The organism is Synechococcus sp. PCC 6312 (assembly GCF_000316685.1).
Taxonomy (GTDB): domain Bacteria; phylum Cyanobacteriota; class Cyanobacteriia; order Thermosynechococcales; family Thermosynechococcaceae; genus Pseudocalidococcus.
In genome coordinates this window covers 244577-358193 of the sequence record NC_019680.1, presented here as the reverse complement: position 1 = coordinate 358193, position 113617 = coordinate 244577, and the positions used below count along the sequence as shown (strand labels likewise).

Sequence of the window (113617 nt, the reverse complement as noted above, 5' to 3'; positions counted from 1 at the left end):
CGTGTCAATTTCTTTGGTAACAACAATCGGTAAATTGAGGGTGTTGATTGCCTGCTCGAGGTGATGCCGACTCACTGCATAGGGATAAACATGGATGGGCAGTTCTTCCCCATTGGGGCCAAGGGGTGAGAGCGTTTCGGATTGTTCGAGAAGGCTGGCAAATTCGTAGTCCGGGCGGCTGCGTTCTGAGGGGGTGGCCGGTAATGGGTAAATTTGTCCACTGGCGCGCCAATTACTCTCTTTCCACTCACTACCTAGGGGAACTGTTTTAATTTCAAGCTTTTTGGCTTCGGGCGGGGCCTGGGTGATCACAACTTCTCCGTTTTCATTCACCGAGCGGGTTTGGGGATTGGGGGTATGACCACGCAGGAGTTGATCCACCGTTTCTGCAACATTGTCATGAACCACCCAGCGTTCTCGCTCTAGCATTTCAACCGCAATTGGAAACGTGGGCGGGGCTTTGCGTTCTAAGACACTTTTTTGCGTGCCCCGCCGCCGCGCTTCATCATCACCTAATGTTACCGACTGAATTCCCCCAACTAAATCCGCAAGGGTGGGATTTTTAATCAGGTTTTCCAGGCGATTCCCGTGGGCGGTTCCAATCAGTTGTACCCCCCGTTCGGCAATGGTTCGGGCCGCTAAAGCCTCGAGTTCGGTACCAATTTCATCAATCACAATCACCTGAGGCATATGATTTTCCACCGCCTCAATCATGACTTGATGTTGGAGTTCTGGCCGGGCCACTTGCATCCGGCGGGCGCGACCTAACGCGGGATGGGGAATATCACCGTCACCGGCAATTTCATTGGAGGTATCAATAATGACCACCCGTTTGTGGAGATCATCGGCAAGGACTCGGGCCATTTCTCGTAAGGCTGTGGTTTTTCCCACCCCCGGCCGGCCGAGGAGCAATATCGACTGTTCACTTTCCACTAAATCTCGAATTAAGCCAATGGTGCCAAAAACCGCCCGCCCGACCCGACAGGTTAAGCCAATAATGGTTCCTTGCCGATTGCGAATGGCACTGATTCGATGCAAGGTGCGTTCAATTCCGGCCCGGTTATCGCCACTAAACTGACCCACCCGTTGGACGCAATATTCTAAATCTTCCCGAGAGACCGGGGTTTGACTTAAATCTTCGGAACCTTTGACAAACCGGGCCTGGGGTGGGCGGCCCAAATCCAGGACTATTTCGAGTAAATCTTCACGATGGATGTGGTCTCGGAGGGTGGCTTGCAAATAATGGGGGAGAATGTCGAGGAGTTGGGGCAGATCATCGGTAACTTGGCGTTGTCCGGGAGCGAGTTCAACCATGGTGGGCCGGTGTCTTTATTTGATGGACAAGGGACTGGGCAACGGTGACGGCAGCATTGAGTAGATCAGGAACTTCAGACCAGGCCAGGCCATCAACTTGGAACTCGGCTAACAAGGAACGGGCATAGCTACCGTAGGCAATTCCAGCAACAGAGCGGGGGGGATCATCGCCAGGCCTGGGGGATCGGAGGAGTCCTGATGCCCTGAGTTTAGCAACGGTATGGTCATTTGTGCCGCCCGCGACTTGAACAAATCCGGGTAAATGTTGGCTGAGGACTTTTTCTGCCAATTTGACACAGGCCCGAGTCGCTCCATCACCAATATCTCCACTCATCGGCCGGCCATCGGTTTGCCAGATTAAGGCACAGGGTAAGGGAGAAATTAAATCAACAATCCAGGCCAAATACTCTTGTAATCCTTCACTATCCGGACAACTAATCGCAAGGACGCTTAAGTGGGGAATAAACTCCTTTACCTGCTGCCATAACTCTAAAAATGCTGCTTTTTCGCCCGGCCGGGTATGTAACTCCAGGGCTTGAATTTGACCAGCTTCAATATAGGGGGCGAGGATTTGGGGTTGGGCCGGTTGGGATTCGGTGATGATATGGCCCAAGGGACAAACGGGTAAACACCGCCCACAACCATAACAGCGTTCTCGAATCACTCCGGGGCTTGGATATTTGGCCAGATCAAACGTAATCGCTGCGGCCGGACAAATACCCACACAGGGCCGGGGGCAATCACTCGGGCAGGACTGGGGATCAAACACGGCTTTGCGGAAATGGGGGTCTTCGCCCGCATTCAAACTCACCATCAAAAACGGCTGGATGAGTTCAGGATTATGGTGTAAGGCCGATTCGATCCCTTCTAGAGCCGCTGTAATCACCCCCGGATCCGCTGCCACATCAATACAGTCCACCCCCGCCAGAGTGTAGGCCAAGGCTAGGTTATGAATTTGGGGTAAATCTTGAAAGCTGGCTCCGGTAATCAGTTTGCACCATTGGCTGGCCTGGAGGGAGGCGAAGGGAGTGATAGAAATCGGCACTGGGCTGGGGCAAAGATGAGGGTATAACTTTTCTAATTGTCCTAGATTCAACCGCCCCTTGTTAAAATTAGCGTCTGTGATGTTTTGATCCTTATGGTATTGGCGCATCTTAAGACCTGACAATTTACCCTCTTGCTCGCCCAAATCTTATGACCTTAGAACTGCTGCAAAAACTTGTTTGGATGGATTTTCGTTTAGCGGTCTTGTTCACAGTGGTGTTGCCGTTGGGGTTGCTCCTGTGGGCCGTGATTCAAAATGCCCAGGCCATTACCCAGTTATTAATTATTTATTGGCGGATCGCCAGTTTATTAGCAATAACCGTCTATCTGATGATTGCCCAATGGCCGGTCAGTTATGTGAGTGGGTTTGCGGCGTTAATTTTGATTCCCCTCAGTTTATGGTTTTGGGTGGACTTAAACGAAGAGGTCGCGGATCGGCGGGATACCCTTGGCCTGGTATTTAATAGTTGGCGTTGGGGGGTAACCATCTACTGTATTTTGGCAGCATTGGGGCAAGCTGTATTTTTAGATTGTGCCTTTATTCCTGGGGCGATTAGGCGCACTGCCTGCCAGGCCTGGTTACAACCCCCATTGATGTTCAAAGCTATGTTCCATGCCCAGGCCAAACCCGGAACCCTCGGCTTCTTTGCAGTTGTGGCCCTGGTGATTTATGTTCTTTATCTGGGCTATTTTGTCTTTATCCGCTTACCCAAACAAGGACGTTCTGCCACGGGCCTGTAATTCCCTGTGTAAGGACGACAAACTTTTCGCCACCAGCCATGAAAAAGGACTGACCCTAACACCAGAGCCAGCCCGCATCATTTGGGAAACGCTTGACGAGGACGGATAACTTAGCCGTGAACGACCAATTTAACGTTGGCGTTTTGCAGGCCAGGCCGTTTGACTTCGGCTAAGGTTTTGTTGATCGCATACTTCTGATTGATGGAGTTGATCAACTCAGTTTGGTTGTGTTTTTTAGCCACACCCCAAAGATCAGCAATCAAGTCAAAGCTACCATCGGCATTGCGAGACCAACCGAGATCGTATTCGCCTTCCAAGACGGCCACGATATCCGAGCGCACCCGTTGACCGTTGTACCCGCGCACATCGGCTTCAGTTTTCACGGCAATCCCTAAATCCCGTAAAGAAGACTTGAGGATTTCGGCATCGGTGATTTTGGTGCGTAAGGTGCTGAAGTGAGACATGGGGAAATTCCTCCAGATTGAGACAAAAATACAAGACAAACATCATTGGGACTGAATGACCGTAATTTATGTTGGACAAACCCTTACGGTGGGGTCTTTCTTCCGTCACATAACAGAAGCAAGCTTGTTAAAACTCCAGGCGTTGATATTCCGCCACGGAAGCTGCAGCCGGTCGCGCACGTTGCCGGGCCCAATCTCGGAGGGCCGTGACCTGTTCCTGCATGGTTTTGGATAGGGGTTGGGTGGCGCGGCTGGTAGCAATAATATCGAGTTGGGTAAATTCCCGCCCCTGGGCAAAGGCCTCATACATCGCCGCCACAATGGCCTGTTCAATTTCGGCCCCAGAAAAGCCATCGCACACCTGGGCCAACTGTTCCAAATCAAATCTCTCAATTTCCCGCCGCCGCTTCGACAAGTGAATCCGAAAAATATCTTGGCGTTCTTCGGCGTTGGGTAAATCGACAAAGAAAATTTCATCAAACCGACCTTTGCGGAGAAACTCACCGGGTAATTTTTCCACACGGTTGGCGGTTGCTAAGACGAAGACGGGAGAATTTTTCTCTTGCATCCAGGTTAGGAACGAGCCAAAAATTCGGCTAGAGGTTCCCCCATCGGAATCCGCCGACCCCGCACCACCGGCAAAGGCTTTATCCATTTCATCAATAAATAAGATCGCCGGAGAAATGGATTCAGCGGTTTTCAAGGCATTGCGGAGATTGGCTTCCGAGCGACCCACCATAGACCCGTCATAGACCCGGCCCATATCCAATCGCAGTAAAGGTAAACCCCAAAGGCGGGAGGTAGTTTTGGCAATTAAGGATTTTCCACAGCCCGGAACTCCCAGGATTAACATTCCTTTTGGCTGAGGTAAACCATAGTCCCGCGCTTTTTCCGAGAAGGCATTGGCCCGCTGCTGAAGCCAAACCTTCATTTCCTCTAAACCACCCACGGAATCAATGGTTTCATCCACTTCGATGTATTCCAAAATCCCGTTGCGGCGGATGAGTTGCTTTTTCTCAGAGAGGACAATTTCAACTTCATCTTCGGTCAGGCGGCCGGCGGTGACTTTGGCTTTGCGATAAACTTTTTGAGCTTCATCGAGGGTCAATCCCAGGGCCGCTTTAACCAGTTTTTCCCGTGTTTCAGCCTGGAGTTTTTTGGACTTGGTTCCGTCTAATTGGGATTCGAGGACTCCATCTAAATCAGTAATGCTGGGGAGGGGATAATCCACAACGGCAATTTCTTTTTCTAGCTCTACTGGGATGCGTTGGGCCGCTTCGGGAGACATGAGAATGAGGGTTTTTTGAGTCCCTTTGAAACTAGCTACAGCATCTCTGAGGGAGCGAGTCACTGGGGGCGAGTCAATAAAGGGGTGAATATCCTTGAAGACATAGATTCCCGGTTCCCGTTGATGGACGACCCATTGAATGGCGGCTTCTGGGGAGACGGTGTTGTGATGGCTGACGTTGCGGGGCTGGCCATATTCAACGACACCGTGGGTGACGGTCCAGATATAGACTTTCCGGTGATGACGATGGGGTTGATCGGAAAGGTGAGCAATTTCGGCAATGGTTTGTTCGGCCCGTTCTTCTTCTGATGTCAGCAGATAGATCAAAGGGTACTGGGCCTGGATCAGGATGCTAAGTTCTTCACGCATTTTGAAAATCACCCCCTGTTACCAGGCCACGAAAGGACAAAAACAATACTTTTAACTAAAAATTAGATAGGGAAGCATCGCCCGCCAGTTAACTGAACGAGAAGTTAGAGAAATTCAAGGAACTGTAACTAAAAAACTTGCTGTGGTTTGAGCCTGTATGACCTAACGGGCCGCCACGAGTTCATTTTGTAATGCGGGAACAGTCAAATGAGCATCATCGAGAACAGTGGGTTGATTGATCAGGGAAACTAATTGATCACCACGCATCACAACAGCCGTAGCACATTCAGGACAAGCATAAACTCGATGGGTCGCCCCAAACTCCTGAGCTTCGACTTCAGCCACAACCTCGGGATGACACAGATAAAAGCTAATGGCCCGTTCTGCCAAATCAGACATATTTTCCTGCTGGACGGCCGCAGTAACTTTTAGCTGCTTGTGCAAGTCGGACGAAAGGTATAACGTGGCTTTTTGCTTGTCTTCCATAAAGAACCAGTTGTAATGTCCCCGAGCTATGGATGCCAGTTTAGACAGGAGTTCCTGAGGGTGTCAAGGAAAATCGGCGGCAAAACGGCAATATTGTTGCAAATCGTTACAAAACTTTGTTCATCTTGGCCTGGGATAATCGAAAAGCGAAGAAATCTAAAGAGACGCAACCAAGTGAGGGCATTGTGGTGCAGCCAAAACTAATCATCCACGGTGGGGCCGGTAGTTCGTTACAGGATAAAGGCGGCTTGGAATCTGTGCGGGAAGATCTGCGCGGGATTGTTTATCAAATTTATGCCCGTCTCCAGGCCGGGGAACAGGCAATTTCGGCGGCGGTGTTTGGTTGTCGGCTCTTGGAGGATCGGCCCCGGTTTAATGCGGGTACAGGCTCGGTATTGCAGTCCGATGGGCAAATTCGCATGAGTGCCGCGCTGATGGATGGGGCCCGGCAACGCTTGAGTGGGGTGATCAATGTCTCACGGCTGAAAAACCCGATTGACTTGGCTGAATTTTTGCAATCCCAGGATGACCGGGTCTTGTCCGATGTAGGGGCGGCAGAATTGGCCCGAGAGTTAAACATCCCGATTTATAACCCAATGACAGATTTACGCTTAAACGAGTGGGTTGCCGAACGGGCGGGGAATTTTGAGCGGACGATGGCCAATGTGGTAGCTGAGGCTGGGCGGGGGACCATTGGGGTGGTGGTCTTAGATCAACTGGGGCAGTTAGCCGTGGCCACGTCAACGGGGGGAAAAGGGTTTGAGCGGATTGGGCGGGTGAGTGATTCGGCCATGCCCGCGGGAAATTATGCCAACGAGTTTGCGGCAGTGAGTTGTACGGGGATTGGCGAGGACATTATCGATGAATGCTTAGCAGCCCGGATTGTGGTGCGGGTAACTGATGGCATGAGCTTATCAACGGCCTTTCAAAAATCCTTTCAAGAAGCAGCCTCTCGCAATCGAGATTTTGGGGCCATTGGCATTGATCGGCGGGGAAATCTGGCCTGGGGCAAAACCTGTGATGTCCTGTTGGCGGCTTATCATGATGGCAGCAAAATTGATGACACCTTAGAGTTACCCAGGGGGGTGCAAACGACTTAGTTAGAATTGGGTAATGATGTCATAATGCTGAGAATTTAGATTCTGGATTCCCATGTGCCAGCTTTTAGGCATGAATTGTAATGTTCCGACCGATATTTGCTTTTCATTTCAAGGATTTGCGGCCCGAGGGGGTCAAACAGATGAGCATCGAGATGGTTGGGGGATTGCCTTTTTTGAGGGACGTGGCTGTCGTTTGTTTGTGGATGAGCAACCGGCGATCACCTCTCCCATTGCCGCCTTGGTACAGCACTACCCGATTCATTCCACCCATGTGATTGCCCATATTCGGAAAGCCACTCAAGGGGCAATTGCCTTAGAAAATTGTCATCCGTTCCGCCGCCCACTCTGGGGTCGTTATTGGGTTTTTGCTCATAATGGCAATTTAGAAGGATGTTCCTTGCAACCCGGCCCCCTGTTTCAACCCATTGGCGAGACAGACAGTGAATTAGCATTTTGTTTGATTCTGGAATTCTTACAGAAAAATTTCCCTGAGGGTAAACCAGGCCTGGGGCAGTTAAATTCAGCATTACAAGCGATGACCGCCCAACTTGCTCCCTTTGGCCCATTTAATTACCTTTTGTCCGATGGGGATGATTTCTGGGCCTACTGTTCAACTCAACTTAGTTATGTGGTGCGAGAGGCTCCATTCCGGGCGGCCCATTTAATTGATGCCGATTTGACGGTGGATTTTCGGGAATTAACTCGCCCTCAGGATCGGGTAGCCGTGATTGCAACAACACCTCTGACGGATGATGAAACCTGGACAAAAATGGAGCCTGGACAACTGCTGGCGTTTCGAGATGGAAGTCCCCAGGCCTGAGGAGAATTAACGGATCCTATCAATTGCTTAAAATCCAAGACGGGGTAGGGATCGGAATGGTTGGGAATCATGGCCACGATTTTGCATAATATCCAGTTGTGTATGGGTAAAAAAACTGAGGGATACTGCTAGGACACTGTAAAAAATCAGCCAAAGTCCAACGGTTTGCCAATGGTGAGTAATAAAGCGCAACATGAGAGACATTCCTCCAAAAAACACGGGTCTAACTTCAGAGAACTATCAAAAACAGAATAAATCAGAGCCGGACGGCCCAGGCCAGGAATAAAACTTAAAATCTACAGTCTCGACAACTTAATCAATAAACTGTCGGTTAACTGAAGTGGGTTTTAGCCGAGGCTATGGGCTTGGTCGGGTTGTGAGGAAAAGTGAGAGAGAATCCTATCGTCCGAGAGCCTGAAAAAGCGACTCGAATGCAGGAAAGGCCAAATCTTAGATATGCCTAACTATAGTGGCTGGCTCTGGAAATGGCCAAGGTGGATTTAAGCAGCCTTAAGAAACGCAAAGAAACTTCAAGAAACTTAAATAAAGTTTATAAATTAGTGAACGAATATCACGTGACTGGGGTAAGCCCACAGGATCGTTTCCTGCTTATAAATCACCAGGCCGGGGGGCATTCCCTTGGGTTTGTAAACGTGCTTGGGATCCGTATAAACAACGGGAACTTGACTGGTGTGACGGGCCTGGCTGTAATAGGCGGCAAGATTGGCCACATATTGTAAATCCTTATCACTGGGCTGCATACCGGCCTCGAGGCGTAACAGAACATGACTACCAGGAATTTCCTGAGTATGGAACCACAAATCGTAGGGACTGGCCAGGCGAAACGTGAGGTGATCATTTTGGCGATTATTCCGACCGATCAGCACATCCCAACCACTAGGCGTTGTAAATCGGAGAAAATCCAGGCCAGGCTTAAGGGGGCGGCGATAGTCTGGGGGCGATAAATACTTTTGTTCAATCAGTTCGTCGCGAATTTCTTCAAGGGTTTCTAGATCCGTGGCATCGCGATAGCTATCACATTGGGTCACGGCGGCGGCAACTTGGGATAAATAGGCAATTTCCTGTTTTGTCGCTTTCAAGAGGGGTTGAATACTCTCTTCGGCCCGCTTGAGTTTTTTGTAGCGTTTATAAAGAGATTCCACATTGTCGCTGATCTGGCGCTCCGGATCGAGGGGAATGGTAAGGGGTTGGTTGGTTTCAAAGTCGGTCACGGTCAAGTTTTTTAAGCCCGGTTGCCATTGATGCCGATAGGTATTCAGGAGGTTGGCCTGGTGGAGATAGGTATGGGCCGCGGCGGCTGTTCCTAGACGGGTCTGAAAATCCCTGGCTTTTGACTGGAGTTTACCCAAAAGATGTTGGAGTTTTTGCTGGAGGTGCTGTCGGAGGTTTTGCCAGGCCTGGTGTTGCAGATAATCTCCATAGTAGGTCTCGAGTAACTCGGAAATACTGGCAGTCGTGGCGGTAATGCCCCAACCCAACACCGTGTACCCGGACTCTCGCCATCCTGGTTCCCAGGCCCCAGACTCTATAATCCCTAACCAGGCCTGCCAAGCCGTAAAAAGACGTTGCCATTGGTCGGTTGAAAGGTGATCGCTGCTCAGATTAACTGGACATTGGGCCTGGTCTAAGAGTTGGCGAACCAAGGCAGAACTTAGGCCCCGGTAACAGGTCAGCAGTAGTTTATCAATGGCCCCAGGGACTAAACTGAGGCGGTTTTGCCATTGCTGAAATGATTCTGTCAGAGTCGGAATGGCTGTGGTTAAGGGGGGCGGGGCCTGGTAGGGTTGGCCGGTTTGGATTGGACGGAGCCGGGACTGTTGGGAACTCACCTGATGGGCAGCGGTGACAATTTCCCCAGCGTGATTGACTAAGACTACATTGCTATATTTCCCCATAATCTCTAAATACAGATGCCAGAGGGGATCATCTCCGGGTCGGCGGGCAAACTGTAAATCTAAAACCCGTTCCCAAGGGTCAATTGCCACCAGTTGAATTAAAGCCAGGCCAGTGAGTTGGTGCTGCAATTGCTGACTAAAGGTAAAGGTATCCGGTTGGCGGGGGGGAGGAGAGCCAAGATGAATGCGTGCGGCCTGGGGATGCCAAGAGATCGTCAGCCAGCCCTTTTGCTCTAAGGTTCGCAAGCCCAAGAAAATAGTATACCGATCTAGTTGATAGACCAATTCCAGCCGGGCTGGGAGCCATGTTTGCGTTAATTCTTGGGAAACCGCGATCAGGGTTGTCACATCAACAGGCTGCATGATTTACTCCCCAGAGCGCAACTTCCTTAATTATCAGCCCAATCTCTACCGGCCATCCCAAACCCCAGTGAGTCTCGTTAAAATCCGGATAGGGTTAGTCTTTGGCTGCTGAGGCTTTAATCTGTGCAATCTTCCCCGGCCCCGATTATTTACTGCGTCCCGATCTTCCGTGATAACTATGTCTTCCTCTGGCATGATCCGCTTAACCAAACTGCGGCTGTGATTGATCCGGGAGATAGCCAACCTGTACTCGAAAAGCTCCAACACCTCAACGCTGAGTTAACCCACATCTTCATCACCCACCACCACTGGGATCATATTGATGGCATCCCCACCCTGCAAGCGCGTTATCCCCAGGTGGAAATCTTTGGTTCAGCGGTGGATCGGGGGCGAATTCCTGGCCAAACTGTTTTTTTAGAGGGGGGAGAAATTTTAGAGTTTGGTGGTCATTCCATAGACGTTCTTGCCGTACCCGGCCATACAGCCGGCCATTTAGCCTACTATCTGCTACCCCAGGCCAATCAACCCGGGGAGTTATTTTGTGGGGATACCCTCTTTGGCTGTGGCTGTGGCCGGCTCAAGGAAGGCAGTCCAGCTCAACTCTGGGACTCACTCCAACGTATCCGACAATTACCGGATCACACCCGAGTTTGGTGCGCCCATGAATATACCCTCAAAAATATTGAATTTGCCCTCACCGTAGATCCCGATAACCTGATTTTACAAGACCGCTATCGCAGCACCTTCCTCGTCCGCCAACACCAAGAAGCGACGATTCCCACAGGCCTGGGCCTGGAAAAACAAACTAATCCCTTCCTGCGCTGTGAACAACTGGAATTACAACAAGCTGTCCAGGCGACTTCAACTCTCCAAACCTTTACGAGACTGCGAGGAATGCGAGATCAGTACTAACCCTACTTCCAAAGCCTGAGCCAAAATCTCCCGCCAGGCCATGATTTATACGAAAATTACGGATAAAGGGTTTCCAGGCCCCCGTCTTACCGCAAGAGAATCTCCCATGAATATTGCTTCCGACATTACCGCTCTGATTGGCCGCACACCCCTCGTTCAACTCAACCGGATTCCGCAAGCTGAAGGGTGTCAAGCCAGAATTGTTGTCAAATTGGAAAGCATGAACCCGGCCGCCTCAGTTAAGGATCGGATTGGGATTAGCATGATTTTAGAAGCTGAGGCCCAAGGCAAAATTACCCCCGGTAAGACTGTTCTTGTTGAACCTACCTCAGGAAATACCGGCATTGCCCTTTCAATGGTGGCCGCAGCCAAGGGATATCGCCTGATTTTGACGATGCCAGAAACCATGAGTTCAGAACGGCGGGCGATGTTGCGGGCCTATGGGGCAGAACTGGAATTAACCCCCGGCATTGAAGGGATGAGTGGCTGTATTCAACGGGCCCAAAAAATTGTCGATTCTTTGCCCAATACGTTTATGTTGCAACAGTTCAGTAATCCGGCTAACCCCAAAATTCACCGGGAGACCACCGCTGAAGAAATTTGGCAAGATACCGATGGCCTGGTGGATATTCTGATTTCCGGGGTGGGGACAGGGGGAACCATTACCGGCGTGGCCAGTGCGCTCAAAGCCCGTAAGCCCTCTTTCCAGGCCATCGCGGTTGAACCGGCCAATAGTCCCGTCCTCTCGGGTGGTCGCCCCGGCCCCCATAAAATTCAAGGCATTGGGGCTGGCTTTATTCCGCCAATTTTGCAAACAGAACTGATTGACGAAGTGATTCAAGTGAGTGATGACCAGGCCATTCACTTTGGGCGGCGACTAGCCCGGGAAGAAGGACTCCTCTCCGGGATTTCCTCAGGGGCAGCTCTCTATGCCGCGATTCAAGTCGGTAAACGGCCCGAAAATGCTGGCAAACTGATTGTCATGGTGCAGCCGAGTTTTGGCGAACGCTACCTAAGTACGCCCCTATTCCAAGATGCAGAACCGTTGCCGTCCCTTCTGCCCCTGTAATGGATGGCTAAAGACGACCGCGAGCTTTGAGTAATAGATATTGATCCACTAGAGCTTCACTGAGTTGGGGGGCCGGAGCATCGAGGACGAGAACTCCTTGCTGTTTCACCTTGGCAAAGGCTCGCTGGCGTTGTTGGAGTAAATCTAGGGCCACGGCCTGGTCATAGAGGGTATCCAAGGCCTGGAATGAAGTCAGTTTTTCCCCTAGGGATTGGTGGGAGAGGCGATCAACCAAGGGATCCCGAAATGTGACACAAAAAGGCAAAAATCTTGGGGTTAAGCGGGTCATGGCGGCCAAGAGTTCCCCCGATGCAGTTTCATCAATGATTTCCGTCAACATCACAACCAAGGCCCGGCGGGTGTATTGTCCCAGCAAGGTACTCACAGTGCCGATGTAATCCGACTCCTTCATGACCGGTTCAACATGATAAATTTGGGCCAAGATTTGTCCTAAATGGGAATCTCCGGCCTGGGGAGCAATCCAGCGATAGAGACCTTGATCAAAGACTGCCACCCCCACCCGATCTCCGCGTCGTAAGCCCGTCATCGCCAGTGCCAAGGCTGCGTTCAAGGCCCAGTCAAAGCGTTTTAACCCGGCCACTTGCGCCGTCATTAATCGTCCTCGATCTAGCAAAATAATCAGGGGTTGATCCCGTTCTGGTTCCATGACCCGGACTAAGGGACGGCCGCGGCGGGCAGTGGCTTTCCAATCCATCATCCGGAGATCATCGCCTAAATAGTAATCTCGCAATTCGGCAAATTCTGTTCCCCCCAAAGCGTGTCGCCGCCGCCGTAAACTCCCACTGGCCTCCAGACTTAAGCGCACGGATAAGGCCCGCAAACCGATTAAATCAGGATAAACATCCACTTTTGTCGTCACAGGAATCAGGCGATGCCACCAGGCCAGGCCCCAAGGACTTCTAATTCGCACCACCAGGCCTGGCCAGGTAAATTCACCCCGTCTGCCCGGAAAAACACTGTAGGTTAAGCGGGTTTGCTGGCCAGCTTTGAGAAGAAATTCAAACTGATGGTCATCATGATGCGGTTGGGCATACCCCAGGCCTGGCTCAAAATATTGGTTTGGGGGTTCTAAGCCTAGGGGCAAATGATCAACGAGGATCGCGGTAGTTTCTTTGGTTGGGAACCGGGAATGACGGGAGATAACGGTTAAGGTAATTGTATTATTTCGACCAATGGATAAGCGCGGTTCACAGGTACGCTGGATGTCAACTGCCCAGGCCAGGCTCCGGCGAAAATCCCAAATTCCCAGGCCTAAAAGCACCAAGTTATAAACAACCAGTAAGCCCAATCCGAGTAAATTCCGCCAATCCCCAACCAAAAACCACAAAATATCGGTGACTAAATCTTGACCCGTGCGAGGGGGAGCATCCGGGCCGGGGAGAAGAGAAATAATAACTGGAATGACTAGCCCTAAGCCTAAATAAACATAAAACCGGGTTGTCGGAATCCAGGCTGAGTATTTCACTAATCTGGGGTTTGCAGATGGTTGTGGCGGGGTTTTGGGTCTGGATTGAGGCGGTGGGACGGCAATCGTAGTCATGGGGTGAGGCCAATTCGTTTAAGTTAGGAACCGGAGACCATTGGCGGGTGATAAGCCAACCAAAACTCAAAGGCATTGCGGGCGAGAATGAGTAAACTTGCCGAAATAACCGTTGCCACTAATGCGGTCGTTAAACTACCTAAAAGATTATCTAAGCGTAGATTTGACTTTTCCACGTCACTATCAATCGTATCAAGGCGAGTTTCTAAGGTATCCATCCGCTGCTCAATTCGATCTAGTTGGGTTAGAACCTTACTTTGAAATTCTTGTTCACTCATCGAGCCAGCCTTCTAACACTGTGTCTAATCTAACGTGGCACAGAAATCCGACTCAGCAACGCTGTAATCACTTGATCTAGGGTTGTCCCATCCAGTTGCGATTCCGGCCGGAGAATGAGGCGATGTTGCAGCAGGGGTTTTGCTAGGGCTTTAATATCATCGGGAGTAACAAAATCACGATCTTCTAACCAGGCCTGGGCCTGAGCCGCTCTCAACCACCCTACAGCCGCCCGCGGGGACGCACCCAAAAGTAAATTTCCCTGTTGCCGACTCGCTTGAATGATGGCCAACAAATAGTCTTGAACTGGGGGTTCCACTTTCACTTGCCGGGCCTGGGTGCGTGCGGTCAAAACTTGTTCAACGGTGATAATGGGTTCTAGGGCTAAACTATCTAAGTTCCGTGCTTCAAAACCACCAAGAGCATTGACCAGCATTTGTTTCTCGGCACTGGCAGGGGGGTAATCCACAACCAATTTAAACAGGAAGCGATCTAATTGAGCCTCAGGCAAGGGATAAGTGCCTTCAAATTCCAAGGGGTTTTGAGTGGCCACTGTCCAGAACAGAGGTGAGAGGGGAATGGTCGTGCCATCTAAGGTGACTTGCCGCTCCTCCATGGCTTCTAAGAGAGCTGCTTGGGTCTTCGGTGGGGTACGGTTGATTTCATCGGCTAAGAGAACTTGGGTGAAGATGGGCCCTTTGCGCAGACGAAATGTCCGGCTGTTCAGATCAAAAATACTGGTTCCCAAGACATCGGCAGGTAGCACATCTGGCGTGAGTTGAATCCGGCGAAAATCAGCGGCAATCAGACGGGAGAGTAATTTAACCAGCAGTGTTTTGGCAGTTCCGGGAACACCTTCAAGAATGACATGGCCCTCAGCTAAAAGAGCGACTAAGAGACCGTGGATGATCCCGGTTTGACCAACAACAATCTGACTCAGTTCGGTTTCTAGGTTCTGAAACAGGGTATTCAAGCCAGGCCTCGCAGTAGGGATCTAACCGTGCTTTCCCAGACTAGCAATTCAAAGGCCCAGGGCCTCAAAATCCTAGTGAAATTTTATCTTTCAGTGAAGTCAAATCATTGGGGATGATGTACCCCAGGTTAAGTCAACGGTTTAGCGGTTGCAATAGATAGATATAGTAATTACAAATAAGTCTTAGAGATTGCGGTTGGCATAGTCTCGAATAATGTCATCAATGGCGGTGTCTGGCGTTGCATACTGTCTTCGTTTCTTCAAGGCAGCAAAATCGTGCTCAATCTTGTTAAAGTCTGGCGAGTATTTGGGTAGGAAGAGCACCTGATGCGCGCATTGGTGGGCAATGTCTCGAATCACATTTTTCCGGTGAATCGGGGCATTGTCTAAAATCAACACGGACGGGACTTGGAGGGTCGGTAATACCCACTCAGACAGCCATTTCTCAAAACATCCGGCATCAACGCTTCCCTCAACTACCATGGGGGCTAATAGAGCATCTTTGCATCTGGCCATGAGTAGATTTTCCCGTTTTTCTCGTTTTCCGGTTCTGTCTGCAAAAAGCTTGGTGCCTCGTTGGGCCCACCCCCAGGGTTGAGAGACTCGGTTGTCAAAGCCACTTTCATCGATGTAAACGAGATGTCTCGACCCCTGTCGCTTCACAATCTCCTGTAATTGCTTGAGATAGACTTGACGTTCCTGAGGATTGCGTTCTCGATACTTTTGCTGTTTTTTTTCGGGTAATTTTCATCTGCTTCAGGGCATACCAAATGGCGTGAATGTTCACCCCGAAATGGGCTGCTCGGTCACAGAGGCGGGCATTGGGGTGGTCTTTAACGTGCTGTTCTAGAACCGCCCAATCGAGCTTGCGCTGACGACGTTTGACAACGGTGGGACGTAAATCCTCTCGGTTCAACCAGTTATAGACCGTTGCCGGACACACCTGAAACCGACGAGCTGCCTCTGCTTTGCTGCCACCCTCTTTTACAAAGGTCACGACTCGGGTGCGCAAATCCATGCTGTACGGCATTGACTTTTCATCTTTACTTCTTAATTGAAAGTACTATAGCTTGTTTTTAGGAAATGCCAAAGAAAGTCCGGAAACTAAAAAATAAATATGCTACTAAGGGCAAGATTTCCAGAATTTCTTGGAAAAGGGAGCCACACCACCTAAGTACATCCACGCTATGTAGGGAAAATAACGGTTTTGTCGCCAAGCCAACAACATCCCCCATTTGCCTTACTTAGCCGATGTGGCCACCACTAAAGCCGCTGGCTCCTTCACTGGAAGGGTGGTATGTTGACGGACTAGTTTCCGAAATTCATCCCCTTCAATGGTTTCTTTTTCCAGCAAGAGTTCCACTAGACGATCCATGGCCTGGCGATGTTCACGGATCAACTTGCGGGCCACATCATAGCAATGGGTGACAATTTGCCGGACTTGCCGATCAATTTGGACAGCTACTTCTTCCGAATATTCGGAGCGCGGCATTAAATCTCGTCCTAAAAAGACCTCATGGCCTGGGGCTTCCAAGGCCAAATGTCCTAAATCCGACATTCCATAGCGGGTTACCATTTCCCGCGCCAAGTTAGCCACAGCCCGTAAATCACTACTTGCGCCAATCGTGACTTCTGACTCGCCAAAAATCTCGACTTCGGCAGCCCGTCCCCCCAAGAGGATCGTAATTTGATCTAATAACCAGGCCCGGCTGTAAAGACCACTATCGACCCGTTCCTCATCAAACACCTGTTGGGCAAAGCCACCGACACCACCGGAGCGGGGAATAATCGTGACTTTATTGAGGGGATCCGTATGTTTAAGAAGGGTCATCAACAACGCGTGCCCGACCTCATGATAGGCAATCAACCATTTTTTCTTGCTGTTCAGAAGCGGGGTTAAGGTCATGCCAATGGTAACGCGGTCAATGGCATCTTCAATTTCGACATTGGTGATGGCTGGCTTGCGGCGCCGGGCGGTGAGAATGGCCGCTTCATTGAGGAGATTTGCTAGTTCTGCACCGGAAAAACCAGGTGTGCGCCGAGCCACAACCTCAAGGGAAACTTCTTCATCCACCTTTTTGCCACGGGCATGAACGCCTAAGATTTGGAGGCGGCCGTTAAAGGTGGGTAAATCTACGGTGACTTGGCGATCAAATCGGCCGGGACGGAGGAGGGCAGAATCCAAGACATCGGGGCGATTCGTGGCGGCAATCACAATAATGCCAGTATTGCCTTCAAAGCCATCCATTTCTGTCAGCAGTTGATTCAGAGTTTGTTCTCGCTCATCATTGCCCCCACCAATCCCGGCTCCCCGCTGCCGACCAACCGCGTCAATTTCATCAATAAACACCAGGCAGGGCGCGCTTTCTTTCGCTTTTTTGAATAAATCCCGTACCCGCGAGGCCCCCACCCCGACAAACATTTCCACAAATTCCGAACCAGAAATCGAGAAAAAGGGGACTCCCGCTTCCCCGGCAATGGCTTTGGCGAGAAGAGTTTTCCCAGTTCCCGGCGGTCCAATCAGCAACACCCCCTTGGGAATCCGCGCCCCCACGGCAGTAAATTTTTCAGGTTTTTTCAAAAAGGTGACCACTTCTTGGAGTTCCTCTTTGGCTTCCTCAATCCCGGCCACATCGTTAAAGCCCACCCCTGTCTCAGCTTCCATCTGAAAGCGGGCTCGGGACTTACCAAAATTAAGAATCTGTCCAGGCCCCCCCGGTGCATTAGCCGTTCGTCTCATGATCAGCAGAAATAAAACTAAAAGAAAAAAGCCCAGCATCAGATTAGAAACCAAGCCAATGACGGCACTATCGCTGCTGGTGGGGACAACGGTGAAGTCAGCTTTTGAGCGGCGGAGGAGTTCAACGAGTTCAGAATTGCGATCAAATAAGACGACTTCCTGGGGCGGATTAGAGTCTTTTTGTCCTTTCAGATGAAACTTCGCCAGGTTCTGTTCGGGGTAAATATCAACTTTAGCGACCTTGCCCTGTTTAATATCTTGGAGAAACTGACTGTAGGAAACTTCACTACTCCGGGCCTGAGCCAAAGCAGCCGGGACATTGATCATCCCCAGAGCTACCACCAGAGCGAGTTTCCCAAAACCAAAGCCTGTCAACCGTTGATGACGCGTTCTTGCTGATTTCACGTGCGTATGATTCGTTACAAAAGGACTCTATTGATCAGTTTAACCTCGCTATCCCTGGCTTTGGAGAAATAGTGGGGCCTTAGCCATGTTCGGGAGAACCCTCCAGAAAGGTTGTCGGTAAGTCGAGCCAGGCCTGGAGATGGGACTTCAGGATTGGGGAGAATGCTTGACGCTGGCTAAACTTGTCGCTGCGGATGGGCTTGCGATGGTCATCTAACGTCCAACCATAATCCGTACTGAGGCGAATCTTGTCATGCCAGTCAGCAATGGAAACAATCAGTTGATCCGCCGGGCTGTTGTCGTAATTGTGCACCCGAAAGACATAGTTAAAGGTGTTTTGATGTCCAGAGGCAACGGTCGAGGCCTGGCCAAAGCGGGTCTGCAACTGCTGGTGAACCGCAGAGACAAGCTGTTGGTCGCCAAATTCAGCCAAGGTTCGCATTGCCAAGGTGATTGCAAAATAAAATTCATCAACAGGAATAAACTCTAATTCCATACTTGGCCTCGTTCTTGCCAGTTGCTTGGTCAGGATCATATACTAGAGGACTGTGTTGAAATAGTAAAATAGGGGCTAGTGATGCCAAAACTTAAGACCCGCCGCGCCGCCGCCAAACGATTTCGAGCCACCGGAAGTGGTAAGTGGATCCGCCGGAAAGCTAATAAGAATCACCTCTTAGAGCACAAAGGCTCCGATCGGAAAAATCGCCTCTCCCAAATGGCTGTTGTGGATGAGCGGGATGGGGAACGGGTGACGTTGATGTTGCCCTACCTGTAAGCACCTCAATAAACGGTCTTGGTGTCGACAAAAAATTTTTTCAAGACGATCGGTAATTTTGCAGCACATTTAAGGATTTTTACGGTATGGCTAGGGTAAAACGGGGCAATGTCGCCCGCAAACGGCGCAAAAAAATTCTCAAGTTAGCGAAAGGCTTCCGCGGCGCGCACTCCAAACTATTTCGGGCCGCTAACCAAGTGGTGATGAAAGCACTTTGTAATGCCTATCGCGACCGGCGGCGGCGCAAACGGGACTTCCGGCGGTTGTGGATTGCCCGGATCAATGCGGCAGCCAGGCTTCATGGTGTCAGCTACAGCCAATTGATTGGCCAGTTGAAGCAGGCCGACATCGAGCTTAACCGGAAAATGTTATCCCAATTGGCGATTCTTGACCCAGATGCCTTTGCAAAAGTGGTTGCAGTGGCCACGCAAAAGTAAGCTTAATCTAACTATTTCAACCCTTTTTTAGGGCCTTTTTTAAGAACTAAGTTCTGCCCTTAAAGATTTCTGGATGGCGAGAAGTCTTTGAGGGATTTATTTTGATGTTTAAGTTACCAGGCCTGGTAGCATGGGCATAGGCTTGGGCCAGTCTAAACCTCAGGTTAGTTTCTATGTCTTGGTTGACGGCGTTGGGGCAATTCATTGTCGAGCTTGCGGTTAGTGACGAGAAGTTTCTGAAGGCATTAAAACGAGTTGAAGGTCTAGCCTCGCGAATTTTAGCCTTAGGGATGATTGTGGTTATTATTGCGGCCATTACTGATGTTGGCCAGTTCATCTTAACAGAGCTACTCACTCCCCCCTATTGGCAATTTACAACCGATTTAGTGCGAATTTTTGGTTTATTTCTCAATGTTTTAGTGGCCTTGGAAATTCTAGAAAATATTACGGCTTACCTGCGGACGGATGTTTCTGCCCAAATCGTTGAATTAGTTATTGTGACAGCTTTAATTGCCATTGCCCGAAAAATCATTATTTTGAATATTGATCAACCGGAGACCATTCCTAAATTAGTCGGCTTGGCCGTGAGTATTTTGGCTGTCACCATCAGCTATTGGATCATTCGCCGTCAAAACCATCATCAACGCCAACGCTAGGGGATATGGGGGCCAAGGTTACAATGTGCAGCTTTGGCCAGGCCTGGGGGGGCTGGTTAGTTTGTAAACACTCCAACAGGGCCTGGGCTTGTTCAACAAGTGAAGCCACATCTACCCAACCATAAGCAGGCCAATACTGGTTTAACCGCCGACAGCCCCCGGCCAAGAGGAGAACTGCCCCCCGTTGATTCTGGTTCTGGAGGTGGTAACAGGCAACCGCTAACTGGAGAATCCCCTGAAAAAAGGTTCGCTCCGGTTCACGGGCCTCTGCCCAAAGGGCTTCTAAGGTGTCATGGCAGGCATAGAACTCGCCCTGGTTAAACTCCAAAACAGCCTGCCAAACCTGAGGGGATAGCTCATTCACTGACCGAATAACGATTGGTTTCCTCACGGATTTGGTCAAAGCTGATTTCTTGAGCGGGGCCCACAAAGGGATTGTCTGGGGTCAAAAACAACATACAGTGGCATTCTTTGCGTTCCCGCATCGGTACACAGGGACAGTTCCAATAAACCGCAGCTACCTCGGCTTCCTTATCGTCATAATGGCGGCAAGGGCATAAAGGAGAGCCGTAGTCATCCTTATGTTTGGCCAGGCCCTCCAGCACCACCGCTGTTGTCCCCAAATCCACGCAAAAATAAGTACCCGTGCGCTTGGCATAGGTTTCCGCAAACTTACGCATGGCTTCCAAGTTTTTATCGGAGGCTTGTTGCGGTTGATACCCGTTACTCATAAAGGAGGTGCTCATGGGGGGCATTTTTACCGTACCATCTTTGTTTTCTTGCGGTAAAGTTAGGTTTGTGCATCTTAAAATTTCCAGGCCTGGGGCAATGATCGGCTGAAATCCTAACCTTGATTGGGGTTGCTAGAAGCGCAACATTCTAGATATAGATTAACCTCAATCCCCAGACTCACAAAAATGTTGCAGGTGAAAGCAACCGTGCAAGGATTAAGCTAGGAAGTATTGAACCCAAAATGGGTAACGCTATAAGTGTTAACGATTGTTTCATTTGGGAATTGCCCACTACCACAATGTCTTTGGACAATTTACGCACGCTTTATCAGCAGGTTATTCTTGAGCATTACAAAAAGCCACGCCATCGGGGCCGGACTGAGCCAGTTGACCGACAACAACGGGGACATAATCCATCCTGTGGAGACACCATTGAGCTAACCGTCCAACTCTCCCCTGACCAGACCCAGATTACCGATGTCCAGTTTGAAGGGGAAGGTTGTGCAATTGCCATGGCTTCGGTGGACTTAATGGCTGATGCTCTGCGGGGTAAAACCATTGACCAGGCCAACAGGATGGTGGAGCAATTCCAGGCCATGATGAAGGGTGAATTTGAATTTCCCCAAGAACTGCGTAAATTAAATGTGATGCAAGGGGTGGCCCAATTTCCGGTACGAATTAAATGTGCAACCCTGAGTTGGCATACCCTCCGAGCCGCATTGGAGCAACCTATTACCGCCGCCGCCCCAGAATTTATCAGCAATGAGGATAGTGATTAATGTTTACCCCAGACGCATTTTTGGCCTATGGGCAGTGGTCGGCCTGGTTGACTTTAGGGATAGCAGGTTTAGCCGGCCTGGGCTTTTTGTTTAAGTGGGGGTTTCGGTTTCGGCTGGTGGGTTCAACTGGATTCATGATTGTCTTAACGGCGGGACTATTTGCCCTGAGTATCGTGCCCCTGACCCATACCCAAATTCCGGGAGCCGTCCGCTATAGTTTGGTGTTTGATAATGGCGCAAATCTGGCCACGATTGCTGTCCCTTCAACCATTACAGCCACAGAACTGGAAGCCACTCTCCGTCAAGCCGCTAGTGATTTGTTTTCTCCCGGTCGGTTAGGTGTAGGTCGCAATGAACTCTTGATCCAGGCCCGGACTGTCACCCACCCGCAACCTAGCATTTCCCAACCCTTAGTACTGGGCCAAGTCAAACGCTCCTTAGTCGTCCGGGATGATAAAAATCTGGAAATCACAATTTTTCAGGATAAGTTAGGGACATAAGAGTTGGCTCGCGTCCTTTGGAGCTTTTTACCATGACCCAAACCTCAATTCAACCCGCCGTAACTATTCAAACCCTTGGGGATAGTTGGGTCAAAACATCTTGGGACAATTATTGCCAACTGCTGGAGCAGCCAACCCATGACAAAACGTGGGGATATTATTTCAAAGGCCACATGAGGTTAGAAATGCCCCCTGTTAGTTACGACCACTCTAAAAATGACTATGTTATGTCTCTAGCTGTGGGTTTGTGGGGGATTACTCAGCGGGTGACATTGGAAGTCTTGCCTAATTGCACTTATCGAAAAACGGGGGTAGCAAGTTGTCAACCAGATATTTCAGTATATGTGGGGGAATTAAATCAGGCTATACCTTCAGGCACAGGAATTATTGATTTAAACCAGTTTCCAGCCCCTAATTTAGTGATTGAGATTGCTAAAAGCTCACTCTTAGATGATCTAGGCATAAAACGGGCTTTATATGAAAGTTTAGGTGTTGCCGAATATTGGGTTGTAGATGTCCAGAATTTAGAGATTACTGTTTACAAGATCGCCGATCAAGGCAGTTGGGCCATCAGGACATCAAATGTTTTACCTGGGTTGAGTGTAGGCGTATTAGAAGAAGCTCTTCGCCGCAATCAGGAAACCCAGTCATCAGAGGTTGGAGCCTGGTTATTAAATCAGTTTCAAACCTCATGTGATTCCGGACCGCCATGATTTAGGTTTCTAAGGCAATAACTCGAATCCAGTTTCCACTCAGGTTAGATTGCCCGAATACAGTCACTTTTTGACCTAAATGGAGGGTCTTTAGCTGTTGATCCATTTCGGAATTTAAGGTGACTAAACTCCAGGCCTGGCCGGACTCTAGGGTGAGTTGATAGGTTTGGTTTTCGGCTTGGGTCATGTGGCCGGTAAAGATGGGAATTTGGCTGAGATCTGGGTTAAGGAACGGCGGTTGGAGTGGGGCATAACCGGACGTTGGATAGGGGTCTGCTTGCCGTAAAACATTGAGTTGGGCGATAAACCATTCGGGATGATCTGGAGGGAGATTATAAAAGGGAATGATTGCGGCCGGGGCCTGGGGGTCTTTGAGGAGTGCCCATTGGAGTTGTTCAATTTTGAGTTCGGCTAATGATGTTTTAATTTTAATGGCTAATGCCGCGGCCATCCCAGCAGCTTGCCCAATATTTAAGACTAGGGGTTGTAAGCGAGTGGCACCATTGGCAATATGGGAAACAGAAATATTTTTATCACAACAAAGAAATCCATCTATCCCGGCCGGAATCAAGGCCCCCAAGGGAATAGTAAAGGGAGTTCCTGTCCAACGACCGCCCCAGCGAATGGATTTTGGAGCCAATTTAAATTCAAAACCTGGGTAGTGATGATCATTGGGGTAGTTGCCCACTGCAATTGAAGTAATTTGTCCCTGCTCATTCACAGGTAGGGGGGCAACTTGGCCCTGGGGCAAAATCCCGAACTCGGTGACAGTCGTTATGCCAATAAGCCGCCGACTCTCTCGAAAATAGGGATAGAGGGCAAATTCGCAGCCTCCCAAGGTAGGTTGATCAAGGGGAAAAACATCTCTAGCCAGGCCATAGCGTTGCCCCAGATGGAGTTGAATATAGTGGGCAAAATCCTGGCTATGCCAAAGACTCTCTCGGAAAAATTCTTCACGGGCAGCGGGGGAGGCAATCAGTCGGTTCAAATTTACCCCATAGTCATTGCCATTTTGGGGCCAGTTGAGCATGAATTGATTGCCGGGTAAGCGGCCGTAATTGAGAAAATAATCCGGTGCATAACCCGCCCAGGCCCCCCTAAATTTCGCTTCATCCCAGAGGGGTGAGGAGGCAATGGCTGGAGCCGTTTTATTTTCGCCATAGTCTTGGAGCATCACCACCCAAGTCGGGGTCTGGACAGGATAGGTTGCGGTGATTTGATTGGGTATCGGCGGCGCGCTCGGCTCAGACCAAGATTCTCGCCAATCCCAACCCCAGCGATGAGGAATATCGCCTAATGCCAACAAATCCCCCAGTTCTGTTCCGTCAATGGTGATCTGAGCCTGGATATTCAGGGGCGGGAGTTGATTTTGGGGTTGAGGTAACTGATAGCGATCCGCGGGGGCAAATTCGACTCCGACAATGCGATTACCGACGCGGTTAACGGACTGGGGAATGTAGCCAGAAATCCACCTGAGATTCGGTAAGGCCTGCACCCACTCGGCAAAAATCTGCGCCCCTACTACCGGACTGTAGGTAAAAAAACTGACCCAGGCCTGATCCACAGGTTGCCGCTTTTGGACTTCTTTAATAAACGCTCCCCACAGCCCCGTTTGCCAAGCCTCTAATTCATTGCCATCGGGTGCAGCGACCCCAGCAGCGGTTAACATTCCCCCCAACCAATTAAATTCACTGACCAAGATTATCTCAACTCCGGCTCGGGCAGCTTGAATGGCAGCGGCTGTGCCCCCGGTTCCCCCACCAACGACTAAAACTTGGGTTGTGAGTTGCTGCATGGTGATTTCAGAATGATGTTGCGGCAGGGGCGGGTTTATTATCCCACTCAGATTGCTAAACTGGTCTATCCTAGGGCCTGGGAAAAATTAAACTGTCCTCACCCCCACTACCGAATCAATGTCATTGCCTGATCATTACACCATCTTGGAGCTTCTCCCAACTGCGAGCCAGCGCGAGATTAAGCAGGCCTATCGCCGCTTAGTCAAACAATTTCACCCCGATACGAATAACCAGTCGAACCATAGCCATGAGCAAATGCTGCGGATTAATTTTGCCTATGAGGTCTTGGGGGATCCGGCCCAACGCCAGGCCTATGATCAACAGCGGTTGGTGATTAGCTCCCGTGCCGTTGGGGTAGCTGTTAATATTTCCACCGAAAATTATCATCAGGCCCGCCAGAAAGATACGGACTTTGCCCTCTGGCTGCGCAACGTTTATGAACCCGTCAGTAAAATTATCCGTAATATTATTCGACCCCTCCAAGAACAAATTGATCAACTGGCCGCCGACCCCTTTGATGATGTCCTGTTGGAGGAGTTCCAAGGCTACCTCGGCAAAAGTACCACCCTCTTGAGTGCTGCCCGTAGCCGTCTCCAGGCCTGTCCCAATCCAGCCCGAGCCGGAGCCATCGCCCTGAACCTCTACTATTGTTTGAATCAAATTGACGATGGCCTGGAAGACCTTTATACCTTTACGCTGAATTTTGATGACTCCTATCTCCACACTGGCCAGGAACTTTTTCGGATTGCGACGGGACTGTTTCGAGAAGCCAATGCGGCCGTCAAAACCTCTACCCCCCTCTAAACCGATGCCTCTTACGGGACAATTCACCGGCCTAACCCTGGCCATGCTGAGTCTGGCTCTACCGTTGCGCGCGTTCGCCCAAACCACCCCACCCCCAGAAACGATTCTCCAACCCCAAAAGGTTTTGCCACTACCAGGGGGCCTGGATCAGGTCAGGGTGTTCAATAGCAACAGTCCAGAAGTGGTATCTCAAGCAGGGATTTTACTTTCAACCTTTCCGCCCCAAGGCATGGCTACCCCCACTGCCCACTTGAACACCCGTTTTCAAGGCCGATTTGATATTTTTGCCCACCACATTGCCAAGCCTGCAACACCAGAGGATTTACGGACGCTCTATTTGGGGGTCATTGCCCAAAACCCAACCCATAAACCAGTGACGATCAACATCCTCCAGGCCGCGAGTTATGTTAGCCAACCCGATGCACCGTTTATTCCCTTGCCGGAAGTTCAAAATAATGATTCAGGGATGATCTATGCCGGGCCTGGGGATCGGGTGATGACGGAGATTCTCCGGGGCCAACGCCAAGCCATCTTTCCCGCCCAAGTAGTAATTCCGCCCCAAAGCAGTGCCATGTTGCTCAACTTGCCAATTTCCGTTAAAGAACTGACTCCACCCTTGAATGGTCGCTCGGCCCTCCTCAGGCTTCGCAGCAATGGTCCGGTCTATTTGGCCAGTTTGGGACTCTATGCCCAGCAAGATGCTCAAGGCCAGGAGAATCCCCCCACTCTTTCTGATTGGCAAGCCCTGCTCAAAACTGGTGCTCTTGTCACCCCTCGAGATAAACCGCCGTCTGTTCCAGGCCGGCCTGGGCCGATTATTTACAGTCGTGTGGCGGGCGTGGGTGTCGGCTCTCGTTGGTACAATCAAACAACAAAACTTGAAATTCCCAGGCCGGGTGAGCGATTTTCCTTTCCTTTAAGCACAGTGATTGGGGGCACATTGGGGACTGGCCAGGTGCAAGCGGCCCCCCTAATTGCTCGTTACCCCGACACTGCCTACCAGGCCCACGGCAACTATGGGATTGAATACGACCTCAATTTCCCCTTATTTAACCCGACAAATCAGCCCCAAGCCATTACCCTCACCCTGCAAAGCCCAGTCAAAACCAATGCCGCCGAGCCTGGCCTGAGGTTTCTGAATCCACCCCCGAATCGGATCTTTTTCCGGGGAACCGTCCGCCTCCGTTATCGGGATGATGCCGGAACCCCCCAAAGTCAATCGTTCCATCTGGTTCAGAAACAGGGACAACAGGGGCTAGCGTTGCTGAGGCTCACCTTACAACCCCAAGAAACGCGCCTGGTACAAGTGAATTTTCTGTATCCCCCCGATGCAACTCCGGTACAGGTTTTAACCTTCACCACTGGGAATAAAAATTAACAGTCTAATAATTTTCTCATACTCATAGTGACTTTATAATGCGTGATATGTTTGAGTTCGGCAAAGTTGTTGCTCTGGGAGTTCTTATAAACTGATGAGAAACATTGAAAGTGACAGCCCAACTGCTCATCCTTTGGCAAAATTTATAAATCACTTGGAATTCGCTGGATACCGGGTTCAAGAACAAGGAGAAGATTGGGTACTAAATTTACATCCAAGAAAAACCAACTTATTTCTTAAACAAATTGATAATCGTGGCATTCTTGTTAGTACAATTTACGGAGCAAAACAAAATATTGGTCGGCCTGATCTTTTGGAATTTATTAATTCTTTGAATGCTCAACTTTTATTTATGAAGCTATATCTCACGGATGAAGACTTAATCCGTCTCGAAACTTTTTTTGAAGGAGATTATGATCGAACAAATTTCTCGATTCTTTTAGAAAATATCGATCTTGATATGCAAACATTTCTTAGTCATGAACTTTTGCACTCTTACGTTGAATAATAGTTGCACAGAATCATCCACCATTGAGATTTTCAGGAACAAAAAATACCTATCTCAAGCAAACGCTAATCCAGCTAACATCTACCCGCAACAGGGGGCCAAGCTGCAATAGGTAGTGATTTGCCTTGGGGGTTAAAGTCAAGAGTAAAGGGTGATCTCCAGCCGGGGTGAACAGGGTTTTGAGGGTTTGGAAATAGAGTTCCTGCATTGGCTCTAAGTTCAAAGTCAGACCCAGCCGATGGGCAATGGTAATGATTTGACCGAGCAAGGGGACTAAAGCAATCAGACGATCCGGTTGGAAATTGTGGAAGAGATGCCAGAGGACTTGGAGAATTTGTTGCTCCAGATGCTGAGATTCGGGGCCTAAGTTTAAGCTACAGCCAAGTACCCGGGCCTCTTCCGCAATCGTCTCTAATTGAATTAAATACTGGGGGAGGTTGTTACTCGGTAAGTTTTGGGGATCAGCAAGTTCCTGCTCCACGGACTTTAGGGCAACCTTGGCCTGGTGAGTGAGTGCGACGCTGGCAGCCACTTGCAACTCCTGGGGCACTCCGAGTCCATCCCGTTGAAAGCCCATGAGAATCCCGTAATTGTCCCGATAGACCTGGCTATAAAGTTGATCGAGACGGTTAAGGGTGGTTTGGGTCAGGGCATGCATCAAGCGGTGACGGTCTTCCGCAAACAGATCATTCAGGCCAAATGCAGTGTCGCCAAAGGCCTGAGTTAAGGTTAAAACGACTTTAGCGGTGCTGCCCTGTTGGAGAGCATTAAGCAGATGGGCTTTGGTTTCGGCATAGTCGGCTCGTCCTTGAAAAGGTTTTAAGCAGCAATGGAAGTCCCACCCCCCCATGTGGAGAACAGCCATGACCAGGGCCTGGGATTCTCGGGTTACGTCTGAGGTCAGGGTAATCTGTCCAATGGCCAGGGTAAGGTTGCCCATTTGCTGACGGAGATAGTCATCTTGAACAATGTCATAGCAATAGAGGTGATGTTGAGTGGGGTAATTGGTGAAGAGAGAATTCATGCCGTAGTGGGCTGCTACCTGTTGCAGGCTAATTTGCGAAGGTTTCACCAGTTGCTGATAAACTCCGGCCCCGTTGCCAAAGATTTCAACATTGCTGGGGGCCTCCGCCAAGCGTTGGCTAAATTCGGCTTCTAACTGCACCCCGGAAACATCGGCGGCCAATTCCAAGGCGCGGGCTGCATAGCGAAGAATTTGCACTCCTTCGGGACGGGAGATTTCCTCAAAAAACCAGCCACAACTGGTAAACATCAGCAGGCCATAGCGTTGCATTTCCAAAAGGCGCAGGGCATCTACCCGTTCATTGGCCGTTAAAGGGTGCTGTTGCCAGGCGTGGAAAAATTGGTCGAGACGTTCTGGGGAGCGATCCTGAATCACTTCAATGTAAGCATTCCGGGCGGCCCAACCATCCGTAAAAAATTCCGCCGCTAGGGTTTCATAGATCTCCGTTAGTTCATCCCGTAACCAGTTCAGACTCTCCCGTAAGGGTTGCCGCCACCGTTGATGCCAGGCCCCGCCCCCGCCGCAACCACAATCGGCCTGCCAACGATCGACCCCGTGGGCGCAACTCCAGGCCGTGACGGGTTTTAAGACCACTTCCCAGGTGGGAGACTGCAAGCTGAGATAATGAGCATAATTACTCACCTGCCAGCCCCGTTGGGGAAATTCGACCTTGAGGGCATAGGCCAGGGCTTTTTCTGCATCTTTTTTGTGATGGCCGAAAGTTTCTCCATCGGTGGCCACGGAAATGAGTTGCAATTCCCGATGATCATGGCGCACGGCCTGGCCTAAACGTCCGGCTAAGAATTGGGAGCTATTGAGCAAGTCACTGAAGCCCATATCCCGTGAAATTGGCCCGTCATAGAAAAATACATCAATAAAATCCGTTTCCGGGTTACCAGCGGGGAGAAAACAACGGTAGGGGCGGTTCGGATCAATTTGGCAACCGGCAACCTCATACCAGGCCGGGTCGGGATTGTTTTGACTCGGGCGGGGCCGACAGCGCAGGGCCTGGGACGGAGCGAGGACAATAAATTTAATCCCTTCTTGGATCAAGACTTCTAACGTGGGGTAATCTACTGCTGCTTCAGCCAGCCACATCCCCTCAGGTTCCCGGCCAAACCGTTGTTGAAAATCGGCTTTCCCCCAGCGAATTTGCGTGACCTTATCTTGGTGATTGGCCAAGGGCAAAATAATGTGGTTATAGACTTGGGCGATGGCGTTCCCGTGACCATTCAAGCGCTGACAACTGGCCCGATCGGCGGCAATAATCCGCTGATAGACCTCAAGGTCATACCGTTCTAGCCAACTAAACAGGGTTGGGCCAATATTAAAGCTGAGATATTCATAGTTGTTGACAATATCAATTACATCCCCCCGATCATTAAAAATCCGGGCAAAAGCATTGGGGCGGTAACACTCGTGATAAATCCGCTCGTTCCAATCATGAAAAGGGCTGGCACTGGGTTGATGTTCAACCGCTTCCAGGTAGGGGTTTTCTCGGGGGGGTTGGTAGAAGTGGCCATGAATGGTGATGTAGATGCCGGTGGCCTGGAGGGAATTTGGGGCGGATGCATTGGTGATGGAGAAAGCCGGATCAGAGGATGTGGAAGCAAAAAAAGACTGAACCATAGAGGAAAGCATCCAATAAAGAGGTGAAGCACTGATAAACCCGAGAACCCAAACCAACCTTGGCTAAAAGCTGACAAAAAATCTTGAAGCCTCTGGCTGCCAATACCCCTAAGTCGCAACCCTGAGCAAAATGTTATTCAAGTGTTAAAGAACCTGACAAAAGGGTCTCAAATTCCTTCTTTATGTTGACGGCGAATCCAGGAATTGGGTCAAATTTCAGCAAAAATTTAGATTTAACAACATTTATTTACATCTATCACGTTCCCCCCTGAGGACTATAGATCATCCTCCAGCTTGAGGATCGAGGCCAGTTAAAAGCAGTCTAACTGGCGCGATTGAGAAGATTTTCGTCAGTCAGATCAGCCTCTTGACTTTTATCTGTCAGGCCCCAGGCCAGTCAAACACCCCCTTTAAGAATACTTAATCCCATAATTTTCCATAATCTGCTCCAAAGAATTGATCCCTAACTTCGGCAACGCCCCCTCAATCGGCCAAAGAGATCAGAGATAATGGGGTTTACGGTTTTAGGATAATCGCGAGCAATGACCTACAAACGGCTAACCAACGACGAAAAAGCAGCAATTGTGGTGGCCTATGGTCAAGGAGAATCCATCAAGGCACTGGCGACTCAGTTTAGTGTGAGTGAAAATACAATTCGCCGCACGATTAAGTCTGGAGATGGCGAATCTCATCCGGTTGCCCCGCCCTCTCCACCCGTAAAGCCGCTTCCCCAAATTGTCACCCCCAGCCCCACCTTCTCCGTAGCTACGCCGGAACCCACCCCTGAAGTTCCCCCAACCACATCTAAACCCTTGATTCGCCGTAGGCGTTCCGCGCCTGGCCAACCAGAAGTTGTCGTTCCTATCCCTCCAGCGACCGAAGCTGTATCCATTGGGGTATCCACCCTCCAAGCCCTACCTGAGCCTCTGACAAGGGTCTATCCCGCTCTTGAGATCGACAGTGAGGAGGAGGAAGAGGATGATCTGAGTGGGTTGGCAGGGGAAGATTTAGAGGACTTTGCCGATGATGATTTTGAAGACGAGATCGAAGAGGAGGAGACCGATAACCCTGATGATCCGACTGAAGCGGCAGAAATGCTGGCAGAAGACGCGAGTCCGGCGGAAATTGCCATTTATCCCTTAGATGCAGCCGTTCTGCCACGGCCGTGCTACTTAGTAATTGACACCCGCTCTGAGTTATTGGCCCGTCCCTTGGGAGAGTTCCGGGGTCTGGGGCACGCCAGCCTTGATGAAGAGCAACAAAAAACATTACCGATTTTTGAAAGTCGGGCGGTGGCACTCCGGTTTTCCCAGCGGAATCAGCGCATTTACAAAAACTCAGACAGCATTCTGCGAAAAACGGTTGTTAAGGTTCCCGATGGCAATGTCCTGCGGAAAACCACCTCCTATCTCCAAGGAAAGGGGATTACTCGTCTGTTGATTCATGGCCAAGTCTATGCCCTAGAGTAGAGAACAATCGCCACTTCCAATACCTTAGCGAGTAAAAAAAACATCAGGACATGAGGCAGATTAGGAACCATGAAAGCAATGATTTTGGCCGCAGGGAAAGGAACGCGGGTTCGCCCCATCACCTACACAATTCCCAAGCCAATGATCCCAATTCTGCAAAAGCCAGTGATGGAGTTTTTGGTGGAATTACTGCGGCAACACGGCTTTACGGAAATTATGGTCAATGTCAGCCACTTGGCCCACGAAATTGAAGAATATTTCCAGGATGGGCAGCGGTTTGGAGTGCAGATTGCCTATTCCTTTGAGGGCTATATTGAGGACGGCAAGCTGGTGGGTAAGGCCTTAGGTTCGGCTGGAGGCATGAAACGGATTCAGGATTTTAACCCGTTTTTTGATGATACGTTTGTGGTGCTGTGTGGGGATGCCCTGATTGATTTAGATTTAACCAAAGCCGTGGCCTGGCACCGTCAAAAAGGAGCCCTTGCGACAATTATTTTGCGAGATGTCTCCAGGGAGGAAGTCTCCAGTTATGGGGTTGTGGTTACAGATGCCGAACATCGGATCAAGGCCTTTCAGGAAAAACCCAATGTCGAAGACGCTCTGAGTACGCTGATCAATACGGGGATTTATATCTTTGAACCGGAGATTTTAGATTTAATTCCCTCGGGTGTAGAGTATGACATTGGCAGCCAACTGTTTCCCAAACTTGTGGAGATGGGCGCGCCCTTTTTCGGACTGACGATGGACTTTGAGTGGGTTGATATTGGTAAAGTCCCGGATTATTGGCAGGCGGTGCGGAGTGTTTTAGCGGGCCAGGTTGCTAATGTGCAAATCCCAGGCCGGGAGGTGGCTCCGAATATTTATACCGGGATCAATGTAGCAGTCAATTGGGACAAGGTGAATATCCAAGGGCCGGTTTATATTGGCGGCATGACCCGGATTGAGGATGGAGTGACAATTATTGGCCCGACCATGATTGGCCCCAATTGCTGTGTTTGCAGTGGCGCAGTTGTAGATAACTGTGTAATCTTTGAATATTCCCGTCTCGGGGCTGGGATCCGGTTGGTGGATAAGTTGGTGTTTGGGCGTTATTGCGTGGATAAAAATGGGACGACTATTGATGTGCGCGCAGCAGCCTTGGATTGGTTGATCACCGATTCCCGCCAAACAGAACGCATGGATGCCCCAGTTGACTTATTTGGGTCTGAAGACGCTTGATGCTTTTAATTTTGATAAATGTCAACATTTTTGTCACCGGGCCTGGTCAACAGGCTGGAATATGCGCTATAGTTAAATTCCTGGATAACGCGGGGTAGAGCAGCCTGGTAGCTCGTCGGGCTCATAACCCGAAGGTCCACGGTTCAAATCCGTGCCCCGCCATAAATAACTAATCTGAGATTGTCCATAAGTCCTTTGTTTAAGTGACTTGTGGGCATTTCTTTTATCGAGTTCAGTCTCATTGGGGATGCGTTAGAGATTACGTTCCCACAGGTGCAGGGCTATCGAACTGAGTTACCCGAAACTAAACTGACGGCTACCTGTACGGCGGATTCCGAGTTGAAGCTGACCCCGGATTTGTCGGGCCAATGGTGATACGCAATGATGGAATTATTGGCGAAGGGGTTGGTTTAACGATTAAGGATTTGGAAAACATTCGGCAGAACACAGTCGTCTATGAGTTGACAAAGCATTCACTCTACAACAAGTTTCGGTATCCCGGAGATGAACCAAAGTTGTTTTTTGTTTGGACAACTGAGGCGGATTGTCCAGGCCTGGATTGAAAGCTATTTCAAATTTACTGGAGGGACATCTTTAGGGCAGTTGATGGATCGCGAAATCGCGGATATGGCCTGTGAACGGATTAAGGCAGCGATTACAGAAGGAACGGCTAAAGAGAAACCGATTAAAGCGATTCTGGATACCTACAACCCCACAGGCAGCACCAGTCATGTGAATTTCAGTACCTCGAAGCAAACGCTGTGGCAGACCAGTCCTCGGCATTGCCATGTGAATTGGGTCGTGTGCGATAGTGATTGGGAGGCTGAATTTTGTCGGATGCCCCCGCAAATATATTCCCGATTTTATTGCCCGGGTGGATGCTAGGCATGGGGACGCTGACCTATTAAACCTAGTGGTGGAGATTAAGAGCTTTCGGGGGAAGATGCCAAGGACAAAGCAAATATGATGCAGAATTATTGGGTTCCAGGCGTTAATAATTTAGGTAAGTTTGGTCGCTGGGCCTTTGCTGAATTTAAGGAAGTCTATGAAATTGAGGCAGACTTTAAGCAGTTGATTGAGGAAAATTTTGGGCGGCTCATCCAACAGCTAGGAGAATCATCATGACAGCTATCCTATCCAAACCTCCTTATACCGTTGAGGACTACTTCTCCCTAGAAGCTGAGGCGGAAGTGACGGATGGCCTGCGCCGGGAATATCGCCATGGAGAAATTGTGTGCATGACGGGAGGTACACCGGAACACAACAAAGTGGCGGGGGCGTTGTATGCAGTGTTGTGGTTTAGTTTGCGGAAGAAATCCTACAGCATTTTCATTACGAATCAACGGTTATGGGTTCCAGAGTTTAAGGTCTATACCTACCCTGATGTGATGGTGATTGCTGATCCGGTGGTGTTACAAGATAACCGCAGAGATACGGTAACAAATCCCCTCTTGATTGCTGAGGTGTTGTCGGATTCAACCAGTCCCTATGACCGGGGCGATAAGTTTGCCGCTTATCGGACGATTCCCACATTTCAGGAATATTTGGTCATTGACCAGGCCAGGCCCTATGTGGAGCAATTTGTGAAGCAAGCGGATCATCAATGGTTATTCACTGACCACAGTGGGCTGGATACCTCAATCAAGTTAGTCTCTGTTGGGGTAGAGATTGCGTTGGCTGACCTTTATGAATCTGTGTTGGGTGACTAACCATGTCGCAAACGAATGAAACACCTAAAGCGAAACTGGCCGCACAAGCATTAGCCAAAATGGGTGGTTTTCAGCCTCAACTCAAGGATATTCCCCGCCGTTATTGGGATTTTGAACTTGATGCAGAAGAACAGGCCTTGATGAACTCCATCGAAGCGGGAGAGTGGGAATCTGTTCCTAATCTGCAACAAGAAATTGAGCGGTATCAACACTATGCAGCCGCCCAAGTGCAATCTTTACAGTCCATTAATACTGAGCAGACTGGGCAGGCCATGATGTGATTAAGCAAAAACAGGCCAAAACTATACACATTGCCTAGGATATGTATACAAAAACCGCTTTTCCTATACACGTCAACCCAGGCCCGGTGTCTCTGATGACAGCTTACACATCGTTGGGAAGTCTTTCGCCCAGACAATTTGAGACCGTGGCGATCTTGAAGAAGTTGGCAACGACCAGTCGGAAGCTGGCGGAACTCAAAGGTATTGCTGGAACAATCCCCAATCAAAGTATTTTAATCAATACATTAGCTCTGCAAGAGGCAAAAGATAGTTCAGCCATCGAAAATATCATCACGACCCATGATGAGCTATTCAAGGATGATCTCTTGCCGGATGACCAACACAGCTTAGCCGGGAAAGAAGTATTACGTTACCGTGAGGCCCTGCGAGTTGGGTTTGAAGCCGTGCAAGCCACTGGACTCCTGACGCTGAATCACATTTTGAACATCCAGGCCACGCTAGAGCATAACCGGGCTGGGTTTCGCAAAGTTCCAAGCACAGTCCTGAAGGATAATTTTGGTCATGTGGTTTATGCGCCACCCCCGCCAGATGTGGTTCCAGAGATGATGGGCGAGTTAGAGCGGTTTATGAATGAGGAGCCGATTTTTATCACTGATCCGCTGATTAAGATGGCGATTATTCATCATCAGTTTGAGAGTATTCACCCGTTTTACGATGGCAATGGTCGGACGGGACGGATTATCAATGTCTTATATCTGGTTAAAGAAGGATTATTGGATATTCCGGTCTTATATCTCAGTCGGTCTATTGTTCGGACTAAGGCCGATTACTATTGTCTGCTACAACGGGTGCGAGATAAAAACCTTTGGGAAGACTGGATACTCTATATGCTCACGGCTGTTGAAGAAACTGCAACACAGACGATTGAGACGATTTTAGCGATCAAGGCTTTGTTATTAGAAATGAAGCATCACATCCGCAAACAGTATAAGTTTTATAGCCAAGACTTAATCAATAATCTGTTTAAGCATCCCTATACCAAAATTGAGTTTGTCCAAAGAGATTTGAATGTGACAAGACTAACGGCGACTAAGTATTTGAACGAACTGGTTTCAGGAGGGTTTCTGGAAAAACGCAAAATTGGTCGCTCTAATTTTTATATCAATACCGCTCTTTATCAAATTTTGACTGGAGAGAGTTTATAGTATGGCTGCCCGGAGAAGGATTACAAGCACCAACAAACAGGTTGAAACCCTGAAATATGGGGCTGATACCCGGAAAAATATTCCCACGGCTGAGTATGAGTCGTTAATGTCGGATGCGGACAAAACCCCAATTCAAGTGGCCTACGAACGGTGCAATCGAGATTTAGGCCCGCAGTTGGTGTAGCATGGCAAGGATGAGCAAGATTGGTCGGATTTAGTTGTCAATGCGCCGCCAAAGCGAAATTGATGAACAGGCCTGAAATAGTTTGTATAGGGATACCTCTCGCCCATTTCCAAAACTTCAGTCTGGCCGGATTACCGCTAAAGTGATCAACCATCTTGGCGATGAAGTGATGACAGTCTTTAGTGTGAAATGAGCAAAAACTGGACTGGTTAGTCACTCCCCACAGGCCACAAATTGAACTTATTTATCGTACAGGCACAGCAATTTTTGATTGGTATTTTCTTGTTTACTGGCATAAAGATGTAAGTTTCACTAATGCCTGTACACTGGTAGTATTGAGATGGTTATTTTATGGCTAATCCAAATCCGTTTTTGCCTCCCAAGTTCCTTGATTCGCAGTTTGAGAGGCTGGATGATACTGAAGATAAGTTATCTCCCCAGCCTTTACAGGTGAGGGTTGAAATGCCCGTTTACCAAGCAGTAAGAGCAATGGGTAAGCACAAAACTCCCTGGCTTCGGCGTGTGATCACTGAAGCTGCACAGCGGGAATTGATGAACCCCTCCCCAAGTGAACCGATCGGGGGGCTAGATGATGTTCCCAAATTGGGAGCAACTACCAGGCCTGGGGATGTTGCCAAAGCTCTCCCAGTTCAAAAACGTAGAGGGCGTAAACCCAAGGGAGATAGTAATGAGTGAGTTAACAGCATCGGATACCCAGGCCATATTGGGAGCGATCCAAGCTATGAGGAATGATATGCAAGCCTTAACCTTGGAGGTCAGAGTTAACCAGGCTAAGAATGATGAACAGTTCAAGGCACTCAATGACAAAGTGGAGGCAGTCAGAGCTGAACTTAAGAGCGAGATTAAGGCAGTTAATGACAAGGTTGATGGCTTACGGTCTGAACTCCGTGATGACGTTAACGAACTTCACATTCAGCAAGGTTCTACGGATGCCCGCCTCTGGACGTTCATTGTGGGCCTGGTGACGTTAGTGGGCGGCGGCGTGATTAAGGTTCTCTGGTTTGACCATCCCTAAAAAAATACCCAGGTGAGGGCTTGGGTTAATTCAAACAATTAAATTTCATTGGTGACCGTCCCATGTCTGATTGAGACTTCAAACTTCTCAAACTAAATACAAGCTGCCACCTTACTGTCCATACCAATTCTGGGCCTGGCAGATGAAAGACCTAAGATAGGACAATAAACCCCAGTGGTCTCTTAAAAAACTCTACTTCTCATTTCAAATAAGCAACAACTTTTGAGGGTAACCAATGAGGTAGTCTCAATAAGAATTCTTATACATCAGTGCTTTCAGGCTTTAGTCGGATGAAGTGCCCCGCCACCAAATAAAATGAAGAAAGCCTTGACCCTTTGTTTGAATGACAGTTGAGACTTTTTTGTTGATCTAATTTCAGGTTATGGCCTCAGGCCTGGGGACTAACCGCAATGCAATCAATCTCAACCCGCACATCTTTAGGCAACCGTGCCACTTCCACACAGGCCCGGGCCGGAGCATGGCCTTCAGCAAAATATTGGGCATAGACATCGTTCATCGCCACAAAGTCGGCTAGATCGGCAAGGAAAACCGTTGTTTTGACGACATTCTCCCAGGCCAGGCCCGCTTCCAGCAAAATTGCTTCGAGGTTCGCCATCACTTGTTTTGTTTGGGCTGCCACATCCTCTCCGCCAACCAGGCCCCCTGTCTTGGGATCTAAGGGGATCTGCCCAGCAACAAAAAGCAATGAGCCTGTGGCCCGAATCGCTTGGTTATAGGGGCCAACGGGGGCCGGAGCCGCATCAGTCCGAATAATTTCTTTCAAGGTGGTATGACCATTCATCGCATCTTGATTGGGAGCTTATCACGGAACTGAGGGCCAGGATCGGTGGGATATACGGTTATCTAGAAGGAGAAGGTTGTTCGGACTAGCCCCTGAAAAATAGGCGCATTGTTGGCAATGTTGTTGGCATTGGTGACGGCCATAAATACCGGAGTTAAGCTGATATTGTCGCTAACGGGAATCCGATAGAAGAGTTCATAGTTAGTCTGGGTACTATCATTGACCCCTGGAGCACTGGGTAAATTATTAATAAACGGTTGACCAACGGCCGCTGCCAAGAGAGAGCCTTCCATCCACAAATCTCGGTAGCCCAGGCCCGCCATCCAAGTTTGGGCTGTGAAGTTCTGGGTTGTGCCAGCGGGAATGATTGAGGACAAATCAAAGCCGCCCAGGCCATCCACGGTACTGCCAATCCCATACAGGGTTGCGCCGGAATAGCCATACCGCCCAAAGAAGCCAAATTGTCCGAGGCTGACCTCAAAGTTCAAACCCCCAGCATTTTGGGCAATATCAATGGTGCTGGAATTGGTATATTGCAAGCGCACCGCATAACTGTTTTGCTCCTCTGCCCCAAAGGTATCGGCGTATTCCAACTCCACCGAACCCTGGTAAGGATCCCCAAACAAGCCCCCAGGAATCCCCGGAAAGGGGCCATTATTTTTATTGGCATTAAAAGCACTGGCGGCAACGTACAAGCCCCGGACTGTGAAGGGCCCCTGGTTGGGATTCCATTGCACCACCGCCCCAGAGCCACCTGGCCCGTCAACCGGAAACACCACTGTCAAACGGTTATTAATAAAGAAGCCAGAACTGAAATCTTGGAATGAGTCGTTGGCATAGCTGTTGCCATCAATGTAGTCACTGGGGAAGAACAAGGCACCAGCAGCAATAGTCAAATCTTCCACAGGCTGAAATTCATAGACCAAGCGATAAAGATTGACCGCCGGCCCAACTCCCGCGTAATCAACCGCACCCGAGTTAATCAACCCGCCTGTGCCAATTCCCGCCGCAGAGAAGCTATCCAGCCCACCGTTTCCAGTTTGCAGGGTAGTAATCAGTAAATCTTCGCCGGTAAAGCTGGTGATTAGGTTAATATCAACTCGACTAATAACAGTAGGATTATATTGACTTGCCCCAAGGGTGATCCCATCGGCTGGATTGACAATGGAGCCACTGGCTCCCCCTACCTGAAAGGCCACCAGCGCATCAACCGTTAATTTGGTAGTAGTAGAAAATTGAGTGGCTTCGAGGGCACTGGTGCGAGCTTCCAGGTTATCAACCCGCCCGCGCAATGTGGCCAATTCCGCCGCAAATTCTTGGGCAAGACGTTGGACGGTGGCTAAATCTTCTTTAGTGGCAAATCGATCACTCACCACATCCAAACAGGCATTCAAGGCCGCGGCCATCTCAAACCGAGTTGCGGCCCGATTCCCCCGAAATGTCCCGTCTGGATAACCCGCAATACAGCCATATTTCTCAACCAAGGAAGCCAGAGCTTGGTAAGCCCAATCCGTGGGGCGGACATCAGACAGTTGGGAAACAGAGGTCACTTGGGCCTGGGGTTCTGACTGAGATTGCAAAACAGACCGAGACTGCTGGAGGGACTGACCAGAGATCGCCACAGGATCAAGGGTTTCCCCGGCCCAGGCCTGGCCAGCCAATAAGAACGGAACCATCCCAAAAAGTGAAACCAGTGGTAGGGCCTGCTGCTTTGTCATTACTTTTCATTCCATGCACACTCAAGAAATTAACCAAATTTGACCAGTTTTAACTGGTATTTTATTGATGATTTTTCTAACTATAATCACAATGTAATGATAAATCAAGGCAGAAGAGGTATCTAAACCCGAAAGCAGTGATTAGCCAGGCCACCTCAACATAATCAACATAGCGGCCATCTTCAGATGTCATCTATCCCCCCCACTGGGTTCAATTACTGGAGTTCAAACCGCACCGATACTGGCAATCCCTGCTTACCCTGACTACTGCTAGTAAACCCCCAACCTCGAACGGCTCTTAATGCGGCTGAATCAAATTCGGGATAGCCACTGGATTGAGTGATACTTGCACTGATGACACTGCCATTCGGACTAACATCCACGACTAAACCCACTCGACCTTCAACACCTTTTTGTCGCATAGAAGAAGGATAGGCGGGCCTGGGGCAACTTTGACAAGCAACTCGGCCAGAGGGGGAGGCAACTGGTTTAGGGGCGGGTGGAGGCAGTGGAGCTACAGCTTGTGGGGCCGGTGGATTGGGAGGAGGAGCAACCGGGGCAGAGACCGACACACTCGAAGTTTCAGAGGAAGCTGAGACCGGTGCAGAGACTTCTGATCTGGTAGCTACATTTTCTACAAGGGTAGATGGAGCCTTACGACTAGGTGGGGCTGGGGTCGCAGCGGGCTGTGGAGGAGATTGTTGTCGAACAGGTTGAACAGGTGCAGGCTGAGGCCGGGGTAACGCCGTTGTGGGACTGGGTGGCTCTGTTCGGGGCCTGGGCAGTTCAGTCCGCGACAACTCTGGCGGGGGTTGGGTTTCCGGTGTTGGGGGTGTTGGTTCTGGCTCTGGCAAAATGATCACCTCGGCAATTGGGGATTCTGCTTGAGGTAAAACCCGCCACCAGGCCCCGACATTGGCCAAAATTGACACATGCAGCAGGACTGATGCCGCTACACAGGCTGCCCAAAACCCTTGTCGGTGGCGACTCTCAAGCAAAAGCAGAAAATCATTCATGGTGCAAAGTCAACAACAGTATTCTATTGAAATATTAGGCTAACATACTTATTTTTAAAAATTAGTCTCAGATTTAATTCAAGCCATGTGATAACTCTTGGAGCATAAGTCTCTATAACTCCTTCTAAGAGAGGGGGTCAGAACATAGACCATGAAATGTGTATGCAAAAAAGAAATAAAACTTAACAACATACTTGACATCTATTCTCACTAATTAATAGGATTAATTCTCAGCATTTCACAGGAAAATTTGATTCTATGGCCACAGAACCAACTAACTTCTTTGCGGCTGGGGGAATTGTCGCCTATCCCTTACTCGTGTTTTCAATCTTGACGGTGGCTCTGTCTGTGGAGCGACTTATTTTCTGGTTCAAGGTTTATTCAACTCAGCCCAAGGTGATCCGGCGTGTCTTAATTGACTACCAAGAAAACCCAGGCCAGGTGATGAAAACCCTAACAAGCCATCGTGATTTACCCGTCTGTCGCATTTTTACTCGGGCCCTCGGCTTCAGCTATAACCATGAGCACCTTAGTCCCAGCCAAATGCACACGATTTTGGAGTCTGCGGCCCAGGCCGAGTTACCCGTTTTGCGTCGCTTTAGTACGGTCTTTACCACTGTGATCGCCGTTTCACCGTTGTTAGGACTCCTGGGAACAGTGTTGGGACTGATGCGGGCGTTTGGTTCTTTATCTTTAGGGAATTTTGATGGCACACAAGTAGCTGGAGTAACAGGTGGGGTGAGTGAGGCCTTGGTGTCAACCGTCATGGGCCTGGTGGTGGCCATTGTTGCCTTGCTGTTTGCCAACCTATTTCGGAGTTTCTATCGCCGCCAACTGGCCTTTATTCAAGAATCCTTGGGACAGTTGGAAGTTCTCTACAGTGAAAGCCTGACCCCAGGAGAACTACACCATGTTTAGGTTGGAGGATGAGCAAGAAGGGGATGAAATTAATATTGTCCCGATGATTGATGTTGTGTTTTCGGTGCTTGCTTTTTTCATTATTGCCTCCTTATTCTTGAGTCGCACTGATGGCATTGATATTAAGCTTCCCCAGGCCCAGACAACCCAAGTCCAGTCCCAAAACCCAATTACCGTCACCATTGATCGGGATCGCAACATTTTCATTGATGGGGATGCGGTAGAAATTGCCCAAGTCCAAGCTCGGATTGTTGGCTTACAAGCAGCAGCGGCTAATCAACTGATTATTGTTCGGGCAGACACTGAAGTTGAACATGGCACCGTGATTGCAGTCATGGATGAGTTGCGGCAAATCAAGAATGCCCAGTTAGCGATCTCGACCCGTAAGCCTGGCAAAAACTAATTAAGTTCTAGCTGGACTTTCATCTAATTCTTATTGTTTAGGTGTGTGAGGAGTTTTTTTATGAAATTAATGCGAAAATTTCCTATTTTTTTATTGGCCTCTCTTGCAATTCCCTTGGAATCAGCCTCAGCCAGTGAAAACAAGCCCGCCCAAACCGTCCAAGAATGGCTCCAGGCCCATGAGCAGTGGCAAGCCCAAACTCCGATTATTCCGCCCAATCAACTGGCCCAGGCCCCGGTGGGAGAAATTACAGGGGTTGAAGTTCAGCCCACGGAAACCGGAATTCAGATTCTCTTTACCTTGCCTGGGGGAGCCGATTTCCGAGTTACGACCGAGCAACAGGGCACAACCCTCACCGCCATCATTCAAAGTGCCCAATTAAGCCTACCTAATCAGACTGAATTTCAACAAGCTGACCCAACCGCCACCATTACCTCTGTGCAAGTCAAACCCGGCCCCGATAACACCGTCCAAGTGATTGTGATTGGTAAAAGCGGCACACCCACGGTGCAGTTCCAGCAAGCCGAAGGGCAACTCGTCGCTGTCATTGGTTTAACCGCATCCCCAATTCCTAGTCCCCAAACCGAACAAGTCCGCCCGACTCCGACCCCAGATATTGCTCAAGATGGGATTGAAATTGTTGTCACGGCAGATGGAGCACAGGGTTATTTTGTCCCCGACTCATCCTCTGCCACTGGCACCGATACGCCAATTCGAGATGTACCCTTTTCAATTCAAGTTGTTCCCCAACAAGTTATTCAAGACCGGAATGTTACAGAACTTGGAGGCGCATTGCAAACTGTACCAGGGGTTGTTCCCGCCGGTGGGAGGGGGGCAAGCGTCTTTGGCCCCGGCTTTCTGATTCGTGGTTTTAATGTCGATTCTAGTATTTTTCGTGATCGAATTCCTAACATTTCATTAGGCCCCTTGAACCTGGCCGATATTGAGCGGGTTGAAGTTCTGCAAGGCCCAGCTTCTGTGCTTTATGGTCAAGGACAGCCAGGGGGGATTATTAATTTAGTTCCCAAATTACCCTTATCGGATCCCCGGTATGCAGCTTCATTTACAGTGGGTAATTTTAATACCTATCAGACGGCCATCGATCTTTCCGGCCCCCTGAATGATGCCAAAACCGTCAAATATCGCCTCAATATTGCCTATGACAACTATGGCAGCTTTCGGGATTTCGTGAGCGGCGAGCAATTGCTGATCTCCCCGATTCTGAGTTGGGACATTACCCCAGATACAGCAATGAATTTCTATGGTCAGTTTTCCAGCACGCGAGAGACCGTTGATCGAGGGATTGTGGCCATTGGTAATCGTCCGGCTGATCTGCCCCGGAATCGTTTTCTGGGAGAACCGTTTAATGAGTTCACGCAGAGTCAGTTTCTATTGGGTTATGGTCTGAATCATCGTTTCAATGACAATGTGTCATTCCGCCATAACCTGCAATATATCCAGTATCAACCCCAACGCTATTCACCTCTGCCCGATTTTTTGGATGAAGCAACAGGTAAATTGAATCGTATTGAATACTTGGCAGGTGGGACTTACAGCCGCTTCTTTACCAATGCCGAAGTGGTAGGCAAGTTCAACACAGGCTTTGTCAAACATCAGCTTTTATTTGGAACCGAATACCGTCACGAGGCTGAAACCCCACAGTTTCAATTTGGCGATTATCCTTCGATTAATATCTTCAATCCAATCTATGCCAACCTTCCCTACTCAGTTGCTCCGATATTTTTCCGAGATGATACGGTCAATACTATTGGCATTTATGTTCAAGATCAGATTGAATTACTGTCTAACCTGAAGCTATTAGCCGGGGTGCGCTATGACTATGTAGATCAGTTTCGGACAACTCGAGATTTGGGTGCGCCACGGGAAGAATTTACCCAAAGGGATGGTGCTTTGACCCCTAGGTTTGGCATTGTCTATCAACCGATTGAACCCGTCTCTCTCTATGCCTCTTACACAACGTCTTTCGACCCCTCCTTTGGGGCGAGTTTAAATGCCGATGGTTCAGGTTTTGATCCGGAAACAGGCCGGCAGTTTGAAGTGGGTGTCAAGACGGATATTTTAGAGCGGTTGAGCTTAACCCTAGCCCTCTACGATATTCGCAAACAAAATGTCCAAACCCCTGATCCTGCCAATCCCATATTTACGCTGCAAACGGGAGAAGTGGCCAGCCGTGGCTTTGAAATTAACATAGGTGGTGAGGTTTTACCCGGTTGGAACCTAACTGCTGGTTATGCCTATGTAGATGCGTTTGTCAGTCAGGACAACACCGATATTGTCGGCAACCAACTGGCCAACGTCCCACCAAATCAATTTACTCTGTGGTCAACCTATGAGATTCAGGAAGGGATGGCGAAAGGCTTGGGCTTTGGCCTGGGTCTTTTCTATGTGGATAGCAGGTATGGCGATCTAGAGAATACCTTCATTCTCCCCAGCTATTTCCGTACTGATGCTGCCTTGTATTATCGGCGGGACAACTGGCGGATGCAGTTGAATATTGAAAATTTATTCGATATTAACTATTTTACTGCTGCAACTTTCGGTAGTCGTTTAGGTATTGACCCAGGCCGGCCGTTTGCCGTCAGTGGGACATTTGGGATTGAGTTTTAAGCAGCTTATCAATAATTTGACCTGACCTTGGTTAATGTGTGAGGAGTTATTCGATGAAACTATTGCAAAAATTTCCTATTTTTTTATTGGCAGCGATTGCATTGCCCATTGATGCAGCAGTTGCCGATGAAAGCAAGCCAGCAAAAACGCTACAAGAATGGCTCCAGGCCCATGAGCAGTGGCAAGCCCAAACTCCGATTATTCCGTCCAATCAACTGGCCCAGGCCCCGGTTGGAGAAATCACAGGGGTTGAAGTTCAGCCCACAGAAACTGGGATTCAAATTCTCTTTACCCTGCCTGGAGGGGCGGATTTTCAAGTCATTACAGAGCAACAGGGAACCACTCTCACCGCGACGTTGCAAAATGCTCAATTAAATCTGCCTAATCAGACTAAGTTTCAACAAGCTGACCCAACCGCCACCATTGCCTCTGTGCAAGTCAAACCCGGCCCCGATAACACCGTCCAAGTCATTGTGATTGGCAAGAGCGGCACACCCACGGTTCAATTCCAGCAAGCGGAAGGGCAATTAGTAGCTGTCATTGGTTTAACGGCAACTCCTATTCCCACCCCCCAAACCGAACAAGTCCGCCCGACCCCAGCCCCAGATATTGCTCAAGATGGGATTGAAATTGTCGTCACAGCCGAGGGAAGCCAAGGATTTTTAGTTCCCAATACCTCCACCGCCACAGGTACAGATACCCCAATTCGAGATGTGCCTTTTTCTGTACAGGTAATTCCCCGCCAAGTCATTGAAGACCGCGCCATTATTCGGGTACAGGAAACCGCCGATAACGTCCCCGGGGTACAGTCAGCCGAGGGATATGGGGGCTTGCCCACGGGTGAGTTTTATGTGCGTGGCTTTCCTTCTACTGCCTATCGCGATGGCTTTCGGGATTTTGGCTTTCTTTCCCCGATTGATGTTGCCAATATTGAACGGATTGACTTCCTGAAAGGCCCAGCTTCGGCTCTCTTTGGCTTAAACGAACCGGGGGGAATTGTGAACATCATCAGCAAACCGCCCCTATTTCAACCTTATTACTCGCCTTCATTGGTTGTGGGCAGTTATGGATTGGTTCGCCCCACCTTAGATGTTTCTGGCCCCCTCGATCCTAATGGTAATAGTGCGTACCGACTGAATGCCGCCTTTGAGCGTGCTGACAGCTATGTTGACTATGTTGGCTCACAACGTTACTTCTTAGCTCCGGCTTTTACAACCAAAATCAATGAGCAAACAACTCTCAATTTTCAATCTTTTTATTTGAACAATAACTACACCTTTAATCGTGGCTTTTTGCCTGAACCAGAATACTTTCAAGTGCCAATTAGTCGTTTTTTGGGTGAGCCAGGAGATAATGCCACAATTAATAGTGGTGGGTTTAACGTTGCGGTTGAAAGCCAAATCTATGATGACTGGAAGCTGAAATTTGGTCTGAGCACGCTGCTTTCAGGTATTGACTCTGACTTTACTCAACCACGTAGATTGATCAACGGAGAAACTGTCACTAGATTCGGGACAACTCGTAATGAGCTATCTCAAAACTATACACTCCAATCTCAAGCGATTGGGAACTTAAAGACTGGCCCAATCTCTCATCAATTACTATTTGGACTCGATATTTTCCGCCAAAGCTATCAATATGATTTGGCTAATGTTCAAGCGACTTCGATCAATCTTTTTAATCCAGTTTATAACCGGGAACGCGGCGGACTGATCTTTGACCTCAATGAGCTATATGGCGTTAATAATGTCGGTCTTTATTTTCAAGATCAGATGACTCTCTTGGACAATCTTAAGTTGCTGGTTGGAGGACGGTTTGATATTTCTAACACATTTTATCGAGATCTCGCCAATGATTTGACCTACAATGACTCCAATGTTTCTGCCTTTACCCCGCGGGTCGGGATTGTCTATCAGCCCGTTGATCCCGTTTCATTGTATTTTAGTTATTCGACATCCTACAATCCGGCAATCTTTAGTGTTAGTCAATCCGGTCAACCTTTCGATCCTGAATATGGCCAGCAGTTTGAGGTTGGGGTTAAAGGAGAGATTATTCCCAACCAGCTAGCTGCAACCTTGGCATTTTATGACATTAGCAAGCAAAATGTCTTGGTGACGGATCCCAACAACCCAGACTTTAGCATTCCCACAGGTGAACAGAAGAGTCAAGGGATAGAGTTCGACATCACCGGCCGGCCTTTACCCGGTTGGAATCTGATTCTTTCCTATGCCTATACCGATGCCTTTGTCAGTCAAGATACGACGATTCCGATTGGTTCTCGGTTATCCGGTGTTCCCTACAATCAGTTTGGCTTTTTTAGTACTTATGAGATTCAGGATGGCCCAATCAAAGGGTTGGGATTTGGTTTAGGACTTTACTATGTGGGTGATCGGGCTGTGTGTTTTGACTGTGATATTACATTGCCTAGTTATTTCCGAGTTGATCTGTCAACATTCTATCGGCGAGACAACTGGCAACTCACCTTGAATATTAAAAACTTGAATAATGTGGAATATTACAATACCCAAGGTTTTCTCATTTACCCACAGCCACCTTTAACGGTTTTGGGAACAGCAACCATTCGTTTTTAATGTCCTGATTTGAGGAATATCTAATGAATCGTAAAACAATTCGTCATTTCTTTTTCTATATCCATAGCACCCTAGGTCTGATTATTGGAATTTTGCTGTGTATTGCTGGCGTAACTGGCAGTATTCTCGTTTTCTGGCATGAGATAGATGAAGCCATTTTAACCCAGCGATTTGGCTCCTTGATCCCCAGCAATACCCCCATTTCCCTAACTAAAATTCAGCAATCCTTAGAGGCTCTGGGTGCGAGCAAAAACTTCTCCTTAGATGGTATTATCCCCAGTAGTAGTCCGACACAACCCTATGGGGCCTGGCTTGTGGATACAGCAGATCATTACTGGCAGGCCTGGATTAACCAATATACTGGAGAGATTTTAGGCATTCGGGAGTGGGAAACCAGTTGGGTTGGCCGAATTTATGACTTGCATTACAAACTATCAGCTGGCGAAACTGGGACAATTATTATGGGAGTTGTTTCTCTATTGACGGTCTTCATTGCAATCACTGGGCTTGTCCTCTGGCCGGGGTGGCATAAACTGATTGCTGGATTTCGGATTAAGTGGCGCTCCCATATTCGCCGTCGTAATTTTGATGTTCACAAAGTGGCGGGTATTGTTGCGGCTGTTTTCCTAATTCTGATTGGTTTTACCGGATTTGCCTGGAACATTCCCCAAGCTAAAGTCAACGATGCCATTTATGCCCTCACCTTCAGCCAAAAACCAGAGCCAGTTACTCTTTCAAGCCAACCCAATCAACAACCCTTGCCCCTTGATATTCTTGTCCAAAAAGCCAATGCTGTATTCCCAACCGCCAGAATTACATACTTAGGTTTTTCCACAGATGAGCCACTCAGAGTCAACCTTAAACAACCAGGGGAAAGCTCTAGTAATGGCCGTTCCAGAATTCAACTGAATCAATATACTGGAGAAATTCTCAATGTCCAAGATGGTTTAAACCCATCCACCGCCGAGGCAATTATCAATCAGTTTGGCCCCGTTCACTATGGCACGTTTGGCGGCATAATAACCCGAATTTTTTATGTGTTGATTGGGCTACTCCCTGTCATTCTGTTACTAACCGGATTCATTATGTTTTGGCATCGCCGTCATGTAAAAGCCCATCAGCCGCTGTCCACCTGATCGTCCTAATGAATTCCACAAGGCTTTTGCGGTTGGTTCTAGGGACTACTGTTTTGTCTGGCTCCCGTGATCAAGGCTTGAGCCATCTCAATCAATCCATTCACGGGTCTGTTTCAAAAGCAGATCATCCCACTTGAATTGACGGCCCCTAACCTTGACTGGGAGGATTGGCCTGCCCTTGTTCTACCCTAATTAAGGCTCAAGACTGATGCTAGTTATAGTGAATAAATACTGAGTGGTGGAGAAAATGGTGTCCATGACGGTGTTCGTTGTTGGGGGCTTTATCCTATGGTGAGCCTTGGCCTGGTAAGTTTGTCACTCTTGATTTGGCTAGTTTTACTTTTGGCCTGGGGAAACTTTTGGCGGGCAGATCAACAGCTAACGTCCCCCCCGTTAGTCCCCCCGGCCTGGCCAGCGATCACCGTGATTATTCCGGCCCGTAATGAAGCAGATGTGATTGCCACTTCCCTCACCTCATTGTTGAACCAAGATTATCCAGGGGCCTGGCAGATTGTCCTAGTGGATGATCAAAGCCAAGATGGAACCAGTCAGATTGCCCAGGCCACGGCCGCGACTCTCAATAAATCGGCTCAACTTAAAATTATGACTGGGACTCCCTTACCCCCAGGTTGGTCGGGAAAACTTTGGGCCTTAGAGCAGGGAATTAAAGCGGCCCAGGCCGGTCAACCCCAATACCTACTACTCACCGATGCGGATATTGCCCACAGTCCTACGAATTTACGGGAACTAGTTCAAAAAGCGACAACAGAACACCTAGCCCTTGTCTCCCTCATGGTGCAACTGCGCTGTCAAAGCTTTTGGGAGAAATTACTCATTCCCGCCTTTATCTTTTTCTTCCAGAAGCTTTATCCTTTTCCCTGGGTGAATAATCCGCAACGGAAAACGGCGGCGGCGGCCGGGGGCTGTATTTTGCTGGAGAACCAGGCCTTACAAGCAGTGGGGGGAATTGAAGTCATTCGCCAGGCCTTGATTGATGATTGCTCTTTGGCGGCGGCATTCAAACGCCAAGGCTATCGAATTTGGCTAGGTTTAAGTTCAACGACCCTTAGTTTACGCCCCTATCCAGATTTAGCCAGCATTTGGAATATGGTCGCCCGCACCGCCTATACACAATTGAACTATTCACCGTGGCTATTGGCAGGGACATTGGTGGGAATGACCTTGGTCTATTTGATCGCGCCGTTGGGGGTGATCTGGGGCCTGGTGACGGGAGATTGGCTGGTGCTGCTGCTGGCTCTGCTAACTTGGGTCTTGATGGCCATTGCCTATACGCCAACAATTCGTCTCTATCACCTCAGTTGGGTCTGGAGTTTGGCCTTACCAGGAATTGCCTTCTTATACAATTTGATGACCTTTGATTCAGCCCGACGGCATTGGCTCGGACAGGGCGGGGCCTGGAAGGGGAGAACTTACGATATCTAAAGACCCATTCCCCGATTCAGGCCAAGTTAGGTTAGGTACGGGTGGAGACAGAGTTGTTGGCCCAGCCATTTTGCATTGACCAGATTCCTTAGCCCTACTCTAGATCGGTACAATGGCCATGATTTCCTCAGACATTTGCCTGGTTTCAACTCTCTCTCAACTATCGCTAATCTCTTGAGTGCGGCATGGATCAACTCCGGCAAGTCAAAGACAAAGATCGCCAACTTGAGGCGGAATCGGGACGCGCTCAGTCATTGTCAAAACTGCCTTGGCGTTGGCCTTGGTATCGTTGGGGCCCTTGGGCGATACTGGTTGCTATAGGAATTGGCGGAATGTCTGGGGCCTGGTTATTGCGGCAACCTAATTCCCCTGGGAACTGTAGCTATGTCTTTTGGCCCTTTGCGTCCGCAGCATTTCGCCTCTATTGCGCCCAAGAAGCCGCTGATACCCAAACCTTGGAAGGGATTATTGAAGCCATTCACTTAGTCGATGTCCTCCCCGCCGATCATCCCCTGGCCCCGGAAATTAACCGCCGCCTCCAGGCCTGGTCAAGTCAAGCACTGGATTTAGCCGAAGCCAGTTTCCAGGCCGGAGAGTATGACCGAGCCGTTAAGTTTGCTCAGCAAATCTCCCCCCATGCCGCAGTCTATGCCCAAGTCCAATCACGCCTTGATCGTTGGCAAAGGATTTGGGAAAAAGGACAACGGATCTATAACCAGGCCGAAACTGCCCTCCGCAACTTGGACTGGCGAGAAGCCTTTTATATTTCCTTAAAGCTCATTGACGTAGATTGTCGCTATTGGTCGGATGTAAAAGCCACAGCCTTAGGGGAGCGGATTATTCAAGTCCAACGGGAAGATCGCAAATTGGGGGAAGCGCGGCGGTTAATGGCTCGGGGTGGACGGAAAAATCTGATTGCAGCCCTAGAAATCATCCAGCAGGTCAAACCCAACGGGGATATTTATCCAGGGGCCATGAAGCTGATCACCCAAATTAGTGAAGATTTAGTGACTCTCGCTGAAGACGCGCTCCACCAAGGTGACTACCAAGAAGCCCAGGCCGCGGCTCAGGCCATTTCCGTCAATATCCCCACCGCTTGGGGGCAGGCCCAGGAGTTGATTCGCCTCGCAACTGCGACTGAACTCGCTCAAATGGGGATGGGCGAAGATATTCCCACAGCCATCCAACAGGCCCGAGCCATACCTCGCTCCAGTCCTCTCCATGGCCTGGCCCAAATCTTAATTGAAGAATGGCAAAACGATCGGTACGTTCTCCAAACCCTGGCCCGGGCCCAACAGGTGGCTCAATCCGGCCGGCCCCCGGACTTAATAACTGCCAGTAACCTCCTGCAAACGGCCCCCCTTGGCAGTTCATTTCGACAATCACAGTTAGCAGCCCAACAACGAGAGTGGCGACTAGAGATTGAAACCCAACAGGATCAACCCATCTTGGATCAGGCCGAGGCCTTAGCTGGCTTGGGAACCCCCGCCGCCCTTCAACAAGCGATGATTCTCCTCCAACGGATTCGTCCCGGCCGTGCCCTCTATGCCCAAGCTCAAAACCGCCTGAAAGCCTGGCTGCCCCAACCTGTCCCAATTTCTCCACCACCGGCTCCAGAAGACCCCAGCCCGGCCTGGTTAGAACAAGCCCAAGCCCAAGCCCAACTCGCAACTCCCGCCGCCCTGGCCCTGGCCATTGAAACGGTGAACCAAGTCCCTCCCCAAAGCCCCCTTCGTTCCCAGGCCGATCAACTGTTGTTCCAATGGGGAAATCAAATTCTCCAATCCGCCGAAGACCTAGCCAGCCAGGATCTAGCCCAGGGGATTGAAACGGCCCAACTGATTCCGGCCAATCACCCCCTCTATGGCGCGGCCCAACGTCAGATCGAGGCCTGGCAACGCATCCTGACTCCTCCTCCAACGGTTCCCCTACCGGCCAATGGGGCTATTTAGAGTTTTCTTTCGATTCCTAGCTAAAATAATCACAGTGATCCATTGATTTTAAGCCGCCGATCAACCCGTTGTTTTTATCCCTGTACTCAACCTGAGGAACCCAAGCACCCATGGCCGCCACTGATCTCCCTGGGGAACAAAGCCTCTACAGCACCCTCTCGCCAATACTGATGCAAAACCTCCAGGTTCATCAAGCCCAGTACAATCTCCCTAGCCTGGATGCTGCCGTTATTCATATCCTTGAGCAGTATTTTGATGATGTGGTTGTTTTGGAGAATATTTCTGAACCGACTCTCCCAGAACCGATCAATGACTTAAATCAACGGATTACTTCTTTAGGGCGGGAATTAGTGAATATTCGCAACTCAGTTCCCCAAGAATATGATCGGCTCAGAGAACAGTTAGCCGCAGTGCGGTTAAGCCATTCCGGCCTCCTCCACAATCTCCGGGAGCGGATTGAGGTCATTGAGCGCACCTTGGGATTAGATGAGTCTTTGCCGGATTAGACTTTACTCGGTCAATTGCAGTTTGTATCGGAACTTTCTCTATGGATGTCCAACGTTGGCTAGTGCGGCAAGAGGTACATTGGGCAAGCCTGGAAAAACTGCTTCACCAGGCCGAGAAAAATGGGATTAAATCCTTATCAGCAGCGGACATTCGCCAACTCAGTAGTTTGTATCGTCTTGCCAGTGCGGATTTAGCGCGGGCCCAAACGCGGCAATTGGGACTTGGGGTGACGGACTACCTCCAAGATTTAGTGCGGCGGGGCTATAGTCAGGTCTATCAAGAACGGCAGCGGCAGGATGGGCAGGAGATTATTCGCTTTTATCAGCAGGGGTTTCCCAAAACCGTACAGGCCAGTTGGGCCTATATTTTGGCGGCTGTTTTGATTTTTGGCCTGGGGATTTATATGGGCTGGTGCTATACCTGGCAAGACCCGGCCTTTATGCAACTGGTCATCCCAGAACAGATTATTCGGCTTGTGCAAGAAGAGGGCAAACTCTGGATGGGGTCAATTGTCGGGGTTGAGCCATTGGCCTCAAGTCAAATTATGACCAATAACATTAGTGTCACCTTGAGTGCCTTGGCCGGGGGGATTTTAGCGGGCCTGGGAACCCTCTTCATTCTTTGGTATAACGGCCTGCATATTGGCGCAATTGCGACTCTGGTGGGCCAACATAATCTGGCCTATCCCTTCTGGGCCTTTGTTTTTCCTCACGGAGCTTTGGAGTTACCGGCCATCTTTTTGTCGGGGGCGGCGGGTTTACTCTTGGGCCAGGCCTTGATTTTTCCGGGTCGTCGTTCTCGATTACTGGCTCTCAAGGAACAGGGGCAATTGGCGGCTCAGTTGATGTTTGGCGTGATCCCGATGCTGATCATCGCTGGCCTGATTGAGGGCTTTTTCTCTCCAAATCCAGCAATTCCCGATGGACTCAAGTATCTGGTAGGGACAATTCTCTTAGGGGCGTTATTGCTTTACTGCTTTTGGCCTCTGCCCAAATCGGCCTCTGCCCCCTAGGTGTTCTTGAAGATATCCTTTTGACCATCAATGCCAAGCGGTGTCCATGCTGTGGGGGTCGAGATGATCATTTAAGACCAGGCCATCCCGAAACCAGACAACGCGTTGGGTTGCCCGAGCCACCTCAATTTCGTGAGTCACCATCACCACCGTAATCCCAGCGGCGTTGAGATCCCCAAAGATACTCAGAATTTCTTGGGTGGTTTGACTATCGAGTGCGCCTGTGGGTTCATCAGCCAAAATTAACAGGGGTTCATTGACAATGGCTCGGGCAATGGCTACCCGCTGTTGTTGTCCACCGGACAGTTGATTCGGTTTGTTTTGGAGACGATGTCCTAAGCCAACTTTTTCTAAGGCCTGAATCGCCCGCTCACGCCGTTCTGCCGGGGGAACCTGGGCATAAATCATCGGCAAAATTACATTGTCTAAAGCACTGGCCTGGGGGAGAAGATGGAACTGCTGAAAGACAAAGCCAATTTTCCGGTTGCGGACATGGGCCAGTTCTGTATCGGACATTTGGGCGACATCCTCCCCATCTAGGTAGTAATAGCCACTACTGGGTCGATCCAGGCAACCAATAATGTTCATCATCGTGGATTTTCCCGATCCAGAGGCTCCCATAATGGCGCAATATTCTCCCGTGTTGATGGTGAGGTTAACGCCATTGAGGGCCCGCACTTCAGCTTCGCCAGTCCCATAGACTTTGGCAATGTTTTCGAGGCGGATTAAAGACTGCCTTTCCCTCGGCAAGGTCGTTTCTGGCAGGGGGGCGGGGCTGGTTTGCATGGGGATGACTCCTCTAGGCTGCTAAGATTTCCCGTTCATATTTCAGGCTTTCGAGGCTTTGTTCTCCGTATTCATCGGCAATAAAGTCCCGGCAACAATCAATGGCAAAGTCGTTAAATTCTGCAGCTGTGACTTGGTAAAGTTCCGTAAATAGCTCTGGGGAGACGCGACAAAAACGGGGGCGATTTTCATAGATTTTACATTTGCGAGTTTGGGAGTCGTAGTGAATGCACCAGCCAGTCTGACTAACCAGGCCCAGGTATTGATGCCATTCTTCTGGGCTGAGATAGTCTTGCACATCCGCCCGCTCCTCTGGATCCAGGTAACAGCAGGCCCCACAGCCTGACATACATCGCCACGTTGCCATTAATTATCTCCAGGCCACCCTTGCTTTAGAATAATGATTATTTGCACTGCCGCTGTACCTTTGGAGCATCTATGGGATTCTTAAGCAACATCAACTTTGAAGTCATCGCCCAACTCACCATGATTGGGATGATTGCCATAGCTGGGCCTGTGGTGATTTTTCTCTTGGCTGCCCGGCGTGGAAACCTGTAATACTTCTTCACATATTTTACATATTAAGCCAAAACCAGGTTCTCTGAGTCTTTGGGATTAAAAATTAAACTAGCCTGACCTCCTATTAACTCTGAGCTATCAATGCTTTTAGCGTAGGAGGTATTACGGTTTTAATAAATCTTGACAAGCAGTGGCGAGGGGACAGCTGTATTACTAGGATTCTCTAACCTGTAATCGAGTGACTTGCGGATCAATGACCTTCTGCCCCAGACCGGGGAAGCGAATCGCTAAGGATAACTTGGGGCCGGAACCAAAAATATGGGTCACTTGTCCCTCCCCAAAGGCGGGATGAATAATGGTTTGACCGACTGTCCAAGGTTGGGGGAAACTTGAGCGACTAGGAACGGGTATCCCTTTGGGGGCGGCTTTAAGGTTTATGGTTTTTGGGCCAGGTGTTGTGCGGCGGAGTTTGCGAACCGAACCTGTCAACAACTCGGCGGGTAACTCACTCAGGAATTGGGACGGAATGGTGGATTCCCGTTGACCGTAAAGCCGACGTTCCTGGGCCTGGCAAAGGAAGAGTTGTTCTTGGGCCCGGGTAACTCCGACATAGCACAGCCGCCGTTCTTCCTCTAGGGCCAAAGGGTCATTGAGAGAGCGATGATTGGGAAATAGCCCCTGCTCCAGGCCAACTAAAAACACAGTTGGAAATTCCAGTCCCTTCGAGGAATGGAGCGTCATGAGGGAAACAGCCGATTGTCCTTCCTCAAGATTGTCCAAGTCAGAAGCAAGAGCTGCACTCGCTAAAAACGCTTCCAGGCCCGTTTCATCTCCTTCTTCCTCAAATTGCAAGGCAGCACTGACCAGTTCTGAGATGTTTTGGAGGCGGTCTAAGGCTTCATCAGTCCCTTGGTTTTCTAAATCTCGGCGATAGCCCGATTGCTCAATCACCAGTTGCACCATTTCTGAGGCTTTTTTCTGGGGCACTAGGGCCTGGAGAGTTTGAATCATCCCGACAAAATCTATAATCGCTTTACTGGCCCGCCCCGCTAGCGTTTGTACTGAGGTTTTATCTACCAGTAACTCCCACAGGGGCATATTCAATTCCTGGGCGGCCTGACTGAGGCGGTCTAGGGTGGTTTTGCCAATACTGCGGCGGGGAACATTGATAATTCGTTTCAGGCCAACCGTATCACTAGGGTTAATCAGTAGCCGTAGATAAGCAAGAACATCTTTAATTTCTTTGCGGTCATAAAATCTTAAGCCGCCCACAACGGTATAGGGAATCCGGGCCCGGACTAGGGCTTCTTCAATCGGGCGGGACTGGGCATTGGTGCGGTAGAGGACAGCAAATTGTCCCCAGTTAGGTTCAAGGCAGCGGCTCCCTAGGTGATAAATCTGTTGGGTAACAAATTCCGCCTCCTGAATTTCATCCTCGGCCTGGTGACAGAAAATCGCTTCTCCCTCTGGACGGGTGGCTTTCAGGACTTTATCAATCCGTTCCGTGTTGTTTTCAATTAGGGCATTGGCGGCAGTAATAATATTGGCAACGGAGCGATAGTTTTCCTCCAGTTTCACCATCGTGCGGGTGTCATCATCGGGCAAGCCATCGCCAAAGTCCTGCTGGAAGTTCATCAGGATTGTAAAATCAGCACAACGAAAGGAATAAATGGACTGATCCACATCCCCCACCACAAACACCGAACGATTTTGCCAACTATTAAACGTTTCGGTAGATTCGCCATTGGTGACTAAGAGTCGAATTAAATCATATTGGGTGCGGTTCGTATCTTGATATTCATCCACTAAAATATGACCAAACTGTTGGTGCCAATAGGCTAGAACCTGTTCATTTTGTTGAAATAGCTGGACTAAAACCCAAATCAAATCATCAAAATCCAGGGCATTGTTGGCTGCCAAATGCTCTTGATAATGATTGTAAACTTCGGCAATGACCCGCCCCTGGTAGCCAGATTGTTGCTGTTCCAGTTCTGCGGGGGTCAAACCTTGATTTTTGGCATTACTAATTTTGTAGCGGACTGAGCGGGGATCAAATTTCTTATCATCCAGATTGAGTTTAACCGTAATAATTTCCTTAATCAGACTCTGGACATCGGACTCATCAAAAATCGTAAAATTCCGTTGCCATTTCCGCCCTTGACTATCCTGATATTTCTCAATTTCCAAACGTAAAATCCGAGCACATAAACTGTGAAAGGTTCCAACCCAAAGGGGCTTAATTAAACTCCGATAGACTTGGGAGCGCACCCGTTTTTGCTCAACATCCCCCAAATCATCCCAGGCCCGGTTGTATTTTTCTAAGGCAGCTTGCTGAGCAAAGAGCTTTTCAATTCGCTCTTTCATTTCTTTGGCGGCCTTGTTGGTAAAGGTGACTGCCAAAATATTTTCTGGGTTAATCCGATGTTCTTGAACTAAATGGGCAATCCGAAAGGTCAAGGTGCGGGTTTTCCCAGAGCCAGCCCCAGCCACCACCAACAACGGCCCACAAAAATGCTGCACGGCCTGGCGTTGGGAGGGGTTAAGACCAGCAAGAAAGTCACGAGACATAGAGCAGCGGGGCCTGGAAATGAACATTTACCTATTGTAGAAGGTTCAGTATAGTCGCCCCAATACAACTATCCTCACAGTCACTCCATGTTTAGTTGTCAAAATCCACTTCAATACTCAGATCGTCTATATCCGCTTTATTGGTATTCACAAGCAATACGACAAAATAGACCCGGAAATAATATGACTACTCTTACTCCCCCTATCCCAATTAAGCCGATCAAGTCTGAATCTAACTATGACGCAGCCCTTGAGCAAATTGCCGCACTGATGGATGCAGGGCCTGGAACTCCTGAAGCCGATGCCCTAGATGTCTTGGCCACATTAGTTGAGAATTATGAAAATCACCACTACCCGATTGGACTACCTGACCCGATCTCAGCGATTCGCTTTCGGATGGAACAACAAGAGTTGAGTCAGCGGGATCTGATTCCCTTTATCGGTAGCCGCTCAAAAGTATCCGAAGTTCTGGCTGGTAAACGTTCTCTCAGTCTCCAAATGATCCGTAACTTGCATCAGGGGCTAGGAATTCCGGCTGATGTTTTGTTACAAGAGCCAGGTGCAACCTTACCTGATAACCCTCAAAATGTTGACTGGTCTAAATTTCCACTTCCCGCAATGGCGAAACAGGGATGGATTGATCCAGACTTTGTAGGGAGAGCGGAAGAACTCATGCGGGGCTTGATTGAACGGGCTGGCGGTTATGGTTCTGTCAGTACTATGTTTTGTCGCAAGAATAGCCACATTCGTAGTACAACAGATAGTTATGCGCTTCAGGCATGGGCATTTCAACTACTGGCAGTGGCGCGTGAAACCCCCTTACCCACCTCATACAAACTAGGTTCTCTTACTCCAGAGTTGATGCAGCAATTAGTGCGACTGAGTTGGTCAGAATCAGGGCCGCGTTTAGCTCAGGAGTTCCTAGCTCGAAATGGAATTCATTTAATCTATTTACCCCATCTACCTCGCACTCATCTGGATGGTGGCGCTCTGCGACTATCCGATGGCACACCTGTCATTGGTTTAACCCTGCGATATGACCGTATTGATAACTTTTGGTTTTGTTTATTTCATGAATTAGCTCATCAAGCCCTCCACCTAGAGCTTGATCCAACTGATGCATATCTTGAGGATTTAAGTATTGCTGACCCCAAAAATGATCCGAAAGAATTTGAGGCAGACAGTTGGGCTTCAGAACAACTAATCCCCAATCACTTATGGGTTGCTGGCCGTGTAACTGAATATTCAAATATTGCTGACATTAAGGAGTTTGCAAATAGGCTACAGATTCACCCAGCGATTATTGCCGGTCGTATTCGTAAATTAACTGGTAATTATCATTTGTTTAACCAGCTTGTAGGACACAGACAAGTCCGAACTCTCTTTGCTTAAGTTAGCAAGAAAAAACCCTCCCCAAAACATTAGGAAGGGCTGTCATGATCTCAATGGATGCGGTGGGAGTGTCTACTTCGTTTCTGAAAACTCGGCATCAATCACATCATCTCCACCAGAACTCCCAGTACTGTCGGTTGGCTCAGATTCAGGCGCACCCGCCGCCCCCTGTTGATAAAGGTTAGCCCCAACACTGTAGAGAGCCTGCTGCAATTCTGGAACAAGGGCCTTCACTCGCTCAAAGTCAATTTGCTCGATGGGTTTCTTGTCGGATTCATAGCCAATTTCTGCCCGTAATTGCTTGACCAGGCCATCGACTTTATCTTTTTCAGCACCAGGAACCTTATCCCCTAACTCAGACAGTTGCTTCTCGGCCTGATAGCAGAGTTGTTCCGCCTGGTTCTTGGTTTCGATCTTCTCCCGTTTTTCTTGGTCAGCAGTGGCATTGCGTTCGGCATCTTTAACCATCCGCTCCACTTCATCGGAAGGCAGAGTCGAGGCCCCAGTAATGCTGATGGACTGTTGTTTACCACTGCCTTTATCTTTGGCGGTGACATTAAGAATCCCGTTGGCATCAATATCAAAGGTGACTTCAATTTGAGGCACGCCACGGGGGGCCGGGGGAATTCCATCTAAGCGGAAGACACCCAGACTCTTATTGTCATCGGCCATTTCCCGCTCACCCTGAAGGACTTTAATTTCCACATTGGTTTGGCCATCCACCGCAGTCGAGAAAACTTCTGATTTTTTTGTGGGAATGGTGGTATTCCGGGTAATGATTTTGGTCATCACGCCACCCAAAGTTTCCACCCCCAAGGACAGGGGAGTCACATCCAGCAGGAGAATATCTTTGACTTCACCCGCTAAGACCCCGGCCTGGACAGCCGCCCCCACGGCCACGACTTCATCTGGGTTGACGGTTTGGTTGGGGTCTTTACCCAGGATTTTTTTCACCAGTTCTAAAACCGCCGGAATCCGAGTTGATCCCCCCACCATGACCACTTCATCAATGTCTTCTTTGGATTGGCGAGAGTCACTCAGGGCTTTTTCTACCGGCACCCGACAGCGGTCAATCAGATCCGCACACAACTCCTCAAACTTGGCCCGGGTCAAGGTCATATCGAGGTGTTTGGGGCCATCTTGAGTGGCGGTAATAAAGGGGAGGTTGATTTCGGCCTGGCTGACGCTGGAGAGTTCGATTTTCGCTTTTTCCGCCGCTTCCGTTAACCGTTGCAAAGCTTGTTTATCTTTACGCAGATCGATTCCTTCAGCGGTACGGAAGCTTTCGGCCAGGTAGTCCACAATTTTTTTGTCGAAGTCATCCCCGCCCAAGTGGGTATCTCCAGAGGTAGCCAGCACTTCAAACACGCCATCGCCCACTTCCAAAATTGAGACATCAAAAGTCCCACCACCTAAGTCAAAGACGAGAATAGTTTCGTTGCTCTTGCGGTCTAAACCATAGGCTAGGGAAGCCGCGGTGGGTTCGTTGATGATCCGTAAAACTTCCAGGCCAGCAATTTTGCCGGCATCTTTGGTGGCTTGGCGTTGGGAGTCGTTAAAGTAGGCCGGAACTGTGATCACCGCCTGGGTGACATCTTCACCGAGGTACTTGCTGGCATCGTCTTTAAGCTTGCGGAGAACCTGGGCTGAAATTTCTTCGGGCGCAAATTGTTTCCCCTGAGAAGCACAGTCCAGCTTGACATTGCCGTTGACATTGAGAACTTTGTAGGGGACTTCCGTGGCTTCATGTGTGACTTCGTCAAATCGCCGCCCAATAAACCGCTTGACGGAGTAAAATGTATTTTCTGGGTTCATGACCGCTTGCCGTTTAGCAATTTGGCCAACAAGGCGGTCTCCATTTTTGGCGTAGGCCACGACTGAGGGAGTGGTGCGAAACCCTTCGGCATTAGCGATCACCGTGGGCTTTCCCCCTTCCATCACGGCCACACAAGAGTTTGTGGTACCGAGGTCAATTCCAACAACTTTTGCCATTTCTAGGCTCCTCTGCCGGGGTAAAGTGCATTAAAAACAGGGCCCAGGCCACTACAGAAAAAACTTCATCCTGCCTTGTATGTCCCTCTTGTTCTATAGTGCCGTTGCCAGGCCTGGGGTTGAAGGGGTATTTACCGAACCTGATCAAGGGACAGTATGGGCTTTCTTAATTTCATGTTTTGGTAAGTAATCTTTTGTGTTACTTCAGACCGATATTTGAGTAGATACATTAGAATACTAAAGCGAATAATTGTGAAAAGAATGTGAAAAGTGCTGCCTCTCCTAGTCCCGACTCACAGCCCCTCGCAAAATCTCCCCCAGCGGGCCCAGTACCCCCAATCTCAGTCAAAATTTACCCTTGGAGAGAGTTTTTCATTGCCTTCCTGACTGTATTTTTAGCCGAACTAGGGGACAAAACCCAACTGGCCACCTTGCTCATGGCGGCGGAATCCCAGGCCCCGTGGGTTGTCTTTTTAGGAGCCGCCTTGGCGTTGATCTTGACAAGTTTAATTGGGGTCTTTCTGGGGCGGTGGCTTGGTCAACGATTGGATGCCGATAAACTCCAAACCGCCACCGGAGTCAGTCTATTGGTCATTGCTGTCTTATTGCTGTGGGATGTGGTGCATCTTTAGAACACTCGATTATCTGCCTCATCTTTAAGCGGGTTCGACCGGAGCCATCGTTAACCCCACTCGCTTAAGTTGGAGATGATAGAGTTCTGCTTGTTCTTGGGGGCCGACCCAGACAATCGCCAAGCCCTCGAAATGGACTTGATTAGTAAGTTCCCAGGCCCGGTCACTGGTCATATTAGGGATATAGGTCATCAACGACTCGGCCACATGCTGAAACGTATTAAAGTCATCATCGAGAACAATCACCTTGTAATTGGGGTAAGGCTTCCGGGTCGTAGTTGTTGCCGCAGCTTGACGTTCTTGAGGAAGGGTGACAGCCATAGGGTCAATCTAAATCCATCACAGACATTAAATGTAGATTTAAGTTTCTATTATACCAGTCCCAAAATAATCTCCTAACCCGCACTAGGGGAATAAAAAACCCCATGCAATTCGCACAGGGTATCTTTGGATCAAAAGATCTTTAGAGCTAGGCAACCAACCAACCCAACTTAGAAATTGAGTTCGGCGGCTTGAACTTTCTCGACTTGTTTTTTCTTCAGAACCAGCATGATTTGCGAAATCGTAATCGCCCCAAAGAACACCAACAACCATTTAATCCGGTTCGGGTCTTGGAGGACAATTTCTGCATCGTGTTGGCCAAAGCCACCGACATTGGGATTTGTGGTTAGGGCCTGTCCGGCAGCAACCGTATCCCCTTCAGTGACAATCAATTCGGGGCCGGGGAGAACTGTTTCGGTTACCGACTCACCAGACTCTTCCGTAATCGCAACCGCATAGCCCCCATCATCGGATTTGGTAATACTGGCAATGGTTCCGGCCACTGGGGCGGTAAAGACATTGTTGTTGCTCTTGTCACCTGTGGGATATACCTGGCCACGGCCGCGATTACCACCGGCATGAACCGAATATTTACCAAAGTGAATTGCTTTGTCGGAGTTGGGATCTGGAGACAGGACTGGGAAAACAATTTCTTGATATTGCTCACCCGGTAAGGGGCCAACCAAGACAATGTTTTGCTTGTCCTCGCTGTAGGGCTGGTAGTAAACTCCGCTGACTTTTTCTTGCAATTCTTCCGGAATCCGATCCGGTGGAGCAATCCTAAAGCCATCGGGTAACATCAACACTGCACCCACGTTTAAGGGGCCTTTGTCGCCATTGCCTAAGACTTGCTGCACACTGGTGTCGTAGGGAATTTTGACCACCGCTTCAAAGACAGAATCCGGCAGCACGGCCTGGGGAACTTCAATTTCCGTGGGTTTCGCCGCTAAGTGGCAGTTAGCACAAACAATCCGACCGGTGGCTTCCCGTGGAGATTCATAGGCCTGTTGGGCATAGAACGGGTAGGCCGCCGCGGGTTGCATCCAGGCCAGTTGGCCGAGACCTAAAACCACACAAAGAGTTAAAAAGCCGGTCAGAGATTTAATTAAGGTTTTCATCATAGTTATTTTCATTACGACCTAAGCCCACCAAGGTTCTTTGCCAGTCCGAAAATCAGTCTCAGTCCAAGGGGTAAAGACTACTTTGTCATCGGTGACAGTTGCATTGGCCAAGGCCAAGGAGAGGGGAGCCGGCCCCCGCACCACTTTACCCGTGCTGTCATATTGAGAGCCGTGACAGGGACAGATAAATTTGTTTTCGCTGATATTCCAAGGGACAACGCAACCCAAGTGGGTACAGACCGCATTTAAGCCGTAATTAGCAATGGTGTGATCTTCTGTCACCACGATATAGGTCGGATCACCCTTCAGGCCTTGGGCCAAAGACCGATCACCCGCCAGATGTTTTTCCAAGTAGGCACTCACCAGAATGTCATTACCCAGTTCATCTTTAGCCACCAGGCCACCCCCTGCTCCCCCTGAAGAGGGCGGAATGAAGTAGCGAATCACCGGATAAAGGGCCCCCAAAGCAGTACCAGTGACGGCACCAAAGGCCAAAAGGTTCATAAACTGCCGCCGCCCCATATCGGGAACATCAGCGGATGTAGAGAGTTGAGCCATAGGTAGATATTTTGTTAAGGAATCGAAAGTAGATGGGCGGCAAAATGATTGCAATTGTTAAGCTTATTATCACATTGGATGCTCTTTCTAGCAGAAATTAGGAAATGATGTTGCGAATTGTAAATTTCCCGCCATCTAGGGAGAGAAAACTATCTCAACCATGACGATTTCCCTGCTCAACCCCCCGGTCTGACTTAATCCGTCTGCCAGAGTCGTCTGCGTCCAGGCCCCCGTAACTGGGCATGGGTATCTCGCAAGAGGGCCGGAATATTCAACTGACTGGGGCAGCGGGGCAAACAATCTCCACAGTCCGTACATCGCGCTCCTGGGCGGCCGGGAAACCAATGGCCCGCCTTTTCTAGCATCTGATAGCGATAGGCCCCATAGTCCTGCATCCCCAGGCCCACGGTTAAATTGCGTAATCGTAAAATTTCGGGAATGGCAATCTCTTCTGGACAGGGTAAACAGGCATAACATTGGTGGCAGTGCTCCAGGCCCAGAGTCGTTTGTAAATGATCTTCAATCCGCTGAAAAATCTCCTGCTCCAGATCCGTCAGGGGAGTGGTTTGATCGGCAACTTCGAGGGGAAACGGCACTTCATCCGGCCGAGCGGGGCCAAAACTGAGGGTTGTAATGGCGGGTTGGCTGAGGAGAAAGCGATAATTCAGGTGCAAGGGATGGAAGGGGTGACAAAGTTCGATCAGTTGGGGTGAAGGTTGATAGAGCAGGCCGCCTTTGTCCGCTGGCGAGATCATGAACACCCCCATGTGTCGCTGTTGGGCTAACTGAATCGCCGCGGCATTGCGTTGAAAAAAGTAATTGTAGTGGAGATTAACAAAGGCAAATTTACGGGTTTCGATGGCCTGGCATATTAACTCCAATGATCCGTGGGTGGAAAAGCCAATTGCGCCGATTTTTCCGGCCCTTTGGGCTATTTCTAACACCGGTAAACAAAACTCTAAAGCCCAGGCCAGGTGTTCCGAGGTATTAATCCCATGAATGGCCAGATTATCAATATAATCAACTCCCAATCGTTGGAATGAACGATCTAAACTGGCCGCAAATTGGACTGCATGAGGGACTGGTAAAAGTTTGGTGGTGAGGTAAACATCTTGGCGGTTGATGGAAATTTTCAGGGCCTGGGCCAAAATTAACTCACTATCACCATAGGCCTGGGCTGTTTCAATGTGGTTGACCCCGAAGTCTAGAGCCGTTTTAATGACCGCTAGGGCCGCAACTGAATCATCTAAATACCGCATTGTCCCCAGGCTGAAGACGGAAAGGGTTTGCTGGGTTTGGCCCCATTGCCGATATTGCATTTCAGGGATTAGGGAGACTAACTGGCCGAGGAATCTTCTAAATCTTGATCCTGTCCTTGATGGGTAAAGTCCTCTGGGCGAATCTTATCCAAAAACTCCCGAAAGGCCTGGCGTTCTGCTTCGTCTGCATCGCGATCTACTGGAATTGAGGCATCGGCCACCACTTCTTCTAAGACCCAAATTGGGCAGTCAGAGCGAACTGCGAGGGCAATGGCATCACTGGGGCGGGCATCAATCTCTTTTTTGATCTCACCTTGACGGAGGGTTAATACCGCATAGTAGGTGTTGTCTTGCAGGGAATGAATCACAACCCGATCTAAGGTCATCTCCCAGGCCTGGAGGATATTCGTCATCAAATCGTGAGTTAGGGGGCGCACGGGTTTTTCTTGTTCCAGTGCTAGTAAAATTGCCTTGGCTTCAGCTTGCCCAATCCAAATCGGTAAGGCCCGGCGCTCCGTCCCATCTTTGAGGAGAACAATCGGGGTTCGAGTAGCCGCATCGAGGGCAATTCCTGCAACTCGCATTTCAATCATTGGCCTGACCTCAGCAAACGACAGCGACAGATGATGACCTTTGCCCTTGATCCTACTTCATTCCCCCTCTGCGCATGAGCAAAACTCTACAGAGGACAGAAGATTTAGGGAATCCCTCAGCCCTGGCTTAGGAAACACGGGTCAGGACTATTCTTGGGGCGGAAAATTTAGCCGATCTCGCTCTAGGGAGGCTAAAAACCGTTTCTGGACACTATCCGCAGCAATTTCGAGGAGCTTATCAATGGGGGTATCGTTAATAAACTTGGACGCGGCCTGGATATACTCCCGATTTGGGCATCTTTCCCCTAAAACACAGCCATTCACACAGGCCTCGGCACAGTTAATCTCAGTAATTGGGGTTTCCATCACAAATCTCCTGGAGGCGGATAGGATATACCTTTCTCATTTTGCCTTTCCTTAGCTACAAATCGGGACACAGGGCTAATCTATCGGCGTATCAGGCCAAGATTGAGAGCAACTTACGATAATAAAACGCAAGGAGCTTTGCCCCTCAGACCTTCCCAGAATTGACCACCCCCAATCATCTAGTTCTGACAGCGAATCGTAGGCCGGGAAATCTGAGCATAGCCATACCTGGGATTCATTGATGATCATTGGTGGTGCTATATTGCTTCCGAGCAGAGCATATTGGCTCTATTCTGCCATGACTGTAGGTTGGGAGAGACGTTGCTGCCGGAAATCCTCTAAGCTAGGCCCATCTTCCCATTCAAGAGAGTTCAGACAGTTAGATAACTCAGACTGTTCAGACTGCGTGAGCCAAGGATTAAGGCTAAAGGGAATTGAGAACTGGCCCTTATCCTTAGCTCGCTGCTCTGCCAATTTTCTCAAAGAGTCAATTTTGTCCCTAGTTTCTTTAGAAGTTAATTCAGCCATTTTTAGGTATCCCTCACTCGCTTAACTTTACCGTCAGGATAAACATGAACAACTCGGCCGCTAAAGTCTCCTATCCAGACAATCCAGATACCAGATTCAGAGGAGTAAAACTCATCGTAAATAACCCCAGCAACTAAATAAGCCTGGATTATTTTCCACTGTAAATCAGTAGGACTCAAAATAAATCCTCTCTAACTCTATCTGAAACTTTTTGTCTTTTCCTTACGACTTCCATTGGCTCAACAACAGTCCGACCAGGCCAGCAAAGCCAATGTAATACAGGGCGGGAGCTAACAACCAGCGAATTAACACCCCTTCCAGGCCCAATAAACCCACCGTAGCAGCCGCCGCAACAATATTCGGGACACAAATCACATTCCCCGCTGAAGCCCCGACACATTGCAAGGCTAAAATCAATGGGGCCGAGAGGTTGAGCTTTTCCGCCATCCCAAACTGAAACAGGGAAAACATCATATTACTCACCGTCACACTTCCGGCCACAAACGCGCCAATCAGCCCAACCACGGGGGCAAACAAGGGCCAACTATTGCCAACCAAAACCGCCAGGCCAGCGGCTAATTGCAGGGGCATACTGTCTATCCCTTGGGTATTTGTGCCTGAGTTAATGAATACCCTGGCCAGCAGGACAGCCGACCCCAAGGCCAGCGCAACATTCAACAAAATTGGCACGGTACTGCGAACAGCCTGTTGAAACTTGGGCCACTCCATCCGATGTAAAAAATAGGTAATCCCCGCCACAAACAGGAGAATGGTGGGCGGTAGATAGAGTGGCTGAGTAGAAACCGTTAAGCTTGTCCCAAAGAGGTTGCTCCAACTGGGGTGCCAGGCCTGTAATCCGGCTTTCAAGGGGGGGACAATTCGGGAGAGGACTAAAAAAATTCCCACTAATCCATAGGGTAACCAGGCCAAAACTGGGTTCATTAGGGCCTGGGGAGGTTCGGCGGCGGCATTCCTAGAGAGATCCCAAAACTCATCCCATTGGTCACGAGGGGGAAAATCCCAAACTTCAGCCGGAGTAAACCACCCTTGGCGAGCCACAAACACCGTGATCCCCAGGCCTAAAAGTCCCCCAACTAGAGTCGGAAATTCTGGGCCAATAAAAATCGCCGTCAGGAGATAAGGAACTGTAAACGCTAAACCCGCAAATAAGGCAAATTTCCAGGCCCCCAGGCCCGTCCGCCAAGACTTTTCGTCCCCAAAAAAACTTGTTAAGGTTATGGACAAAATTAACGGGATTAAGATGCCAACAAGAGTATGGATAATCGCCGCCTCAACTCCCACCTGCTGGAGAAATCCATCAACACTGCCCCCAAACTGTACTAAGTTTTCCTCAAAAGCCGCCACTCCTCCTAACCCAGCCCGAATACCAATCACAATCGGTGTTCCCACAGCCCCAAACGTGGAGGGGGTGCTTTGAATAATCAGGGCCATCATCACCGCTGCCAAGGCCGGAAACCCAATCGCCACCAACAACGGGACACAAATCACAGCCGGAGTTCCAAATCCAGATGCCCCCTCAATAAAGCTGCCAAATAACCAGGCAATAATCATCGCTTGGATGCGCCGATCAGCCGTAATGGACGTTAAACTTTGGCGAATGGCTGGAATTGCCCCCGAGGCCTGGAGGGTATTCAGTAATAAAATCGCCCCAAAGACAATATATAAAATCTCTAAGGCAATTACGCCCCCCTGCACAGTTGCTGCTGCTACCCAATTCCAGGGAACTTGCCATAAAACTAGGGCAATTAGCACTGTCACGATATAGGCTACAGGCATTGCCCGATTTGCTGGCCAGCGCAAGCCAATCAGTAGCAAAAATACTGTAAAAATCGGAATCAGAGCAATTAGGGCATAAATCACAGGAGAATTAGGAGTACATCATTTGGCATACTACTAGACAGACTGGTTTTACAGATAGTTGGACCTGTGCCGTGCGACGATCTAGTTATGGTATGGGAATTGCCAGTAAGCAAGTTATGCCTTAATTCAGCCCACTGACAGAGTTGATTAATGCCTTTCCTCAACTGCCCCCGTAGAGGATTAGGAATGTCTCGAAATCGCAGTTCAGAATTCAAGACTTTTGTCAGCGGAGTCATTAGTTCCTGGGATATTTTGGGGGCAACTAGCGATTTAGAAAGCATCCGGTATAAACCACTTCGCCGCCGTTATCGTGAGCGATCCTTGAGGAGTGTCATGGGGCGTGATTTAAGAAACGCTCATATCAGCAGTTTGTCAAAGAAAAGAAACTCGAATACCGTTGTGACTGAGCCAGCAGCATCCCACTAAACTCAGGATTTTTTGGCTGCGGTTTATGACCAGTGGCTCAACTCTGGGCCTGATGCAATAGGTGAATAGCTTGCTTGAGAATTCGATGCTCTTGGGTCTGGATGCGGGCATGAAGACTAGCGGGATCATCATCGGGGAGGACAGGCACGGCTGCTTGCACCAAAATCGGCCCACTATCAACTTCTAAACGGACAAGATGGACGGTACAGCCTGTGATTTTTACCCCGGCGGCTAAGGCCTGTTCAATAGCGTTCAGGCCCCGAAAACTGGGGAGCAAACTGGGATGTAAATTCACCACCCGGTCAGGAAACGCATCTAGTAAAACTTCGGTCACAACCCGCATCCAGCCAGCCATGATCACCCAATCCACTTGATAGGCTTGCAACACTTTCACAATGGCCTGGTCAAGGTCAGTCCGGCTAGCAAAGTGGCGATGGTTGAGGAGTTGATTGGGAATATTCCAGGCCTGGGCTTTTTCTTTAACTGTCGCCTCAGGATTGTTATAAATCAGGACTTTAATTTCGGCTGGGAGTTCACCCTCGGCAATACCTTGGGCCAGGGCGGCAAAATTACTACCTGTTCCCGATGCCAAAATACCGAGCTTCAAGGGGGGGAGGGGGGAGTTTGATAATCGGCCAGGGGGAGCCACTAGGGCCGCAAGGGAATCAAGGGCATGGGTCATGGGGAATTAACGAACAACCAAGGGAGTCTGAATTTGAGTCGCCAGGAGTTCTAAGCTTTTAGCCACAATTGGATCCCTTGGACTGGGGATGGCCTGGGGATTTAAGCGTAATTCCTGATCGATCCCTGGGCTTTCAGGCACAATCACATCGGGAATAATTCCCTGTTGGGCAATGTCGCGACCACTGGGGGTTAAATAGCGGGCGACGGTGACGACTAGGGCAGAGCCATCAGACATTTCATGGACGGCCTGGACACGGGCTTTTCCAAAGGTGTGAGTCCCAACCACCAAGGCCCGCTTTTGGTCTTGTAAGGCCCCGGCTAAAATTTCACTGGCACTGGCGGAATTGTTATTCACTAAAATCACTAAGGGTAGATTGGTCAGGGCCGTTTGATTAGCGCGCACCTCTTGGGGTTCATCCTGTTGTTGGCGAATGCGGACAATCACACCACTGGGGAGCCACTGTCTGGCAATGTCAATCCCTGCATCTAACAAACCACCGGGATTATAGCGCAGGTCAAGGATGAAGCCTTGGACTTTAGATTTTTTCAAGGCCTGGACTGCGGCGGCCATATCCTGACTGGAGGTTGAATTAAAACCACTTAAACGAATATAGCCAACGGGAGTGCCCGCCAAGGAAAAAGTTTGGTATTGAACGGTGGGGTCAATTTTACCTTCCCGCTTAATTTCAACCATAAATGGCTTTTCACTGCCCCGTTTGACGGAAAGTTTCACCGCCGAACCCGCCGGTCCTTTCATCAAAGTTTGGGCCCGCTCCAAGGTGAGTCGATCGGTACTGCGCCCATTAATGGTGACAATTTCATCGCCCACTTTCACATTTGCTTTCGTAGCGAGAGACTGAGGGACAATCGCCGCTACTTGGAGGATATCCCCATCCTCTTGTAAAACCAGGCCCACATCCACCTGTTCTCCTTGGGTTTGCCGCATCAGTTGACTATATTCACGGGGGGGAAGAAAGCGAGTGTAAGGATCGCCGAGTGTGGCTAGGGTTTGTTGAATGGTGGCATAGGCCTGGTCGGGGCTACTGTAGTTACGGGAGAGCAAATCTGTACGCAGGCTCTGCCAATCCTGTTCATTAAACTTGGGATCAATGTAGTACTGATTGAGAAATTGCCAGGCCTCATCTACCAAGGCTTTTGGAGAATCTTGGAGGGGAGCCGCTAAGCCCGGACTTGCCCCAAACCAGAACCCCAATAGCCCCAGACCCAAACCTAGGCCAGACTGGAGCATCTTTCTCTTGACGATCAACTGAAAAACGGCTTTCCCCGCCTGATTCCGGCACTCAGACGTTAATTCCTCAGACACCTCGGCCATAAGTTACAACCCAATGACGGTTTTTAAGGAAAGTGGCTAAATAAATTTTACTGTGGCAATGATTATCATCTTAGCGAATTGATCCGCAATCTTGACTACGGGCCGCCAAAGTTGTTAATGCTGCTCCAGTCAGATAACAAAAACGCCAGTCTGGAAGGACTTCAACCCCCAGGCCAGTTGCCAACCAAGGATCAGCTTCCTCCAAGTTGACGACCCACTCTAACCGCTGATAGTTGCGAATGCAGCAAACCTGGGCCAGATCCCGGAGTCCTTTTTCTGCCAGAGTTCGCGCAAGGGGCGTTGAATTTCCAAAGCCAACTCGATCGGCGACAAACAGGCCGGGTTGGGTTAAAAAGGTGGAGTAACTGACATAGGTGCGGATCGATCCGGGTTGGCCTGGCCAGCCCCAAATTTCACTGCTGGGAATCGCCGACTGCGACCAGGCCGGGGCAACCGAGTTGAAGGCAGAGTTTTCCGTTGCGGTAATGGTTTCTAGAGAACCCAGTAAATCATCATCCCCTAAGGATTGCTGGCCCAGCCAGATTAAAACCTCTCCTGTCATCCGACCGACACGGGCCTGGGGGGGAATAGTCGCACCAAGCTGTTGGTAGAACTGAATCGCAGGGGTATTCTCCGCCAAAACAGTCCATTGCATGGCATTCCCACCCTGTTCAAGGGTTAAGTTCGCCAAAAATGCCAACAGGGCTTGCCCCAGGCCTCGCCGCCGGAAAGCTGGAGAAATATATAAATCTTCCAGATATAATCCACGATTCAAACCATTGATAAAGGGGAATCCCAGGCCATAGCCCACCGGTTCACCCCCCCATTCCACGAGCCAGGCCTGGGCGTTTACAGGAGGCATAAATAAATGCTGGTGGAGTTGGGCCGGGGTTCCAGTCACGGTATCGGCCAGGTTTTCATAGGCCGCTAACGCTTGGATAAACCCAAAGATGGTGTTTTCATCCCCAGGCCGAGCCGGGCAAATGGTGGGGGTAATGGATTCAGACATTGAGGTTAGGTCACTCCCCAGGCCGGATTCGAACCAGCGACCAATCGGTTAACAGCCGACCGCTCTACCACTGAGCTACTGAGGATTAAGGACAATTACTTACTATAGTGGCAATAGGGAACCGCTGACAACCCCCTTTCTTAAGCTATGTCCCAGGCCGATCCGAATCGCTATCTCCGGTTAATGCCCCTTGCGGCTGGGGTCGTGGGCGGGGTACTCCTCCTCCTCAATCGGTTAACCAGTCTTGAACTGACGACATCCCAGGCCCGGTCGGATGTGGTGGGGACGATCCTGGGGGCATGCCTCATTTTGACTGGATTAATTTGGCAACAGGTTCAACCGCTCCCCCCGGAATCCGTCATCTTAAACGGCACAGAACGGTTTGAGCTTTTGGAACCCCTCCCGGATGCCTTAAAACTAGAACTGGCCTGGGCCTCCCATACCTTACTAACCAACACCCCAACCCAAGCCCTCGTGATTTGGTATCGGGGCCAAGTCCTCTTGCGGCGAGGAATTTTGCCAGACACAACAATGACAACCCCTGGCCCGATTGTTCAACAAGCCCTGGCCAAGGAACGCCCCATTTATTTAGTGAAGTTACCCCTCTATCCCGGCCGGGTTGAATTTGATTATTTGCCAGACAATACCCAAGGCCTGATTTGCCAACCCCTAGGGCGGGAAGGAGTGCTGATTGTGGGGGCCAATGCTCCCCGTAGTTATACCCGCCAAGATGAGCGTTGGATTGAAGCGATTGCGGCCAAACTAGCCGCAGCCTGCCAGACTTCCCTCGCCACACTAGACTAAGGTTTCCCCACTCCTTGGTTGCGACTGATCACTACAACCCGCGGACATCCTTAGCAATTCGCGCTAGTTCACTTTTTTCGTCAATGGCAATGCGAGTTGGGGAACCACTGATAATCCCCTCAAAGTTCCAGAACGAGCCCTTAATATCGGCCCCATGCTCCGTAATCACATATTCCCGAATTCCCTTATCATGCCAGGAACCCCGCATCTTAAAGACGTTTAATGCCCGCGACATCTCACCCCGAATTTCCACATATTGCAGCAGAATAATCGAATCCGTAATCGTGGAAATATGAGACTCCGTAATCGAGTTGGATCCCATAAATTGATCGGTGGTGTTGGTAAAGAAGCCCGTTAATTCCTCCTGTTTAGCAAACCCAGTTACCCCAATCACAAACTGCCGGAAAGCGTTATTGCTCACCCCCCGCGCCAAGGCCGACAAGGAGTCAATGGCAATCCGGGATGGCTTAAACTCGGCAATTTCCGACTTAATAATTTGTAGATGATCCTCCAGGCCCGCCGACTCCGGATAGGCACAGATAATCCGTAACAGGCCCTGCTGTTCTAAGTCTTCAAAATCAATCCCCCAGGAGGAGGCATTCCGGGACAGTTGGGCCCGCGACTCTTCATAGGCAAACAATAGGGCCCGCTCTCCCGACTTACAACCCGTTTCGAGGAACTTACTCACCAGCAGGGTTTTCCCCGTTCCCGTCGCCCCCGTGACCAGAATAATCGAATCTTTGAAGAAGCCGCCGCCGCACATTTCATCCAGCTTCGTCACACCGGAAGAAACCCGCACATTGGAAGAGCGTTGGGTCAGGCGCATGGCCCCTAAGGGGAAGATATTAATGCCTTCCGAGGTGATGGTAAATGGATATTCCCCCTTCATATGGGTGGTGCCGCGCAGTTTGAGAATTTCCGCTGTCCGCCGCCGCCGTTCCCCTTCTAAGACATTACGGAGAATCACCACATTATCAGAGACAAATTCTTCCACGCCAAACCGGGCCACAGGGCCATATTCATCAATCCGCTCCGTGGTCATGATGGTCGTCACACCCAGTTGCTTCAGCCGCGCCGCGAGGCGAAAAATTTCCCGCCGCACCACGGAGGCCGCATCGTACTGTTGGAAAACCGCTGTCACTGAATCAATGGAGACCCGATTAGCTTTATATTTGCGAATTGCATATTGAATCCGTTCAATCAGGGCGGACAGATCAAAATCCCCAGCCACTTCCTGCCCTTCCGGATCCGGTGAGGCATCAAGGATGAATAACTTGCCTTGGTCAATCAGGGTTTGCAGATCCCAGCCAAAACTAAGGGCATTTTTAATGATGTCGTTGGGAGATTCCTCAAAGGTGACGAAAATGCCGGGATCGTCAAAGATCGTGATGCCGTTGTAGAGAAATTGCATGGCTAAAAGGGTTTTGCCTGTCCCCGATGTGCCGCTGACTAAGGTGGTTCGGCCCTTCGGTAGCCCCCCCCGGCTAATGTCATCAAACCCCTCAATCATGGTTCGGACTTTTTCCACTTCAGTCCGGTGAAGGCGGGGCAATGTGGGTAAATTGTCTGAATTAGAGGTTGTCATAAAAATGTATTATCCCAATCCGGCAAAACAGAGAAGTCGCTAAAAAATTTTAAATCTCAGGTAGAAGGGATTATTCATCAGCAGAGCGTTACCCACCATCATCTTGGCGCGCAAACTCTGTCCCTGGATCAGAGATTTCTTCGTAGAGTAAATCCAGGCCAATTAAGACTTTTTCCCGGTCTGAGAGATCGCCGATAATTTTTCGCACCGGCGGCGGCAGGATTTTAGACAGGGTGGGCGTGGCAAGGATTTTGTCTTCTTCCGCCAGTTGGGGGTTTTTGAGCACATCAATCACCTTGAGGGCATAGACTCCCTTGAACTCTTGGTCGAGAATGTTGTTTAAGGTTCGCAACGCTCGGACAGAATTGGGGGTATTGCCAGCGACATAGAGTTTGAGAATATAGGTTTTTCGCAACGGACTCATGGGAATTAGGCCTCGCGGGGGATCGAACGCCGATACATTTCGCAGAGGTGGGCAATCACATCAATTAAGGTCAAACGATAATCGAGGAGAATATCCTCATTGCGCCCCTCTAGTTTAAGCTGCTTGGCAAAATTATCCATCAATTCGATATGAATCTCCAAAACTTGGGATACGGATATGTCGGCAAAAAAGGCTTTGGTGACAAAGGCATCCATCAGGGTGTTGACATTACTATTTTGATGAAAGTATTCCAGGATAATTTGTCGGTAGTTGGCCTGAAGCTCATCCAAAAATTTTGCTTTGGTAGTTGCCGGCATATGGCGGAAAAACTGTTGAGCCTCTCGTTTGTAATACACTCCCAAATACCCTAAGCGTTCTTTAAGACGTTCCGAGAGAATATTTTGCCGAGATGAGTGATTCTGTAAAGTCTCTGGAGACAGGGCTAAATCTGGAGGCAGGGGCAGGGGGCAGGCCTGGGATAGTTTAAGGAAATGAGTAATGGCGTGCTCCAAGATCATGGGCATTTGTGGAGGGCTGGCCTGGTTCAGAATAATCTCGGCAGCATGATAGTGGGGGGGATCCTGGGGCGACAGTTCAGACTCAGGGCCAATCAAAATGGCCGGAAGGACGGTGGCACTGTGATGGAGATAAGTAAATAAGTCTCCCAGGCCCGCTTGCCACTCCACAATCAAGCAATCCACCTGATGCCGATGTTGATCCAAGTAGGTACTAAAACTCGTGATCTGCGGAAAATTGATCCATTCGTAGTTTTCCGGAGTTTTGACAAATTCTGCCGTTAGTGCCTTACTCAGGCCTGGGGAATGAACTAAGCCACAAATATTGAGACGATAGGGGCGGTTCACAGCCAGTTCACGCAAATCATTGAGATAAACTTCGATATTTCTTAACAATTATTTTATCATCTTAACATCAAAATCTCATGCCTAAATCTCCGGAAATGGCTGGAAAACCTTGCTAGATTAAGTCCAGACGCAACTGGAAATAAACCATGAAACAGAAAGCGGTATTTTGTCTAGTCTTGGGCCTGGTGAGTTTCCCCCTAGTTGCTCACGCCGAACCCTACCCGACTCAAGCGGTGAATCAATTTGTCTCGGCCTGCCAAGATAGCTTCCAATCCCAAATTCCAGGCCTGGCAGCGAAGGGGGGCAATTACTGTCGCTGTGTGATCCAGGAACTCCAAACCAAGCTGACTTTTGATCAATTTAAGCAACTGGGAGGAACCCTTTCACCTAACGATAGTGCCTCCCTCAATAATCCCGTCTTGGTTGACACGGCCCAAATCTGCATGAGCAAAACCCTCCAATAGATATTTGGAGTTTCAACCCCTCACTTAATCGCTGTTAGCTTAACATCGGAATACTGTGATCGATTTTATCATCCATGCTATAGTTTTTTTCCGGTAAATGTTCTCTTTGGTTGTGGGGAAGGCTATTATAGCTAAGTTGGGGCGGTTAGCTCAGTTGGTAGAGCGTCTCGTTTACACCGAGGTTGTCGGGGGTTCGAGTCCCTCACCGCCCATTATCGGAAACGTATACTCAAGGTACAAGTATCCAAAAGAGGTAATCATTGTTCCATCCAGCTTTGAGTCACTTTGACTTCGGTCAGGCCTGGGTCGAGGGATATTGTCGGAAGAGATTGAGAACTCTATGTCGAATCAAAGCAACGTTTTCAGGGGCATGGTCTTTGCGCATGCATGAATGCTCTTTCCTAAAGGCCACATCCAAGACCCAATGGCTAGGCATCGCTTGGACAAAAGTTTGTGCTCCAACTAAGGTTGCTGCTCTCGGTTCCCCTAGTGCTTGAAAGTGCGATGGTAAGTTGGATGTAGGTCTGATGAGGGTAGTCATAAGAAAGTCTAGATTTGGGCATTCCCACCTTTATTTCTTCGGGTATGCGTTTGCCCGGCTCTCCACCTAGGCACATCTCCAGCCCCCGCCCAAAACAAGCTAGGATCAAAGAAAACTTAATCACGGCGATTTTTAGCTCATGTCTGCTGGCCCCACTCGATTTGCCCTGACTACCCCCCTGTATTACGTCAACGATCTCCCCCACATTGGTAGTGCCTATACCACCATTGCCGCCGATGTTCTAGCCCGGTTTTATCGCTTACAGGGGACCGAGGTTCTGTTGATTACGGGCACCGATGAACATGGGCAAAAAATTCAACGGACTGCCGAGAAATTAGACCGTTCTCCCCAGGCCCATTGTGATCAAATTGCCGCTGGCTTCCAAGATTTATGGCAAAAATTGGATATTCATTACGACCGTTTTAGCCGCACCACAGATCCTCGTCATACCCAAATTGTCGAAGAATTTTTTCAGCGAGTTTGGGCCAAGGGGGATATTTACCTAGGGCAGCAACAGGGCTGGTATTGCGTAGATTGCGAGGAGTTTAAGGAAGAACGGGATTTACTACCCAATAAACATTGTCCGATCCATATCAACCGGCCAGTGGAATGGCGAGATGAGCGCAACTACTTCTTTCGACTGTCTCACTATCAGGATGCCCTCTTGGCCCACTACCAGGCCTGCCCTGACTTTATCCAACCCACCAGCCGCCGCAATGAAGTTCTCAGCTTTGTGGGAAGGGGACTCCAGGATTTTTCAATTTCTCGGGTGAATATGAACTGGGGCTTTCCGATTCCGGTTGATCCCAGCCATACCATTTACGTCTGGTTTGATGCCCTCTTGGGATATGTCACCGCTCTCTTAGAACCCGACCAGGCCCCGACTCTCGAAAATGCTCTAGCTAAATGGTGGCCGATTAATCTGCACTTAATTGGCAAAGATATTCTCCGGTTTCATGCAGTTTACTGGCCAGCGATGTTGATGTCTGCTGGATTTCCCCTCCCACACCGGGTCTTTGGCCATGGCTTTTTGACGAAAGACGGGCAGAAGATGGGGAAAAGTTTGGGGAATACCCTGAATCCCTATGAGCTGATTGCGAACTTTGGAGCCGATGCTGTCCGGTATTACTTCATGAAAGAGATTGAGTTTGGCCGGGATGGGGACTACGCCGAAACGCGATTTATCAATACTGTCAATGCCGATTTAGCCAATGATCTGGGAAATCTTTTGAATCGCACCTTGAAAATGGCCGGAAAATACTGCCAGGCCAAGGTTCCAGAGATCAATGTGGTCAGCCTCAGTCCTGAACATCCACTAGTCATCTGGGGTAAAACGGCAGGAGAAACAGTGAACAATGCCTATGGAGACTTAAACTTCACCTTAGTGTGTCAAACCGCCTTGAACTTGGCCCGCACAGGGAATAAATACCTGGATGATCAGGCCCCTTGGAGCTTATATAAAAAAGGTGCGCTAGAACAAGTTGCGGAAATCCTCTATACCGTTCTAGAGGCGGTACGATTGGCAGCCTATCTACTCGCCCCGATTATTCCCAATACAGCCAGCAAAATCTATCAACAACTGGGATATAGCATAGATTTTAATCACCCAGAAACATTGCACTATTTAGAGTCTCATCAAACCTGGGGTATCCTCCGGCCTGGACAAGCCCTCGCCCCACCGGAGCCTGTGTTTCAGAAATTAGTCGCCCCAGAAACCCCAGCAGCCTAAGTTGCCCCCAACAAATGAGAGTTTGAGCTAGGCTGGAGTGAGTATTTATACTATAAAATTTTCTCTTTTGAAATTGAGGATAACATCGTTTTAATGATTACACCAGAGCAAGGGGTCATTTACACTCCTGAGCAGGTTCTCGAGAATCGCGGTCGAGTAGCCATTTTCATTGATGGTTCTAATTTATTTTATGCGGCCCTGCAACTTGGAATTGAGATTGACTATTCCAAACTTCTCTGTCGCTTAACAGCGGGGTCGCGGCTGTTTCGGGCCTTCTTCTACACTGGGGTTGACTCCACCAACGAAAAACAACAGGGGTTTCTCCTCTGGATGCGGCGCAATGGCTATCGGGTCGTTTCTAAGGAACTGGTGCAGTTACCAGACGGCTCCAAAAAAGCCAACCTGGACGTGGAAATTGCCGTCGATATGATGTCCCTAGTCGGTTGCTACGATACGGCGATCTTAGTGAGTGGGGATGGGGATTTAGCCTATGCCGTAGATGCCATTAGCTATCGAGGAGCGCGGGTCGAGGTTGTCAGTTTGCGCTCAATGACTAGCGATACCCTGATTAATGTTTCCGATCGCTACATTGATCTCGATACAATTCGGGAGGACATTCAAAAAGCCCCCCGCCCGGCCTATACCTATCGTCCCCTCTCTGGAGTGACCACCCCTGATGTTGTTTCGGAACCTTGGTTATCTCCCAAACGCCCGGAAGACATGGAAACACCCTAAAAAGGCTGGTGGCCATCCCTATGCTGCTAAGTCCGTCATCTTTTCTGTGCTCTTGGTGACTGGCCTGGTGGGAGCAATGGGGGGCTGTCATTGGGGCCAAACTACCTCCACCGCAGATTCTCCCATTGAGGCCGAGGTTGAAGGGGGGGTCAATTTTCGGAATCTTGTCCTGCGCCAAACCAATCCCAAGGGGGAACTCCTTTGGAAAATTCAAGCGGAAACGGCCACCTATAGCCCGGATCGAAAAGTTGCCCACCTTAAAAATGTCAAAGGAGAACTTTTAGATGCAGGCCGACCTGTTTATCAACTCACCACTCCCCAGGCCCAGGTACAGCAACAGCAAACCCAACTGATTCTCAATGGGCCGGTGAGGGTGCAGGACTTACGCAATAAAGTAGTCTTAGTCGGCCGAGAATTTATTTGGCAGCCCAATCAAAACCAACTCCTGGCCCGCCAAAATCCCCAGATCCGCTATCCGAAAATTACCCTCACGGCCAAAGAGATCACCGCCAATAGTAAAACCCAGCAGGTGCGGGCCCAACAGAATGTCCAAGTGGTATCCCAACGTCCAGATTTCCAAGACTTGCAACTGACGGCCCATATCCTTTTGTGGAATGTGAAAGAAGCCCAACTGATCGCCGGTTCCCTGACTAATCGAAAACTGCGGGGGGTAGAAGTCAAACGGATCAAGGGGCCCAATGCCGGAGAACGAGCTATCGGTGGGGAACTGGCCTGGAACTTAACCGAGAAAGTCCTCACCTTACGGGAGCAGGCCCAAGTTCATCTCGTTAATCCCGATGTCCAGGTGGCTGGGAGTGCCTTAATGTGGCGGGTTGAGCAGCAAGAAATTTCTAGTAATGAGCCGCTCCAGATTTTTAGCCCCAGTCAAACCCTGACCGCCCAGGCCCAGGCTGGCCGAATGGATCTGGCTCAAGAGCGCGTTGAGTTACGGGGGCAAGTCCAACTCAATCGATCCCGGAATCCCGCCCAACTCAATGCTGATCAACTGACTTGGTTCCTGCCCACTCAGAAAATTAACGCCCTGGGTCGTGTTTTTTATCAGCAACAGACCCCATTTCTGCGGGTCAAAGGGACTGAGGCGGTGGGTTGGTTAGATAAACAAGAGGTGATTGTCTCCGGGCGAGTTCAAACTCAGGTGATTCCGGTGCAGTGATCCCGCCCCAGTTGATCATCAGGCTTTGCCCACTTGCTCTGGGATAGCTGCCAGTGGTTCCATGTCTTGATTAACCCGCCCATCTTCCCCAGTAATCAGCCGTGCACCCCGATTGCGGGTGAAATAGCTCCAGGCCCATTGGGTCATGACGACTAACTTATGATCAAATTCAATTAGGTAATAAATGTGGGCAAAGACCCAAATCAACCAGGCCAATGGCCCCGAAAACTTCCAGCCCCAAAGGTTGACCACCGCTTCATTTTGCCCAATCACCGCCAAGCTACCGGCATCGTCATAGTTGAAGGTGGGGAGGGGTTCGCCTTTGACTTTGGCCCTAATGAGTTTAGCAAGATATTCCCCTTCTTGAATAGCAACGGGGGCAATGCCGGGGAGAGGATTACCGTTTTGGTGGGCATAATTGGCCAAGTCCCCAATCACATAAATATTGGGATAGTTGGGTAAGCTCAAATCCGGCTCGACAATCACCCGGCCCACACGGTCTAAACTGGCTCCCGTTGATTCGGCTAAAACCCGGCCTAATCCAGAGGCTTTCACACCGGCGGCCCAGAGGATTGTATGTGCGGCAATTTTCTCGACTTCTTCCCCATGTTTAGTGGTGACGATGTTATCGGTAATGTTCGTAACCAGGGTGCGGGTTTTGACCGTTACACCTAATTTACTGAGGGAGGCTTCGGCTTTAGCAGAGAGGTCTGCGGGGTAAGGGGGCAAAATCCGATCTAGGCCCTCCAGCAGTAAAATCTTGGTTTCGCGAGTGTCAATATTCCGAAAGTCCTGTTTCAGGGTCGCAAAGGCCAGTTCGGCGATGGCTCCGGCTAATTCAACACCTGTGGGGCCGCCGCCAACAATGACAAAGGTTAACCAGGCCTGGCGTTTGACCGGATCCATTTCTTTTTCGGCAGCTTCAAAAGCCATAAAAATTCGGCGGCGGATTTCTAGGGCATCTTCCACGGTTTTCAGGCCTGGGGCCGTTTGTTGCCAATGATCATTGCCAAAGTAATGATGACTCACCCCCGTAGCTACGACCAAGCTGTCATAGGGAATTTCTCGGCCTTTGGTTTTGATGGTCTGAGTCTGGGGATCAAAGCCCGTCACTTCTTCGAGGAGCACCTGAACATTTTTGTAGCGGTTGAGAATGGCCCGTAACGGAGAGGAAATATTCGCTGGAGAGACACTACCCGTGGCCACTTGATAGAGGAGGGGTTGAAAGAGGTGGAAATTGCGTTTGTCAATCAGAGTGACTTTCACCGGGGCCTGGCCGAGGGATTTGGCTGCATATAACCCGGCAAACCCACCTCCAACAATGACCACATGATGTAACGTTTCGCTCATACCACTCCAGGCCTGGAAAACTGAAAAACTTTAAGCAACTTAACATTGATTGACTTAGTTGTAACCCAATCCCCCCAGAAATTGAGTGCTCTAGGTAACGAATTCCAGCCCGGAAGCCCCAGATCTATAACCGACTGATTCACGGCTGGTGATGGTCATGGCCAGAATGATAGGCCCCCAGTTCAGGCTGAAAGGGATGGGATCCTAGTTCAACGGTTAAGCCCCGTTGGTGGAGGAGTTTTTCCAGGACTGGGTCGGGGCTAATCCGTAAATAGGTCGGTTGAATTTGGAGGGGAACATGACGATTGCCGAGGTGATAGGCCGCTTGGAGAAGTTCCAGGGCAGTGGGGGCAGTGATGGTTAAGACGGGTTCGGCCTGGGCCTGGATGCCAAGGAGGATCGGTGCGATTGGGGGTTCGGCAACGGTGGCCTCTGGTTCGGCCTGGAGTAAGTCCCCATCGCGCAGAACTGTCCCACGGGGTAGTTGCAGAAAAACACGCTCTCCAGTGGTCGTGACAAACCAATGGCGCGATTTAGTCCGTTCTGTGGCCGTGAGGGAGAGAAAAAGACTGGGGGCCTGGTCTGGAGCAGGATTGAGGCGGGTGTGGGCAACTAGGTTCATGGGGATTTGAGCACAATTCAAAAAAATAGGTCAGGTTGAAGTCTTTAAGGCCTGGAAGAGCGCTTGGGCTTTTTGCAACGATTCAGACCATTCCCGCCTGGGATCACTATCGGCCACAATACCCGCCCCAATTTGGCCCCAGGCCTGGGTTTGATCAGCATTCACCAATAAAGTCCGAATGAGAATATTCAAATCCAAATGGCCCCGCCGATCAATATAGCCACAGGAGCCATAAAATAAATTTCGCCGCACCGGTTCCAATTCTTCAATAATTTCTAAGCAGCGGACTTTTGGACAGCCGGTAATTGTCCCCCCTGGAAACAGGGCTTTAATCACATCCAGGCCCCCAATTCCAGGTTTTAAGAGGCCCCGGATATTGCTGACCAAATGAATCACATGGCTATAGGTTTCCAAAACCAAGAGTTCATCCACGTCCACCGTTCCCCACTGACAGACCCGGCCCAGATCATTCCGTTCTAAATCCACTAGCATGATGTGTTCGGCGCGCTCCTTGGCATTACTGAGGAGTTCTTGGCCGAGTTGGGCATCACTCTGAGCATCTTGGCCCCGCGGTCTCGTTCCAGCAATCGGTCGGGTTTGCACCTGTTGATGGTGGACTTGAACCAGGCGTTCCGGGGAGCAACTGACAATATGGCCCCAAGGGGTTTGGACATAGCAACTAAAGGGAGATGGGTTAATTTTTTGGAGTTGCCGATAGACAGACCAGGCCTGGATGTGTCCCGTGACTTGAAAGCGTAAGGAGAGGTTGGCCTGGAAAATATCGCCAGCGTGGATATATTGCTTGGCCTGGTTGACGCGGGCCTCATAGTCTGTTTGGTTCAAGGTGAGTTGGGGCGGCGTTAAATTTGGCCTGGGACAAGAAGAATGGCTTAATTCTCCCAACTGATCACAAGCTCCAGGTCGTAATCGGTGCATTAACTCCTCTAAGCGTTCTGAATCACCAGCCGCTAACCATAATTGATCCTGATGATGATCCAAAACAGCGAAACAGGCGGGTTCATACCAAAAGGCGATGGGTAGGGGGAGAGAGTCGGGTCGGGTGTAGGGGAGTTGTTCAATTTCCCAGGCCAAGTCGTAGCCCAACCAGCCTAGCCAGCCGCCAATAAACGGTAAATGCGCTCTTGAATCATCAGGGGGTTCTGAGGTTGTAGTGGCAAAAAGATGTTCTAAACAGGGGAGAATTTGCCCAAGTTCAGGAATCCAGACCTGGCCGGGTTTGGGATTGCCAGCACAAATGGAGTAGCGGGCCTGGGCTTGGTCGCTATCGTGAGGACTTTCGAGTAAAACCGCAATGGCCTGGTCTAAAAAAAGTCGTCCAAATATTTCGGAGCTAGTGCGCCCTTCTAAAGGTAAATTTTGCCAAAGTAGTTGATCAGCCACCCTTACAAACTCAGACCTTGTTTAACTCAACTTTAGATAATTGGGTAACATAACTCGCCCGACCAAGACCAGGCCCATGACGGCCAACGCTAACCAGTCCCGCCCCCGCCAGTGGAGAGCCTGCCATTGATTGCGATAGTCACTGGCCTGGGTAAAACCCCGCACCTGCATCGCCCCCGCCACTTGTTCTGCCCGTAATAATAAATTCTCTAAAATCCGCCCGGCCAGCATCACCCAGATTTTAATCGCTCCCCCCAGACCCAGTTTGCGCCAATCAATCGCCCTTGTGCGGATGGAACGCCCGAGGTTTTGAATCTCTTCTAAGACCAAGGGAATGAATCGTAAGGATAGGGTCAAGGTTAGGGCAACTTCTGTCACCGGAACTTTGCAGGCTCGCAAGGGCAACATCAGGGCTTCCAGGCCAGCAGTAATTTCCTCAGGCGCAGTCGTCAGCAAATAGAGACTCGTCCCATAAATCAAAGTGAACAGGAGGGTACTCAGGCGAATCCCCAATTCTAGGGAGCGGCGAGTAATTTGCAGCGGCCCTTGGCCAGGCAAGAGGGGTGGATGACTCCAAAGCACATAGTTGTAGGCGGTGCTGGGAATTGTTTCCGGGGTCATTTGCCGGGGTTGGTAACTGAGGGCAAAACCATCGGGCATGAAGGAGGTAATCACCAAAATTAAAGACCCCACCACCACTAACCAAACCAACTGTCGCCCAAAGGCCCGCAACGGAATCCTCGCTAAGGCGGTTAATAGTAGCAGTAGCCCCACAAGGAGCAATCGCCAGAGGGAGTCGGCCATTAGCGGCGAGAGTAAAAAAGTCATCAACCAGGCCAGCTTGAGCCGTGGATCCAGCCGATGCAGCCAGGTCACAGGTTGTTCGAGGTATAGCCCTAAGGGTAATGAGCGCAATAAATCCATTTTTTCGTTAATTTTAAGGACTCAAGTTCTCTCGTATCCCCCAGCCTAACGGATTTCTAAAACGTTACATGGCCTGTTGCAGTCTCTAATGAAGCCGCGCCAATCTAGATCAAACCTGATCAGTCATTTTTACTCATCAAGCCTGACTGTGGAGTTATCCAGGCCTAGACGGGTGACGCTATATTTCAGGGTCTAACTTGGATAACCTTTGGGGCTTGTGCTTTTAATTCAGAACTTAATCGCTGTGTAGATTCTGCCATCACCTGTAGCCTACGGATCACCCCATCCTGAACCAACACATTGTGCATAAACTCATCATGGCCAGCCTGAGTATAGACTCGGAGTAGCTCAATACAGTCCAGAATGTGGCATAAATACACCCGATCATTCTTTGTGCTCACAATGGGCGGGCTTCAGCTAAGACGTTCTCTTTAATAAGTGGACTCATTCCACTCTCTGTCAGAACATCTACCCGCCGCTCCAGCAAATCCTCTAAATCCATCAACAGACCACCTGGAAACCAAGGCGTGATTCGGTTCACATCATAATCAACTAAAAAATCAATGTCACTTTCATCCGTATCTTCACCCTTGACCACCGAGCCAAACAAACGGACATTAAACGCCCCATGCCGCGCTGCAATCGCTAAAATTTCCTCTCGCTGGGCTTGGACTGTTGCAAGTAGTGATCCCATCGGCATTGAGAACTCATGGATCTATTCCCTAAATTAACACTCACCCAAGCCGGAGTCATAAAAAAGGGCTGTTGTAGAGATTATTTGACTGCCCCTAAAGAAAGGCTTGGCCCAAAAAGGGTTGCAGGGCTGAAGGAATTTTCACAGAGCCGTTGGGTTGTTGATGATTTTCCAAAAGTGCAGCCATAGTCCGTCCCACCGCCAGGCCAGAGCCATTGAGGGTATGGACAAAGTTTGTGCCTTTTTTCCCCGCTTCCTTGTAACGGATTTTTGCCCGCCGGGCCTGGAAATCGCCAAAATTAGAACAACTGGAAATTTCCCGATAACATCCCGCCGAGGGGAGCCAAACTTCTAGGTCATAGCATTTACTAGCAGAAAAACCTAAATCGCCCGTACAAAGTTCCATGACTCGATAAGGCAATTCAAGTGCTTCTAGAATCCCCGTGGCATCCTTAACCAAGGCCTGATGCTCGGCTATAGAAGTTTCGGGGGTCACAAGCTTAACCAATTCCACCTTATTAAATTGATGCAGGCGAATCAGCCCCCGCGTATCCCGCCCATAACTGCCCGCTTCCCGCCGAAAACAAGGGGTATAGGCACAGTGGTAAATCGGTAAAGTCTCAGCCGCCAAAATCTCATCTCGATATAAATTTGTCACGGGAACTTCGGCCGTGGGGGTCAACCAGAGATCATCCTCAGCACACTTAAAGCTTTCTTCGGCAAATTTTGGCAGTTGCCCCGTGCCCGTGAGGGAGTCACTGTTGATTAAAAACGGCGGCAGAACTTCCACATAACCGTTTTGGGTATGCCGACTGAGCATAAATTGAATCAACGCGCGTTCTAGGGCGGCGGCGGCTCCAATCAAGGTAATGAAGCGGCTTTGGGCAACTTTAACCGAGCGTTGCACATCCAGCAGGCCACGCTGTTCCCCCCAATCCCAATGATTAATCACAGCATGGGTCGGTTTGAGGTCATCCCCCCAACGGCGAATCTCGACATTTTCGGTTTCATCTTTCCCGATTGGCGTAGTTGGACTGGGTAAGTTAGGAATCATTAATAATAAAGCATCAAGATCCGCCCGCAGTTGCCGCTCTTGGGGTTCTAGTTCGCTGAGTTGGCGTTTAATGTCGCTGGCTTCTTGACGGAGGTTTTGCAGTTCCGGGGCCTGGGGGTCTGTGCCTGTTTTAATTTTTTGACCGACTTCGGCCCCAATGGCATTACTCCGGGCCTGGAGTTGGGAGCGTTGGTGTTCCAGTTGCCGGATTTGGGCATCTAGGTCTAAAGGGGCCTGGAGATCATAGGTACCTCGGCTACTGAGTTTGGCTTCTATGGCTGTCGGGTTTTCCCGCAATTGCTTGAGATCAATCACCGGCGCAGTTCCATCCACTAGCCCCGATCCTACAGTGATTCCAGGCCTGGAGGATATATCCCTCTCTCTTGCCCAAAGGGAAAGGATTACCAGGATTACAAAATTTTGTAAATGAAATGTCAGGGTTTGGCAACCTTATTTAAAAAACCGTATAATTAGATACAGAAAGAGCCAGGATTAAGCCTATCAAAGCTGGCAACTTCAAGAAGGCAATCGAAGTCAAACGGTGAGATTGTTGTAGCCATTAAATTAATTTTCGGGAGTTTTTAAGATGAAACTGACTTATCGTGGTATTCCCTATGATCGTCCAGACAACCAAGTAACAACTACCCCTGGGGATGTCATGGGCAAGTATCGGGGTGCGGCCTGGATTGAGCGGATAGTGACTTCTCCTTTGAAATCAGTTCCTGCCCAGACGCTTTGCTGGCGAGGTGTTGTTTACAATACCGATGGTTCTGCTGTTCAGCCCGCTGAAGTTCTGGCTCCGGCACTCCCGACCCCGGTTAAAGTTCAACATCAAGGGGTCAATCTAGGCGATGCTCATCGGCAATGGATCCTCAAGAGCCTAGAACACCGGATGGAAGTAGCTCGGAATCGGGGTGATCAAGGCCTTGTCCAAATGCTCGAAGACGAGTGGAAACAATTTGCCTAAAGGGCCTTTGAAACACATTTCATTGAAGCGCGTTAGCCTCAATCACAACCCCAATCATTGCTATCTCACTTGGACAACTTGTTCTAGTTCAAAAGATGCGGATAAGTGGAATTATTCTTGAGGCTGACGTTTTTGCGTCAAACATAAAGTCGTTATTATTTTTTAAATGTAGTCAACAATAATCTCTTAAACAGGATTCTTAAGCAGTTATCAACGCTTGATAGCTATGTTCTCAAATCATGCTCTGATTTTCTCTAACTCCATAGTGTTACTCATTTAGAATTAGACAGTCATTAGTCGTCAAGAGCTTTTGCAAACCTTGATGAAAGATTTCTATTAATTCAGAGAAGTTTGTATAGCAAACAGTATTGATTCGTGAGATTCGAGCGGAATTATTCTTGATTGCAAAGTTTTGATTTCACTCTAAGCTCAATGAGGGGGTATTCCTGACTAAAGCTTCCGATGATCAATCATTCTCACAATTCAAGATGGACTGCTATATATCAGTTACTATCTTAATTTCAAAATCGACTGTACATTAGCTTATAAAAATCATGAAAAGTAACTAGGAAATCAATAAAACTGGGCAGTACTTCGTTATCACATACATCAAATTCACAGTATTTTACTGAATTTCTGAGTTTATGAATTGATGACTCAAAAATAATGAGATTATCAATCAAAATTTGTTCAGTTGAACTTTCTATCAATCTTGGTACTAGAACTATTTCAATATAATGTAAACGCCATTCAATCCATTTGTAAAATTCAATAACAGATGTCAAGCTTAATATAAAACTATCGCCTGATAGCGGCTCGTTATTTTTGATCTTTCTCTTGATGTTCTTGATCAACTGACCTGAGTATTCTAAAGTTACTTGATTGGGAATGCTGGTTCTTGAAATAGCAAAATTAGGTCTTTCAATACCTTCTTCCCCAACTTGAAGATATATAGTCATCCATGAAATGACTTCGTGAAAATGATGCGTTATGTTACGAAAAATAAGCTTCCGAACCTTACTCCATCTTTTTTCGCGAAGATATTCAACTACTCTATCTACCAAAAATAACCCAGCGATTAGACTAATGCCACTTACAACTACACCTGATAGAAAATTGACTAGAAATGCTTTAAAGTCTAGATAAATGCAAATCCCAGTACATACTGTTATTAATAAGAATATAAACAACAGAAAATTCCTGAAGTATATATCTCTAAAAATAGACTTTAATGTTTCATTCATTGCTCAGTTGATCTTGCTGACATCAGGGTCTGGGTCATGGCGAGATGATTGACGAGGGTTTGAGTGGGTAATGGGCCCTGTAAATGCTCCCAGGGCAAGACTCGATTCAAGTCCCACGTAGCAAAAATATAATCCTCCCAGGCCCCAAGATTGTTTTTTAATTCCTTAAAGGCGCGCTTATAGCTACCCAAGGAATCTCCATAATGACGAACCCGCTCTAAAACTGGACTCAAGCGCCGATCTCCTCGCGATAGCAGGGCTTGGATCACAGACCATTGATAGCTTTCCGGGCGAAATTCCACCCCAACTTTGCCCAGGCCCTTTTGGAGTTGTTTCAGACGCTGTTCGGCCTGAGGATTGACACCCAGCCATTGAAATGGGGTATGGGCTTTCGGCACAAAGGTACTACAACCCAAGGTCAAGCGAAATCCGGGTGTTCTTTTTTTCAACTGCTGCATTAACTCCAGGGTTGCGGCCACATCAGCCGGGATTTCTCCAGGAATGCCAACCATGCCATAAAATTTAATCCCCTTGAGTCCCCCGGCCTGGGCCTGTTTAGCAGCCTCCCAGATTTCGTCATTCACTAATTTTTTATTAACAATTTCCCGCAGGCGGCTGGAACCACTCTCAATGGCAATCGTAATGGAGCGGGTGTCACGCTTGGCTAAGGTTCGGGCTAATTTTTCCGTGACCGTGTTTGTCCGCACCGAAGCAATACTTAAACGGAGATGATCAAACTGGGATTCCCCCAAATAATCCAAGAGGCTTTCAAATTCTGGATGCTGAGTCACAGAAGCCCCTAATAAACCCAGGCGATTCGTCACTGTTAGGCCCTTTTCAATGACCGGAATCAGTCCCTCTAAACTGGGTGTCCGAAATGGCAATGTTAAATAACTCGCTAAACAAAACCGACAGAGTTCGGGACAACTGCGAACCACTTCCACAAGGTAAATGTTTTCCCAGGCCGCCTGGGGAGTCACAATACAAGAGGCTGCTAAGGTATTTCCACGATAGGTTTGTTTAACCACTGTCCTTGGGACATCAGGATGAATCGTTTGAATCCGCTCAATTGGCCCCGTTGGCTCCCGATAGACTATTTCATAAAGGGAAGGCACATAAATTCCCGGCACTTGGGCTAAGGTAATCAGTTGCTCTAAACGGGGGGCAGATTGGACTGAGAGATAGGCCTGGATAAAATTTTCGAGTAAATCCTCTCCATCTCCCAGCAAAATGAGATCAAAAAAGTCAGCATAGGGTTCCGGGTTTGCCGTTAAAACTGGGCCGCCCCCAAAAACGAGGGGATGATTAACTTGCCGTTGTTGGCTCCAAATTGGAATCTCTAACTGCTCCAATAAACTTAATATATTCCCGTAATCAAGCTCCCAGGAAAAGGAAAACCCAAGTAACTGAGGCTCACGGGGCAACGACTCAGCTAAGTCTGTAAATAGACGGCTCACGGCCAGGCCTGGGTGTTTGCGCAGCAGTCCATAGACGACTTGAAAGCCCAAACTGGTAATCCCGACACTGTAGGTATTAGGAAACGCATAGATAAGCGGAATAGCAGCGGCGTTTACAGGGCCTGGAGTAAAAAGCCACTGTTCTTGGGCGAGGATGGCGGCTGACGGTGGGGTAGTGCGATTACTCAATAGCTTATAAATTCACAAAATTCGATAACAACAAGTCCCAGAAATATAATGCAAGCATTAGTCTATCTCCATAGATAGCTCAAAATTAGCGGCTACAGTTTGCATATCGTCTAAATCCTCAAGGGCATCCATGAGTCGTAATATTTGCCGGGCCTGGTCGGGCTGAGTAATTGGGACAGTGTTCAAGGCCATCCACTGTAACCCTGAGGACTCAATGGGATAGCCCGCTGCGTCCAGGAGGTCGGTTAGTTTAGCCAATCCGACGGGAGCCACCTTGACGGCAACTAATGTTTGGCCTAGTTCTTCATCGGCAACTGGCCCATACTCCTCTGGCTCCCCTTGCAACAGCACCTCTAAAAATTGCTCTTCATTGGCTGGCAATGGCAAGGTAATCATTCCCCATTGCTCAAACATCCACCCCACACAACCCGTTTCCCCTAAATTCCCATCAAACTTGTTCAATGCGGCACGAATATCTGCGGCTGTCCGATTGCGATTATCGGTCACTGCTTCCATCAAAATAGCGACCCCACCAGGCCCGTAGCCCTCATAGCGAATGGTCTCCCAGGCCCCGCCGTCTCCCGTCCATGTTCCCGCCCCTTTGGCAATGGCCCGCTCAATATTTTCCTGAGGAATCCCTGCCGCTTTAGCCTTGGTAATCGCCGTTCGCAACTGAAAATTCCCAGCCGGATCTGGTAAACCTTGGCGGGCTGCGACAATAATTTCTTGAGAAATGCGCGCAAAAATCTTGCCTTTTTGAGCATCAACCCGAGCTTTTTGGCGCCTAATATTGGCCCACTTACTATGTCCAGCCATCAGCCTAAATCACAATTTGCAACAGTGCAACGGAATAATCCACCATCCACACATCTTCAATCTAGGAGCTAATTATCCAGAAGGTTATGGATTACCTGAGGGTTTTGGCTCATTGACTGGGGGAGCAGTTGCCTCTGGTTTAGGTTCTGCCCCAGGTGGCGGTTTTGGCGGTTCCACGGGGACAGGATCTGGAGGCACAATCGGAGGCGGTTCTGGGGCTGGGGTCTCGTTACCTGAGGGGGGCGGAGTTTTTTCTATAGGAGGAGAAATGGCTCCATTTGGGTCGGCAGTAGGGGTAGGTGTGGGAGTCTCTACGGCAGGTGGGCCGTCTATTGGTGGTGTGGGAGATGTTTCGGGGCTGGGCAAGGGTAAATTGGGTGACTCTGCGGCAGTTGGCGGCAGTTCTAGGGGCAGGGGTTGCGGTGTCACTGGGGGACGAGTTGGCGGGAAGGATTCATTCTGCTGAATTAAGGGTGGCGCACCGGGGGTACTGGTTTGCTGACGTAGCCATAACCCCAGGCCAGCCCCGAGGCCACTGCCCACAATTGCGGTTCCCAACAACCAAAACCAAGGACTGTGCCACATTGACCGAGAGGGGGACGGCTGTGAGCGAAATTTACGGGCTGAAGCTAATTCAGGTTGAGTTGCCGGAATAATCGGGCGGGTTTGGGGGAGAACTGCTACGGTACTGGTGGTCATGGCCGATACCCCAGCGCGACCGTTGCCCGACTCGGTTTCATCAAGGAGATCTAGCCACTCTGCCACCGATTGGGGCCGATCCCGCGCATCCAAGGCCATTCCTGCTAAGACCGCCGCCTCCAGGCCAGGACTCAAATTCCGTTGAAACTTCTGCAAACTATCCAAAGGGACTCGATCCCGCAAGACTGAGGCAACCGGGGGTTTCGCTGCTAACAAAGCATAGAGGGTTGCCGCCAGAGCATATATATCGGTAGCCGGACTCCATTGATGCTTCGGTAAATATTGTTCTACCGGAGCGTATCCCGCTGAGAGCATTCCCGTATTGGTTTCTACCTTGCCAGGGGTATATTCTCGGGCAATCCCAAAATCTATCAACACCACCGAGTCCGTGCCCTGGCGGAGCATAATATTGTCTGGCTTTACATCCCGATGCAGGAGACCGTGATCATGAACGAGGGCTAAGGCAGACCCCACCTGTTTAATGTAGTGAATGGCCTGGTCAGGGCTGAGGGGACGGTTCCGGACTAAGGCTGCCAAAGTTTGCCCCGGAATATAGTCCATGACAATAAAGGGTAGCCCCCCCTCAATGAAGCAATCGCTGACCCGGACAATGTGGGGATGTTGAAATTTGGCCAGGCGTTGAGCTTCGTGGATAAATCGCTGCCCTATTTGGGCCAGTTGTTGGGGATCATGCTGGGCCGGGTTAATGGTTTTTAAGACCATCGTTTGGTGTAAGAGCGTATGGGTAGCCCGATAGGTGACCCCAAATCCACCTTGGCTCAGGAGGGCATCCAGACGATATTTGCCACCTTGGAGGGAGTTGCCGAGAGCGAGGGGGGTTACGGTCATAGGTCGAGGGCAAGTTGCAGGTTAAGGGCTGGGACTGGGCAGCAGCGGGGGAAGCGGAGGAGTTAAGGGGGAAGAATTGGGAGGAATAGATGGACGGGGAAATTGGGAAGCTGGCTCCGGGGTAAGAGAGGGGGAGTGGCTAAGTTGCAGACTCACGAGACGATAGGCCAGGTAGGCGGGTAAGGCGGTCATCGTCACAGCAATGATCCCGGAGAGGATGGGGGTAAGACTCCAGCGACTGCCATAGAAACTCCGATAGGGATCATAGTTGGAGCTAGGGTTCGGTTTGTTGCGATAGGTGGTGGGGCGTTTGAAGCGTAATCGCCGGTCGTCCAATTTTTCCAGTAATGTCCATCCCCCTTGGGCCTCCTCTTGACATACTTTTTTTAAGGTTTCCGGCTGGTGAAAGAGACTCCGCTGGGCCCGGACAATCTTAAACTCCCACCCAACAGAACTGCCTTTGGGGGCGGTGGCCTGAGGATTGGGTTGGGTTTGATACTGGGTCAAGTCTTCCTCTTCTTCTTGCTGAACCAGGGCCTGGTCGCCGAGCCAAAACCACCATTGACTCGTGACGATCAAAGATAATCCTAAGCTACCACTGAAGAGACTCAGGAGGGTGATCAAGACAGGACTCCGGGACAGGGCAAGGGTCTAGCTGGGCAAAGTTCTTTACATCTTACAAGTTAGGGGCAGGAATTGGCCCTTGGACATATTGGCGAGGGGGGACATAGGCTTGGAGTAACATTTCGGTATCAATCGGCTGCCACTGGACTCTCTCTAGGGCAATCGCCTCTGCCATTGTTTCCAGGCCCAGATCCCCAAAGGGAGTCATATTCCCCTCCCCACCAATAATTTTTGGCGCAATAAATGCCCAGATTTTTTGAATCATCCCTTCCCGTAGGGCCTGGGTGCTGAGGATGCCACCAGATTCCCAGAGAACGGTATTGATTCCGCGCTCCCCCAATGCAGTTAAGGCAGATGTTGGCGTTAAGCTGGGCAGAGTTTGCAGTTCGACCCCTTGGGCCTGGAGAATTTGGGCCAGGGGGTGATCAAGGGCGGCTTCAGTTAAAACGAGGGTCGGAGCCATTTCCGTCTGCCAGAGGTGGGCTGGATGGGGCAGGTTTAACTGGCGGCTCATGACCACTCGGAGGGGATTGTGGTCACTGACTTGGTGGCTAGTCAGGGAGGGGTTATCTTGTCTGACTGTGTTACCGCCAACAATCACGGCATCAGACTCGGCTCGGAGCTGATGGACAAAGATGCGGGCCGCTGCCGAGGTAATCCATTGACTGTGGCCGCTGCGACTGGCCATCTTACCGTCTAAGGTCATGGCATATTTGAGAATTCCAAAGGGACGATGGTGTAAAACCCGATGGATAAAGGCCTCATTTAAGTCTCGACAGGCCGACTCTAAAACCCCCGTAATGACCTCCAGGCCCGCCTGACGTAAACGCTCAACCCCCCGACCTGATACTCGTGGATCCGGATCGATCAGGCCCACGACAACGGTTTTAATCCCGGCCTGAATGACTGCTTCCGTGCAGGGGGGAGTCCGGCCATAGTGATTGCAAGGTTCTAGGTTGACATAGAGTGTTGCCCCTTGAGCCAGTTCTCCAGCAGCCCGTAGCGCAAAAACTTCTGCATGGGGTTGGCCGGCTTGGGGATGAAACCCTTCGCCCACAATTTCACCGGCCTGGACAATGACACAACCGACCAGCGGATTAGGCGATGTCCGACCCTTGGCCTGGGCTGCCAGTGCTAAACATCGGGCCATGTAGAATTCGTGGAGGGTGATATTGGCAGACAAAGGTTCCACTCTGGCGTTATACAGGCTGGTACATGGCAAATGAACGTCAAGAGAGAGGGGTTAATTATGGCCTAACTTGCTGACATTTAACCCAAAATGGGCCACACCAGTGCCAGGGCAGTCTTGGTTTACTCTCCACTCTAGTCACTATGTAAGCACTCTTCCGAAAAAATCGCATCCTGGGGAAATGGGGTTAGTAGGCCCCGTCAGCCATCAAAACAACCCAAACTGTCCGCAGAAGAATATAAAAATCTAGCCATACCGACCAGTTACGGACATAGTAGGCATCTAAGTTGACTCGCTCTTCATAGGAGATATTATTGCGTCCAGACACTTGCCACAGGCCTGTAATCCCTGGTTTAACGCGGGTATAGAGGGCATATTTTTCCTCATATTTGGGAACTTCATCCGTGACAATCGGCCGCGGGCCAACCAAACTCATTTCCCCCCGCAAAACATTCCAGAGTTGGGGTAGCTCATCTAGGCTTGTCCGCCGTAACCACCAACCGACTCTCGTTAAGCGGGGATCTTGTTTGAGCTTGTGATCTTCCTCCCACTCTTGGCGATATTCTGGGAACCGTGCCAGATAGTTTGTCAAAATTTGATCGGCGTTGGGGAGCATAGAGCGAAATTTGACCGCGTAAAAGGTTTTGCCATTCCGTCCCAAACGGGCCTGGGTATAGAAAATGGGGCCGGGGCAGTCCAGGTAAATCAGGCAGCCGATGATAATCAACAAGGGTAAGCAGGCCAGGCCAATGACCACAGATAGGCAAAAATCAATGCAGGCTTTGGTAAAACGAGGCACGGGCAGTAAAAGCTGTTGCCTCACTTCTAAGGACAAAAGCCCAGCTAAATCCTTAGATTCCACCCATAAACTGGCCAGGCCAAAGAGATCCGGAATTACTAACAAATGCTCAAAACAATGGCCATAGTTTTCGAGGATTTTGACTAATCGCCGCGGATCGACCCCCGGCATGGCCACAATGGCATAGGAAATCCTACAGTAACGAGCTAACTCTGGGGCCAGGGCGACACCTCCCAAAACGGAAACCCCATCAATCACCTCCCCCTGTTTAGCCGGATCATCATCAAGGAGGATAACGGGTTTCAGACCCAGGCCGGGGTTATGGAGCAACGTTCTCAGGACTAATTCCCCAGTTTTACCTGCGCCTAAAATAATAACGGGTTGCCCCCACCAGGCCTGGCCACTGAAAAAATGCCGCAGCATCCCCCGCCCCATCGGCATCATTAACAACGACAAGACCCAGGCAATCAGAAAAACCAAGCGGGAATAGGTTTCGCCCTCTCGAACTAGAAAGATTACGGATCCCAGAACGGTATAAACCAGCGTGGTCATTAAACTGAGCCAGCGTAACTCATCCACCGGACTCATCCCGACCCCTGGATACAGGCCAACAATGGCATAGGAAAGCGGGAAAAAAACTAGGAGGGGCAACCAAGAGAGGTACAGGGAGGGGTGATACTGCCCATCAAAAATCCAGCGTCCCCAAACACTGAAGGTGACGGCTAGCCCAAGGCTCAACACATCCCCGCCCAAGAAAACGAGGGACATCATCCACGCATAGCCCCGCCGCAACGTTGGCCAAGCCAAGGGTTGTTTTTGGCTGTGTGACATTACCTGGCCTGGGTTAAGAAATCACGCCCCATTTGCTGTCCATTCACCCCATTTCCAAGAGAACAGCCCAATCTTACCAAACCCTCTCCCCCCTCCTGGGTCGCCTATTGGGGCCAAGTTTCCCAAATCCTGCACCCAAAAGCATCACCATCTCAGGATAAAATTTTTCTGTTACGGTTTTTAACCTCACCCCGTACTCCAATCTCAGAGAAGTAGAACTATATTCTCTATTCCTAGCCAACCCCACAATACATTCTTGACTTGCCCCATTCCCGCTATGAGTAACCCGATATGACGATGGCCCTCACCCTCCACCCACCGGACACCTGGCAGATCCGGCCTGGAGACTATACCTTACGGGGAACGGTCATGATTCCCGGCGATAAGTCAATTTCCCATCGGGCCTTGATGTTGGGAGCCTTAGCTGAGGGGGAAACAGAAATTCGGGGGTTACTGTTGGGGGATGATCCCCGGAGTACGGCCGCTTGTTTCCAGGCCTTGGGGGCTAACATTTCTGAATTAAGTAGCGATGTTGTGATGGTTCAGGGGGCAGGAACGCTTCAGGAAGCAACGGATATTTTGGACGCGGGTAATTCAGGGACAACCCTACGTTTGATGCTAGGCATATTGGCCAGTCAACCAGGAAAATTTTATGCCGTCACGGGGGATAGTTCTTTGCGGGGCCGGCCGATGAAACGGGTAGTCCAACCGCTCCAGGCCATGGGCGCAACAATTTGGGGCCGGTCACAGGGAAAATTAGCCCCGCTGGCGATCCAGGGACAAACGCTCAAACCAATCCACTATCAATCCCCCATTGCCTCAGCCCAAGTAAAATCCTGTATTCTGCTTGCGGGTCTCCATACCCCAGGGACAACCACGATTACAGAACCCACCCTCTCACGGGATCACAGTGAACGAATGCTCCAGGCCTTTGGGGCTAACTTGGTGGTGGATACAGAGCTATGTCAGGTGAAAATTACGGGGCCTGGCCAATTACGGGGCCAACAGGTAACAGTCCCAGGGGATATTAGTTCAGCAGCTTTTTGGTTGGTGGCGGCGGCCATTACCCCAGGTTCGGAGCTATTTTTGCCCAATGTTGGTGTGAATCCCACCCGCACGGGAGTTTTAGAGGTACTAGAGGCGATGGGGGCCAAAATTGCGATTGAGAATTTCCGCATTGTGACCGGGGAACCTGTGGCGGATTTACGGGTGTGCAGCAGTTCTCTCCAGGCCACGGTGATTGAGGGCAACATTCTCCCCCGCTTGATTGATGAAGTCCCGATTTTGGCGGTGGCGGCGGCCTTTGCCCAAGGAACAACAGTGATTCGGGATGCGGCGGAATTGCGGGTGAAGGAAAGTGATCGACTCCAGGCCATTGCCACCCAGTTAGGTCGGATGGGGGTGAAGGTGACAGAATTAGCCGATGGACTGGAAATTACGGGTGGGTCGTCCCTTCAAGGGGTAGAGGTGGATAGTTGGGGTGATCATCGGATGGCCATGAGTTTGGCAATTGCCGGATTACAAGCTCAGGGGATAACTACCATTCAACGCGGGGCAGCGGCCACAGTCTCCTATCCCAACTTCACGGAAAGCCTAGAGGCGGTGTTGCAATCCTAATGCCCGTTAGTCTGTGTCACCCTAGAGATAGAATTTTTGCCCTAGAACCTTATGTCGTCCAGCCGCAGCACCATTCCCACCCCCCATGCCCAGCTTGATCTGCTAAACCGTTTGGAGTTAAGCGGCGTTTGTCATCAGGGGAATTTCCAGGCCACCTTAGCAGCCCAGGATTGGCATCCACTATTGCGGGGAGACTTAGAGATTTTCCAAGTAAATTTGGGCAAACTCTGTAACCTAACCTGCGAACACTGCCATGTGGATGCTGGCCCAACCCGCACGCAAGAAAATATGGATCGGGCCATGATAGATGCCTGTTTACGGGCTTTAGATTTGACGCACGCAACAACGGTGGATATTACGGGAGGCGCGCCGGAAATGAATCCCCATTTTCGCTATTTAGTGGATGAAGCTGTGGGGCGGGGTAAAAAAGTCATTGATCGCTGTAATTTAACGGTGTTATTGTTGCCGGGGATGATGGATTTACCGGCCTGGTTGGGGGTACGCGGGGTAGAAATTGTTTGCTCCTTGCCAGATTTTGCCGAAATAGGGACTGATGAACAGCGGGGGAATGGCACGTTTAAAAAATCCATCACGGCCTTACAGGCTTTGAATGCAGCAGGTTATGGCCAAGGAGATCCCCAGCGACAACTCATCTTAGTCTCTAACCCAGTCACGCCCCAACTGGCTAAATTCAATCCCTGTATTGAAAAGTCTTGGCGCGACGCATTGGAAAGTCATTATGGAGTCACCTTTGACCGCCTCATTACCCTCAACAATATGCCCATTGCCCGCTATTTGCAGCAGTTACAAAGTCAAGGAGAATTAACAAGCTATATTGAACTCCTCGTCAAATCCTTCAATCCCCAAACAGTTTCGGGCTTGATGTGTCGGAATACCCTTTCCGTGGCCTGGGATGGCAAGTTGTACGACTGTGACTTTAACCAAATGCTCGACTTACCGATTACCAAACCCAATGGAGAGCCACTCCTGATTCAGGATTTTGACCTCACTCAATTACAAACCCAACCCATTATCACTAATCGGCATTGTTTTGGTTGTACGGCTGGGGCGGGTAGTTCCTGTGGTGGAGCAATTGCCGCTTAGAACATGACTAGGGTTTCTATTGTTATCCCCACCTTAAACGAGGCCAAAACCCTTGAGCGAACTCTCCGGCATCTTGCTATTCTTGATCCCACCCCCCAGGACATTATTATCGTGGATGGGGGAAGTCAAGATGAAACCCTCAATATTGCCCAGGCCAGCGATCTCAAAAATCTCAAACTCCTCTCTTCACCTGAATCTGGACGATCCATTCAAATGAACTTAGGGGCAGCCCAGGCCGAGGGAGAGTTTTTATGTTTCCTTCATGCCGATACCCTTGTTCCTGATGACATCATGGCCGTAATTACAGCAGTTTTATCTCAGCCCAAGATTGCTGGAATCGGCTTTATTTCCCTCATGACTGGTCACCAGAGCACGCGCTGGGGAGTTTCTCTGCATAATTACCTAAAAACCTACTATGCCCCGTTATTATTTCGTCCTTACCTATTTTGGTGGCGGGGATTACGTTTATTGTTTGGGGATCAAGTCATTTGTTGTCGGCGGTCTCAATTCCAGGCCTGTGGGGGCTATGACCCAACCTTACCGATTATGGAAGAAGCAGATTTATGTTTGAAACTCACCCAATTTGGCGCGATTAAACAGGTCAATCGAGTCGTCATGTCATCAGATCGCCGTGTCGCCGCTTGGGGGGCCTGGAAAGCTACGGGAATTTATCTAGCCATTGGGTTTCTCTGGGGCCTGGGGGTTTCCGGCGATAATTTGAAAAAGTTTTATGAGGATGTTCGCTAGGCGAGAAAAATTCCCAATCAGAACCAACGCACCTCGGTAATGACAACGGCTTCGTTTCAATCAATCATTATTGGCGTAAATCAAGCAGTGCCAAAGCCGTTTATGACTTAGATAAAACTGGTTGAGAGGCAACTTGTTCTAACCAGGCCAACCAATCTCCCAGGCCAGCCCCAGTCTTGGCAGATACTGTGAAAATCGCCACATCAGGGTTAATTTCGCGAACATTCGAGATGATTTTTTCAAAGTCCGCATCCACATAGGGAGCCAAATCCGTTTTAGTAATCAGCAAACAATCCGCCTCTCGAAACATGATCGGGTATTTGAGCGGTTTATCTTCCCCTTCTGTGACGCTCAGTAAAGCCACTTTATAATGCTCACCGACTTCAAACTCCGCCGGACAAACCAAATTGCCAACATTTTCGACTAAGACCAAGTCAAAGTCTGGGGGATAATAATTTTCAGAAAACTGATGTAAGCCACCGGCCACCATTTGGGCATCTAAGTGACAAGCACGGCCCGTATTAATCGCAATCACCGGGACACCATAGTGTCGCAAGCGGTTGGCATCTAACTCTGTGGTCATATCCCCTTCAATCACGGCAATCTTAAGTTTGGGACTTAGCTGTTGCAGCGTGGCTTCTAATAAACTGGTTTTCCCGGCCCCTGGACTACTCATGATGTTGCAGCAGATGATGCCCCACTGGTCGAAATGCTCACGATTATGATCTGCCCCGGCCTGGTTGGCATGGAGAAGATTCACGCCTAAAGCCGCGTCAAAGGTTTGATGCATTGGATTCCCCTAATCTTGAGATCATGATGGTATTGTCGTCCCAGTGCAGCAACATTGATAGCGCATTCCCGGTTGTTGGTTGACCAGGCCCAGCAGTTCGAGTTGGAGTAAGGCACTGGAGACGGCCCCAGAATCAAGGTCACAGGCCTGGACAATCAAATCAAAGGGAATCCCGTTAATTTCGCCTTGGTTGAGTTGCAGCATAATATCTAAAACCTGGTCAAGTTCGGGAGCGAGGCGGGGCTTGGGGATGAGGTTGGTGGGCTGACTAGACTGAGAACTGGGCAAATCGAGGGGGGGAGTCCGTCCCAAAAGTTCTAGCAAATGTCCCTCCCCCAAAATGACCTGCGCCCCACGATTGAGCAAACTTAAGCAACCGATGGCCTGGTCGTTGTCCAACATTCCGGGTAAGACATACACATCCCGCCCGTATTCATTGGCCATGTCCGCCGTAATTAAGGCTCCAGATTTACGCGGGGCTTCCATGATTAAAATCGCCCGACACAAGCCAGCAATAATCCGATTCCGGCGGGGAAAGTGGGCCCGATCCGGTGGGGTTTGGCTGGGATATTCACTGATCACCAGGCCTTGGTTAATAATTTGTCCGAATAGCTCACGGTTGCGGGGCGGGTAGATCATGTCAACTCCTGTTCCTAACACGGCAATAGTTCGACCACCCCCCTCTAAACACCCCCAATGGGCCTGGGTATCAATCCCTTCTGCTAACCCCGACACAACCACAAACCCATGTCGCCCCAAAAGTTCAGCTAATCGTCTTGTCCAGCGTTTGCCATATTCAGTCGGTTCCCGTGTCCCTACCATCGCCACCATTGGGATTTGCCCAGCATTTTCAGCCGATTGAGCTTGACCACTGTAATAAAGAATCGGCGGCGGATCGGGAATTTCAGCCAGGGTGCGGGGATAATCTGGATCAGAAAGCGTCCAAAACTGGGGATTTTTCTGCTGATGTTGCGCTAGAAGTTGGGCTGGATTCGTTTTCTGGCGATAGGTTGGTAACTGTGCTAAGACTCGCGGGCCAATGCCGTCCACTTGAGCAATGTCCTGAAGATCGGCAGCCCAGGCCTGGGTCATCGAACCAAATCGCTGCCAAATCCGTTTGAGAAGCACTGGTCCCAAACCTGTCACCCGCGCCCAGGCCAGCCAATAACCCCTCTCTAAATCACTGACCATGAACGAATCGTACAGTCCCTGGAGGAGATTGTAGCTTGTTTGCAGAATATTAATTTTTCCTGATGTTCTAATTCATGGCTTCGGTCAAAAGACTATAACAAAGGGGAGGGCCTGGTCATCACCGCACTAATGGAGATAACAGAACATGGGTGAGTTCTTTGGGTTTCTGATTCTGCTGGTCTTGGGCGGTTCCGGGGTGGCTAGCACAGTCCGCATTGTAAATCAAAGCAATATGGCCTTGGTCGAGCGGTTAGGCAGCTATAGTCGGCGCTTAGAACCGGGCTTAAATTTCGTCTTACCTGTCTTAGATAAGGTTGTCTATCAAGAAACAATCCGAGAAAAGGTACTCGATATTCCGCCTCAGCAATGTATTACCCGTGACAATGTCGCCATTAGTGTAGATGCCGTTGTCTATTGGCGGATTTTGGATATGGAGCGGGCCTACTACAAGGTGGAAAACCTGAAGATGGCTATGGTGAACTTAGTCTTAACCCAAATTCGCGCTGAGATGGGGAAATTGGAATTAGACGAAACGTTCACGGCTCGCTCGCAAATTAATGAAATGCTTCTGCAAGAACTGGATGTGTCCACAGATCCTTGGGGAGTCAAAGTCACACGGGTGGAATTACGGGATATTGTCCCCTCCAAGGCCGTGCAAGAATCCATGGAAATGCAAATGACCGCCGAACGCCGCAAACGGGCCGCCATCCTCACCTCGGAAGGGGAACGAGAAGCTGCGGTTAACAGTGCGAGGGGGAAAGCGGAAGCCCAAGTGTTAGATGCAGAAGCTCAGAAAAAGTCCTCGATTCTAGCGGCCGAAGCCGATCAAAAGGTGGTGATTCTCAAAGCCCAGGCCGAGCAACAGGATCAAATTCTCCGGGCCCAAGGCACAGCGGAAGCGATGAAAGTGGTCGCCAAAGCCCTGCGAGAAGATCCCCAGGCCCGGGAAGCACTCCAGTTTCTGTTGGCCCGTGGCTACTTAGATATGGGTGAGAAAATTGGCAATAGCGAGAGCAGCAAAGTGATGTTTATGGATCCCCGAGCCATTCCGGCCACATTGGAAGGGGTGCGCGCCTTGTTGGAGAATACCCCGAACACCTAAATTGGATGGTTGAAGCTCTCAAGAGATTTTAGATCTATGCCCCAATTCCAGGCCAAAGTTTATGTCACCTTACGCCCCTCAGTGTTAGACCCGGCCGGTGTAGCCGTGCAAGCGGGAATTCATCACTTGGGTTACAGTGGGGTCGAGCAGGTGCGGATTGGCAAATTTATTGAACTATCGTTGGCGGCAACGGATGCGGCCCAAGCCCAGGCCCAACTGGAAACCATTTGCGATCAACTCTTGGCTAATCCTGTCATTGAAGTCTATCGGTTTGAGTTAGTAGAACTGACTGGGAAACAACCCTTAAAAACTGCCTAGCTCCCAAGTGCCCAGAATTTAGACAACCCCAATCCCCCCATGATGGGCAAGAATCCAGGCCTGGCTTGGTACGGGGGCTATTTCAGATTAAGTCGATGTTATCTTGAAGTAGTTAAGGGACTTTGCCCAACAAATCAATTTGGAGTCCATTGATGAGCGAACCCATAACCGCTGCAGAAACCAAACAAATTCTTGATGCCATCCAGGCCCTCACCCTTGAAGTCAAAGTGAACCAGGCCAGAACCGATGAGCAGTTCAAGACGCTACGGGCTGAGGTCAAAGCAGAAATCAATGAGTTACGGGCCGAGGTCAAAGCAGAAATCAGTGAGTTACGGGCTGACTTCAAGGCTCTCAACGACAAAGTGGATGAACTGCGGGAGCGGCAACGGGTTACGGATAATCGTCTCTGGAGCTTTATTGTCACCTTAATTTTGTTGCTGACCGGTGGCCTGGTGAAGTTGACATTTTTTGATAAGGTCTAATAGCTCTTGTAATAATCTATACTCCCCTTTTTGGTCTGTTGCACCCCCTATGAGTTTAATTGTCCAAAAATACGGCGGTACTTCGGTTGGTTCAGTCGAGCGCATCCAGGCCGTGGCCCAGCGAGTCGTTCAGACGGTCAAATCCGGGAATCAAGTGGTGGTCGTGGTATCGGCGATGGGGAAAACAACGGATGGCCTGGTCAAACTCGCCAACGAACTCAGCCCCAATCCCTGCCGCCGGGAACTGGATATGCTTTTGTCCACGGGGGAACAGGTTTCGATTGCGCTTTTAAGCATTGCCCTGCAAGCCCTCGGACAGGATGCCATTTCCTTAACTGGGGCCCAAGTTGGGATTACCACGGAAACGGCCCATACCCGCGCCCGGATTTTAGAAATTTCCACCGATCGCTTAACCCGGCATTTATCCGAAGGCAAAGTTGTGGTTGTCGCTGGATTTCAAGGGATTAGTAACAGTGCCGATTTAGAAGTGACAACCTTGGGTCGGGGTGGCTCCGATACGTCAGCGGTGGCCTTGGCGGCGGCCTTAGAAGCAGATCTCTGTGAAATTTATACCGATGTGCCGGGCATTTTAACCACTGACCCGCGCCTAGTTCCCGATGCCCAACTGATGGCCGAAATTACCTGTGATGAAATGCTTGAGCTGGCCAGTTTAGGGGCCAAAGTTCTCCATCCCCGAGCGGTGGAAATTGCTCGAAATTACGGGGTGCAGATGGTGGTGCGATCCAGTTGGACGGATGAACCCGGTACGAAAGTCACTTCTCCAATTGCCCCGAAAGCACCCACAGAAAACTTAGAACTGGGTAAGCCGGTGGATGGAGTCCGCCTCGATTTAGACCAGGCCAAGGTGGCGTTATTGCGCGTTGCGGATCGGCCGGGAATTGCCGCGAGTTTGTTTGGGGAATTAGCCCAGCAAAACCTGGATGTGGATTTAATTATTCAGTCCATTCATGAAGAAAGCACCAACGACATTGCCTTTACCGTTCAAAAAGCCTGTCTCAATCCTGCTGCGGCCGTTGCTTCTGCCTTTAACCCGACAAACCCTGGTCAGTCACCGCTCCAGGCCCCAGAAGTGCTTGTGGATGATGCAATTGCCAAAGTCAGCATTATTGGGGCCGGGATGATTGGTCGGCCTGGAGTTGCGGCGCAAATGTTTTCCACTCTCGCCCAGGCCGGGATTAACCTGCAAATGATCTCAACTTCGGAAGTAAATGTCAGTTGTACAATCAACCAGACCGATGCCCCCAAAGCTGTGCGTTTGCTCCAGGATGCTTTTGACGTTCATACTGCCTTACCGGAATTTGACCCCCAAACCACAGCGGATCAGCCCTCGGTGCGCGGTGTAGCTCTGGATATTAAACAAGCCCAATTAGCCGTGCGTCAGGTTCCCGATTTGCCGGGGATGGCGGCCCAAATTTTCCAGACCTTAGCCGATGCCGGGGTGAGTGTAGATATGATCATCCAGTCCCAGCGGTCGCGGCCGGTGAATCATCAAATGACCCGCGATATTGCCTTTACCGTGGCCCAAGCTGATGCCGATATTGCCTATGGTTTGCTCAAAGATCATGCTCCGGCCTGGGGCTGTGGGGAGATTGATCTCATCCTCGATGTGGCGAAGGTCAGTATTGTCGGGATGGGGATGATCCGGCGACCGGGAATTGCCGCCAATATGTTTGCTGCCCTGGCCCAGGCCGGGATTAACATTCAAATGATTGCAACTTCTGAAATTCGGGTTAGCTGTGTGGTTGCTGAAACCGATGGAGTGACTGCCTTACAAGCGATTCATGCGGCCTTTGGTCTGGGAACACCAGCCAAAAATTAATCTATGCTACTAGTGTTACTAATACAGGTGAGGAAGTATGACCGGGCCTGGGTCAAATCTTGATGAATTTCTATAGCTCTCCTTAACATCAGGAATCAGTGACTCTGAAAATCGTTAGAAAACCTAAACCATCATGACAATTCAATATACCCCCCGCGCCCAAGACTTACTCACCTATCTCGCAACGGATCGTCTGAATACGTCTGGCCAGAGTAACTCCCTGAATACGAATATCCTGCTCAATAGTGATTTATTTGCAGGCCAAGCGAATATTTTTACTGCCAATTATGGGTTTGAAGGCTACATGGGGATTCCGGGAATAGATGGTACCAATGGCGCCTCCCAGCAAATTGCCTTTGATAATAATGTGGCCTGGAATAACCTCGGAGATCTGACTGGTGCAACCCAACGGGCTTATACATCGGCCATTAGTACGGATACAGTTCAGCGGACTTACGGAGTTGACCTAGAGAAAAACGATAATATTCCGATTGTATTCACATGGCCGCTATTACCTGAGACAGTTAACCCGACCGACTTTCAAGTCATTCTCAACACTGGCACTATTGTCACCCCGGCAATTGCTTCTTTTCTGCCCAATAGTGAATATAACGAGCGACAAACGGTTGTGATTACGGGCGAATTTGGCAATCGGTTAACTCCAGGCCAAGCCGGTGCCATTTATCCCATCTCCGTCAAAACCGTTTTAGATAGTACGCCGTTAGAAATGGTGGGGCCAAATGGGCCAATTAGTGCCGTTGGGTTGACGATTGACAGCCTCAATCCCTATGTAGCCGGTAATGGGCCCAAAATTATCGCTGCCAAGCTTAACCGTTTTAGTGACCTCGGCGAAGGCGCGCCCATTTGGTTAGCAACTAATCAAAACAATAGTGGCTCAGACCTCTACGGCAACCAGGCCCAGTTTCGCCTCCGAATTTACACCAGTGCTGGATTTTCCCCGGATGGTATTGCGAGTTTATTGCCCACAGAATTTGGCCGCTATTTTCGACTTCAAGCGGAAGATATGAATGGACAAACGATAAACCTCACTCAAACTGGCATTAATTATGACATCCCTGGATTTGGCGTTGTGCGTGTTGTGGGTTTAGCAGACTTGGCCGCAGTGCAAGATACCTACGATCTAACTTACATTGAAGATCACGACAACTATTACGACATTATTTTGGCCGGAGATGAGGCCGCCGTTCAGCAAATTAGACGAGTGGAAATGCCTTCTGCGGGAGATTACTCACCGGTTTATAACCCCGGTGGGCCGGGTAATGATCCTGAAAATGGCCCGCCTGGCCCCTTTACCGTCCCCAGTAGCCCCCACAGCATCAACGTTCAAAATAACCTGGCTCAAAACTCCAATGTCTCCTATGTGGAGGTGGATGGCCCAGTGATGCGCAACCCCTTCAGTGGCACTCCCATCGGTAACAATCTTGGTTTAGCGGTCAAAGATTTGGCAACAGGCCATGAGATCTATCAATATGTTGACCCCGATGGCAAGAATTTTTATGCATCTTTTGCTGCCGCTACGGATGAGGCAACGGATTTAAATCTACCCCTGAGTAATCCTGCTCCCATCGATTTAATTGATGCTCAGAATTTCACCCCAGGGACAACCGTAACGGTTTCTGGTTCCTATAGTCGAGAAGCAGCCTTTGAAAGCTCGATGGGGTTTTATCGCCTGTTGGACAACAATGGCCGTGTCCTCGATCCCCTCACAGGTAATAGTCTCACCCCAGGCCAAGCAGGTTATTCTGAAGCCGCCTTATCAACCGCAAATCGTCTCCAAACATCCGGCTCAACCCTAACCGTTGGCAATCTAGAAACCAAGAGTTTTTCCTTCAATATTCTAGGTGGGGAATTATACGCGCCGTTTTTGCAGGTGAATGCGCTTGATGCCAGTGGCGTAACCGAAATAACCTATTTTGCCTTTGGCGTCGCCAACCAAGATGGACTCAGCCACGGGACTAAATGGGGAGCTAATGTGATTGGGTTTGAAGACCTGCTTGGCGGAGGAGATTTTGACTTTGATGATATTATTTTGCGCTTTAGTTTATTACAATAAGTTGCCAACTGTCGGAACAGGCCCGCAATGACGAATTACGCCACTCTGTTTAATGCTTGAACGTTTCATGACTAAAATTTTACCCCGGAATTATATGGTCATTTCTGCCAAAACTGGAACACTCAAGGCTTTTGCCTGTAATGATTTCAAGTCTTTTGGTGTTTCACTCCTAAGCAAAATGACTATATTTCCTGACTTGCCTCTGTCGAACCCTAAATGAGTAACCGTATATGATCGCCCAACCTCAAAACCTAACCCTTTCACCTCAAGAGTACTTGAACCTAGAAGCCGCCAGTGAAACGAAACATGAATACTATCAAGGGGAAGTGTACGCTATGGCTGGGGCTACTCAGGCTCATGGTTTAATTACCCTTAACTTGGGAACCCTCTTCCGTCAACAACTCCGGGGACAAGATTGTCGGCCATTTGTCACAGATATCAAAGTTAATATTGAAACTGGAGCCTGTTATTTTTATCCTGATGTTGTTGTTACCTGTGATCCTCGCGACCAGAACCTCATGGCTGCCCTGGTCAATTATCCAGTTTTGATTGCTGAAGTGTTATCAGAAACTACTGAAAGCCTTGATCGCGGACGCAAATTTATTGCCTATCAAAAATTAGACTCTCTCCAGTATTATCTCCTGGTTAGCCAAACCGAAGCTCGCTTAGAGTGCTATCATCGCCAGGCCCCACAGCAATGGCTTTTAACAACCTACAAAACTGGAGATACCCTGATCATTCCAGGCCTGAACTTTACCTGTGCAATTGCCGATATTTATGAAGATGTGAACCTGGGCTAATTACTGAGGGTGGGCAATCGTAACCGCTTGGGGGAAAATAAAACCTATGGACACAGATACATCCTCAGAGTTCCAGGCCGGAGATCAGGTTCAACTGATTCGTCTGCCTAGTTATGTAAAAACCGCTGAACCCATGCCCATGCTGCGTCCGCCGGACGTTTTGACGTTGGGGGAAACGGGGGTCATTTTGGGTCGACATCCGGGAAACTATTGGGCTGTGCGCCTAGGGCGGGGGGCATTTTTACTAGAAACCCAATACCTGGCCAAACTAGAAACCAGGAATTCTGAGGCCTAAACCGATGCCAACCATTGCCAGTTACGGGGCCTGGGAGTCACCGATTACGACTGATTTTTTAGTGGCTGATTCAGTGGGGCTGGGCAGCATTGCCTTGGATGGGGCACAAATCTATTGGCTGGAAAGCCGTCCCCAAGAAAAAGGGCGTACTGTCCTCGTCCAACAAACTCGTGGTGATCACGCCCAAGACCTAACCCCTGCCCCTTGGAACGTCCGCTCGCGAGTCCATGAATATGGGGGTGGAGCCTACGGGGTAGATCAAGGGGAAATTTATTTTATTAACAACGCCGATCAACAGGTTTATTATCTCAGTAAGAACTCAAGAGAACCCCAGGCCCTGACCAACTGCCCGCCCTGTCGCTATGCCAATGGAATCTGGGATCGAACTCGGCATCGTTTAATTTTTGTCCAAGAAGATCATCAGTCAAGCACCGTCAGCAATACCCTCGTGACAATCCCTCTCCCGGGTTCTAAGTCATATCCCGAGGCACCCGAAATTCTGGTTGAAGGAGCCGATTTTTATTCTTCCCCTACTTTAAGTCCTGATGGGCAATGGCTGGCCTGGTTGAGTTGGAATCACCCGCAAATGCCCTGGGATGGTTGTGAGTTATGGGTTGCGCCAGTTCTAACAACGGGGAAACTTGGGGATGGGCGCAAAATTGCCGGGAGTCAAACTGAATCGGTGGGGCAGCCCCGCTGGCTAGACAATCAAACCCTAATTTTTATGAGTGATCGCAGTGGTTGGGGCAATCCCTATCAATGGCAGACGGATCAACCCCAACACGTTCTTCCCCTTTTACCCCAGGCCTTGGAGCTGGAATTTGGGACTCCCCACTGGGTTTTTGGCCAATCAACCTATGCCATTGCAGATCAAGCCCGGCTGATTTGCACGGTCGGCCATCAAGGCATTGAGCAATTGGGAATTCTCGACCTGGCCCATCAAACCTGGGAGATCATGGATCTGCCCTTCACTGACTTTCACAGCATCCAGGCCAATGCTGATAGGGCCTATTTTGTCGCCAGTTCCCCGACCAACCCCAGTGCCATTATCGAACTAGACCTCAGGAGCATTACCTCAGAATCTACCTCCTACAAAATCCTCAAAACCTCAACTCACCTCCCGATTGACCCAGATTATTTAGCCGTTCCCCAGGCCCTTTGCTTCCCCACAACCGCCGATACCGTTGCCTATGGCTTTTATTACCCCCCCACAAATCCCAACTTTGTCGCCCCTGCTAGTGAAAAACCACCCCTGCTCGTCAAATGTCACGGGGGCCCCACTGCCGCAACCAGCACAGGCTTTAATTTAGGGATTCAATTTTGGACGAGTCGGGGCTTTGCTTGCTTGGATGTGAACTATCGGGGCAGTACGGGCTATGGCCGGGACTATCAAGATGCCTTGCAGGGACATTGGGGTGTTTATGATGTCGCTGACTGCATTGCAGGGGCTGAATATCTGGTTGAGAAAGGCCGGGCTGATCCTCAAAAACTAGCAATGCGGGGAAGTAGTGCGGGGGGCTATACCACCTTGGCCGCCTTGACCTTTAGCCAAACCTTCCAGGCCGGGGCTAGTTATTACGGTGTCAGTGATCTCGAAGCCCTAGCCCAAGATACCCACAAGTTTGAAGCCCGCTATTTTGATGGGCTGGTAGCCCCCTATCCCACTGGGCAACAGGTTTATTACCAACGCTCTCCGATTCACTTTGTTGAGCAACTGGCTGCAAGCGTGATCTTTTTCCAAGGCCTGGAGGATAAAGTCGTGCCCCCCAACCAAGCGGAAATGATGGTTAATGCCCTAATCGCCAAAGGAATCCCGGTTGCCTATCTCACCTTTCCCGCAGAAGCCCACGGATTTCGCCAGGCCAGCACCATCCAGCAGACCTTAGCAGCCGAACTTTATTTTTATGGTCAAATTTTTGGTTTCACCCCCGCCGGAGAGATTCCCTCAATTCCAATCCAAGGCGTATAAGGCATCTTCACGTCAATCAATCACGGTTGAGCAATGTCAGGCTTAATTACGGCGGCGGCCATCGGGCATGATCGTTCCCCGCAAATCCACTTCACTGAGATTAGAGCTACTTAAATCGGCTGCGGTCAGATTCACACGAGTCAGGTCTGCCCGAGACAGGTTAGCCCCAAGGAGTTGAGCATCTCCCAAATCAGCCCCACTCAAGTTCACACCACTTAAATCCACTTTGCCAATGGTGTCCCCACTGAGGGTGACGCGACTGAGGGTGGCTCCACTGAGGGTGGCTCGGCTCATATTGGCTTCGCTGAGGGTGGCCCGACTCAAGTTAACGCCAGCCATTTTAGCCCGACTCAGGTTAGCCTCAATCAGATCAGCGCGACTGAGGTTGGCCTGGTTAAGTTCGATTTCCCGTAAATTAGCTCCACTGAGATTCGCACCCCGCAAAATCACCCCATTTAAGAGCAGGCCACTCAGGTTGGCACTCCGCATATCGGCCTGGGATAAGTCGGCCCCATCTAAAGTTGCCCCGGTCAAATTGGCCCCGACCAAGTTCGCACCCCGTAAATTAGTCCCCACCAGTTTGGCCCGACTGAGATTAACGCCCCGTAAGTTGGCCCCACTGAGATCGGCCCGACTGAGATTAGTATTGGCCAAGTTAGCTCCACTTAAGTTAGCACCGCTCAAATTGACATCACACAACTCGAGGGCGGAGAGATCGGCTTTCCCCAGTTCGGCACCGCTAAGGTTTGCTTTGGTCAGGTTGGCTTCGCTGAGCTTGACTTCCGTTAAATCCACCCGACTCAGATCGGCTCCACTCAGGTTGGCATTGGCCAGGTTGGCGCGACTGAGGTTAGCTCCACTCAGATTTGCCCCACTGAGATTGGCATTGCTTAAATCCGCCTCAATTAAGTCCACTCGTCCTAAGTCTGCCTGAACCATTTCCGTGTTGTGGAGATTGGCCCCTTGGAGATTCGCCCCCCGCAGATTGACTTGATTAAACCCCAGGCCTCGCAGATCTGCCTCAGCTAAATCAACCCGACTCAGGTCAGCCCCTTGGAGATTTGCCCCCCGCAATGTGGCTTCACTGAGCTCAGAGCGACTGAGGTTCGTGTAACTGAGGTTAGCCCAACTCAAATCTGTCCGGCTTAAATTCACACCCGTAAGGTTGGCCTGGGAGAGGTCTGTCTTAATCAAGATGGCATTGATCAGTTCTGCCCCACTTAAGTTAGCGTTGTTCAGCTTGGTGCCACTGAGGTTAACCCATTCCAAGTCAGCCCGGGCTAAATTAATGCCAGACAAGTCCACATTAATTAACTCAGCATTACTTAGACTGGCCCGGTTGAAATCTCGCTGACCACTGGCATAGCGCTTCAGTAATTCCTGGGGGTTCATAGCAATACGATGCCCTGTGAATACCGAAGATTGGAATCAGCCAGTCGGTACAACGCTTCTATCCTAACGACCGAGTCAAACAATTGGTTTCATATCCTTATGTGGTGTACTCAGCATTGATTTTTACATAGTCATAACTCAGGTCACAGCCCCAGGCCCGCCCAACGCCCGGCCCTTGGCCAATACTGACCTTAACGAGGACGGGGTGTTCTACAGATTGCCCCCCTTGGTTACTGAGTTGGGCCTGTTGAGTCAGGTAGGTATTGGCGGCGGCTTTGTCATAGTCTAGGGGTTGGCCCCGCTGCATCAGTAAAAAATCTCCCAATTGAATTTGCAAGTTTTCCTGATCAAAAAAGACTCCAGCCCGGCCCGCCGCCGCCGCAATCCGGCCCCAGTTGGGATCTCGGCCAAAGACAGCAGACTTAAACAACATGGATCCGGCAATGGTGCGGGCGACTTGGCGAGCAGCGACCCCATCACTGGCTCCACTCACTTCAACTTCTAGCAAACAGGTGGCCCCTTCGCCATCGCGAGCAATGGACTTAGCCAGATAGGTGCAAACTTCCGTTAACATCCCTGCCAATAGATCTGCTGCTGGGCCCGGTTCGGTAATGGCGGGGGTGCGGGATTGACCATTGGCCAGAGCAATCAGGCTGTCGTTGGTACTGGTGTCGCCATCTACGGTGATTTGGTTAAAACTGTTGTCATTGGCCTGGCTGACCATTTCTTGCCATAAATGGGGGGAAACCGCCGCATCACAGGTGACAAAGGCCAGCATTGTGGCCATATTGGGATGAATCATACCTGACCCTTTGGCAATGCCCCCTACCCGAATCGTTTGATCCCCTAATTTCGCTTCTAGGGCAATGGTTTTGGGAACCAGATCCGTAGTCATGATGGCCTGGGATGCGGATTCTGACCCTGTTTCTGAGAGGAGTGTTTTGAGTTCGGGGACAGCGGCACGAATTTTCTCAATCAGGATTTGTTTGCCAATTACCCCCGTGGAGGCGACCAAGACAGCATCAGCGGAAATCTCCAAGGCCTGGCTGACAATTTGGGCTTGTTCTAGGACAGTGGCCCAACCCTGTGCCCCTGTAGCAGCATTGGCCTGGCCGGCATTACACAAAATGGCCTGGGCCGTAGATTTGGCTTGTAAGCGTTGGCGACAATAATCAACACAGGCAGCTCGGACTTGGCTGGTGGTAAAAACTCCCGCAGCAATGGCCGGCACATCAGAAACAATCAAGGCTAAGTCAGGGAGTCCTGATGGTTTCAGCCCAGCCCGCATCCCAGCGGCTCGATACCCTTTTGGGGCTGTAACTCCCCCCGGAATCCGTTGCCAGTTGGTCATTGCCGCTCCTTTTAGACTAAGGAAATCGCTGTAATTATACCAAGATCATTTAGTCTTCCCGAAAACTGTTAAAAAGCCTTAAGTATTTCAGGATTCTGTACTCTGGATTATTAATTTTATTCTCATGAAGTAATCGCACTACGCTCAAATTTATCGAAATCTTCCAGAGAGTAGATAAAATGGGATCAAGGATGGGAGACAAAAAATGTATGGGTGATTCAAAGCGGCGTAAAGAAACCTTAGGTGAAAAATATGGACAGGAAGAGTCTATTGTCTCCTGGTTGCCTTTAACAAAATCCCAGGCCAGCCAAATTCAAAAAATTGTGACCCGGAGCACTTGGACTGGGATTGTTCTTTTAGGCCTGCTTTGGATCACGGTACGGTTTATTGGTCCCGGCCTGGGGTGGTGGCACATTAGCGATGTTTAATCAGGTAATGTATCTAAATTTCTAGAAATGTTACTCACTGCAAATAATTTGTCGGGTTTGTTGCATTTATTAATTAAGTTTTGTGTCTGTATATATCCCAAAATAAACAACCGTAAATATATTTCAACAATTAACGGCCAAGTCGGGTAATTGTTTTAGAGTATTAACTAATCTGAGGGCTTACTTATTACTTCAATTAAGCAATCAGAAATCTTGCTCTTTATTTGGCCTTATACCAATATGACTACGACCATTCAACGCCGCGAGAGTGCGAGCGCATGGGAGCGGTTTTGTAATTGGATCACGAGTACCGACAACCGGATTTATATCGGCTGGTTCGGCGTGATCATGATCCCAACCCTCCTAGCGGCTACGACTTGCTTTGTAATTGCCTTTATCGCTGCTCCCCCTGTGGACATTGATGGCATCCGGGAACCTGTAGCTGGTTCTTTGATCTTTGGCAACAACATCATTACGGGGGCTGTGATTCCCTCTTCCAACGCCATTGGTTTGCACTTTTACCCGATTTGGGAAGCTGCTTCTTTAGATGAATGGCTTTACAACGGTGGCCCTTATCAGTTGGTGATTTTCCACTTCTTGCTGGGAGCTTCTTGCTACATGGGCCGGCAGTGGGAATTGTCCTACCGTTTGGGGATGCGCCCTTGGATTTGCGTGGCCTACTCCGCTCCGTTGGCTTCTGCCTTTGCTGTTTTCTTGATCTACCCCATTGGTCAAGGTTCTTTCTCTGACGGTATGCCCCTCGGTATCTCTGGTACCTTCAACTTCATGATCGTGTTCCAGGCCGAGCACAACATTCTCATGCACCCCTTCCATCAAATTGGTGTGGCTGGTGTCTTTGGGGGTAGCTTGTTCTCTGCTATGCACGGTTCCTTGGTGACTTCTTCCTTGATTCGGGAAACCACTGAAACTGAATCTCAGAACTACGGTTACAAATTCGGTCAAGAAGAAGAGACCTACAACATCGTTGCCGCTCACGGTTACTTTGGTCGCTTGATTTTCCAATATGCCAGCTTCAACAACAGCCGGGCTTTACACTTCTTCTTGGCGGCTTGGCCTGTGGTTGGCATCTGGTTTACCGCTTTGGGCATCAGCACCATGGCTTTCAACCTCAACGGCTTCAACTTCAACCATAGTGTGATTGATTCCAAAGGGAATGTGATCAATACCTGGGCTGACATCATCAACCGGGCCAACTTGGGGATGGAAGTCATGCACGAGCGGAATGCTCACAACTTCCCCTTAGATTTGGCTTCGGCTGAGTCTGCTCCTGTTGCCTTAGTTGCTCCGAGCATCCATGGTTAGGATTCGAACTTAGATTTCCTGATTTAGGAAAACTTAAG

Annotated in this window: 114 protein-coding genes, 3 tRNA genes and 1 pseudogene (1 of these 118 only partly in view); 61 read left to right on the top strand and 57 right to left on the bottom strand. The window is 49.7% G+C overall.

All coding sequences use genetic code 11. The features are described from left to right. Positions 1-1314, bottom strand: partial view of a R3H domain-containing nucleic acid-binding protein gene (locus SYN6312_RS01690; RefSeq protein WP_015123127.1) — the 5' portion only. Its footprint begins 402 nt before the window's first position; the window shows 1314 of its 1716 coding nt (coding positions 1-1314); its start codon is at positions 1312-1314; its stop codon lies off the left edge, out of view. After that, positions 1307-2467, bottom strand: coding sequence for a circadian clock protein LdpA (gene ldpA, locus SYN6312_RS01685; protein WP_015123126.1), 1161 nt, complete (start codon positions 2465-2467; stop codon positions 1307-1309). The genes SYN6312_RS01690 and ldpA overlap by 8 nt, the downstream gene beginning before the upstream one ends. 41 nt (positions 2468-2508) lie before the next feature. Here ldpA and SYN6312_RS01680 point away from each other — a divergent pair, with 41 nt between their 5' ends. Then, positions 2509-3099, top strand: a complete 591-nt coding sequence (locus SYN6312_RS01680; protein ID WP_015123125.1) for a DUF3177 family protein — start codon at positions 2509-2511, stop codon at positions 3097-3099. A gap of 110 nt (positions 3100-3209) precedes the next feature. Here the strand turns inward: SYN6312_RS01680 and SYN6312_RS01675 are convergent, their stop codons facing one another. The 3 genes from SYN6312_RS01675 to SYN6312_RS01665 form a co-directional block, all read right to left on the bottom strand. Continuing rightward, complete coding sequence (locus SYN6312_RS01675; RefSeq protein WP_015123124.1) at positions 3210-3563, bottom strand: DUF1257 domain-containing protein; 354 nt, start codon at positions 3561-3563, stop codon at positions 3210-3212. 127 nt (positions 3564-3690) lie between these two features. Beyond that, complete coding sequence (locus SYN6312_RS01670) at positions 3691-5220, bottom strand: AAA family ATPase (RefSeq protein WP_015123123.1); 1530 nt, start codon at positions 5218-5220, stop codon at positions 3691-3693. Between the two features lie 162 nt (positions 5221-5382). Further along, positions 5383-5706: a hypothetical protein gene (locus SYN6312_RS01665; RefSeq protein WP_015123122.1), complete on the bottom strand. Its 324-nt coding sequence runs from the start codon at positions 5704-5706 to the stop codon at positions 5383-5385. Positions 5707-5894: 188 nt separating this feature from the next. On the opposite strand from SYN6312_RS01665, the gene SYN6312_RS01660 reads away from it, so the two are divergent. Both SYN6312_RS01660 and SYN6312_RS01655 read left to right on the top strand, forming a co-directional pair. Further along, the gene (locus SYN6312_RS01660) at positions 5895-6806 is read left to right on the top strand and encodes an isoaspartyl peptidase/L-asparaginase (protein WP_172636029.1); all 912 of its coding nucleotides are present in this window, start codon (positions 5895-5897) and stop codon (positions 6804-6806) included. A gap of 52 nt (positions 6807-6858) precedes the next feature. Continuing rightward, positions 6859-7626: a class II glutamine amidotransferase gene (locus SYN6312_RS01655; protein ID WP_015123120.1), complete on the top strand. Its 768-nt coding sequence runs from the start codon at positions 6859-6861 to the stop codon at positions 7624-7626. 27 nt (positions 7627-7653) lie between these two features. Here SYN6312_RS01655 and SYN6312_RS19630 read toward each other — a convergent pair whose 3' ends face one another. Next, entirely contained in the window at positions 7654-7821 is a 168-nt protein-coding gene (locus tag SYN6312_RS19630; protein WP_015123119.1) for a hypothetical protein, read from the bottom strand. 362 nt (positions 7822-8183) lie between these two features. Next, positions 8184-9905: an NFACT family protein gene (locus tag SYN6312_RS01650; protein ID WP_015123118.1), complete on the bottom strand. Its 1722-nt coding sequence runs from the start codon at positions 9903-9905 to the stop codon at positions 8184-8186. 123 nt (positions 9906-10028) lie between these two features. Between SYN6312_RS01650 and gloB the strand changes: the two genes are divergently transcribed. Beyond that, entirely contained in the window at positions 10029-10817 is a 789-nt protein-coding gene (gene gloB / locus SYN6312_RS01645; RefSeq protein ID WP_015123117.1) for a hydroxyacylglutathione hydrolase, read from the top strand. Between the two features lie 106 nt (positions 10818-10923). Further along, complete coding sequence (cysK, locus tag SYN6312_RS01640) at positions 10924-11886, top strand: cysteine synthase A (RefSeq protein ID WP_015123116.1); 963 nt, start codon at positions 10924-10926, stop codon at positions 11884-11886. Positions 11887-11893: 7 nt separating this feature from the next. Here cysK and SYN6312_RS01635 read toward each other — a convergent pair whose 3' ends face one another. From SYN6312_RS01635 to SYN6312_RS01605, 6 genes and pseudogenes are all read right to left on the bottom strand, one after another. Next, a complete protein-coding gene (locus SYN6312_RS01635) occupies positions 11894-13447 on the bottom strand; it encodes a DUF58 domain-containing protein (RefSeq protein WP_015123115.1) in 1554 nt (517 codons plus the stop codon). Positions 13448-13470: 23 nt separating this feature from the next. Further along, positions 13471-13725 carry a hypothetical protein gene (locus SYN6312_RS01630; RefSeq protein WP_015123114.1) on the bottom strand — a complete coding sequence of 85 codons (255 nt, stop codon included), beginning with the start codon at positions 13723-13725 and terminating at the stop codon, positions 13471-13473. A 29-nt stretch (positions 13726-13754) separates the two neighbouring features. After that, positions 13755-14696, bottom strand: coding sequence for a MoxR family ATPase (locus tag SYN6312_RS01625; RefSeq protein WP_015123113.1), 942 nt, complete (start codon positions 14694-14696; stop codon positions 13755-13757). 183 nt (positions 14697-14879) lie between these two features. Next, positions 14880-15726 (bottom strand): annotated as a pseudogene (locus SYN6312_RS19260) (IS630 family transposase). 210 nt (positions 15727-15936) lie between these two features. Next, positions 15937-17841: an ATP-dependent zinc metalloprotease FtsH gene (ftsH, locus tag SYN6312_RS01610; RefSeq protein WP_015123112.1), complete on the bottom strand. Its 1905-nt coding sequence runs from the start codon at positions 17839-17841 to the stop codon at positions 15937-15939. Between the two features lie 79 nt (positions 17842-17920). Further along, positions 17921-18337 (bottom strand): hypothetical protein, encoded by a 417-nt coding sequence (locus tag SYN6312_RS01605; RefSeq protein WP_015123111.1) that lies wholly within the window; start codon positions 18335-18337, stop codon positions 17921-17923. 81 nt (positions 18338-18418) lie between these two features. Between SYN6312_RS01605 and rpmI the strand changes: the two genes are divergently transcribed. The 3 genes from rpmI (at position 18419) to SYN6312_RS01590 (ending at position 19709) form a co-directional block, all read left to right on the top strand. After that, complete coding sequence (gene rpmI, locus SYN6312_RS01600) at positions 18419-18616, top strand: 50S ribosomal protein L35 (protein ID WP_015123110.1); 198 nt, start codon at positions 18419-18421, stop codon at positions 18614-18616. Positions 18617-18702: 86 nt separating this feature from the next. Then, positions 18703-19053: a 50S ribosomal protein L20 gene (gene rplT, locus SYN6312_RS01595; RefSeq protein ID WP_015123109.1), complete on the top strand. Its 351-nt coding sequence runs from the start codon at positions 18703-18705 to the stop codon at positions 19051-19053. Between the two features lie 173 nt (positions 19054-19226). Then, positions 19227-19709, top strand: coding sequence for a phosphate-starvation-inducible PsiE family protein (locus tag SYN6312_RS01590; RefSeq protein ID WP_015123108.1), 483 nt, complete (start codon positions 19227-19229; stop codon positions 19707-19709). Here SYN6312_RS01590 and SYN6312_RS01585 read toward each other — a convergent pair. Beyond that, a complete protein-coding gene (locus SYN6312_RS01585; RefSeq protein WP_253276395.1) occupies positions 19672-20100 on the bottom strand; it encodes a DUF309 domain-containing protein in 429 nt (142 codons plus the stop codon). The two genes, SYN6312_RS01590 and SYN6312_RS01585, sit on opposite strands and share 38 nt — an antisense overlap. Then, the gene (locus SYN6312_RS01580; RefSeq protein ID WP_253276447.1) at positions 20066-20455 is read right to left on the bottom strand and encodes a ferredoxin thioredoxin reductase catalytic beta subunit; all 390 of its coding nucleotides are present in this window, start codon (positions 20453-20455) and stop codon (positions 20066-20068) included. Before SYN6312_RS01580 ends, SYN6312_RS01585 begins: the two co-directional genes overlap by 35 nt. 284 nt (positions 20456-20739) lie before the next feature. On the opposite strand from SYN6312_RS01580, the gene sufU reads away from it, so the two are divergent. From sufU to SYN6312_RS01565, 3 genes are read left to right on the top strand one after another with little or no spacing between them, the layout of a single operon-like run. Continuing rightward, positions 20740-21219, top strand: coding sequence for a Fe-S cluster assembly sulfur transfer protein SufU (gene sufU / locus SYN6312_RS01575; protein WP_015123105.1), 480 nt, complete (start codon positions 20740-20742; stop codon positions 21217-21219). Beyond that, positions 21219-21719 carry a Ycf51 family protein gene (locus tag SYN6312_RS01570; protein ID WP_015123104.1) on the top strand — a complete coding sequence of 167 codons (501 nt, stop codon included), beginning with the start codon at positions 21219-21221 and terminating at the stop codon, positions 21717-21719. Before sufU ends, SYN6312_RS01570 begins: the two co-directional genes overlap by 1 nt. Positions 21720-21751: 32 nt before the next feature. Further along, positions 21752-22432 (top strand): Uma2 family endonuclease, encoded by a 681-nt coding sequence (locus SYN6312_RS01565; RefSeq protein ID WP_015123103.1) that lies wholly within the window; start codon positions 21752-21754, stop codon positions 22430-22432. 1 nt (position 22433) lies between these two features. Here SYN6312_RS01565 and SYN6312_RS01560 read toward each other — a convergent pair whose 3' ends face one another. Then, positions 22434-24227: an FAD-dependent oxidoreductase gene (locus SYN6312_RS01560; RefSeq protein ID WP_015123102.1), complete on the bottom strand. Its 1794-nt coding sequence runs from the start codon at positions 24225-24227 to the stop codon at positions 22434-22436. Between the two features lie 118 nt (positions 24228-24345). Here SYN6312_RS01560 and SYN6312_RS01555 point away from each other — a divergent pair, with 118 nt between their 5' ends. The 3 genes from SYN6312_RS01555 to SYN6312_RS01545 all read left to right on the top strand — a co-directional run bounded on the left by SYN6312_RS01555 (position 24346) and on the right by SYN6312_RS01545 (position 26918). Next, positions 24346-25032 (top strand): J domain-containing protein, encoded by a 687-nt coding sequence (locus SYN6312_RS01555; RefSeq protein ID WP_015123101.1) that lies wholly within the window; start codon positions 24346-24348, stop codon positions 25030-25032. 43 nt (positions 25033-25075) lie between these two features. Beyond that, a complete protein-coding gene (locus tag SYN6312_RS01550; protein WP_041430982.1) occupies positions 25076-26410 on the top strand; it encodes a DUF3370 domain-containing protein in 1335 nt (444 codons plus the stop codon). Between the two features lie 94 nt (positions 26411-26504). Continuing rightward, positions 26505-26918, top strand: coding sequence for a YbjN domain-containing protein (locus SYN6312_RS01545; RefSeq protein ID WP_015123099.1), 414 nt, complete (start codon positions 26505-26507; stop codon positions 26916-26918). 49 nt (positions 26919-26967) lie between these two features. Here SYN6312_RS01545 and SYN6312_RS01540 read toward each other — a convergent pair whose 3' ends face one another. Beyond that, positions 26968-29571, bottom strand: coding sequence for a DUF3536 domain-containing protein (locus tag SYN6312_RS01540; protein WP_015123098.1), 2604 nt, complete (start codon positions 29569-29571; stop codon positions 26968-26970). Between the two features lie 542 nt (positions 29572-30113). Between SYN6312_RS01540 and SYN6312_RS01535 the strand changes: the two genes are divergently transcribed. The 13 genes from SYN6312_RS01535 to SYN6312_RS01485 all read left to right on the top strand — a co-directional run bounded on the left by SYN6312_RS01535 (position 30114) and on the right by SYN6312_RS01485 (position 36634). After that, positions 30114-31040 carry a helix-turn-helix domain-containing protein gene (locus SYN6312_RS01535; RefSeq protein WP_015123097.1) on the top strand — a complete coding sequence of 309 codons (927 nt, stop codon included), beginning with the start codon at positions 30114-30116 and terminating at the stop codon, positions 31038-31040. Positions 31041-31109: 69 nt separating this feature from the next. After that, positions 31110-32258, top strand: a complete 1149-nt coding sequence (locus tag SYN6312_RS01530; RefSeq protein WP_041430492.1) for a sugar phosphate nucleotidyltransferase — start codon at positions 31110-31112, stop codon at positions 32256-32258. A gap of 88 nt (positions 32259-32346) precedes the next feature. Next, positions 32347-32420, top strand: a tRNA-Met gene (locus tag SYN6312_RS01525). 48 nt (positions 32421-32468) lie between these two features. Next, positions 32469-32633 (top strand): hypothetical protein, encoded by a 165-nt coding sequence (locus SYN6312_RS19625; RefSeq protein WP_156804721.1) that lies wholly within the window; start codon positions 32469-32471, stop codon positions 32631-32633. Further along, positions 32627-32821 (top strand): hypothetical protein, encoded by a 195-nt coding sequence (locus tag SYN6312_RS01520; RefSeq protein WP_041430491.1) that lies wholly within the window; start codon positions 32627-32629, stop codon positions 32819-32821. The genes SYN6312_RS19625 and SYN6312_RS01520 overlap by 7 nt, the downstream gene beginning before the upstream one ends. After that, positions 32763-33143, top strand: a complete 381-nt coding sequence (locus SYN6312_RS01515) for a hypothetical protein (RefSeq protein ID WP_172636028.1) — start codon at positions 32763-32765, stop codon at positions 33141-33143. Before SYN6312_RS01520 ends, SYN6312_RS01515 begins: the two co-directional genes overlap by 59 nt. Positions 33144-33221: 78 nt before the next feature. Continuing rightward, a complete protein-coding gene (locus SYN6312_RS19620) occupies positions 33222-33383 on the top strand; it encodes a hypothetical protein (protein ID WP_156804720.1) in 162 nt (53 codons plus the stop codon). After that, on the top strand, positions 33380-33967 hold the full coding sequence (locus tag SYN6312_RS01510) for a Uma2 family endonuclease (RefSeq protein ID WP_015123095.1): 588 nt from the start codon (positions 33380-33382) through the stop codon (positions 33965-33967). The genes SYN6312_RS19620 and SYN6312_RS01510 overlap by 4 nt, the downstream gene beginning before the upstream one ends. 2 nt (positions 33968-33969) lie before the next feature. After that, complete coding sequence (locus tag SYN6312_RS01505; RefSeq protein WP_015123094.1) at positions 33970-34248, top strand: hypothetical protein; 279 nt, start codon at positions 33970-33972, stop codon at positions 34246-34248. A 95-nt stretch (positions 34249-34343) separates the two neighbouring features. Beyond that, the gene (locus SYN6312_RS01500; RefSeq protein ID WP_041430486.1) at positions 34344-35414 is read left to right on the top strand and encodes a Fic family protein; all 1071 of its coding nucleotides are present in this window, start codon (positions 34344-34346) and stop codon (positions 35412-35414) included. A 1-nt stretch (position 35415) separates the two neighbouring features. Then, a complete protein-coding gene (locus SYN6312_RS01495) occupies positions 35416-35598 on the top strand; it encodes a hypothetical protein (RefSeq protein WP_051020950.1) in 183 nt (60 codons plus the stop codon). Positions 35599-36060: 462 nt separating this feature from the next. Beyond that, entirely contained in the window at positions 36061-36294 is a 234-nt protein-coding gene (locus SYN6312_RS20260; RefSeq protein WP_216594165.1) for a hypothetical protein, read from the top strand. Next, entirely contained in the window at positions 36287-36634 is a 348-nt protein-coding gene (locus SYN6312_RS01485; protein WP_015123091.1) for a hypothetical protein, read from the top strand. The genes SYN6312_RS20260 and SYN6312_RS01485 overlap by 8 nt, the downstream gene beginning before the upstream one ends. Before the next feature lie 388 nt (positions 36635-37022). On the opposite strand, the gene SYN6312_RS01480 is transcribed toward SYN6312_RS01485, so the two are convergent. The 3 genes from SYN6312_RS01480 to SYN6312_RS18095 form a co-directional block, all read right to left on the bottom strand. Further along, positions 37023-37436, bottom strand: coding sequence for a RidA family protein (locus SYN6312_RS01480; RefSeq protein WP_015123090.1), 414 nt, complete (start codon positions 37434-37436; stop codon positions 37023-37025). 62 nt (positions 37437-37498) lie between these two features. Next, positions 37499-39154, bottom strand: a complete 1656-nt coding sequence (locus SYN6312_RS01475) for an iron uptake porin (protein WP_015123089.1) — start codon at positions 39152-39154, stop codon at positions 37499-37501. A 215-nt stretch (positions 39155-39369) separates the two neighbouring features. Then, positions 39370-40170 carry an energy transducer TonB gene (locus SYN6312_RS18095; protein ID WP_015123088.1) on the bottom strand — a complete coding sequence of 267 codons (801 nt, stop codon included), beginning with the start codon at positions 40168-40170 and terminating at the stop codon, positions 39370-39372. 258 nt (positions 40171-40428) lie between these two features. On the opposite strand from SYN6312_RS18095, the gene SYN6312_RS01465 reads away from it, so the two are divergent. The 9 genes from SYN6312_RS01465 to SYN6312_RS01425 all read left to right on the top strand — a co-directional run bounded on the left by SYN6312_RS01465 (position 40429) and on the right by SYN6312_RS01425 (position 52760). Further along, positions 40429-41088, top strand: a complete 660-nt coding sequence (locus SYN6312_RS01465; RefSeq protein WP_015123087.1) for a MotA/TolQ/ExbB proton channel family protein — start codon at positions 40429-40431, stop codon at positions 41086-41088. Continuing rightward, the gene (locus SYN6312_RS01460; RefSeq protein WP_015123086.1) at positions 41081-41491 is read left to right on the top strand and encodes a biopolymer transporter ExbD; all 411 of its coding nucleotides are present in this window, start codon (positions 41081-41083) and stop codon (positions 41489-41491) included. The genes SYN6312_RS01465 and SYN6312_RS01460 overlap by 8 nt, the downstream gene beginning before the upstream one ends. Before the next feature lie 60 nt (positions 41492-41551). Continuing rightward, positions 41552-44119 (top strand): TonB-dependent siderophore receptor, encoded by a 2568-nt coding sequence (locus SYN6312_RS01455; RefSeq protein ID WP_015123085.1) that lies wholly within the window; start codon positions 41552-41554, stop codon positions 44117-44119. 53 nt (positions 44120-44172) lie between these two features. Beyond that, on the top strand, positions 44173-46710 hold the full coding sequence (locus SYN6312_RS01450; protein WP_015123084.1) for a TonB-dependent siderophore receptor: 2538 nt from the start codon (positions 44173-44175) through the stop codon (positions 46708-46710). A 23-nt stretch (positions 46711-46733) separates the two neighbouring features. Continuing rightward, complete coding sequence (locus SYN6312_RS01445) at positions 46734-47846, top strand: PepSY domain-containing protein (protein ID WP_015123083.1); 1113 nt, start codon at positions 46734-46736, stop codon at positions 47844-47846. A 288-nt stretch (positions 47847-48134) separates the two neighbouring features. After that, positions 48135-49289, top strand: a complete 1155-nt coding sequence (locus tag SYN6312_RS01440; protein WP_015123082.1) for a glycosyltransferase — start codon at positions 48135-48137, stop codon at positions 49287-49289. Positions 49290-49474: 185 nt separating this feature from the next. Continuing rightward, entirely contained in the window at positions 49475-51241 is a 1767-nt protein-coding gene (locus SYN6312_RS01435) for a hypothetical protein (RefSeq protein ID WP_015123081.1), read from the top strand. A 110-nt stretch (positions 51242-51351) separates the two neighbouring features. After that, complete coding sequence (locus tag SYN6312_RS01430; RefSeq protein WP_015123080.1) at positions 51352-51747, top strand: hypothetical protein; 396 nt, start codon at positions 51352-51354, stop codon at positions 51745-51747. Between the two features lie 41 nt (positions 51748-51788). Beyond that, positions 51789-52760: a stage II sporulation protein M gene (locus tag SYN6312_RS01425; RefSeq protein ID WP_015123079.1), complete on the top strand. Its 972-nt coding sequence runs from the start codon at positions 51789-51791 to the stop codon at positions 52758-52760. 27 nt (positions 52761-52787) lie between these two features. Here the strand turns inward: SYN6312_RS01425 and SYN6312_RS01420 are convergent, their stop codons facing one another. Beyond that, the gene (locus SYN6312_RS01420; protein ID WP_015123078.1) at positions 52788-53546 is read right to left on the bottom strand and encodes an ABC transporter ATP-binding protein; all 759 of its coding nucleotides are present in this window, start codon (positions 53544-53546) and stop codon (positions 52788-52790) included. Between the two features lie 13 nt (positions 53547-53559). Continuing rightward, positions 53560-53913, bottom strand: coding sequence for a YkgJ family cysteine cluster protein (locus tag SYN6312_RS01415; protein ID WP_015123077.1), 354 nt, complete (start codon positions 53911-53913; stop codon positions 53560-53562). A gap of 71 nt (positions 53914-53984) precedes the next feature. On the opposite strand from SYN6312_RS01415, the gene psb30 reads away from it, so the two are divergent. Next, positions 53985-54104 carry a photosystem II reaction center protein Ycf12/Psb30 gene (gene psb30 / locus SYN6312_RS01410; protein WP_015123076.1) on the top strand — a complete coding sequence of 40 codons (120 nt, stop codon included), beginning with the start codon at positions 53985-53987 and terminating at the stop codon, positions 54102-54104. Between the two features lie 174 nt (positions 54105-54278). Here the strand turns inward: psb30 and pcrA are convergent, their stop codons facing one another. After that, on the bottom strand, positions 54279-56633 hold the full coding sequence (pcrA, locus tag SYN6312_RS01405; RefSeq protein WP_015123075.1) for a DNA helicase PcrA: 2355 nt from the start codon (positions 56631-56633) through the stop codon (positions 54279-54281). A gap of 70 nt (positions 56634-56703) precedes the next feature. On the opposite strand from pcrA, the gene SYN6312_RS20880 reads away from it, so the two are divergent. Together SYN6312_RS20880 and SYN6312_RS01400 are read left to right on the top strand one after the other, a co-directional pair. Then, positions 56704-56820, top strand: a complete 117-nt coding sequence (locus SYN6312_RS20880; protein WP_071880551.1) for a type II toxin-antitoxin system HigB family toxin — start codon at positions 56704-56706, stop codon at positions 56818-56820. Continuing rightward, the gene (locus tag SYN6312_RS01400; protein WP_015123074.1) at positions 56817-58025 is read left to right on the top strand and encodes a transcription regulator containing HTH domain; all 1209 of its coding nucleotides are present in this window, start codon (positions 56817-56819) and stop codon (positions 58023-58025) included. The genes SYN6312_RS20880 and SYN6312_RS01400 overlap by 4 nt, the downstream gene beginning before the upstream one ends. A gap of 72 nt (positions 58026-58097) precedes the next feature. Here the strand turns inward: SYN6312_RS01400 and dnaK are convergent, their stop codons facing one another. Continuing rightward, entirely contained in the window at positions 58098-60017 is a 1920-nt protein-coding gene (gene dnaK, locus SYN6312_RS01395; RefSeq protein ID WP_015123073.1) for a molecular chaperone DnaK, read from the bottom strand. Positions 60018-60280: 263 nt separating this feature from the next. Between dnaK and SYN6312_RS01390 the strand changes: the two genes are divergently transcribed. Beyond that, a complete protein-coding gene (locus tag SYN6312_RS01390) occupies positions 60281-60649 on the top strand; it encodes a TMEM165/GDT1 family protein (RefSeq protein ID WP_015123072.1) in 369 nt (122 codons plus the stop codon). A gap of 24 nt (positions 60650-60673) precedes the next feature. Here the strand turns inward: SYN6312_RS01390 and clpS are convergent, their stop codons facing one another. From clpS to SYN6312_RS01350, 8 genes are all read right to left on the bottom strand, one after another. Next, positions 60674-60970 carry an ATP-dependent Clp protease adapter ClpS gene (gene clpS / locus SYN6312_RS01385; RefSeq protein WP_015123071.1) on the bottom strand — a complete coding sequence of 99 codons (297 nt, stop codon included), beginning with the start codon at positions 60968-60970 and terminating at the stop codon, positions 60674-60676. A 170-nt stretch (positions 60971-61140) separates the two neighbouring features. Next, a complete protein-coding gene (gene petA / locus SYN6312_RS01380; RefSeq protein WP_015123070.1) occupies positions 61141-62103 on the bottom strand; it encodes a cytochrome f in 963 nt (320 codons plus the stop codon). A 6-nt stretch (positions 62104-62109) separates the two neighbouring features. After that, positions 62110-62649 (bottom strand): cytochrome b6-f complex iron-sulfur subunit, encoded by a 540-nt coding sequence (petC, locus tag SYN6312_RS01375; protein ID WP_015123069.1) that lies wholly within the window; start codon positions 62647-62649, stop codon positions 62110-62112. Positions 62650-62843: 194 nt separating this feature from the next. Next, positions 62844-63968, bottom strand: a complete 1125-nt coding sequence (locus SYN6312_RS01370; RefSeq protein ID WP_015123068.1) for an aldo/keto reductase — start codon at positions 63966-63968, stop codon at positions 62844-62846. A 17-nt stretch (positions 63969-63985) separates the two neighbouring features. After that, positions 63986-64501, bottom strand: coding sequence for a bifunctional nuclease family protein (locus tag SYN6312_RS01365; protein WP_015123067.1), 516 nt, complete (start codon positions 64499-64501; stop codon positions 63986-63988). Positions 64502-64648: 147 nt separating this feature from the next. Continuing rightward, on the bottom strand, positions 64649-64867 hold the full coding sequence (locus SYN6312_RS01360; protein WP_015123066.1) for a hypothetical protein: 219 nt from the start codon (positions 64865-64867) through the stop codon (positions 64649-64651). Positions 64868-65155: 288 nt separating this feature from the next. Beyond that, positions 65156-65395 (bottom strand): hypothetical protein, encoded by a 240-nt coding sequence (locus SYN6312_RS01355; RefSeq protein WP_015123065.1) that lies wholly within the window; start codon positions 65393-65395, stop codon positions 65156-65158. A gap of 222 nt (positions 65396-65617) precedes the next feature. After that, positions 65618-67276, bottom strand: coding sequence for an L-lactate permease (locus tag SYN6312_RS01350; protein ID WP_015123064.1), 1659 nt, complete (start codon positions 67274-67276; stop codon positions 65618-65620). Between the two features lie 186 nt (positions 67277-67462). On the opposite strand from SYN6312_RS01350, the gene SYN6312_RS19615 reads away from it, so the two are divergent. Further along, positions 67463-67702: a hypothetical protein gene (locus SYN6312_RS19615; RefSeq protein WP_156804719.1), complete on the top strand. Its 240-nt coding sequence runs from the start codon at positions 67463-67465 to the stop codon at positions 67700-67702. 37 nt (positions 67703-67739) lie between these two features. Here the strand turns inward: SYN6312_RS19615 and purN are convergent, their stop codons facing one another. The 4 genes from purN to SYN6312_RS01330 form a co-directional block, all read right to left on the bottom strand. Continuing rightward, positions 67740-68384 (bottom strand): phosphoribosylglycinamide formyltransferase, encoded by a 645-nt coding sequence (gene purN / locus SYN6312_RS01345; RefSeq protein WP_015123062.1) that lies wholly within the window; start codon positions 68382-68384, stop codon positions 67740-67742. Between the two features lie 6 nt (positions 68385-68390). Continuing rightward, entirely contained in the window at positions 68391-69719 is a 1329-nt protein-coding gene (locus tag SYN6312_RS01340; protein ID WP_015123061.1) for a S41 family peptidase, read from the bottom strand. 70 nt (positions 69720-69789) lie between these two features. Beyond that, the gene (locus SYN6312_RS18090) at positions 69790-70728 is read right to left on the bottom strand and encodes a GNAT family N-acetyltransferase (RefSeq protein ID WP_015123060.1); all 939 of its coding nucleotides are present in this window, start codon (positions 70726-70728) and stop codon (positions 69790-69792) included. Between the two features lie 13 nt (positions 70729-70741). After that, a tRNA-Asn gene (locus SYN6312_RS01330) sits at positions 70742-70813 on the bottom strand. Between the two features lie 62 nt (positions 70814-70875). Between SYN6312_RS01330 and SYN6312_RS01325 the strand changes: the two genes are divergently transcribed. Beyond that, positions 70876-71532, top strand: a complete 657-nt coding sequence (locus SYN6312_RS01325; RefSeq protein ID WP_015123059.1) for a cofactor assembly of complex C subunit B — start codon at positions 70876-70878, stop codon at positions 71530-71532. Between the two features lie 31 nt (positions 71533-71563). Here the strand turns inward: SYN6312_RS01325 and kaiC are convergent, their stop codons facing one another. From kaiC to SYN6312_RS01310, 3 genes are all read right to left on the bottom strand, one after another. Further along, entirely contained in the window at positions 71564-73117 is a 1554-nt protein-coding gene (gene kaiC, locus SYN6312_RS01320) for a circadian clock protein KaiC (protein WP_015123058.1), read from the bottom strand. Positions 73118-73205: 88 nt separating this feature from the next. Continuing rightward, positions 73206-73541, bottom strand: coding sequence for a circadian clock protein KaiB (kaiB, locus tag SYN6312_RS01315; RefSeq protein WP_015123057.1), 336 nt, complete (start codon positions 73539-73541; stop codon positions 73206-73208). Positions 73542-73546: 5 nt separating this feature from the next. Then, positions 73547-74452, bottom strand: coding sequence for a circadian clock protein KaiA (locus SYN6312_RS01310; protein ID WP_015123056.1), 906 nt, complete (start codon positions 74450-74452; stop codon positions 73547-73549). A 98-nt stretch (positions 74453-74550) separates the two neighbouring features. On the opposite strand from SYN6312_RS01310, the gene SYN6312_RS01305 reads away from it, so the two are divergent. From SYN6312_RS01305 to lptC, 5 genes are all read left to right on the top strand, one after another. Further along, positions 74551-74868 (top strand): hypothetical protein, encoded by a 318-nt coding sequence (locus tag SYN6312_RS01305; protein WP_015123055.1) that lies wholly within the window; start codon positions 74551-74553, stop codon positions 74866-74868. A 139-nt stretch (positions 74869-75007) separates the two neighbouring features. After that, positions 75008-75080 (top strand) — tRNA-Val (locus SYN6312_RS01300). Between the two features lie 468 nt (positions 75081-75548). Continuing rightward, positions 75549-77138 (top strand): methionine--tRNA ligase, encoded by a 1590-nt coding sequence (metG, locus tag SYN6312_RS01295; RefSeq protein WP_015123054.1) that lies wholly within the window; start codon positions 75549-75551, stop codon positions 77136-77138. A 93-nt stretch (positions 77139-77231) separates the two neighbouring features. Continuing rightward, positions 77232-77873 (top strand): NYN domain-containing protein, encoded by a 642-nt coding sequence (locus SYN6312_RS01290; RefSeq protein ID WP_015123053.1) that lies wholly within the window; start codon positions 77232-77234, stop codon positions 77871-77873. Next, on the top strand, positions 77815-79047 hold the full coding sequence (gene lptC / locus SYN6312_RS01285) for an LPS export ABC transporter periplasmic protein LptC (protein ID WP_015123052.1): 1233 nt from the start codon (positions 77815-77817) through the stop codon (positions 79045-79047). Before SYN6312_RS01290 ends, lptC begins: the two co-directional genes overlap by 59 nt. An 18-nt stretch (positions 79048-79065) precedes the next feature. On the opposite strand, the gene SYN6312_RS01280 is transcribed toward lptC, so the two are convergent. The 7 genes from SYN6312_RS01280 to serS form a co-directional block, all read right to left on the bottom strand. Further along, positions 79066-80397 carry an NAD(P)/FAD-dependent oxidoreductase gene (locus tag SYN6312_RS01280; protein ID WP_015123051.1) on the bottom strand — a complete coding sequence of 444 codons (1332 nt, stop codon included), beginning with the start codon at positions 80395-80397 and terminating at the stop codon, positions 79066-79068. A 139-nt stretch (positions 80398-80536) separates the two neighbouring features. Continuing rightward, positions 80537-81019, bottom strand: a complete 483-nt coding sequence (ureE, locus tag SYN6312_RS01275) for an urease accessory protein UreE (protein WP_015123050.1) — start codon at positions 81017-81019, stop codon at positions 80537-80539. A gap of 30 nt (positions 81020-81049) precedes the next feature. Next, positions 81050-82420, bottom strand: a complete 1371-nt coding sequence (locus SYN6312_RS01270) for an anthranilate synthase component I (RefSeq protein ID WP_015123049.1) — start codon at positions 82418-82420, stop codon at positions 81050-81052. Between the two features lie 21 nt (positions 82421-82441). Then, a complete protein-coding gene (locus tag SYN6312_RS01265; RefSeq protein ID WP_015123048.1) occupies positions 82442-83344 on the bottom strand; it encodes an energy-coupling factor transporter transmembrane protein EcfT in 903 nt (300 codons plus the stop codon). 185 nt (positions 83345-83529) lie between these two features. Beyond that, a complete protein-coding gene (locus SYN6312_RS19610) occupies positions 83530-83745 on the bottom strand; it encodes a DUF86 domain-containing protein (RefSeq protein ID WP_015123047.1) in 216 nt (71 codons plus the stop codon). Then, positions 83742-84044, bottom strand: coding sequence for a nucleotidyltransferase family protein (locus SYN6312_RS01260; protein ID WP_015123046.1), 303 nt, complete (start codon positions 84042-84044; stop codon positions 83742-83744). The genes SYN6312_RS19610 and SYN6312_RS01260 overlap by 4 nt, the downstream gene beginning before the upstream one ends. A gap of 88 nt (positions 84045-84132) precedes the next feature. Next, on the bottom strand, positions 84133-85407 hold the full coding sequence (serS, locus tag SYN6312_RS01255) for a serine--tRNA ligase (protein WP_041430972.1): 1275 nt from the start codon (positions 85405-85407) through the stop codon (positions 84133-84135). Between the two features lie 271 nt (positions 85408-85678). Here serS and SYN6312_RS01250 point away from each other — a divergent pair, with 271 nt between their 5' ends. Then, a complete protein-coding gene (locus SYN6312_RS01250; protein ID WP_015123044.1) occupies positions 85679-86059 on the top strand; it encodes a DUF4278 domain-containing protein in 381 nt (126 codons plus the stop codon). Positions 86060-86580: 521 nt separating this feature from the next. Here SYN6312_RS01250 and SYN6312_RS01245 read toward each other — a convergent pair. The 7 genes from SYN6312_RS01245 to wbaP all read right to left on the bottom strand — a co-directional run bounded on the left by SYN6312_RS01245 (position 86581) and on the right by wbaP (position 94756). Continuing rightward, a complete protein-coding gene (locus tag SYN6312_RS01245; RefSeq protein WP_015123043.1) occupies positions 86581-87303 on the bottom strand; it encodes a hypothetical protein in 723 nt (240 codons plus the stop codon). Next, the gene (locus tag SYN6312_RS01240) at positions 87300-88949 is read right to left on the bottom strand and encodes a radical SAM protein (RefSeq protein WP_015123042.1); all 1650 of its coding nucleotides are present in this window, start codon (positions 88947-88949) and stop codon (positions 87300-87302) included. The genes SYN6312_RS01245 and SYN6312_RS01240 overlap by 4 nt, the downstream gene beginning before the upstream one ends. Positions 88950-89006: 57 nt before the next feature. Next, positions 89007-89765, bottom strand: coding sequence for a YebC/PmpR family DNA-binding transcriptional regulator (locus SYN6312_RS01235; protein ID WP_015123041.1), 759 nt, complete (start codon positions 89763-89765; stop codon positions 89007-89009). A gap of 84 nt (positions 89766-89849) precedes the next feature. After that, positions 89850-91313, bottom strand: a complete 1464-nt coding sequence (locus tag SYN6312_RS01230) for a serine/threonine-protein kinase (protein ID WP_015123040.1) — start codon at positions 91311-91313, stop codon at positions 89850-89852. 21 nt (positions 91314-91334) lie between these two features. Next, positions 91335-91937, bottom strand: coding sequence for a hypothetical protein (locus tag SYN6312_RS01225; protein WP_015123039.1), 603 nt, complete (start codon positions 91935-91937; stop codon positions 91335-91337). Between the two features lie 52 nt (positions 91938-91989). Continuing rightward, entirely contained in the window at positions 91990-93108 is a 1119-nt protein-coding gene (gene ribD / locus SYN6312_RS01220; RefSeq protein ID WP_371257389.1) for a bifunctional diaminohydroxyphosphoribosylaminopyrimidine deaminase/5-amino-6-(5-phosphoribosylamino)uracil reductase RibD, read from the bottom strand. A gap of 205 nt (positions 93109-93313) precedes the next feature. Next, positions 93314-94756: an undecaprenyl-phosphate galactose phosphotransferase WbaP gene (gene wbaP, locus SYN6312_RS01215; protein ID WP_015123037.1), complete on the bottom strand. Its 1443-nt coding sequence runs from the start codon at positions 94754-94756 to the stop codon at positions 93314-93316. 291 nt (positions 94757-95047) lie between these two features. Here wbaP and aroA point away from each other — a divergent pair, with 291 nt between their 5' ends. Genes aroA through SYN6312_RS01200 form a run of 3 tightly spaced genes read left to right on the top strand, consistent with a single transcriptional unit; the run spans position 95048 to position 98224 of the window. Next, complete coding sequence (gene aroA / locus SYN6312_RS01210; protein WP_015123036.1) at positions 95048-96373, top strand: 3-phosphoshikimate 1-carboxyvinyltransferase; 1326 nt, start codon at positions 95048-95050, stop codon at positions 96371-96373. A gap of 51 nt (positions 96374-96424) precedes the next feature. After that, the gene (gene arsS / locus SYN6312_RS01205; protein WP_015123035.1) at positions 96425-97477 is read left to right on the top strand and encodes an arsenosugar biosynthesis radical SAM (seleno)protein ArsS; all 1053 of its coding nucleotides are present in this window, start codon (positions 96425-96427) and stop codon (positions 97475-97477) included. A 3-nt stretch (positions 97478-97480) separates the two neighbouring features. After that, complete coding sequence (locus SYN6312_RS01200) at positions 97481-98224, top strand: TIGR04283 family arsenosugar biosynthesis glycosyltransferase (RefSeq protein ID WP_015123034.1); 744 nt, start codon at positions 97481-97483, stop codon at positions 98222-98224. A 100-nt stretch (positions 98225-98324) separates the two neighbouring features. On the opposite strand, the gene hypB is transcribed toward SYN6312_RS01200, so the two are convergent. Beyond that, positions 98325-99014 carry a hydrogenase nickel incorporation protein HypB gene (gene hypB / locus SYN6312_RS01195; RefSeq protein WP_015123033.1) on the bottom strand — a complete coding sequence of 230 codons (690 nt, stop codon included), beginning with the start codon at positions 99012-99014 and terminating at the stop codon, positions 98325-98327. 21 nt (positions 99015-99035) lie between these two features. After that, the gene (dprA, locus tag SYN6312_RS01190) at positions 99036-100205 is read right to left on the bottom strand and encodes a DNA-processing protein DprA (RefSeq protein ID WP_015123032.1); all 1170 of its coding nucleotides are present in this window, start codon (positions 100203-100205) and stop codon (positions 99036-99038) included. A gap of 145 nt (positions 100206-100350) precedes the next feature. Between dprA and SYN6312_RS01185 the strand changes: the two genes are divergently transcribed. From SYN6312_RS01185 to SYN6312_RS01150, 8 genes are all read left to right on the top strand, one after another. Continuing rightward, entirely contained in the window at positions 100351-101307 is a 957-nt protein-coding gene (locus SYN6312_RS01185; RefSeq protein WP_015123031.1) for an SPFH domain-containing protein, read from the top strand. A 36-nt stretch (positions 101308-101343) separates the two neighbouring features. Beyond that, positions 101344-101625 (top strand): phosphoribosylformylglycinamidine synthase subunit PurS, encoded by a 282-nt coding sequence (gene purS, locus SYN6312_RS01180; protein WP_015123030.1) that lies wholly within the window; start codon positions 101344-101346, stop codon positions 101623-101625. Between the two features lie 152 nt (positions 101626-101777). Further along, positions 101778-102107, top strand: coding sequence for a hypothetical protein (locus SYN6312_RS01175; protein ID WP_015123029.1), 330 nt, complete (start codon positions 101778-101780; stop codon positions 102105-102107). A 49-nt stretch (positions 102108-102156) separates the two neighbouring features. Further along, positions 102157-103947, top strand: coding sequence for an aspartate kinase (locus SYN6312_RS01170; protein WP_015123028.1), 1791 nt, complete (start codon positions 102157-102159; stop codon positions 103945-103947). A 133-nt stretch (positions 103948-104080) separates the two neighbouring features. Continuing rightward, complete coding sequence (locus SYN6312_RS01165; protein WP_015123027.1) at positions 104081-106021, top strand: DUF4114 domain-containing protein; 1941 nt, start codon at positions 104081-104083, stop codon at positions 106019-106021. 230 nt (positions 106022-106251) lie between these two features. Further along, complete coding sequence (locus SYN6312_RS01160; RefSeq protein WP_015123026.1) at positions 106252-106821, top strand: Uma2 family endonuclease; 570 nt, start codon at positions 106252-106254, stop codon at positions 106819-106821. Between the two features lie 46 nt (positions 106822-106867). Then, on the top strand, positions 106868-107116 hold the full coding sequence (gene sipA, locus SYN6312_RS01155) for a regulatory protein SipA (RefSeq protein ID WP_015123025.1): 249 nt from the start codon (positions 106868-106870) through the stop codon (positions 107114-107116). Positions 107117-107120: 4 nt separating this feature from the next. Continuing rightward, positions 107121-109085: a prolyl oligopeptidase family serine peptidase gene (locus SYN6312_RS01150; RefSeq protein WP_015123024.1), complete on the top strand. Its 1965-nt coding sequence runs from the start codon at positions 107121-107123 to the stop codon at positions 109083-109085. Positions 109086-109127: 42 nt separating this feature from the next. Here SYN6312_RS01150 and SYN6312_RS01145 read toward each other — a convergent pair whose 3' ends face one another. Further along, positions 109128-110477, bottom strand: a complete 1350-nt coding sequence (locus SYN6312_RS01145; protein WP_015123023.1) for a pentapeptide repeat-containing protein — start codon at positions 110475-110477, stop codon at positions 109128-109130. Between the two features lie 97 nt (positions 110478-110574). Further along, entirely contained in the window at positions 110575-111828 is a 1254-nt protein-coding gene (argJ, locus tag SYN6312_RS01140; protein WP_015123022.1) for a bifunctional glutamate N-acetyltransferase/amino-acid acetyltransferase ArgJ, read from the bottom strand. A gap of 209 nt (positions 111829-112037) precedes the next feature. Between argJ and SYN6312_RS01135 the strand changes: the two genes are divergently transcribed. Together SYN6312_RS01135 and psbA are read left to right on the top strand one after the other, a co-directional pair. Next, positions 112038-112256, top strand: a complete 219-nt coding sequence (locus SYN6312_RS01135) for a DUF2839 domain-containing protein (protein ID WP_015123021.1) — start codon at positions 112038-112040, stop codon at positions 112254-112256. Between the two features lie 240 nt (positions 112257-112496). Next, the gene (gene psbA / locus SYN6312_RS01130; protein ID WP_015123020.1) at positions 112497-113579 is read left to right on the top strand and encodes a photosystem II q(b) protein; all 1083 of its coding nucleotides are present in this window, start codon (positions 112497-112499) and stop codon (positions 113577-113579) included. The last annotated feature ends 38 nt before the right edge of the window (positions 113580-113617 follow it).

Excerpts from the sequence above, each read along its gene's own strand:
- ldpA (WP_015123126.1), bottom strand. The coding sequence starts at position 2,467 with ATGCGCCAATACCATAAGGATCAAAACATCACAGACGCTAATTTTAAC.
- SYN6312_RS01680 (WP_015123125.1), top strand. The coding sequence starts at position 2,509 with ATGACCTTAGAACTGCTGCAAAAACTTGTTTGGATGGATTTTCGTTTA.
- SYN6312_RS01675 (WP_015123124.1), bottom strand. The coding sequence starts at position 3,563 with ATGTCTCACTTCAGCACCTTACGCACCAAAATCACCGATGCCGAAATC.
- SYN6312_RS01670 (WP_015123123.1), bottom strand. The coding sequence starts at position 5,220 with ATGCGTGAAGAACTTAGCATCCTGATCCAGGCCCAGTACCCTTTGATC.
- SYN6312_RS01665 (WP_015123122.1), bottom strand. The coding sequence starts at position 5,706 with ATGGAAGACAAGCAAAAAGCCACGTTATACCTTTCGTCCGACTTGCAC.
- SYN6312_RS01655 (WP_015123120.1), top strand. The coding sequence starts at position 6,859 with ATGTGCCAGCTTTTAGGCATGAATTGTAATGTTCCGACCGATATTTGC.
- SYN6312_RS19630 (WP_015123119.1), bottom strand. The coding sequence starts at position 7,821 with ATGTTGCGCTTTATTACTCACCATTGGCAAACCGTTGGACTTTGGCTG.
- SYN6312_RS01650 (WP_015123118.1), bottom strand. The coding sequence starts at position 9,905 with ATGCAGCCTGTTGATGTGACAACCCTGATCGCGGTTTCCCAAGAATTA.
- cysK (WP_015123116.1), top strand. The coding sequence starts at position 10,924 with ATGAATATTGCTTCCGACATTACCGCTCTGATTGGCCGCACACCCCTC.
- SYN6312_RS01635 (WP_015123115.1), bottom strand. The coding sequence starts at position 13,447 with ATGACTACGATTGCCGTCCCACCGCCTCAATCCAGACCCAAAACCCCG.
- SYN6312_RS01630 (WP_015123114.1), bottom strand. The coding sequence starts at position 13,725 with ATGAGTGAACAAGAATTTCAAAGTAAGGTTCTAACCCAACTAGATCGA.
- SYN6312_RS01605 (WP_015123111.1), bottom strand. The coding sequence starts at position 18,337 with ATGGAATTAGAGTTTATTCCTGTTGATGAATTTTATTTTGCAATCACC.
- rpmI (WP_015123110.1), top strand. The coding sequence starts at position 18,419 with ATGCCAAAACTTAAGACCCGCCGCGCCGCCGCCAAACGATTTCGAGCC.
- rplT (WP_015123109.1), top strand. The coding sequence starts at position 18,703 with ATGGCTAGGGTAAAACGGGGCAATGTCGCCCGCAAACGGCGCAAAAAA.
- SYN6312_RS01590 (WP_015123108.1), top strand. The coding sequence starts at position 19,227 with ATGTCTTGGTTGACGGCGTTGGGGCAATTCATTGTCGAGCTTGCGGTT.
- SYN6312_RS01580 (WP_253276447.1), bottom strand. The coding sequence starts at position 20,455 with ATGAGCACCTCCTTTATGAGTAACGGGTATCAACCGCAACAAGCCTCC.
- sufU (WP_015123105.1), top strand. The coding sequence starts at position 20,740 with ATGTCTTTGGACAATTTACGCACGCTTTATCAGCAGGTTATTCTTGAG.
- SYN6312_RS01570 (WP_015123104.1), top strand. The coding sequence starts at position 21,219 with ATGTTTACCCCAGACGCATTTTTGGCCTATGGGCAGTGGTCGGCCTGG.
- SYN6312_RS01565 (WP_015123103.1), top strand. The coding sequence starts at position 21,752 with ATGACCCAAACCTCAATTCAACCCGCCGTAACTATTCAAACCCTTGGG.
- SYN6312_RS01560 (WP_015123102.1), bottom strand. The coding sequence starts at position 24,227 with ATGCAGCAACTCACAACCCAAGTTTTAGTCGTTGGTGGGGGAACCGGG.
- SYN6312_RS01555 (WP_015123101.1), top strand. The coding sequence starts at position 24,346 with ATGTCATTGCCTGATCATTACACCATCTTGGAGCTTCTCCCAACTGCG.
- SYN6312_RS01550 (WP_041430982.1), top strand. The coding sequence starts at position 25,076 with ATGCTGAGTCTGGCTCTACCGTTGCGCGCGTTCGCCCAAACCACCCCA.
- SYN6312_RS01545 (WP_015123099.1), top strand. The coding sequence starts at position 26,505 with ATGAGAAACATTGAAAGTGACAGCCCAACTGCTCATCCTTTGGCAAAA.
- SYN6312_RS01540 (WP_015123098.1), bottom strand. The coding sequence starts at position 29,571 with ATGGTTCAGTCTTTTTTTGCTTCCACATCCTCTGATCCGGCTTTCTCC.
- SYN6312_RS01535 (WP_015123097.1), top strand. The coding sequence starts at position 30,114 with ATGACCTACAAACGGCTAACCAACGACGAAAAAGCAGCAATTGTGGTG.
- SYN6312_RS01530 (WP_041430492.1), top strand. The coding sequence starts at position 31,110 with ATGAAAGCAATGATTTTGGCCGCAGGGAAAGGAACGCGGGTTCGCCCC.
- SYN6312_RS01520 (WP_041430491.1), top strand. The coding sequence starts at position 32,627 with ATGGTGATACGCAATGATGGAATTATTGGCGAAGGGGTTGGTTTAACG.
- SYN6312_RS01515 (WP_172636028.1), top strand. The coding sequence starts at position 32,763 with ATGAACCAAAGTTGTTTTTTGTTTGGACAACTGAGGCGGATTGTCCAG.
- SYN6312_RS19620 (WP_156804720.1), top strand. The coding sequence starts at position 33,222 with ATGATGCAGAATTATTGGGTTCCAGGCGTTAATAATTTAGGTAAGTTT.
- SYN6312_RS01510 (WP_015123095.1), top strand. The coding sequence starts at position 33,380 with ATGACAGCTATCCTATCCAAACCTCCTTATACCGTTGAGGACTACTTC.
- SYN6312_RS01505 (WP_015123094.1), top strand. The coding sequence starts at position 33,970 with ATGTCGCAAACGAATGAAACACCTAAAGCGAAACTGGCCGCACAAGCA.
- SYN6312_RS01500 (WP_041430486.1), top strand. The coding sequence starts at position 34,344 with ATGACAGCTTACACATCGTTGGGAAGTCTTTCGCCCAGACAATTTGAG.
- SYN6312_RS01495 (WP_051020950.1), top strand. The coding sequence starts at position 35,416 with ATGGCTGCCCGGAGAAGGATTACAAGCACCAACAAACAGGTTGAAACC.
- SYN6312_RS20260 (WP_216594165.1), top strand. The coding sequence starts at position 36,061 with ATGCCCGTTTACCAAGCAGTAAGAGCAATGGGTAAGCACAAAACTCCC.
- SYN6312_RS01485 (WP_015123091.1), top strand. The coding sequence starts at position 36,287 with ATGAGTGAGTTAACAGCATCGGATACCCAGGCCATATTGGGAGCGATC.
- SYN6312_RS01480 (WP_015123090.1), bottom strand. The coding sequence starts at position 37,436 with ATGAATGGTCATACCACCTTGAAAGAAATTATTCGGACTGATGCGGCT.
- SYN6312_RS01475 (WP_015123089.1), bottom strand. The coding sequence starts at position 39,154 with ATGACAAAGCAGCAGGCCCTACCACTGGTTTCACTTTTTGGGATGGTT.
- SYN6312_RS18095 (WP_015123088.1), bottom strand. The coding sequence starts at position 40,170 with ATGAATGATTTTCTGCTTTTGCTTGAGAGTCGCCACCGACAAGGGTTT.
- SYN6312_RS01465 (WP_015123087.1), top strand. The coding sequence starts at position 40,429 with ATGGCCACAGAACCAACTAACTTCTTTGCGGCTGGGGGAATTGTCGCC.
- SYN6312_RS01460 (WP_015123086.1), top strand. The coding sequence starts at position 41,081 with ATGTTTAGGTTGGAGGATGAGCAAGAAGGGGATGAAATTAATATTGTC.
- SYN6312_RS01455 (WP_015123085.1), top strand. The coding sequence starts at position 41,552 with ATGAAATTAATGCGAAAATTTCCTATTTTTTTATTGGCCTCTCTTGCA.
- SYN6312_RS01450 (WP_015123084.1), top strand. The coding sequence starts at position 44,173 with ATGAAACTATTGCAAAAATTTCCTATTTTTTTATTGGCAGCGATTGCA.
- SYN6312_RS01445 (WP_015123083.1), top strand. The coding sequence starts at position 46,734 with ATGAATCGTAAAACAATTCGTCATTTCTTTTTCTATATCCATAGCACC.
- SYN6312_RS01440 (WP_015123082.1), top strand. The coding sequence starts at position 48,135 with ATGGTGAGCCTTGGCCTGGTAAGTTTGTCACTCTTGATTTGGCTAGTT.
- SYN6312_RS01435 (WP_015123081.1), top strand. The coding sequence starts at position 49,475 with ATGGATCAACTCCGGCAAGTCAAAGACAAAGATCGCCAACTTGAGGCG.
- SYN6312_RS01430 (WP_015123080.1), top strand. The coding sequence starts at position 51,352 with ATGGCCGCCACTGATCTCCCTGGGGAACAAAGCCTCTACAGCACCCTC.
- SYN6312_RS01425 (WP_015123079.1), top strand. The coding sequence starts at position 51,789 with ATGGATGTCCAACGTTGGCTAGTGCGGCAAGAGGTACATTGGGCAAGC.
- SYN6312_RS01420 (WP_015123078.1), bottom strand. The coding sequence starts at position 53,546 with ATGCAAACCAGCCCCGCCCCCCTGCCAGAAACGACCTTGCCGAGGGAA.
- SYN6312_RS01415 (WP_015123077.1), bottom strand. The coding sequence starts at position 53,913 with ATGGCAACGTGGCGATGTATGTCAGGCTGTGGGGCCTGCTGTTACCTG.
- psb30 (WP_015123076.1), top strand. The coding sequence starts at position 53,985 with ATGGGATTCTTAAGCAACATCAACTTTGAAGTCATCGCCCAACTCACC.
- pcrA (WP_015123075.1), bottom strand. The coding sequence starts at position 56,633 with ATGTCTCGTGACTTTCTTGCTGGTCTTAACCCCTCCCAACGCCAGGCC.
- SYN6312_RS01400 (WP_015123074.1), top strand. The coding sequence starts at position 56,817 with ATGACTACTCTTACTCCCCCTATCCCAATTAAGCCGATCAAGTCTGAA.
- dnaK (WP_015123073.1), bottom strand. The coding sequence starts at position 60,017 with ATGGCAAAAGTTGTTGGAATTGACCTCGGTACCACAAACTCTTGTGTG.
- clpS (WP_015123071.1), bottom strand. The coding sequence starts at position 60,970 with ATGGCTGTCACCCTTCCTCAAGAACGTCAAGCTGCGGCAACAACTACG.
- petA (WP_015123070.1), bottom strand. The coding sequence starts at position 62,103 with ATGAAAATAACTATGATGAAAACCTTAATTAAATCTCTGACCGGCTTT.
- petC (WP_015123069.1), bottom strand. The coding sequence starts at position 62,649 with ATGGCTCAACTCTCTACATCCGCTGATGTTCCCGATATGGGGCGGCGG.
- SYN6312_RS01370 (WP_015123068.1), bottom strand. The coding sequence starts at position 63,968 with ATGCAATATCGGCAATGGGGCCAAACCCAGCAAACCCTTTCCGTCTTC.
- SYN6312_RS01365 (WP_015123067.1), bottom strand. The coding sequence starts at position 64,501 with ATGATTGAAATGCGAGTTGCAGGAATTGCCCTCGATGCGGCTACTCGA.
- SYN6312_RS01360 (WP_015123066.1), bottom strand. The coding sequence starts at position 64,867 with ATGGAAACCCCAATTACTGAGATTAACTGTGCCGAGGCCTGTGTGAAT.
- SYN6312_RS01355 (WP_015123065.1), bottom strand. The coding sequence starts at position 65,395 with ATGGCTGAATTAACTTCTAAAGAAACTAGGGACAAAATTGACTCTTTG.
- SYN6312_RS19615 (WP_156804719.1), top strand. The coding sequence starts at position 67,463 with ATGTCTCGAAATCGCAGTTCAGAATTCAAGACTTTTGTCAGCGGAGTC.
- purN (WP_015123062.1), bottom strand. The coding sequence starts at position 68,384 with ATGACCCATGCCCTTGATTCCCTTGCGGCCCTAGTGGCTCCCCCTGGC.
- SYN6312_RS01340 (WP_015123061.1), bottom strand. The coding sequence starts at position 69,719 with ATGGCCGAGGTGTCTGAGGAATTAACGTCTGAGTGCCGGAATCAGGCG.
- SYN6312_RS18090 (WP_015123060.1), bottom strand. The coding sequence starts at position 70,728 with ATGTCTGAATCCATTACCCCCACCATTTGCCCGGCTCGGCCTGGGGAT.
- SYN6312_RS01325 (WP_015123059.1), top strand. The coding sequence starts at position 70,876 with ATGTCCCAGGCCGATCCGAATCGCTATCTCCGGTTAATGCCCCTTGCG.
- kaiC (WP_015123058.1), bottom strand. The coding sequence starts at position 73,117 with ATGACAACCTCTAATTCAGACAATTTACCCACATTGCCCCGCCTTCAC.
- kaiB (WP_015123057.1), bottom strand. The coding sequence starts at position 73,541 with ATGAGTCCGTTGCGAAAAACCTATATTCTCAAACTCTATGTCGCTGGC.
- SYN6312_RS01305 (WP_015123055.1), top strand. The coding sequence starts at position 74,551 with ATGAAACAGAAAGCGGTATTTTGTCTAGTCTTGGGCCTGGTGAGTTTC.
- metG (WP_015123054.1), top strand. The coding sequence starts at position 75,549 with ATGTCTGCTGGCCCCACTCGATTTGCCCTGACTACCCCCCTGTATTAC.
- SYN6312_RS01290 (WP_015123053.1), top strand. The coding sequence starts at position 77,232 with ATGATTACACCAGAGCAAGGGGTCATTTACACTCCTGAGCAGGTTCTC.
- lptC (WP_015123052.1), top strand. The coding sequence starts at position 77,815 with ATGTTGTTTCGGAACCTTGGTTATCTCCCAAACGCCCGGAAGACATGG.
- SYN6312_RS01280 (WP_015123051.1), bottom strand. The coding sequence starts at position 80,397 with ATGAGCGAAACGTTACATCATGTGGTCATTGTTGGAGGTGGGTTTGCC.
- ureE (WP_015123050.1), bottom strand. The coding sequence starts at position 81,019 with ATGAACCTAGTTGCCCACACCCGCCTCAATCCTGCTCCAGACCAGGCC.
- SYN6312_RS01265 (WP_015123048.1), bottom strand. The coding sequence starts at position 83,344 with ATGGATTTATTGCGCTCATTACCCTTAGGGCTATACCTCGAACAACCT.
- SYN6312_RS01260 (WP_015123046.1), bottom strand. The coding sequence starts at position 84,044 with ATGCCGATGGGATCACTACTTGCAACAGTCCAAGCCCAGCGAGAGGAA.
- SYN6312_RS01250 (WP_015123044.1), top strand. The coding sequence starts at position 85,679 with ATGAAACTGACTTATCGTGGTATTCCCTATGATCGTCCAGACAACCAA.
- SYN6312_RS01245 (WP_015123043.1), bottom strand. The coding sequence starts at position 87,303 with ATGAATGAAACATTAAAGTCTATTTTTAGAGATATATACTTCAGGAAT.
- SYN6312_RS01235 (WP_015123041.1), bottom strand. The coding sequence starts at position 89,765 with ATGGCTGGACATAGTAAGTGGGCCAATATTAGGCGCCAAAAAGCTCGG.
- SYN6312_RS01230 (WP_015123040.1), bottom strand. The coding sequence starts at position 91,313 with ATGACCGTAACCCCCCTCGCTCTCGGCAACTCCCTCCAAGGTGGCAAA.
- wbaP (WP_015123037.1), bottom strand. The coding sequence starts at position 94,756 with ATGTCACACAGCCAAAAACAACCCTTGGCTTGGCCAACGTTGCGGCGG.
- aroA (WP_015123036.1), top strand. The coding sequence starts at position 95,048 with ATGACGATGGCCCTCACCCTCCACCCACCGGACACCTGGCAGATCCGG.
- arsS (WP_015123035.1), top strand. The coding sequence starts at position 96,425 with ATGTCGTCCAGCCGCAGCACCATTCCCACCCCCCATGCCCAGCTTGAT.
- SYN6312_RS01200 (WP_015123034.1), top strand. The coding sequence starts at position 97,481 with ATGACTAGGGTTTCTATTGTTATCCCCACCTTAAACGAGGCCAAAACC.
- hypB (WP_015123033.1), bottom strand. The coding sequence starts at position 99,014 with ATGCATCAAACCTTTGACGCGGCTTTAGGCGTGAATCTTCTCCATGCC.
- dprA (WP_015123032.1), bottom strand. The coding sequence starts at position 100,205 with ATGGTCAGTGATTTAGAGAGGGGTTATTGGCTGGCCTGGGCGCGGGTG.
- SYN6312_RS01185 (WP_015123031.1), top strand. The coding sequence starts at position 100,351 with ATGGGTGAGTTCTTTGGGTTTCTGATTCTGCTGGTCTTGGGCGGTTCC.
- purS (WP_015123030.1), top strand. The coding sequence starts at position 101,344 with ATGCCCCAATTCCAGGCCAAAGTTTATGTCACCTTACGCCCCTCAGTG.
- SYN6312_RS01175 (WP_015123029.1), top strand. The coding sequence starts at position 101,778 with ATGAGCGAACCCATAACCGCTGCAGAAACCAAACAAATTCTTGATGCC.
- SYN6312_RS01170 (WP_015123028.1), top strand. The coding sequence starts at position 102,157 with ATGAGTTTAATTGTCCAAAAATACGGCGGTACTTCGGTTGGTTCAGTC.
- SYN6312_RS01165 (WP_015123027.1), top strand. The coding sequence starts at position 104,081 with ATGACAATTCAATATACCCCCCGCGCCCAAGACTTACTCACCTATCTC.
- SYN6312_RS01160 (WP_015123026.1), top strand. The coding sequence starts at position 106,252 with ATGATCGCCCAACCTCAAAACCTAACCCTTTCACCTCAAGAGTACTTG.
- sipA (WP_015123025.1), top strand. The coding sequence starts at position 106,868 with ATGGACACAGATACATCCTCAGAGTTCCAGGCCGGAGATCAGGTTCAA.
- SYN6312_RS01150 (WP_015123024.1), top strand. The coding sequence starts at position 107,121 with ATGCCAACCATTGCCAGTTACGGGGCCTGGGAGTCACCGATTACGACT.
- SYN6312_RS01145 (WP_015123023.1), bottom strand. The coding sequence starts at position 110,477 with ATGAACCCCCAGGAATTACTGAAGCGCTATGCCAGTGGTCAGCGAGAT.
- argJ (WP_015123022.1), bottom strand. The coding sequence starts at position 111,828 with ATGACCAACTGGCAACGGATTCCGGGGGGAGTTACAGCCCCAAAAGGG.
- SYN6312_RS01135 (WP_015123021.1), top strand. The coding sequence starts at position 112,038 with ATGGGTGATTCAAAGCGGCGTAAAGAAACCTTAGGTGAAAAATATGGA.
- psbA (WP_015123020.1), top strand. The coding sequence starts at position 112,497 with ATGACTACGACCATTCAACGCCGCGAGAGTGCGAGCGCATGGGAGCGG.